Here is a 112,544-nt window from a genome sequence, read left to right on the forward strand (position 1 = left end):
AGCAGATTTCACCGGACTGCCGCCGAAGTGGCAGCCAATCAACGATTACGGAGCCAAGGTACAGGCGCATGTCATTGACAAATATTGAACAAGTGATGCCGGTTAAGCTGGCACAGGCGCTGGCGAATCCGTTATTTCCGGCGCTGGACAGCCAGCTGCGTGCCGGTCGTCACATTGGATTAGACGAGCTGGATAATCACGCCTTTTTGATGGACTTCCAGGAGTACCTGGAAGAGTTTTACGCACGTTATAACGTGGAGCTTATCCGCGCGCCGGAAGGCTTTTTCTACCTGCGCCCGCGCTCCACGACGCTGATCCCGCGTTCCGTGCTCTCCGAGCTGGATATGATGGTCGGTAAAATTCTCTGCTACCTCTACCTCAGCCCGGAACGTCTGGCGAATGAAGGGATCTTCACCCAGCAGGAACTTTACGACGAGCTGTTGACGCTGGCAGATGAGAGCAAGCTGCTGAAGCTGGTGAACAACCGCTCCACGGGGTCGGATCTTGACCGTCAGAAATTACAGGAAAAGGTTCGCTCTTCCCTGAACCGTCTGCGCCGTCTGGGGATGGTCTGGTTTATGGGCCACGACAGCAGCAAATTCCGCATTACGGAATCTGTCTTCCGCTTCGGCGCCGACGTGCGCGCGGGCGATGACGCGCGTGAAGCGCAGCTTCGCATGATCCGCGACGGTGAAGCGATGCCGGTGGAAAACCATTTGCAGCTCAATGACGAGCATGAAGAGAATCTGCCGGATAGCGGGGAGGAAGAGTAATGATTGAACGCGGTAAATTTCGCTCACTGACGCTGATTAACTGGAACGGCTTCTTTGCCCGAACGTTCGATCTGGATGAGCTGGTCACGACGCTCTCCGGCGGTAACGGTGCGGGTAAATCCACCACCATGGCGGCCTTTGTCACGGCGCTGATCCCTGACCTGACGCTGCTTCACTTCCGTAATACCACTGAAGCGGGGGCAACAAGCGGCTCCCGCGATAAGGGTCTGCACGGTAAGCTGAAGGCCGGCGTCTGTTATTCGGTTCTGGACGTCATTAACTCCCGTCATCAGCGCGTGGTAGTGGGCGTGCGCCTGCAGCAGGTCGCCGGTCGCGACCGTAAAGTGGATATCAAACCGTTTGCGATTCAGGGCTTGCCAACCTCCGTGCAGCCGACGGCGCTGCTAACGGAAACCCTGAACGAACGTCAGGCGCGCGTGCTGACGCTGCAGGAACTGAAGGACAAGCTCGAAGCTATCGAAGGCGTGCAGTTCAAGCAGTTCAACTCGATTACCGACTACCACTCGCTGATGTTCGATCTGGGCGTGGTGGCGCGTCGTCTGCGCACCGCATCAGACCGTAGCAAATACTACCGCCTGATCGAAGCGTCTCTGTACGGCGGTATCTCCAGCGCGATTACCCGCTCCCTGCGCGACTACCTGCTGCCGGAAAACAGCGGCGTGCGTAAGGCCTTCCAGGATATGGAAGCGGCGCTGCGTGAAAACCGCATGACGCTGGAAGCGATTCGCGTGACCCAGTCTGACCGCGACCTGTTTAAACACCTGATCAGCGAAGCCACCAACTACGTGGCGGCGGACTACATGCGCCACGCCAACGAGCGCCGGGTGCATCTCGATCAGGCATTAGAATACCGTCGCGAGCTGTTTACCTCCCGTAAACAGCTGGTGGCCGAGCAGTACAAGCACGTCGAAATGGCGCGCGAGCTGGGTGAGCACAACGGTGCTGAAGGCGATCTGGAAGCCGATTACCAGGCCGCCAGCGATCACCTGAACCTGGTGCAGACCGCGCTGCGTCAGCAGGAAAAAATCGAGCGCTATGAAGCGGACCTCGATGAGCTGCAGATCCGTCTCGAAGAGCAGAATGAAGTGGTGGCTGAAGCCGCCGACATGCAGGAAGAGAACGAAGCCCGCGCCGAAGCGGCCGAGCTGGAAGTGGATGAGCTGAAAAGCCAGCTTGCCGATTACCAGCAGGCACTTGACGTGCAGCAGACGCGAGCGATTCAGTATAACCAGGCACTGCAGGCATTACAGCGTGCAAAAGAGCTGTGCCATCTGCCTGACCTGACGCCGGATAGCGCCGACGAGTGGCTGGATACCTTCCAGGCCAAAGAGCAGGAAGCCACCGAGAAATTGCTCTCCCTCGAACAGAAAATGAGCGTCGCGCAAACGGCGCACAGCCAGTTTGAGCAGGCTTATCAGCTGGTGGTCGCGATTAACGGCCCGCTGGCGCGTAGCGAAGCCTGGGACGTTGCTCGTGAACTGCTGCGCGACGGTGTAAACCAGCGCCATCTGGCCGAGCAGGTTCAGCCGCTGCGTATGCGTCTGAACGAGCTGGAGCAGCGCCTGCGCGAGCAGCAGGAAGCCGAGCGTCTGCTGGCCGATTTCTGTAAACGTCAGGGTAAAAATTACGATTTCGACGAGCTTGAGGCCCTGCATCAGGAGCTGGAAGCGCGTATTGCAGCTCTGTCCGATACCGTATCAAACGCCAGCGAACAGCGTATGAACCTGCGTCAGGAGCTGGAGCAGATTCAGTCCCGTTCGAAGACCCTCCTGGAGCGTGCACCGGTCTGGCTGGCGGCGCAAAGCAGCCTGAATCAGCTCAGCGAGCAGTGCGGCGAGCAGTTCGAATCCAGCCAGGAAGTGACCGAATACCTGCAGCAGCTGCTGGAGCGCGAGCGCGAAGCCATCGTTGAGCGTGATGAAGTGGGTGCCCGCAAGCGCGACGTCGATGAAGAAATTGAGCGCTTAAGTCAGCCGGGCGGGTCAGAAGATCCGCGCCTGAATGCACTCGCCGAGCGTTTTGGCGGCGTTCTGCTGTCCGAGATTTACGACGACGTTGGCCTTGACGATGCGCCATACTTCTCCGCGCTGTACGGTCCATCCCGCAACGCGATTGTAGTCCCGGAGCTGTCGCTGATTTCTGAGCAGCTTGCCGGCCTGGAAGATTGCCCGGAAGATCTCTACCTGATCGAAGGGGATCCGCAGTCGTTTGATGACAGCGTATTCAGCGTCGATGAGCTGGAAAAAGCGGTAGTGGTGAAAATCGCTGACCGTCAGTGGCGCTATTCCCGCTTCCCGGAGCTGCCGCTGTTTGGCCGCGCCGCGCGCGAAAGCCGCATCGAGAGCCTGCACGCCGAGCGTGAAACGCTGTCTGAACGTTTTGCGACCCTGTCGTTTGACGTGCAGAAAACCCAGCGTCTGCATCAGTCGTTCAGCCGCTTTATCGGCAGCCATCTCGCCGTAGCGTTTGACGCGGATCCGGAAGCCGAAATCCGCAAGCTCAATACCCGCCGTGGCGAGCTGGAACGCGCGATTGCCGCTCATGAAAATGATAACCAGCAGAGTCGCGTCCAGTTTGAACAGGCAAAAGAGGGCGTTGCGGCCCTTAACCGCATCCTGCCGCGCCTGAATCTGTTGGCGGATGACACGCTGGCTGACCGCGTGGATGAGATCCAGGAGCGTCTGGATGAAGCGCAGGAAGCCGCGCGTTTCGTTCAGCAGCATGGCAATCAGCTGGCGAAGCTGGAGCCCGTCGTGTCTGTCCTGCAGAGCGACCCGGAACAGTTCGAGCAATTAAAAGAAAATTATGCCTGGTCGCAGCAGGTGCAGCGCGAAGCGCGTCAGCAGGCGTTTGCCCTGACGGAAGTGGTGCAGCGTCGCGCCCACTTCGGCTACTCCGATTCGGCTGAAATGCTGAGCGGTAACAGCGACCTGAACGAAAAACTGCGTCAGCGCCTTGAGCAGGCGGAAGCGGAACGTACTCGCGCCCGCGAAGCAATGCGCAGCCACTCCGCTAAGCTGAACCAGTACAACCAGGTGCTGGCCTCGCTGAAAAGCTCCTTCGACACCAAGAAAGAGCTGTTAAACGATCTGCAGAAAGAGCTTCAGGACATCGGCGTTCGTGCCGACAGCGGGGCGGAAGAGCGCGCGCGTATTCGTCGTGACGAGCTGCATTCACAGCTCAGCAATAACCGCGCGCGTCGTAATCAGCTGGAAAAAGCGCTGACCTTCTGTGAAGCGGAAATGGATAACCTGACCCGTCGCCTGCGCAAGCTGGAACGCGACTATTTTGAGATGCGCGAGCAGGTCGTGACCGCCAAAGCGGGCTGGTGCGCGGTGATGCGCATGGTGAAAGACAATAACGTTGAGCGTCGTCTGCACCGCCGCGAGCTGGCGTACCTCTCTGCCGATGAGCTGCGCTCCATGTCGGATAAGGCGTTGGGTGCCCTGCGTCTGGCGGTGGCGGATAACGAACACCTGCGCGACGTGCTGCGCATGTCGGAAGATCCGAAACGCCCGGAACGTAAAATCCAGTTCTTCGTGGCGGTTTACCAGCACCTGCGCGAGCGTATTCGTCAGGACATCATCCGTACCGACGATCCGGTTGAAGCCATTGAGCAGATGGAAATCGAGCTGGGTCGCCTGACGGAGGAGCTGACCTCCCGCGAGCAGAAGCTGGCGATCAGCTCCCGCAGCGTGGCGAACATCATTCGTAAAACCATTCAGCGCGAGCAGAACCGTATCCGCCAGCTGAACCAGGGCCTGCAGAGCGTGTCGTTTGGTCAGGTGAACAGCGTGCGCCTTAACGTCAACGTGCGTGAAGCCCACGCGACGCTGCTGGAAGTGCTCTCAGAGCAGCACGAGCAGCACCAGGATCTGTTCAACAGCAACCGTCTGACCTTCTCCGAAGCGCTGGCGAAGCTGTATCAGCGCCTGAACCCGCAGATTGATATGGGGCAGCGTACGCCGCAAACCATCGGTGAAGAGCTGCTGGACTACCGTAACTACCTGGAAATGGAAGTTGAGGTAAACCGTGGCTCAGACGGCTGGCTGCGTGCGGAATCCGGGGCGCTCTCTACCGGTGAAGCGATCGGTACCGGGATGTCGATTCTGGTGATGGTGGTACAGAGCTGGGAAGATGAAGCGCGCCGCCTGCGCGGCAAAGACATCTCGCCATGCCGACTGCTGTTCCTGGATGAGGCGGCGCGTCTTGATGCCCGCTCAATTGCCACGCTGTTCGAGCTTTGCGAACGTCTTGATATGCAGCTCATTATCGCAGCACCTGAGAACATCAGCCCCGAGAAGGGCACCACCTACAAACTGGTGCGTAAAGTGTTCCAGAACAGCGAACACGTTCACGTTGTGGGGCTGCGTGGCTTTACGCCGCAGCCGCCGGAGTCATTGCCGGAAACCACGGCGGACGCTTCCTGAGGCGTCTTCTGACCCGAAGCGGCGCACTGGCGCCGCTTTTTTTTTAAACTTAACTTGTGCTTAGGGCTGCGTTATCTTTAAACTTCTTTACATAAGGTAAGGCAACAGCTTAGCCGTCTACCTATAATGAAAGAAAGCCCCAGCGTGATGGGCATGTCGTGAAAACAGGGGGCAAGGGATGTTGCTAAAGAAAGAATGTGGTCGTCAGCTGTCTGCGCTGAGTTTATGCCTGGCAGTGATGTTTGCTCCGCTGTTAACCGCCCAGGCCGACGAGCCTGAAATTGTGCCGACTGACAGCTCGGCAACGACAGGCGCGCAGCCAACGTCGTTGTCCCAGCCGCTGGACCAGTCTCCGGCAACGGCTATCATGGCCGGTATAAAGCCGCTGCCGGAAGGCATCGACGCCGAATCGCTCAGTCAGCAGCTGCAGTCGGGGCTGCCGTCAGGCTACACGCCTGTCTATCTCAATCAGCTCACGCTTCTCTATGCCGCCCGCGATATGAAACCGATGTGGGAAAATCGCGATGCCGTGCGCGCCTTCCAGCAGCAGCTGGCGGAGGTCGCGATTGCCGGTTTTCAGCCGCAGTTTACAAAGTGGGTTGAACTGTTAACCGATCCTGCCGTCACCGGGCAGGCGCGGGACGTGGTGCTTTCCGATGCCATGATGGGTTACCTGCAGTTCGTGGCGGGTATTCCGGTCAACGGCAACCGCTGGCTGTACAGCGATAAGCCGTACAAGCTGGCGACGCCGGCGCTGTCGGTCATTAACCAGTGGCAGCTAGCGCTTGATAATGGCGAACTGCCGCGCTTTATCGCCAGCCTCGCACCGGCGCATCCACACTATACCACTCTGCATCAGTCGCTCCTCGCGCTGGTGGGTGACTCGCGCCCATGGCCGCAGATGCGCGGCACCGCGACGCTCCGTCCGGGGCAGTGGAGCAGCGATGTGCCTGCTCTGCGCGAGATCCTGACGCGTTCCGGTCTTCTTGATGGCGGGCCAAAGATTGCTCTCCCGGGTGATGATCCACAAAGCGTCGCCGTCAGCCCGTCAGCGCCAGTAAAAGAGAAGAAAGGCATTGCCCTGAGCAACAAACCTGCGGCTTACGATCGCGAGCTGGTTGCGGCCGTTAAACAGTTCCAGACCGCTCAGGGGCTGGGGGCCGATGGCGTCATTGGCCAGACGACGCGTGACTGGCTGAACGTATCGCCTGCGCAGCGGGCAGGCGTACTGGCGCTCAATATCCAGCGTTTGCGTCTGCTGCCGGGAACGCTCTCTACCGGAATTATGGTTAACATTCCGGCGTATTCCCTGGTCTATTATCAGGACGGTAGCGAAAAACTGGCGTCGCGCGTGATTGTCGGGCGTCCGGATCGTAAAACACCGATGATGAGCAGTGCGCTGAATAACGTGGTGGTTAACCCGCCGTGGAACGTTCCGCCGACCCTGGCGCGAAAAGACATTTTGCCGAAGGTCTGGAACGATCCGGGTTATCTGGAACGTCATGGCTATACCGTGATGCGTGGATGGAACAGTAAAGAGGCCATCGATCCTTATATGGTCGACTGGTCGACAATCACGGCGTCAAATTTACCGTTTCGTTTCCAGCAGGCTCCCGGGGCGCATAACTCTTTAGGGCGTTATAAGTTCAATATGCCGAGTTCAGACGCTATCTATCTGCACGATACGCCGAACCACAACCTGTTCCAGAAAGATACGCGCGCGCTCAGTTCTGGCTGCGTGCGCGTGAACAAAGCCTCGGAACTGGCCAATATGCTGTTGCAGGATGCGGGCTGGAACGATACGCGTATCTCGGATGCTCTGAAGCAGGGGGATACGCGTTACGTGAATATTCGCCACAATATTCCTGTCAATCTTTACTACCTGACGGCATTTGTGGGTGAGGACGGGCGTACCCAGTATCGTACAGATATTTACAATTATGATCTCACCGCGCGATCCGGCGCACAAATTTTGCCAAAAGCGGAACAATTAATCAGGTAAATGAAGCAGTTCGGGAAAAATGATTGTCGTAAGTTAGGGTGAATAAGGGGCAATATCGCTGTAAGCCGCGTATTCACTGGGGTTGGGCGCCTTGACGTACCTGGTTTTGCCAGTTAAGGTGCCCTTCGTGCGCTAAGCATATTACGATTTCTTTTACCTGTAGACCTGATTATCATGGACAAATTTGACGCTAATCGCCGCAAACTGCTGGCGTTAGGTGGTGTTGCGCTTGGCGCAGCGGCCATCCTGCCGACGCCAGCATTTGCCACCCTCTCGACACCTCGTCCGCGAGTTTTAACGCTCAACAACCTGCATACCGGTGAGTCGCTAAAAGCGGAGTTTTTCGATGGCAGAGGCTATATTCAGGATGAATTAGCAAGACTTAACCATTTTTTCCGTGATTTCCGCGCGAATAAAATAAAAGCCATCGATCCAGGACTGTTTGATCAGCTTTTCCGCCTTCAGGGCCTGCTGGGCACCAGCAAGCCGGTGCAGCTCATATCTGGCTATCGCTCGATTGATACCAATAATGAACTGCGTGCCCACAGCCGCGGGGTAGCGAAAAAAAGCTATCACACGAAGGGACAGGCAATGGATTTCCATATTGAAGGCGTTTCGTTAGCCAATATTCGCAAAGCCGCGTTATCTATGCGCGCAGGTGGTGTAGGATATTACCCCAGCAGCAACTTTGTGCATATTGATACCGGTCCGGTTCGGCACTGGTAATAACGAAACACAGGAGCAGTATGAACTATCGTATTATTCCGGTTACCGCGTTCTCCCAGAATTGTTCATTGATCTGGTGCGAACAGACTAAACTGGCCGCGCTTGTCGATCCCGGCGGTGACGCTGAGAAAATCAAGCAGGAAGTCGCAGCAAGCGGCGTCACGCTGATGCAGATTTTGCTCACTCATGGTCATCTTGACCATGTAGGTGCTGCGGCTGAACTGGCTGAACACTACGGTGTGCCGATTATCGGTCCGGAAAAAGAAGATGAGTTCTGGCTGCAGGGGTTACCCGCCCAAAGCCGCATGTTTGGCCTTGATGAGTGTCAGCCCCTGACGCCCGATCGCTGGCTGAACGAAGGAGAGCGCGTTAACGTAGGGAATGTGACTTTACAGGTGTTGCATTGTCCTGGGCATACGCCAGGCCATATCGTCTTCTTTGATGACCAGTCCCGTCTGCTGATTTCCGGCGATGTGATCTTCAAAGGTGGCGTAGGACGCAGCGATTTTCCGCGCGGCGATCACGGGCAGCTGATTCAGTCGATTAAACAAAAGTTATTGCCGCTGGGTGATGACGTTACGTTTATCCCTGGACACGGTCCGATGTCGACGCTGGGCTACGAACGGCTCCATAATCCGTTCCTACAGGATGAAATGCCTGTCTGGTAACCAGAATAAAAAAAGCCTGCATAACGCAGGCTTTTTTATGGGCGCAAATTACAGTACGGCGACAATCGCTTCGCACAGTGGCGCCATGTTGTCAGGCGTCATGCCAGCAACGTTCACGCGGCCAGAGGCCACGGCGTAAACGCCGAACTCTTCACGCAGACGCAGAACCTGCTCTTTGGTCAGGCCGCTGAACGAGAACATGCCGTTCTGTTTGATGATAAAGCTGAAGTCGCGGTCCGCACCTTTCTCAGCCAGGGTGTTCACAAACAGCAGGCGCATGCGCTGAATACGCTGACGCATATCGTTCAGCTCCTGTTCCCAGATAGCACGCAGCGCATCGTTGCTCAGGATGGTGGCAACAACAGACGCACCGTGCGCCGGCGGGTTAGAGTAGTTAGCGCGGATAACCGATTTCATCTGGCTGAACGCGCGATCGACGGTCTCTTCGTTAGCCGAAACCAGCGTACAGGCGCCTACGCGCTCGTTGTACAGACCGAAGTTCTTGGAATAAGAGCTTGCGACAATCAGCTCCTGATGCACGGCTGCGAACGCGCGCAGGCCTTCGGCATCTTCTTCCAGACCACGGGCGAAGCCCTGGTAGGCAAAGTCAAACAGCGGCAGCCAGCCCTTTTCAACGGACAGCTTCGCCAGGTGTTGCCACTGCTCAAGCGTCGGATCGATACCGGTTGGGTTGTGGCAGCAGCCGTGGAACAGCACCACGTCACCTGCCTGTGCTTCGCTCAGGCTTGCCAGCAGGCCGTCAAAGTCGAGAGAGTGGTTTGCCGCGTCGTAGTATGCATATTCACGCACCTCCAGACCCGCAGAGTTAAACACGCTCTTGTGGTTCGGCCAGCTTGGGTTGCTCACCCATACGCGCTTAACAGAGGTGTTTTTCGCAAGGAAATCCGCCGCCACGCGCAGCGCGCCGGTACCGCCAGGGGTCTGCGCCGTGCGCGCACGTTTGTCACTTACAATTGCGCTGCCTTTACCGAACAGCAGCTCCTGGGTGCAGCGACCAAACTCAGGGATACCATCAATACCGAGGTAGTTTTTGGTGGTTTCGTTTTCCAGCAGATACTGCTCAGCTTTCTTAACGCTGGTCAGTACCGGAGTTTTGCCGGTTTCATCTTTATATACACCAATACCCAGGTTGATTTTGCCAGGGCGGTCGTCGGCACGAAACAGATCGGCCAGGCCCAGAATAGGGTCGGCAGGAGCGGCGGTAATGTTCTCAAACATGACGAAGTTCCATTGTGATTACAGAAGTGAAATCCGCTATCAGGTTAACGGTAGATTTACAAAATGCCAACCGTTTGCGACGAAAAGCGTGCGGCTTTTCAAAAGTCGCCATTATTTTCTGTCACGCATAAAAAAACAGGGCCGAAGCCCTGTTCATTAAGCATATAACAACGTGGTGTACTGATTAGAACTGGTAGGTTACGCCAACGGTAGCCTGGTTGTCAGAGCCAACCCAGCTGGTGGACGCATCTTTGTCGTCCAGCAGGTTGAAGCGGTAGTCACCGTACACGTTGAAGTTCTTGTTGAAGTAGTAAGTCGCACCAGTGGTGATATATTTCGCCAGGTCACGGTCGCCGATGCCGTTCAGGTCTTTACCTTTGGACTGAACGTAAGAAACGGAAGGACGCAGGCCGAAGTCGAACTGGTACTGAGCGATAACTTCAAAGTTCTGGGTCTTGTTAGCAATGTTATAAACATTACCATCATCATTCGGAACATAGTTTTCACCGCTGTTACCCAGGCGGCTCATGTTGCGAGTCTCTGCATAAACGGTCGCCAGGTAGATGTTGTTCGCGTCGTATTTCGCGCCAACAGCCCAGGATTCAGCTTTATCGCCTTTACCATCTTTTTTCTGCTCAAGCGTACGGTTAGCGGTGCTGTAGGCACCGATCAGACCGAAGCCTTCACCGAACTCGTAACCCAGTGACAGGCCAACGCCGTCGCCGTTTGCTTCATTCAGGTTTTTACGATCGTTTTTACCCTGGTATTGAACGCCAAAGTTCAGACCATCAACCAGACCGAAGAAGTTGTTGTTACGGTAGGTCAGCAGGCCAGTAGAACGGCTGGTCATGTAGTTATCAACATAGCCGCCACCCCAGGTTTCGCCAGAGAAGGACGGAGCCATATCGGTGTAGGATTCTACGTCATACACGATACCGTAGTTACGACCGTAGTCCAGAGAACCCGCGTCAGCGATTTTCAGGCCAGCGAAAGCCAGACGAGTTACGTTAGTCTGATCACCTTCAGCTGCACCGGCGCGTGCACGGTATTCCCACTGACCGTAACCGGTCAGCTGGTCGTTGATCTGAGTTTCGCCTTTGAAGCCGATCTGGCCGTAAGAGGAGTCAGCGTTTTTGTGTACGCCAGAAGTGGTGAAGCCGTGTTCGCCCACAACTTTACCGTAGAAGTCCAGTTTGTTGCCGTTCTTGTTATAGATTTCTGCAGCGTTAGCTGCACCGGCTACCAGCAGGGCAGGGATTACCACTGCCAGAATATTGCGCTTCATCATTATTTATTACCCTCATTGGTTTTTTTATGACACTCGCCACTGCCGTCAATAAATTCTGTCAATAAATATTTCCGGAACTATTGATGAGAGTTTGGTGTCTTTATGTATCTGACAGGCATCTTTCCATTCGGCGAAGCGTTTCGCTAGCCTGAAAGTGCTACAATTCTCAAGATTAAGTAACCGAAAGAAAATATGTGTAACCAAATGTGTATTTTTCGGAACTTTGTGAACCATCTCAAACTTCAGACCAACCTGGCGAATTAAACAGCAAACCCTATCCTATATATATGAATTCCTTATGATTAATTGAGATAAAGGCGATTCGTATAAACAGACCTTAAACGGCTCGTTTTTTCTTATGACAGTGAAAGGCCTTCCGGATGGCTGTAAAATAGGTTGAAATTTGTGCTATCGGCTGAGGGTGTAATAATCGCAATAAGAATGGGGTTTATTTTTTGTGGCTGGATGTTTCGCGGAAACAAAACGTAACAGGTAGTGGTTGTGACGGGGGTAAGGTTTAAATACGCTGACTTTGCGCTGACGAAAACTGACAATACAGAATAAAATAATGGCCAGCATTTGCTGGCCATTTCAGTCTTTTACCGATTAGAAGCTGGCGTTACGTGGAGTACGTGGGAACGGGATCACGTCGCGTACGTTCTGAACACCGGTAACGTAGGCAATTAGACGCTCGAAGCCCAGACCAAAACCGGCGTGCGGTACGGTACCGTAACGACGCAGATCGCGGTACCAGCTGTAGTCAGCGGGGTTGAGGCCCATCTCTTCCATACGCGCGTCCAGCACGTCAAGACGTTCTTCACGCTGAGAGCCACCGATGATTTCACCAATGCCCGGCGCCAGAACGTCCATCGCTGCCACGGTTTTACCGTCTTCGTTAAGGCGCATATAGAAGGCCTTAATGTCTTTCGGGTAGTTTTTAACGACAACCGGCGCTTTGAAATGTTTCTCGGCCAGATAGCGTTCGTGTTCAGACGCCAGGTCAACGCCCCAGTAAACCGGGTTCTCGAACGTCTCACCACATTTCTCGAGGATCGCCACCGCGTCGGTATAGTCTACCTGCGCAAAGTCGGCAGACACGAAACGCTCCAGACGCGCCACAGCATCGCTGTCTACGCGTTCTGCGAAGAATTTCATGTCGTCAGGACGCTCTTCCAGCACCGCTTTGAAGACATACTTCAGCATCGCTTCCGCCAGGCCCGCTACATCGTCCAGGTCAGCGAACGCCACTTCAGGCTCCAGCATCCAGAATTCCGCCAGGTGACGGCTGGTGTTGGAGTTTTCGGCGCGGAAGGTTGGGCCAAAGGTGTAGATCTTAGACAGCGCGCAGGCGTACGTTTCGCCGTTGAGCTGACCAGATACCGTCAGGAAGGCTTCTTTACCAAAGAAGTCTTTGTCATAGTCCACTTTACCTTCAGGCGTGCGCGGCAGGTTTTCCATATCCAGCGTCGAGACGCGGAACATCTCACCGGCACCTTCCGTATCGGACGCGGTGATCAGCGGGGTAGACACCCAGAAGTAACCCTGCTCATCGAAGAAACGATGCAGCGCCTGCGCCAGCGTATGACGCACGCGCGCCACCGCACCAATCAGGTTGGTACGCGGACGCAGGTGGGCAACTTCACGCAGATATTCGATGCTGTGACGTTTTGCCGCCATCGGATAGGTGTCCGGATCTTCAACCCAGCCGGTGACTTCAATGGCAGTAGCCTGAATTTCGAAGCTCTGGCCCTGACCCGGTGAAGCCACCACCACGCCGGTAACAATCACGGAGCAACCGGTTGTCAGGCGCAGAACGTCATCATTGTAATTGGGCAGAGAATTATTAATGACGGCCTGTACAGGATCAAAGCAGGAACCGTCATAGACGGCGAGGAAGGAGATGCCAGCTTTAGAATCTCGGCGGGTACGCACCCATCCGCGCACGGTGACTTCCTGGTCAACGGCGACACGGCCCTGGAGTACGTCGGCTACAGGCACAACGCTCATAATATTCTCTCTGTTAATAGTCGGAAAAAATAAACACTTGTCCACCCTAATGGGGGGATATCTATGTTACCTGCCATCCGCTATCAGACAAGTAAATTTCGCAGTCAAAAGAGAAGAATTGAGAAATAAATAAGAAGAGGGGAGCCATGAAGGCTCCCTTAAGCGCTTAACTGGCTTTTTTTATCTGGGGAAGATCGAAGGCTTTGCGCAACGCGCGGACAAACGCCTTGTCATGGCAGATGGTTTTACCCGGGCTGTCAGAGAGTTTCGCCACCGGCTTTCCATTACATTCCACCAGTTTGATAACAATATTCAGTGGTTTCACCTGAGGGATATCGCAGGTCAAACGGGTACCAATCCCGAAGCTCAGGTTCACCCGGGTGTTGAAATGGCGATAGAGGTCGACCGCTTTCGCCAGGTCGAGATTATCCGAGAAGACCAGCACCTTGCTCATCGGGTCAATGCCGAGTTTTTCGTAATGGGCAATGGCTTTCTCGCCCCATTCAACCGGATCCCCGGAGTCGTGGCGTAATCCCTGGTAACGTTCAGCGAACTCGGGACCAAAGTCGCGCAGGAAAGCATCCATCGTAATACAGTCGGTGAGGGCAATCCCGAGCTGATTCGGGTACTCCTCAAGCCATGCGGCCAGTGCCGCGCGCTGGCTGTTAGCCAGATCGGGGCTGATCTGCTGATGCGCCTGGAACCACTCGTGTGCTTGGGTGCCCATTGGCGTCAGGCTGAGGCGACGCGCCAGATCGTAGTTGCTGGTGCCCACGAACCACGGCTCCTGCTGCAGACGTTTAACGATGGCCTCCTGAACGTCACGCGAGAAACGGCGACGCGTGCCAAAGTCCATCAGGCGGAAGCGGGACATGTCCAGCCCTTCGGTCAGCGTAGAGAAGGCTGCGAGTTTATTTTCCAGCGCGGCGACCGCCTGCACGACGCCTTTTTCCGGCGAACGGTAGCGGTGAGCCAGTTCACTGATCACCGCCAGAAGCGGCACTTCCCACATAATCACTTCCCGCCACGGACCTTCAAGACGAATATCCAGCTTGCCGTTCTCGTTGGTCACGGTGACCTGTTCAGGCTTATAGCGGAAATCGCGCAGCCAGTTCAGATAGTCCGCTTTGAAGAAAGGCAGGCCAGAAAGCCACTGGTATTCGTCGTCCTGCAGCGTCAGATGCTGCATCGCATCGACCTGTTCACGAATGGCGTCTGCGTAGATACCGAGCAAGTCGTCGCCACGGCAGCGGAATTCCGCCGCGACGTGAACGTCATAGTAATGGTGGAAAACGGCTTGCTGCATATGCAGTTTATACGCGTCGGTATCCAGCAACGTATGCAGAACCGGAGAAGCGAATTGAGTCATAGGTGCGCTGTAGCATCCTCTCACGGGAGCGTTTAGTACAATAAACAACTCCGGAGTATACCTTGTTTAGTGATTTATTGAACCCCGATCACAACATAAGCGCGTTTTATGGTCGAGGGCATTTTGTGCCCCGTGTTATACAAATGTAGCAAAAAAAAGGTTTTGCCCCTGAAAAGATGAACATTCTGCATAGCGCGATTTGCGCAACAGGAATATATTGAAACGTTACTCGACAAACGATGCATAAGGTTTTCTATGACACAACAGCCACAAGCCAAATACCGCCACGACTACCGTGCGCCGGATTACCTGATTAGCGAAATCGATCTGACTTTTGACCTGGATGCCACTAAAACCGTTGTCACGGCGGTAAGCCAGGTGACGCGCCACAGCGCAACTGCGGTGCCGCTGCGTCTGGATGGTGAAGACCTGACGCTGGTTTCCCTGCATATTAATGATGAAGCCTGGTCGGACTATAAAGAAGAAAACAACCAGCTGGTCATCGACAACCTGCCGGACCAGTTTACGCTGCGCATCGTGAATGAAATCAGCCCGGCCGCCAACACCGCGCTGGAAGGGCTTTACCAGTCGGGCGTGGCGCTGTGTACCCAGTGTGAAGCGGAAGGGTTCCGCCACATAACCTGGTATCTCGACCGCCCGGACGTCCTGGCGCGCTTCACCACCAAAATCATCGCCGATAAAACCCTGTATCCCTTCCTGCTATCCAACGGCAACCGCGTAGGCGAAGGCGAGCTGGAGAATGGCCGTCACTGGGTGCAGTGGCAGGATCCCTTCCCGAAACCGTGCTACCTGTTTGCGCTGGTGGCGGGGGACTTCGACGTGCTGCGCGACACCTTCAAAACGCGCTCAGGCCGCGAGGTGGCGCTGGAGCTGTTTGTTGACCGCGGCAACCTTGACCGCGCGCCGTGGGCGATGACCTCCCTCATCAACTCCATGAAGTGGGACGAGGAGCGCTTCGGCCTCGAATATGACCTCGACATCTATATGATCGTCGCCGTCGATTTCTTCAACATGGGCGCAATGGAGAACAAAGGCCTTAACGTCTTTAACTCCAAATACGTGCTGGCGCGTACCGATACCGCAACGGACAAAGACTACCTTGATATCGAACGCGTTATCGGCCACGAATATTTCCACAACTGGACCGGTAACCGCGTCACCTGCCGCGACTGGTTCCAGCTGAGCCTGAAAGAGGGCCTGACCGTCTTCCGCGATCAGGAGTTCAGCTCCGACCTGGGTTCACGCGCGGTGAACCGCATCAACAACGTGCGTACCATGCGTGGCCTGCAGTTTGCGGAAGATGCCAGCCCAATGGCGCATCCGATCCGCCCGGATAAAGTCATCGAGATGAACAACTTCTACACCCTGACGGTGTATGAGAAAGGCGCTGAAATTATCCGCATGATCCACACCCTGCTGGGCGAGGAGAATTTCCAGAAAGGCATGCAGCTGTACTTCGAGCGTCATGACGGCAGCGCGGCCACCTGCGACGATTTTGTGCAGGCAATGGAAGATGCCTCTAATGTCGATCTTTCCCACTTCCGCCGCTGGTACAGCCAGGCCGGGACCCCGATTGTCACCGTCAAAGACGATTACAACCCGGAAACCGAGCAGTATACCCTGACCATCAGCCAGCGCACGCCGCCGACGGCGGAGCAGGAAGAGAAATATCCGCTGCATATTCCGTTCAGCATTGAGCTGTACGATAACGAAGGCAAAGTCATCCCGCTCCAGAAGGGCGGCCACCCGGTACACCACGTGCTGAACGTGACCCAGGCCGAGCAGACCTTTATCTTCGATAACGTCTACTTCCAGCCGGTGCCTGCGCTGCTGTGTGAATTCTCCGCGCCGGTGAAGCTGGAATACAAGTGGAGCGATCAGCAGCTGACGTTCCTGATGCGTCACGCGCGTAACGACTTCTCCCGCTGGGATGCGGCGCAAAGCCTGCTGGCGACCTATATCAAGCTCAACGTAAACCGCCATCAGCAGGGCCAGCCGCTGTCGCTGCCTGTCCATGTGGCTGACGCGTTCCGAGCGATCCTGCTGGATGAGAAGATTGACCCGGCGCTCGCCGCTGAAATTCTGACCCTGCCTTCAGCGACTGAAATCGCGGAGTTGTTCGAGATTATCGATCCGATCGCGATCGTTGCGGTGCGTGAAGCGCTGACCCGTACGCTGGCTGCTGAACTGGCGGACGAGTTCCTGGCTATTTATAACGCCAACAAGCTTGACGCTTATCGCGTTGAACATGCGGACATTGGTAAACGTTCTCTGCGCAACACCTGCCTGCGCTATCTGGCATTTGGTGAAACCGAGCTGGCGAACACCCTGGTGAGCAAGCAGTATCACGAAGCGGATAACATGACCGACGCGCTGGCCGCGCTGGGCGCAAGCGTTGCCGCTGAACTGCCGTGCCGCGATGCGCTAATGCAGGAGTACGACGACAGGTGGCATCAGGATGGCCTGGTGATGGACAAGTGGTTCATCCTGCAGGCGACCAGCCCGGCGGCCGATGCGCTCAGCAACGTGCGCAGTCTGCTGAAGCATCGCTCCTTTACCCTGAGCAACCCAAACCGCGTGCGTTCTCTGATTGGCGCGTTTGCCAGCAGCAACCCGGCCGCGTTCCACGCCGAAGACGGCAGCGGGTATCAGTTCATGGTGGAAATGCTGACCGAGCTGAACAGCCGTAACCCGCAGGTGGCGTCGCGCCTGATTGAGCCGCTGATCCGCCTGAAACGCTACGATGCGAAGCGTCAGGCGAAGATGCGTGCCGCGCTTGAGCAGCTGAAAGGGCTGGAGAACCTGTCTGGCGATCTGTACGAGAAGATTGCTAAGGCCTTAGCGTAATAAAAGTTAACCCTCCCTCTCCCTGTGGGAGAGGGCCGGGGTGAGGGCATCAGGCATTAGCCTTGGCTCGCTGTAACTCCGTCTCCCCGCGCTTCATCACCCGATCCAATACCTCAGCTTCCAGCTCCGCCAGTCTTGCCGAGCCCACGCGACGGGGCCGCGGAAGATCCACCGTCAGATCCAGACCTATTTTCCCGTCCTCTATTAACAGCACCCGGTCAGCCATCGCGACGGCCTCGCTCACGTCATGCGTCACCAGCAGTACCGTAAAGCCGTGCGCCTGCCACAGGGATCCTATCAAATCCTGCATTTCGATCCGCGTCAGGGCGTCGAGCGCGCCCAGCGGTTCATCAAGCAACAGCAGGCCCGGACGGTGAATCAACGCCCGCGCCAGCGCCACGCGCTGCTTCTGCCCACCCGAGAGGGCTGCAGGCCATTCGTCCGCACGATTTTCCAGCCCAACGGCGGCCAGCGCCTGTCGGGCTTCATCCCGCCAGCTGCCCTTAAGACCGAGCCCGACGTTGTCGATAACCGTTTTCCACGGCAGCAGGCGTGCATCCTGAAACATCATGCGGGTATCGTCCTGAATATTCGAAAGCGGCGTCGTTCCTGCCAGAATGTCACCGCCGTTGGGGGCTTCCAGTCCGGCCAGAAGGCGTAGCAGGGTACTCTTGCCGCCGCCGCTGCGACCAACAACGGCCACAAATTGTCCGGCGGGAATATGCAGATCCAGCCCGTTAAGAATGGTGTTTTCGCCGTAGCGTTTGGTCACGCCGTTCAGCAGTAACGGTGTTCCCTGGTTCAGTCGTGCCGTATTCATGCTTTCGCCTCCTGAAGGGTGTAGGCCGGGTTCCAGCGCAGCCAGCTGCGCTCCAGCCACTGGGCGCTAACGTCGGCGAGTTTGCCGAGCAGGGCATACAGAATGATGGCAACCACCACCACGTCCGTTTGCAGGAATTCACGGGCGTTCATCGCCAGGTAGCCAATGCCTGAGTTGGCCGAGATGGTCTCCGCCACAATCAGCGTCAGCCACATCAGGCCGAGCGCAAAACGCACCCCGACCATAATGGAGGGCAGGGCGCCCGGCAGGATCACGTGTATAAAGAGAGAAAAACCCGTTAAGCCGTAGCTGCGCGCCATCTCCACCAGACCGCGATCGATGTTGCGGATGCCGTGCCAGGTGTTGATGTAGATCGGGAACAATGTGCCCAGCGCCACGAGGAAGATCTTGGCGCTCTCATCAATACCAAACCACAGGATAACCAGCGGGATCAGCGCCAGATGCGGCACGTTGCGCAGCATCTGAATGGAGGTATCCAGCAGCCGCTCGCCCCAGCGGGAAAGGCCGCTAATCAAGCCCAGAACCAGACCGATGCTGCCGCCGATGGAAAACCCAATCACGGCGCGCCAGGAGCTGATCGCCAGATGCTGCCACAGCTCACCGCTGACGCTCAGCGACCAGAACGCTTCTACGACGCCCTCCGGAGAGGGCAGAATGCGGCTCGACAGCCAGCCGGTGGACGACGCGAGCTGCCAGAGAGCCACAATGCCGACGGGTAAAAACCACGGCGCGGCGCGCAGCAGCCATTTTTGTGAGGTGGCAGACATGGTCACTCCTTAGCTCTGCGCGGCTTTTCGTGGAATAAATTCGTTCGCCACGGCTTCGCCCTGAAGCTGGAGTTGCTGCGGCTGCGGAATTTCCGGGATGGCGACATCCAGGTGTGGGAATAACAGTTCGCCTACCTTGTAGGCCTCTTCCAGGTGCGGATAACCGGAGAGAATGAAGCTGTCGATGCCCAGCTCAGCGTATTCGTTGATACGTGCAGCTACGGTCGGTCCGTCACCGACCAGCGCCGTGCCCGCACCGCCGCGCACCAGGCCGACGCCCGCCCACAGGTTCGGGCTGATCTCAAGGTTCTCGCGTTTGCCGTTGTGCAGGGACGCCATTCGGTGCTGTCCGACGGAGTCGGTGTTAGCAAACGCGGCCTGCGCCCTGGCAATGGTCTCATCGTCCAGGTGGGAAATCAGGCGGTCCGCCGCCTGCCAGGCTTCTTCATTGGTCTCGCGCACAATCACGTGCAGGCGAATGCCGAAGCGCACCTTGCGGCCATGGGCGGCCGCTTTCGCACGAACCTGAGCAATTTTTTCTTTCACCAGCTCAGGCGGTTCGCCCCAGGTCAGATAGAGATCGACCTGCTCTGCTGCCAGATCCTGGGCCACATCCGACGAGCCGCCAAAATAGAGCGGCGGGCGCGGCTGCTGCACCGGCGGGAAATAGAGTTTCGCGTCACGAACGTGAATATGCTTGCCTTCAAAGGTAACGGTTTCCCCTTCCAGCAGACGTCGCCAGACGCGGGTGAACTCGGCGGAGGCTTCATAGCGCTCGGTATGGTCTAGGAACACCCCATCGCCCGCCAGCTCCTGCGGATCGCTACCCGTCACCAGGTTAAACAGGGCGCGACCGTTGGACAGCCTGTCCAGCGTTGCCGCCTGACGCGCCGCCACGGTGGGGGAGACTACGCTCGGGCGTAACGCAACCAGGAACTTCAGACGCTGGGTGACCGGGATCATCGACGCGGCCACCAGCCAGGCATCTTCACATGAACGTCCGGTCGGGATCAGCACCCCGGTGAAACCGATTCGGTCCGCCGCCTGCGCAATCTGCTGCAGGTAGCCGTGGTCAACCGGGCGTGAGCCCTCTTCTGTACCAAGATAGTGTCCATCACCGTGGGTAGGTAAAAACCAGAAAAGATTCAGACTCATGATTTAGCTCCTTCTTTGCCTGCGGGCTGCCAGATGCGTTCGCGAATAGTGACCTGTTTTGGCACCAGGTGGTTTTGATAGAAAAGATCAGCCGTTTGTTGCTGAAGCGCGGCGACGTGCGCGTCCACGGGCGTAATGGTGGTCGGCGGACGGTGGTTGAGATAGCTCGCGATCACCGGCTCAGGTAAGCCCATGGTTTTCGCCAGCAGGGCAATGCTCTCCTGACGCTGGGTCTGGGTCAGCGCATCGGCCTGGGTAAAGGTATTCAGTACGGCCTGAATAAATGCGCCGTTCTTTTCCGCATAAGGACGCGCGGCCAGATAGAACGAACCGGTCTGCTTCAGCGTGGTACCGTCTTTCAGCACGCGAACGCCGCCCTGCAGCAATGCGGCGGAGTAGTACGGATCCCAGATGGCCCAGGCATCAACGTTCTTCTGCTGGAACGCGGCGCGGGCGTCGGCAGGCGTCAGGTAAACGGGCTGAATGTCAGTGAACTTGAGCCCGGCCTCTTGCAGGGCGCGCAGCAGCAGGTTGTGTGAGCTGGAACCTTTCTGGAAAGCCACTTTATGCCCTTTGAGGTCGGCGACGCTTTTAATGTCGCTGTTTTCAGGCACCAGAATCACTTCGGCCTTCGGTTTGGGCGGCTCAACGCCAACATAGACGAGGTCCGCTCCCGCCGCCTGGGCGAATATCGGCGGAATATCGCCCGTGCTGCCGAGATCGATACTGCCGACGTTCAGGGCCTCCAGCATCTGCGGGCCAGCCGGAAACTCCACCCACGAGAATTTGGTCTCCGGGAAGCGTTTTTCCAGCAGCTGGTGGCTTTTCGCCAGCACCATGCTGACGCTGCCTTTCTGATAGCCGATACGTAAGCTTTCCGGAGCCGTTTCTGCGGCATGGGCCAGCGAGGTAAGCGCCATCAGACCGGCTAGTCCGATGCGGGTTAACGTTTTATACATGTGCGACTCCTTGAGGCTGACCAAACGCCGGGGCCTGGATATCCCGGCGGTGCAGGGCATGCCAGAAGGTTTCCAGGGCGTTATCGAGGCGGGTTTGCAGGTTCGGCGTAAAATGAGGTTTATGTTGATAATCGATAACCTGGGAGTCATCTGCGAAAACGCCGTGGAGGATCTCCTGCGCTTTCAGCGCGTTCAGCACCGGCTTCAGGGCATAATCCACGGCCAGTAAATGGGCAACCGTACCGCCCGTTGCCAGCGGCAGCACAACTTTGCCGTCCAGGGCGCGTTCCGGAAGCAGATCGAGCAGGGTTTTCAGCGCCCCGGAAAAAGAGGCTTTATAAATAGGCGTTGCCACAATTAATCCGTCAGCGCCGTTAAGCTGCTCAATGAGCGTTTTCAGCGCAGGGCTGTCGAAACGGGCATAGAGCAGATCTTCAGGTTCGAAGTTATGCAGGTTCCAGTGGCACACTTCCACATCCAGGGCATTGAGTTTTTCGCGGGCATATTCCAGCAGGGCGCTGGAGCGCGAGGGGAATCGTGGACTTCCGGCCAGGGTAATGACGCGCATACTTCCTCCTTATAACCAATTGTTTGCTTTTATCTAACATTCATAACAATTTTCAGGAGTGTGACACCGCGCGGTTATTCCACTAAATGATTTATCTGCAATTAAAATGCGAAAAAGTGCATAAGAAATAAACTGGGAGGTAAACGATTGCGTTTTGCGCTGATTTTTTGCCGCAGGTCAATTCCCTTTCGCGCGTGGATCGCCCATAATCCCCTCCCGGTTTGCACACCGGGAATCCAGGAGAGTTCATGTACTACCCCTTCGTTCGTAAAGCCCTTTTCCAGCTCGACCCTGAGCGCGCTCATGAATTTACATTCCAGCAATTACGTCGTATTACCGGAACGCCGCTGGCCGCGCTGGTGCGTCAGAATGTGCCGGTAAAACCTGTGCAGTGCATGGGTCTGACCTTTAAAAATCCGCTGGGTCTGGCGGCCGGTCTGGACAAAAATGGCGAGTGCATTGATGCCCTGGGCGCGATGGGCTTTGGCTCCATTGAAATCGGTACCGTCACGCCGCGCCCGCAGCCGGGAAATGACAAGCCGCGCCTGTTCCGCCTGGTTGAAGCCGAAGGGCTGATCAACCGCATGGGCTTTAATAACCTCGGTGTTGATCACCTGGTTGAGAACGTAAAAAAAGCCCATTTTGACGGGATATTAGGCATCAATATCGGCAAAAATAAAGACACGCCGGTAGAGCAGGGTAAAGATGACTATCTGATTTGTATGGAAAAAGTCTACGCCTATGCCGGTTATATTGCGGTGAATATTTCTTCACCCAATACCCCGGGTCTGCGCTCTTTACAATATGGCGAAGCGCTGGACGATCTTCTGAGTGCCATTAAAAATAAACAAAATGAACTCCAGACGATCCACCATAAATATGTTCCGGTCGCGGTTAAGATCGCCCCGGATCTTTCTCCCGAAGAATTGATCCAGGTTGCCGACAGTTTGGTTCGCCATAATATTGATGGTGTTATTGCGACCAATACCACTCTCGATCGTTCCCTCGTGCAGGGAATGAAAAACTGTGACGAAGCGGGTGGGTTAAGTGGACGTCCGGTGCAATTAAAAAGCACCGAAATTATTCGCGCCCTGTCTGCGGAATTAAAAGGACGTCTGCCGATTATTGGCGTCGGCGGCATTGACTCAGTGATTGCTGCGCGCGAGAAGATGGCGGCGGGTGCGTCACTGGTGCAAATCTATTCCGGCTTTATTTTTAAAGGACCGCCGCTGATTAAAGAAATCGTTACTCATATCTAATCTTTTCTCTTAATCAGACAACCAGGGCTTTATTTCCAGCCCTGGTTGTTTTATATTCCGTCACTGTTGCTTATTTAGTCATTATAGTCTTTTATTAATGGTGTTATAAACGAGGCGGCAAACAGGACATTTTTAGTACAGGACGTTTGGGGACGGGAGAGACACATGCGAATTAAACCTGACGATAACTGGCGCTGGTATTTTTGCGACGAGCATGACCGAATGATGCTCGATTTAGCCAATGGCATGTTGTTTCGTTCTCGTTTTGCCCGCCGAATGTTAACCCCGGACGCGTTTTCCCCGTCGGGCTTTTGCGTTGACGATGCGGCGCTTTATTTCTCCTTTGAAGAAAAATGTCGCGATCTGGTGCTCTCTAAAGAGCAGCGTGCCGAGCTGGTATTAAATGCGCTGGTGGCTATCCGCTTCCTTAAACCGCAAATGCCAAAAAGCTGGCATTTCCTGCCGCACGGCATGAACTGGACCCCGGCAACGGGTGACGCGGCCAGCGTCAATCTGAGCGATACCGCAGAAGAGGTGAGCCTGCTGGTGGTTGAGCCAGGCGAAAATGCTGCGCTCTGCCTGCTGGCGCAGCCCGGCGTAACCATTGCCGGGCGGACGATGCAGCTTGGCGATGCCATTAAAGTGATGAATGACCGGCTGAAGCCACAGCTGCGCGTGGATGCCTTCAGCCTCGAACAGGCGGTTTAAGCTTCCAGTTGTACGGACGTTTTCGGTATGCAGCTACAGCACAGAATTGTGCCGTCATTTCCAATTGCCGATTTTTTCAGCGCACTGACCTCTCCATCCACCAGCTTGATGCGACAGCATCCGCAAATGCCTGCGCGACAGGAATAGGGTACGCGAATTCCTGCCTGCTCCAGTTGCTCAAGTAATACCTGCTGGTTGTTGCCACGGATGACGTTGCCCTGCCAGTGAATATCTACCGCAGAGGCGACATTCGTCACAACGTCGACCATTTCTTCTTCCTGACCCGAGCCGTACACCCTTGCAGGCCCACGGGCAAGAATTTCGACCTCATCGCCGACGCGGATCGCGCCGCTGGAGCGCGGGATCAGGTTCTGGCCGAAATCCACATCGCCGTTGTCCTGCGCGGTGCGGAACGACTGCAGCGTCTTCAGCGGTTCACCAGAAGGGTGCTTCAGCCCTTTTTCAGGGCTCACCGTGGTGAAAATGCAGCGGCTGCAGGGTTTTACGACATCAAAGATGACGCTGCCGATGCGGATCACTTTCCAGGTGTCTTCTTCCCAGGCGTCGGCGCCCGTGACCACCAGGTTCGGACGGAACTGTTCCATCTGAACGCTGGCTTTGCAGCGGCCTTGTAAATCACGCAGCGAGGCTTCGTTAGTCAGCAGGAACGGAAAACCATCGGCGAAGGAGAGAGGAACGGCGTCATGGCGCTTCACGCGACGCGTCGGTTCAGGCCCTACCCAGCGCAGCTGCACGTCGCGGGAGAAGAAACCGCTCAGCCAGCGGTTAATCTCATTCGGGGCGATGCGCGCGGTAAAATGGCTACCCCACACTTCCGTTGGCGCATCGACAGGCGCAAAATCAGCAAAGCGAATGACCGCGCTGGAACCGTCCGGCGCGGTAAGGTGCAAACCGTCATGAAGCGGGGAAGGGGTAAAGCGAACCATCTGCGGGAACTGACGTGCGGTAATGAACGTGCCGTCAGGCTCGGTGACCATAAAAATACGATCGAAGGCGAATCCGCTCATGTCGGCCAGCGCGTGAGAGACGCCGATGCCGCGCATGGATTTCACCGGATGAATAAAAAGCCTGGATAACGTCGCCACTGCACACTCCCACAAATGAAAATAAGCCTTCAACTTTATGACATACACGCCATATTAGCTATAATGCGCGACAATTTTCTAAGAGTAAAAGTGACGATATGAATTCTCTGTTTGCCAGTACGGCCCGTGGGCTGGAAGAGCTGTTAAAAACTGAACTGGAAAGCCTGGGCGCGCAAGAGTGCCAGGTGGTTCAGGGTGGTGTCCATTTTGAGGGCGACACGCGGCTTATTTACCAGAGCCTGATGTGGAGCCGTCTGGCGTCGCGCATCATGCTGCCGATGAAGGAGTGCAAGGTCTATAGCGACCTGGACCTCTATACCGGCGTACAGATGATCGACTGGACAGAGATCTTCACGCCCAACGCTACCTTTGCGGTGCATTTCAACGGCGTGAACGACGAGATCCGCAACAGCCAGTACGGTGCCCTGCGCGTAAAAGACGCCATTGTTGACTGCTTTACGCGTAAAAATAAGGAACGTCCGAACGTCGATCGCGAAAATCCGGATCTGCGTATTAACGTCTGGCTCAACGGTGACACGGCGAGTATTTCTCTCGATCTGAGCGGCGCGGGCCTGCACCTGCGCGGCTACCGCGATCGTACCGGTATGGCGCCAATTAAAGAAACCCTGGCCGCCGCCATTGTAATGCGCTCCGGTTGGCAGCCGGGCACGCCGCTGCTCGATCCGATGTGTGGTTCCGGTACGTTGCTGATTGAAGCGGCCATGCTGGCAACCGACCGCGCGCCGGGGCTGCATCGCGGCCACTGGGGTTTTAAAGGCTGGGCGCAGCACGACGAAGCGCTCTGGAAAGAGGTCAAAGACGACGCGCAAACCCGCGCGCGTAAGGGGCTGGCGGAATATACCTCCCACTTCTACGGTTCGGACAGCGACCCGCGCGTAATCGAACGCGCGCGCAGCAACGCCCGTCGCGCCGGTATCGGCGAGCTTGTCACCTTCGAGGTGAAAGACGTAGCGAACCTCACCAACCCGCTGCCGAAAGGCCCGTACGGTACGGTTATCAGCAACCCGCCATACGGCGAGCGTCTGGACAGCGAGCCGGCGCTGATTGCCCTGCACAGCCTGCTGGGGCGCAATATGAAGGACTACTTCGGCGGCTGGAACCTGTCGCTGTTTAGCGCCTCGCCGGAGCTGCTGAGCTGCCTGCAGCTGCGTGCCGATCGCCAGTTTAAGGCGAAAAACGGCCCGCTGGACTGCGTGCAGAAAAACTACCATCTGGCGGAGAAGGCGGCGGACAGTAAGCCATCTGGCGTGGCGGAAGATTACGCCAATCGCCTGCGCAAGAACCTGAAGAAATACGAGAAGTGGGCGAAGCAGGAAGGGATTGAATGCTACCGCCTGTACGACGCCGATCTGCCGGAGTACAACGTGGCGGTCGACCGCTACGCGGACTGGGTGGTGATTCAGGAATATGCGCCACCGAAAACCATTGATGCGCAAAAAGCGCGTCAGCGTATGCTGGACGTTATCGCGGCCACCATCGCCGTGCTCGGCATTGCGCCAAACAAGCTGGTGCTGAAAACCCGCGAGCGTCAGAAAGGGAAAAATCAGTACCAGAAGATGGGCGAGAAGGGCGACTTCATCGAAGTGGGCGAATACAACGCCCGCCTGTGGGTGAACCTGACCGACTATCTGGATACCGGCCTGTTCCTCGACCACCGTATCGCCCGTCGCATGCTGGGTCAGATGAGCAAGGGGAAAGATTTCCTCAACCTGTTCTCCTATACCGGGAGCGCCAGCGTGCACGCCGGTCTCGGCGGCGCGCGCAGCACCACTACGGTGGATATGTCCCGCACCTATCTGGAGTGGGCCGAGCGCAACCTGCGTCTCAACGGTCTGACAGGACGTCAGCATCGCCTGATGCAGGCAGACGTGCTGGGCTGGCTGCGCGATACCGACGAGCAGTTCGACCTGATCTTTATCGATCCGCCGACCTTCTCTAACTCCAAGCGTATGGAGGATAGCTTTGACGTTCAACGCGATCACCTGCGCCTGATGACCGACCTGAAGCGCCTGCTGCGCAAAGGTGGCACCATTATGTTCTCGAACAACAAACGCGGCTTCCGTATGGATCATGACGGTTTAGCAGCCCTGGGACTGAAAGCACAAGAAATCAGCCAAAAAACGCTGTCTCAGGACTTTGCCCGTAACCGTCAAATTCATAACTGCTGGTTGATTACCGCGGCCTGAAAGGAAATATAAATGTCTTTAATTAGTATGCACGGCGCGTGGCTCTCTTTCAGCGACTCGCCGCTTCTCGATAATGCAGAACTGCATATCGAAGATAACGAGCGCGTCTGTCTGGTGGGCCGTAACGGCGCGGGTAAATCCACGCTGATGAAAATCCTCAACCGCGAACAGGGTCTGGATGACGGTCGCATCGTTTACGAGCAGGATCTGATCGTCTCCCGCCTCCAGCAGGACCCGCCGCGTCACGTGACCGGCAGCGTTTACGATTTCGTGGCGGAAGGGATCTCTGAGCAGGCCGAATACCTGAAGCGCTATCACGAGATTTCGCATCTGGTGATGACCGACCCAAGCGACAAGAACCTCAACGAACTGGCGAAAGTGCAGGAGATGCTCGATCACCACGGTCTGTGGCAGCTTGAAAACCGCATTAACGAGGTTTTGGCCCAGCTTGGTCTGGAAGCGGACATGGAGCTGTCGGCGCTCTCCGGCGGCTGGCTGCGTAAAGCGGCCCTGGGCCGCGCGCTGGTCAGCGGGCCGAAGGTGCTGCTGCTGGACGAACCGACGAACCACCTTGATATCGAAGCGATTGACTGGCTGGAAGGCTTCCTGAAAACCTTCAGCGGCACCATCATCTTTATCTCGCACGACCGTTCGTTTATTCGCAACATGGCGACGCGTATTGTCGATCTCGACCGCGGCAAGCTGGTCACCTATCCTGGCGATTACGATACCTATCTGCTTGAGAAAGAAGAAAACCTGCGCGTGGAAGAGCTGCAGAATGCGGAGTTCGACCGCAAGCTGGCGCAGGAAGAAGTCTGGATCCGCCAGGGCATCAAGGCCCGCCGTACCCGTAACGAAGGCCGCGTGCGCGCTCTGAAGGCAATGCGTCGCGAGCGCAGCGAACGCCGTGAAGTGATGGGCAGCGCCAAAATGCAGGTGGAAGAAGCGTCCCGTTCCGGCAAGATTGTCTTCGAAATGGAAAACGTCAACTATCAGGTTGATGGCAAGGTGCTGGTGAAGGATTTCTCCGCCCAGGTTCAGCGCGGCGACAAAATTGCGCTTATCGGCCCGAACGGCTGCGGTAAAACCACGCTGCTGAAGCTGATGCTGGGCCAGCTGCAGGCCGACAGCGGCCGCATTCACTGTGGAACTAAGCTGGAAGTGGCCTACTTCGACCAGCACCGCGCGGAGCTGGATCCGGACCGCACGGTGATGGATAACCTCGCCGAAGGCAAGCAAGAGGTGATGGTAAACGGCAAACCGCGCCACGTGCTGGGCTATCTGCAGGACTTCCTGTTCCATCCGAAACGTGCGATGACCCCAGTGCGTGCGTTATCTGGCGGAGAGCGTAATCGTCTGCTGCTGGCGCGTCTGTTCCTGAAACCAAGTAACCTGTTGATTCTCGATGAACCAACGAACGACCTGGATGTCGAAACGCTGGAATTACTCGAAGAACTGATTGACGGTTATCAGGGGACCGTGATGCTGGTTAGCCACGATCGTCAGTTTGTGGATAACACCGTAACCGAATGCTGGATCTTCGAAGGTGAAGGGCGAATTGGACAATACGTAGGCGGTTATCACGATGCAAAAGGACAGCAATCGCAGTCTCTGGCGCAGAAACAGTCAAAGTCCAAAATAAGTCCAGAACCTGCTGTAACAAAAGCAGAAACTGTTAAAAAATCTCCTGCTAAAATGAGTTATAACCTGCAGCGCGAACTCGAGGGGCTGCCTCAGCGCCTTGAAGAGCTGGAGGCCGCTCTCGAAACGTTGCAGATGCAGGTCGCTGATGCGTCATTCTTTACGCAGCCGCACGACTATACTCAGAAAGTACTGTCAGAACTGTCCGCGGCTGAAAAAGCCCTGGAAGAAGCATTTGAGCGCTGGGAGTACCTTGAGTCTCTGAAGAACGGCGCATAAACAGGGATAACATATGTGTGACCAGCACCATGCCGACAGGCATATTTTATGCTCGCAATGCGATATGCTCGTGGCGTTGCCAGAGCTTGGTCACGGACATAAAGCCCTGTGTCCACGTTGCGGCGCAACGTTGACAACCGAGTGGGACGCGCCGCGGCAGCGTCCCACTGCTTACGCTCTTGCAGCATTGTTCATGCTGCTGCTCTCCAATCTCTTCCCCTTCATCTATATGAAGGTGGGGGGGATAACCAGCCAGGTGGATTTGCTTGAAATCCCGGGCGTGATGTTCTCGGAAGATTACGCCAGCCTCGGCACCTTTTTTCTCCTGTTTGTCCAGATAGTCCCGGCTTTCTGCCTTGTCGTTATCCTTTTACTGGTCAACCGCGTCAGGATGCCGGCATTACTGAAAATCCGGCTCGCGCGAATCCTGTTTCAGCTCAAAAGCTGGGGTATGGCCGAAATTTTTCTGGCGGGCATTCTGGTCAGTTTTGTGAAGCTCATGGCTTACGGCGATGTGGGGATCGGCAGCAGTTTTGTTCCGTGGTGCCTGTACTGTGTCCTGCAGTTGCGCGCGTTCCAGTGCGTGGACAGGCGCTGGGCGTGGGATGACATCGCCCCGGCACCGACGCTTGCGCAGACGGTAAAAGTCGGCGTGCCCGGCATTCGCCAGGGGCTGCGTTCCTGCCCATGCTGTACCGCCGTGCTGCCCGCCGATCTCGACGTTTGTCCGCGCTGCAAAACGAAAGGTCACGTACGCCGTAAAAATAGCCTTCAGTGGACGATGGCGCTGCTGGTCACGTCCATCATGCTGTATCTGCCTGCCAATATTCTACCGATCATGATCACCGATTTGCTCGGCGATAAAATGCCCTCGACGATCCTCGCCGGGGTGATCCTGCTGTGGGGCGAAGGTTCCTATCCCGTCGCCGGCGTGATCTTTATCGCCAGTATTATGGTACCAACCTTAAAAATGATCGCCATCGCCTGGCTCTGTTGGGACGCTAAGGGCCATGGAAAACGCGACAGCGAACGCATGCACCTGATTTATGAAGTGGTCGAGTTTGTCGGACGCTGGTCAATGATTGACGTGTTTGTCATCGCCGTTCTCTCTGCACTGGTGCGGATGGGCGGTTTGATGAGTATTTATCCCGCGATGGGGGCTTTAATGTTTGCACTGGTCGTGATTATGACCATGTTTGCGGCCATGACCTTCGACCCTCGTTTATCGTGGGATCGTGAGCCTGAATCAAGCCATGAGGAAGAGTAAGAGCATGGAAAATAAGAGTGGAGAGGCGAAAGTGCAGAAGGTCAAAAACTGGTCGCCGGTGTGGATTTTCCCCATCGTGACCGCGCTGATCGGTGCATGGATCCTGTTTTATCATTACAGCCATCAGGGACCCGAAGTCACGCTGATAACCACCAATGCCGAGGGGATTGAGGGCGGTAAAACGACCATCAAAAGCCGTAGCGTGGACGTGGGCGTGGTCGAAAGCGCAACCCTGACCGACGATTTAACCCATGTGGAGATTAAGGCGCGCCTTAATGCCGGCATGGAAAAACTGCTGCATGGCGATTCCGTTTTCTGGGTCGTTAAGCCGCAGGTGGGACGTGAAGGGATCAGCGGTTTGGGGACGCTGCTCTCCGGGGCCTATATCGAACTGCAGCCAGGTGCTAAGGGTAACCAGCCAGCCCAATACCAGCTTCTGGATTCACCGCCGCTTGCACCGCCTGATGCCAAAGGCATCCGCGTGATCCTCGACAGCAAAAAAGCAGGGCAGCTCACGGCGGGCGACCCGGTCCTGTTCCGCGGTTACCGCGTCGGGTCGGTTGAGAAAAGCACGTTTGATCCGCAGAAACGCGCGATCAGCTATCAGCTCTTCATTAATGCGCCAAACGATCGCCTGGTCACCAGCAACGTCCGTTTCTGGAAAGACAGCGGGATCGCCGTGGATCTGACCTCGGCAGGTATGCGCGTTGAAATGGGGTCGCTGACCACGCTGTTTGGCGGTGGCGTGAGTTTTGACGTGCCGGAGGGTCTGGATTTGGGCCAGCCGGTTGCAGAGAACACCGCTTTCCGTCTCTTTGACGATCAAAAAAGCATTCAGGATGCGCTCTATACCGATCACGTTGACTTCCTGATGTTCTTTAAAGACTCCGTTCGCGGCCTGCAGCCGGGGGCGCCTGTTGAGTTCCGCGGCATTCGTCTCGGTACGGTTGGGCAAGTGCCGTTCTTCGTTCCGGGCCTTCAGCAGGTGCTGGACGATGATTACCGCATTCCGGTACTGATTCGCATTGAACCAGAGCGTCTGCTTAACCAGATTGGTGAAAATCAGGATATCGCTACCCATATCACCCAACTGATGGAACGCGGTTTACGCGGGTCGCTGAAAACCGGCAACCTGGTAACCGGTGCGCTGTATGTGGATATGGACTTCTACCCGAAAGCACCGCCGATTACCGGTATCCGTGAATTCGGTGGCTACAAGATCATCCCAACGGTGAGTAGCGGTCTGGCTCAGATCCAGCAGCGTCTGATGGAAACGCTGGATAAGATCAACAATCTGCCACTGAATCCGATGATTGAAGCGGCGACGAACTCTCTTAGTGAAAGCCAGGCAACGATGCGTCGCCTGCAAACCACGCTGGATAACATCAACAAGATCACGGCGAGCCAGAGCATGCAGCAGCTGCCGCAGGATATGCAGAAAACGCTGCGTGAGCTGAACCGCAGTATGCAGGGCTTCCAGCCGGGTTCAGCGGCATACAACAAGATGGTGGCAGATATGCAGCGTCTTGATCAGGTCTTGCGTGAACTGCAGCCGGTGCTGAAAACGCTCAACGAGAAGAGCAATGCGCTGGTGTTCGAAGCGAAAGATAAAAAGGATCCTGAGCCGAAGAGGGCAAAACAATGAAAAAGTGGCTATTGATGGTTGGCGCTCTGCTGTTAACGGCGTGCAGTTCAGGGGTAGATAATAAAAGCTACTATCAGCTGCCTGTGGCTACCCACAGCGGTGGACAAAGCACGGCCAGCCAGGGAAACCGCCAGCTGTGGGTTGAGCAGGTTGCCGTGCCGGATTATCTGGCAGGGAACGGCGTGGTCTATCAGACCAGCGACGTTAAATACGTGATCGCGACGAACAACCTGTGGGCCAGCCCGTTGGATCAGCAGCTGCGCAACACGCTGGTGGCCAATCTGGGCAGTCAGCTTCCGGGCTGGGTTGTCGCGTCGCAGCCGCTGGGTAACGACCAGGATACGCTTAACGTCACGGTCACGGGCTTCCACGGCCGTTATGACGGTGCGGTGGTGATCAGCGGCGAGTGGTTGCTGAACCATCAGGGGCAGCTGATTAAGCGTCCTTTCCATCTGGAGCTGAAGCAGCAGAAAGATGGCTATGACGAAATGGTGAAAGTTCTGGCTCAGGGTTGGGCACAGGAGTCGGCCAGCATCGCGAGAGAAATTTCCCGGCTGCCATAAGTAAAATTCATCATCAAAAACCGCAGTTGGCCTGTTGCTGATTGCGGTTTTTTTTCGTTTTCAGTTCAGATTGTTACTTGTGCCACGTCACAATTTTTGTACAAATGAACTTCTGGCTAGCTCACAAATATGACACCCGTATGAATTTTGAACATTGACGATGCGACTAATTCGGGGTATTCGTTATCTGTGCCTGTGCAGATAGTGCAGACACTGTTTTCTTTCCACCAGACAAAAGAATGAGGGAAACGAGGCATGAAGAGACAGAAACGAGATCGCCTGGAACGGGCTCATCAACGTGGTTATCAGGCCGGCATCGCTGGACGTTCTAAAGAAATGTGTCCTTATCAGACGATAAATCAAAGGTCACAATGGCTTGGAGGCTGGCGAGAAGCCATCGGCGACAGGGCACTCATAGCCTGATAACGTCTCTTTTAAAAAAGAAACCTCCGCAATGCGGAGGTTTCGCCTTTCTGGGGGTGCCAAAAGCACGATCAGAAAGCTGAAGTGTCCTGGAACAGGCCAACTTTCAGGTCGCTTGCGCTATAGATCAGACGACCGTCGACCAGCACTTCGCCATCAGCCAGGCCCATAATCAGGCGGCGGTTAACGATGCGCTTGAAGTGAATACGATAGGTCACTTTCTTCGCCGTAGGCAGAACCTGGCCAGTGAATTTTACTTCGCCCACGCCCAGCGCGCGGCCTTTACCTTCGCCACCCAGCCAGCCCAGATAGAAGCCAACCAACTGCCACATTGCATCGAGGCCCAGGCAGCCAGGCATTACCGGATCGCCAATAAAGTGGCAACCGAAGAACCACAGGTCCGGGTTGATATCGAGTTCTGCTTCTACGTAACCCTTATCGAAGTTACCGCCGGTTTCGGTCATTTTCACGACACGGTCCATCATCAGCATGCTTGGGGCCGGTAACTGTGGGCCTTTTGCGCCAAACAGTTCACCGCGACCAGAGGCAAGAAGATCTTCTTTTGTATAGGATTCGCGTTTATCTACCATGTTCTCAGTAAGCCTTATTTTAGTGAAGGACGCAGGATAGCTAACACGTGTACGCTGAACAAGTCCGATCAGTTCGAACTAAACCAGCCCAACCAGCGTAACGGCCATGGATAACGATGACGAGCATCCTGCTGTGTCGCCTGAGCAATGCGCTCCTGGATAGTCTGCATCAGGGTAGTTTGCCCTTCGCCATCCCAAACCAGATTTGTCAGTAAGGGTAGCGCATCCTCAATCCCTTCGATGGCCCAGATAGCGAATTGCTCTTGCTCAACCGCATCCAGAATATCCTGACTGAGGCTCAAATGGCGTGCGTTGGGAGCAGGAATAATCACACCCTGTTTGCCGTTTAAACCGCGCTGCTGACAGATGGAGAAGAAGCCTTCAATTTTTTCGTTGAGGCCTCCCACTGGCTGGGCACGACCGAACTGGTCCACCGAACCGGTGATCGCGATGTTCTGATTGATGGGCACTTCCGCCAGGGCGCTGATTAAGGCGCACAGCTCGGCCATAGAGGCGCTATCGCCATCCACTTCGCTGTAGGACTGCTCAAACGTCAGCGAGGCGGAGAAGGGGATCTGTTGCTCAAGCTGCAGCTCTGACATCAAAAACGCCTGCATGATCATCATGCCTTTCGCGTGAATGTTGCCGCCCAGCTCGGCTTTCCGTTCGATATCGGTGAACTCGCCATCGCCAATGTGCACAACGCAGCTGATACGGGACGGTTCCCCGAACGCGCGCGGATGGCCGGGAAATTCAATCACCGACAGGGCGTTGATCTGCCCGACGCGTTCGCCTTCGGTCTCTACCAGAATTTGTTCCAGCAGAATTTCATCCTGCATACGGTCGGCAAGATAGCCTTCTCGCCACTCACGCTGAGCCAGCATCTGAGCGAGCTGTTCGCCGGTGAACGCTCCGTCACCGCTGATCACGCCCACTTCACGCAGCTGTTTGCCGATCCAGAGCGGGCAAAGCGGCAGCGTTTCCTGGTCACCGGTGTAGCGCACGGCTTCGCGGATTAAGCCCGGCCACGCGTCAGCCGCAGGGGTTGGTAGCGCAAAACGTTCAGCAACGGCCATCACCCACTGGCACCACTGCGCCATATCGTCGGCGTCAGCAATCTGGATGTTGTCTTCGTATTCGCTATACACCGCCTGCTCAGCGAGTTCCGGCTCCATTTCCTGGAAGTCCGCCAGCGATTCGCGGTCGCCCGTCAGCACGACGGTTAGCGACAGCGGCATAGACGGAACGGAGACAGGAAGAGGACGAGACTCATCGTAGCCTACCCAGTCGAAACGCTGCTGGTGGACGATGGTTTTCAGACGCATCCACAGCAGCGGCTGCGAGAGCAGGGTACGCAGTGAGATGATGAGAACACCGCCATTTGCGCGATGTACCAGCCCCGGCTGCAGCGAAAGCTCGCCGTTAAACTGGCGCAGACATCCAAAGAGTTGTTCCGCCTCGACCCAGTTAGCGGTAATCACTTCGCCCTTAGCGGCAAAACGACCATCGGCCTGCGCCGCTGGTTCGAAAGTGACATCATGTCCCGCAATACGATACTGACCGCCGAAAACTGCGTTCGCTTCCGGCTTCAGCTGGCGTACTGCATCTCCGAGCAGCGTCAGGTACTCCGCTTCTTCCGGGGCCTTGAGCAGCATGAAAGGCGCGGTTGCCCATGGGCTTAACACCTGCTCCAGCGCATAATGCAAACGAGGCTGCGTATCGCTAAGGATGAATTCGTGTTCTTTTGCGAGTTCGGGCTGTGCAAACAGTTCCTGGTAACTTTCGGTATCCGGAACAAGGTCACGCCATGCAAGTTTCGTAATGGTCAAAGTTGATGTTTTTTAGTCAGATGTAAAAGCGTGGAGTATACCGTAAGCGGGGTGCTGTACCCAAGCAGGATTGGGTATTTCGGCAGGGCGATTGGCTGCATTCACTCACAGGATATGATTTCTTTTCAGCAGATTGCTAAAAAACTGATATTCTGAACAGAGTTACGTGGTAACACTGAGATAGCAATGAAATATCAACAACTGGAAAATCTCGAAAGCGGCTGGAAATGGAAGTACCTGGTCAAAAAGCACCGTGAAGGGGAGCTGATCACCTGCTACATCGAAGCCAGCGCTGCGCAAGAAGCCGTGGATATTTTGCTGACCCTCGAAAATGAACCGGTACAGGTTAACGGCTGGATTGAGAAACACATCAATCCTGCACTGCTAAACCGGATGAAGCAAACTATCCGTGCGCGACGCAAACGGCATTTTAATGCTGAGCATCAGCACACTCGCAAAAAATCAATCGACCTGGAATTTGTTGTCTGGCAGCGACTGGCCGGGCTGGCACAACGACGGGGCAAAACGCTGTCGGAAACCATCGTGCAGCTGATTGAGGATGCAGAACATAAAGAGAAATACGCCAGCCAGATGTCGACACTGAAGAACGACCTTCAGGCGCTGTTGGGTAAAAAGTAGATTTGTTTACTTTTCTTCAGACAATAAAAAACCCCGCATTGCGGGGTTTTTTTATAAGACGATAACTTATGCCGCTGGCTGAGTTACAACGTCTTTGATGCCTTTAACTTCGATCTCTACGCGACGATCTGGAGCCAGGCAGTCGATCAGTGCAGCGCGAGCTTTCACGTTGTCACAGGTGTTGCCAGTAACTGGGTTAGATTCGCCCATACCACGTGGGGAGATCTTGTTAGCTGGGATACCTTTAGAGATCAGGTAATCAACAACAGACTGAGCACGTTTCTCAGACAGTTTCTGGTTGTAAGCGTCAGAGCCGATACGGTCGGTGAAGCCCAGAACCACTACGGAACCGTCTTTAGGATCCAGGTTGCTCAGCTGGGTGTACAGCTGATCCAGTGCCTGCTGGCCTTCTGGTTTCAGAGTCGCTTTGTTGAAGTTGAACAGAACGTCAGACTTCAGAGTGAAGTGCTTGGTCTGTACTTCTGGAGCTGGAGCCGGCGCTGGAGCAACAACTGGTGCTGCTTCTTCCTGCTGGCCGAAACGGTAGGAAACACCTACGCTCAGCATGCCGTTGTCTGGACGAACACCAACGGTGTTGCCGTCGCCGATGTTGTTAACCCACTGGTATTCCAGACGGGTAGCGATGTCACGGGTCATAGCCCACTCAACGCCACCAGCGAATACTGGGGAAACACCGGTGTCATGGTTGTCACCAGAGATGTTGTTGCTGGAGTCTGCACGCCATACCATGCCGCCCAGACGGGTGTACACGTCCAGATCGTCAGTGATTGGGTAGCCCAGTTTAGCGGTCAGTTGAACGCCCTGTGCTTTGAAAGCGCCGTTGATGGTGTCGCCTTTGTATGGCATACGACCTAACCAGTCGTAACCCATTTCAAAACCAACATACGGGTTAACCTGATAGCCACCGAACGCACCTGCACCAAGCTGGCTCTCGTGAGTAGGGCCATCATTGTTCAGGCTGCTGTTGTACCAGCCGGTGTCGTGGAACTGAGACCAGCCCAGTTTACCACCTGCATACCAGGTATTATCTTTCGGAGCGGCCTGCGCTACGGTAGCGAAGCCAGCCAGTGCCACTGCAATCGCGATAGCTGTCTTTTTCATTTTTTGCGCCTCGTTATCATCCAAAATTCGCCATGAAAGTCTCAGGAGAGAATCACGGTTAAATCCTTCACCGGGGGGCGTGGTCAAATATAAATCTACCGATATCTTCGGCTTAGGCCGAGCACCCCTGGCGATGTAAAGTCTACAACGTAGCTGAAAACTTACAAGTGTGAAGTCCGTCAGGCATATGAAAAAAAAAGTTCCGTATACCGATTATTTAACATTTTTCGAACGAATTTTGTGCAATAAAATTAAGGAGAACCGCACCAGACAAGCCTTGCCGCAATTTTCAGACCGGGAACTTTAATGCCATCTTGTGGTCAAAAAAAATTCCAGGAAAAATCTTAATTTCACTCAATGATACAAATTTGAGTGAATTTTTAGCCCAGAAAGTTGTCCTCTGCGGTAAGAATCCGATCGAACTGGACGCATAATGAACCCGATTGCATTCCCTTCTTCAGCTGCTTCAGTCAGACGGAAATGTTCCTCTTCCGTCAATTCTTCCGGTAACCATCCAATCACCACGCTGTAATTTCCGGTGCGTAACGCGCGGATCATCGACTCAACGGTATCGCACGGCGGAAGCTGGTTAATTTGCATCACCTTAGTTAGCGGAAGGCCTGCGGACTGAACCCACTCACGGCTCAGTTTTTGCTGAGGCGTGAGCCAGAGCTGCCAGCGCGATTGCTGACCAAGCTGTTGCAATAACGGCAACAACAGAAGTTGCGTCAACAGGGGCTGGTCTTCACGATAAACCACTTCACTGATAAGCCCCGTGGAAACACGCTCGACGGAATTCTGCGCGACATTGCCTGCGGTAGAAGAGAGAGAGGTTGAGCGATTTGCATAGCCTGAAGTGTGCATATTCATTCCAGCCCTGTAGTTACTGTATGGATATACAGTAACCCCTGTATGCATAAAGATCAACCTCATTTTCGGAAAGCGACTCGCAAAATTCATTGAATGTTGATGTCCCTCGAAAAATCATCTTGCTCATCGGCGATAAGTTGCCTATTTTCCTGCTAACGGATCCGCTAGTAAGAAATTTCGTTGTTACTTTATGATTTTGAAGGGAAATATCATGAAAAAGATATCTTATGAACGGATTTATAAATCCCAGGAATACCTCTCCCCGTTGGGCGAAATTCATCACCGGGCTCTGTTTGGAGGCTATACCCTGGCGGTAGATGATGCGGTGTTTGCCATGGTGTCAGACGGCGAACTTTATCTTCGCGCCTGTGAGGAGAGTGCGAAATACTGTGTAAAAAATGCCTCCTCTTTTTTGACGTTGATGAAGCGAGGCCGCCCGGTGCTGCTCAACTATTATCGTGTGGATGACGGATTATGGCAGGACAGAGAGCGGTTGCTTCAGCTCTCCTCGTTTGCGCTTAGTGCGGCAAGAAAAGAGCGCTATCAGCGCCATCAACGAAACCGCTTAAAGGATCTGCCAAACCTGACCTTTCAGCTTGAAGTCTTGCTCTTTGAAGCTGGCATCACTAATGAGGAAACGCTGCGGGCGCTGGGTGCCAGAGCGAGCTGGCTGAAGATGCGGGCAAAAAACAAAGCGCTCGGTATTAAGGTTCTCTTCGCGCTGGAAGGGGCTATCGAGGGGCTGCATGAGGCGGCACTCCCGGCAGGTATTCGCCGGGAGCTGACGGAGTGGTTTAATGCGCTGCCTGAGCCACAGGAGAATCACTCCTCCAGGTAGCGATTTGCTGTTGCAGCCGGCAAATTTCAGGCAGCAGAGCGATAAGCAGGCCTATCTGCTGAAGTACCAGCGGCGCTTTGCTGTCGTTTCCAGGGTCAAGATGCGCAATGCGTTGAGCCAGTTCATCCAGCGCCTGTTGCACGCGCGGCTCATCGGCCGGTCGGTGATGAAGCGCGTCATCGACATAACAGACGGCGTCATCGAGCAGATTGAGAATACCCGGGTTGGTGAGTTTCTCGCGGTGGGCACCGAGCGTCGAAATATAGCTGGTGAACGTATGGTTCAGGCAGAGCAGGCGGAACGCCGTCTCACGAATCTCCGCCGTAGCGCGAGGCTCCGTTGACATATTAGAGACAACGGAGGCCAGTTCTGCGTCACTGTTATGCGCGTCGCGACGGGCTATCCGGTAAGCCAGGCGGTTATCGCGCCCCTGGTGGTACTGCTCCAGGATTGCGTCAAGGTATCGACAGTTGGCGTTCATCGCCCTGTCTACCACGCGCGGCAAATTGCGGAAACGCCAGTCCGGCCAGATAAAGCTGACCGCGGCCCAGGCAATCGCACAGCCAATCAGGGTATCGATCACGCGGGGCAGGGCAACTTCAAACCCTTCACCCAGCAGGTTAAAGCAGAGCAGCACCAGCAGCGTGATGAACATGGTGGCATGGGCGTACTGCACGTTGCGAAACGCGAAGAACAGCACGCCGGTGATCACAATCAGGATCAGTTGACCTTCAACGGAGGGCACAAAATAGAGAACCGGAAGGCCGATCGCGACGCCGACCAGCGTGCCGATAATGCGCAGCGCAAGACGGTGTCGGGTGGCGTTATAGTTCGGCTGGCAGACGAACAGGCTGGTCAGCAGGATCCAGTAGCCGTGGTGCAGCCCGGTTATCTGGATAAAGGCATACCCCACGCACAGCACCAGCGACATTCTCACCGCGTGGCGAAAGAGTGCCGACTCCGGCGTAAAGTTGCGGCTCAGACGCAGCCACATATCGCTAACGCTGTGCACGCTGTCATCAGCAAGCTGATTTTCCACCTCACTGCCCGGCAGCGCCATCGCCTGTTCGGACTCGATTGTCGCCAGCTGAGCATCAATTGCCCGCAGGTTATTCAGCAGAAAGCCCAGCGCTTTGATGTGCTCCGGTGACGTTCCGCTGGCCTGAACGCGGTCGAGCGCCGCATCAAGGTGGCTGAATACGCGTTCAAAGCGGGGGTCATGCTGATAGGGCGTGCGCAGCAGAATGGAACGAGAGAGCTGCTGGCACGCCTGAGACTGCATGGACAGCAGGCGCTGGAAGCGGAACATCACGTCGCTATAGCGGAACTTCTCGCGCAGGGCAGCATACTGAACGTGCGAGGAGCTGGCACGTTCGTGAATATCCTGGGCGGCAAAATAGTAGTGTAAGGTCCTTCGCGTTCCGCGCTGACCGCGATCGCCGCGCAGACGGGTAAGCAGAGAGGCTTTTGTCTGGTTAAGGGTGGCGACCAGCTGGCCGTTTGCCAGTGCCAGATCGTAGAGCGGAGCCTGGCTTTCTTCCTCAATATCCGGGTCGAACAGCCGGGATTTCAGTTCCAGATAGTGGGCTAACTGCTCAAAGCTGCGGGCAAGATTATCCTGCAGCGGGCGAACGGGGAAGATCAGATGACCGGTTAGCGTCAGCAGGTTATACCAGATGGCGCCCAGCAGCAGGAGAACCGGCTGCTGGTACCACTGGTCGTACAGGGAAACGCCCAGCATGGTGTAGATGGCAATCAGCAATGCACCAAACGCGATGGTGGCATAGCGCTGCCCGAGGCCGCCCAGCAAAATAAAACCGCTGGTTGAGAGCGTAAGGCCCAGAGCAAACAGCCAGGGCCACGGAAAAAGCAGCTCAACGGACGCTGACGCAATGAAAAAGCAGACGAGCGTAATGACCAGGTTACGTAAGCGCCCGGCCAGACGATCGTCCAGGTCCGCCAGCGCCCCGGCTACAACCCCCAGCGTAAGCGGAATGGTGAGCTTGACATCATTCAGCCACCAGGGCAGGGCAACCGTGCCGCAAAGCGCGATAAATATCCTGACGTTGTATAGCCAGGTGCTGTTCCAGGTATAACGGCGAAGCAGTGGGCTTAGCATAAACGCGGCCGGTCCTTATTTACTGAAAACGACGACGCGCGTTTGCTTCACGCGCCGCCTGGGCCACTTCTACCGGAACAACCCTGCGACCGACGGGCCAAAGGGCGATAGCGGCGATCTTAAAATTCGCGATCCCCACAGGAATACCAATAATCGTGATGCACTGTGCAATACCGGCAAAAATATGCATGATGCAGAGCCACCAGCCGAAGAAAATCAGCCACAGTATGTTCAGCAGGGTTCCGCCCGTATTCATCAGGGCGCTTTTGCTCTCCGGATTCAGCTCGTCAACGTGGATGGCTTCATTCCCGTAGGGGATTAGGGAGAGTTTTGTGATTTCCCAGCAGGAACGGGTCAGGGGAAGCGTGAAAATCAGGACGATGCTCACCAGCGTGGCAAAAAGCCAGGAAAGGGTGGTGGCAAAACCGCCCAGCACAAAATTCAACACATTCAGAACGGTACGCATAAACCCTCACTTCCTTTCGATAAAATTAACGCCCAATGATTGTAACGTTTTTTTAGGCTGGAGCACCTTAAAACTGGCAGTTAAACTGTCAGGTAAATTATCTCTTCGTGGATTTGGCGGAACATGGAACTGAAAGCAACCTCGTTAGGCAAACGCCTGGCGCAACACCCTTACGACAGGGTGGTTCTCCTTAATGCCGGGGTGAAAGTCTCCGGGGAACGCCACGAATACCTTATTCCGTTTAATCAGCTTCTGGCTATCCACTGTAAACGCGGGCTGGTGTGGGGCGAGCTGGAGTTCGTTCTGCCTGACGATAAAGTCGTGCGTCTTCATGGCACCGAGTGGGCGGAAACCCAGCGTTTCCATCATCACCTGAACGCACTCTGGCAGCAGTGGAGCCAGGATATGAGCGTGATTGCCGCCCAGGTGCTCCAGCAGGTGCTGGACGATATCGCGCAAAGCAACGCGCAACACGCGTGGCTGACCCGTCAGCAGACTGCCGGGCTGCAGCAAAAGATTCGACAGGCACTCTCGGCGCTGCCGCTCTCCGTGACGCGTCTCGACGAATTTGACAACTGTCGTGACGCCTGGCGCCAGTGTCAGGCCTGGCTGAATGATAAGGATAAAAGCCGTCTCGCCCATAACCAGGCGTGGACGGACGCCATGCTCACCCAATACGCCGACTTTTTCAGTACGGTGGAATCTTCACCGCTCAATCCGGCCCAGGCGCGCGCGGTGGTCAACGGCGAGCAGTCGCTGCTGGTGCTGGCGGGGGCCGGTAGCGGTAAAACGTCGGTGCTGGTGGCGCGTGCCGGCTGGCTGCTGACGACCGGGGAAGCGGTAGCCGATCAAATTCTGCTTCTGGCCTTTGGCCGTAAGGCTGCTCAGGAGATGGATGAACGCATCCAGGAGCGCCTGCACACCCGGGACATCACGGCCAGAACCTTCCATGCCCTTGCGCTGCATATTATTCAGCAGGGCAGTAAAAAAGTGCCTTCCATCAGTAAGCTGGAAAACGACGCGCAGGCGCGTCAGGCGCTGTTCATCAAAACGTGGCGCCAGCAGTGCGGTGAGAAAAAGGCGCAGGCTAAAGGTTGGCGGCAGTGGCTGGAAGAGGAGCTCAGCTGGGAGGTGCCAGAGGGCAGCTTCTGGCAGGATGACAAACTGGCGCGTCGGCTGGGTTCGCGACTTGACCGCTGGGTCAGCCTGATGCGAATGCACGGTGGATCGCAGGCAGAGATGATTGAAAGCGCGCCGGAGGCGATCCGCGATCTGTTTTCGAAACGGGTCAAGCTGATGGCTCCGCTGCTGAAAGCCTGGAAAACCGCGCTGAAAGAGGAAAATGCCGTCGATTTCTCCGGTTTAATCCATCAGGCCATCATCATTCTGGAAAAGGGACGTTTTGTCAGTCCGTGGAAACATATTCTGGTGGATGAGTTCCAGGATATCTCACCGCAGCGTGCTGCATTGCTCTCGGCGCTACGGGCGCAAAATAAACATACGTCGCTGTTTGCAGTAGGGGACGACTGGCAGGCCATCTATCGCTTCAGCGGGGCGCAGCTCTCCCTGACGACCGCGTTCCACCACTATTTTGGCGAAGGGGATCGCAGCGATCTGGACACCACCTACCGCTTCAATTCACGCATTGGTGAGATCGCCAACCGCTTTATCCAGCAGAACCCGCATCAGCTGGCCAAGCCGCTCAATAGCCTGCGCCCAGGAGATAAAAAAGCGGTCACCCTGCTGGCGGATGACCAGCTGGAACCGCTGCTGGACAAGCTCAGCGGCTACGCGAAGCCCGATGAACGTATTCTGGTGCTGGCGCGCTACCATCACCTTAAGCCCGCGGCGCTGGAAAAAGCCGCCACCCGCTGGCCGAAACTGCAGCTTGAATTTATGACCATTCACGCCAGCAAAGGGCAGCAGGCTGACTATGTGATTGTGGTGGGGCTGAAAGAGGGGAGCGACGGTTTCCCGGCCCCGGCCCGCGAGTCGGTGATGGAAGAGGCCCTGCTGCCGGTGCCGGAAGACTTCCCGGATGCCGAAGAGCGGCGTTTGCTGTATGTGGCTATCACCCGCGCGCGGCATCGCGTGTGGCTGCTGTTCAATAAAGAGGAGCCATCCGTGTTTGTCGATATCCTGAAGAATATTAATGTACCGGTGGCGCGGAAGCCATAACGCCGCCGGGCAAGGATGGGTAGGCCGGGTAAGGCGTCGCCGCCACCCGGCAAAAAAGCTACTTCAGTCTGTCGGAAAGATAACGCTGATAGTCCGGAATAAGGATATCAACCGGCGAGTTAAACTGCGGCGATTCGATGATGAAATCCGCCGTTGACAGGTTTGTCGCCACCGGAATATTCCACACCGTCGCCAGACGCAGCAAGGCTTTGACATCCGGATCGTGCGGAACCGCGTTCAGCGGGTCCCAGAAGAAGATCAGCACATCAATCTTCCCTTCGGAGATCTGCGCGCCGACCTGCTGATCGCCGCCCATCGGGCCGCTCAGCATGGCATTCACCTGCAGACCCGTTTCGCGCTGGATCAGGTTACCGGTTGTGCCGGTTGCCGACAGGGCGTGCTTTTCCAGCGAAGGCTGATGGCGGCGAACCCAGTTAAGCAGCATTTGTTTACAGTGATCGTGCGCCACAAGAGCAATGTGTTTGCGCTCAGGCAGCGTGCGTGTTGTCAGTTCCATAATCATATCCATCAGGTTAACTGCCTACACGATGACGGGAACCGTCTGACGCTGCAAGAGAAAGGCGTAAAAAATGTGGCTTATGATGAAGGTTGTTGTTTTGCCCATTGTAAAAAACGGGCCCGCGTGTCGGGATCGGCCTGCTGGAACCAGAATTTAAGGCGCTGTTCCGTCAGGGTCTGGGACTGGGGAGGAATGACGTCCAGTTCAGAGACGCCGGATAAAAGCGTACTGTCGTCCGCCATCATGGTGGCAAACTGCGGAAGCGATGCGCGTTTTCCCGCTTTGTTATAGGTCTGGGTCGCGGCCTCGTAATCCGGGCCTTTCGGCGAGGTCGTTAACGCCAGAATATCCAGCTTTACCGGAATCGGCATCGCATTCCCGTCCAGCAGTTCAACGCGGGGTGAAGCGTCGAAGGCCGCAGATTCCTTCTCCGTTTCAAGGCGAGGCAGGGTGATGTTCACCTGACTGATTTGCCGGGTATTAAAGCTGACAATCAGCGGCGGGGAGATGTACATGCGTTGCTCGTGATTCGCCAGACCGATCGACTTTTCTACCCGAAAGACCAGCTGATGAGGCCCGTTATCCAGCTCGATGCTGTCTGCACCGCGCAATAACGAGCTGGAGACTTTTTTTCCGTCCAGTACAAGAAGATCAATGTCGGTAGAGAGCCGGAGCGTGGTAGCAAAAACGCAGACCGGCATCACTAACGCAATCAGGGCAGTGGCAATACCGGTTTTCATAGAAGGCTCCCGTCAGAAATCCTGTCGCCGCATTAATGTATCTAAATTTTTCGATAATCACGTTTACTAACATATAGACATATTTCGCCGTTTTGCCCTCATGCATCTGTATGGGATGGATGGTTGAGATGTGCGGTTTGGCGTACACTTTTAAAAAAGCCAGGAGAAAAACCATGAAAGAGAACGATATTGCCGAGATTCTGACATCCACGCGTACTATTGCGCTGGTGGGCGCGAGCGATAAACCCGATCGTCCAAGCTATCGGGTGATGAAATACCTTCTCGATCAGGGCTATCACGTTATCCCGGTCTCGCCAAAAGTGGCGGGGAAAACCTTACTGGGTCAGCAGGGTTATGCCACGCTTGCTGACGTGCCGGAAAAAATTGATATGGTTGATGTCTTCCGAAATTCCGAGGCGGCGTGGGAAGTGGCGCAGGACGCTATTGCCGTAGGGGCGAAAACGCTGTGGATGCAGCTGGGCGTGATTAACGAGCAGGCCGCCGTGCTGGCGCGGGATGCGGGATTGAACGTCGTCATGGACCGCTGTCCGGCGATCGATATCCCACGTCTGGGGCTGGCGAAGTAATAAAAAAAAGCCCGTTCATCGGGCTTTTTTTACACGCTTAGTTCCGCAGGCGCGGAGCCTGTAACTGTTTGCGGATAGTCTGAGCAAGCTCATCCATTGTGGGTTGCTCCGGATGCTCTTCCTGCAGCTCGCTACTCAGCTGCGCTTCGGCCAGATAGGTGTGAACGGGTTGTCCATCATCACCTTCCATTACCACATGGTACCAGGGCGCGGCGCGAAGCTCTGCGTTCACCGCCAGCTCGTCTGCTGACGGTTCATCAAGGGAATACTCCGGGTCGATATCCACGACCACACCCAAATACCCTAGCAAAGTGTGGCGGACCTGCTGGCCGATACCGAATTTGCTGGCAATCATAGTCACCTCCCGGGAAATACGACTTACACGTTATGTGCGGGCAATATTTCTCTTTTCAAGTTACATGACGCGACAGGCAAACCCTTTCAGATACAGTCCTTCCGGGTAGGTAGCAATCACGGGGTGATCGGCTGCCTGACGGAACTGCTCTATAAATTGTACATCACGGCCAGCATCTATTGCGGCATCGGCGATGATTTTCTGAAATAAATCTGTGGTCATCAGGCCGGAGCAGGAGAAGGTGAGCAGAACTCCGCCCGGGTTCAGCAGCTGGATAGCCAGCATGTTGATATCTTTATACCCGCGGCACGCGCCCATCAGCTGGCTTTTGTTTTCCACAAACTTCGGCGGATCCATCACGATGACGTCGAACTTCTCGCCCTGGTCGCGATATTTACGCAGCAGCTTGAACACGTCATCGCGGACAAACTCCGCTTTGCTCAAGTCCAGCTTGTTGAGCTCGACGTTCTGTTTCGCCACGTCCAGCGCTTCCTGCGAAGTGTCCACGCTCACCACCTGGGCACAGCCACCCATCAGCGCCGAAACGGCAAAACCGCCGGTATAGGAGAAGCAGTTCAGCACGCGTTTGTCGGCAACGTACTGACGCGTAGCCAGACGGCTGTCGCGCTGGTCGAGGTAGTAACCCGTTTTGTGCCCGCCCTGAATATCCACCAGCAGCTTCATGCCGTGCTCTTCAATCGGCAGCAGGGCCGGTGGCAGTTCGCCCGTTACGGGCCCCTGAGTCAGCTCCATGCCTTCTTTTTTGCGCACCGCCACATCGCTGCGGTCGTAAATGGCACATTCCGGGAACAGCGTTTGCAGCGCGCCGATCAGCGCGGCACGCTGGTATTCCGCTCCGGCGCTCAGGAGTTGCAGCACCAGGAAGTTACCGAAGCGATCGATGGTCACGCCCGGCAGGCCGTCGGACTCACCGGCGATCAGGCGGTAGCTGTCCAGCCCGTCGCGTTTTGCCAGCCAGTCGCGCCACTGCTGCGCCTGCTGCAGACGGCGAACGAAGAAGTCGATGTCGATGGTTTCATCTTTATCAAACGTCCAGACGCGCGCGCGGATCTGGGAGGCTGGCGAGTAGGCGCCTCGCGCTAACCATTTCCCCTGATGGTCAACGATATCAATGGTTTCACCGAGGCTGGCTTTGCCTTCCATACGGGCAACCGCACCGGAAAAGACCCAGGGATGACGGCGCAGTAATGATTTCTCGCGCCCTTTGGCTAACACTAAACGTACACTCATAATTTGCTGTTCTGTCGATTTCAGGAAATGGCGCGTAGATTACCACATTCAGCAAGGCGCAATCATCTGCGGATGCCGTTGAGCGTTTCGGCACAAAATCAAATCGCTTAGGCACATTACGGTATTGCAGCAGGCTTTACAGTAGGGCTTCCGGTACAGCAGAGGGAGCACCCATGAAAAAGCGCAGTGTGATAGCCATAGCCGCTCTGGCGGCGATGAGTTTTCAGGTTTTAGCAACAACGCCTTTCGACGTCACCAGCCAGGATATTTCCGGCGAAAAGCGGCTGGCGCAACAGCAGGTATTTGAGGGATTTGGCTGCCACGGTGGGAATATTTCTCCACAGCTGGCATGGAAAAATCCGCCCGCCGGTACGAAAAGTTTTGCCGTCACGGTATATGACCCGGATGCCCCCACCGGCAGCGGCTGGTGGCACTGGACCGTCGCCAATATTCCTGCGAAGACAATGACGCTGCCCGCTGATGCCGGTAACCCGAACGGCGAGAAATTACCTGCCGGCGTTGTGCAGGGGCGTAATGATTTCGGCTATTCTGGATTCGGCGGCGCATGTCCACCCGAAGGGGACAAGCCTCATCGCTATCAGATTACCGTCTGGGCACTGAACGTGGATAAACTGCCCGTCGATAGCAATGCCAGCGGCGCGCTGGTCGGTTTTATGCTCAATAGTCACGTTCTGGCAAAGGCTCAGTTAACAGCAACCTACAGCAGATAAGGATGGCAGGGTGCAGGAGTTTCATTTTCGACATAACCATCTTACCGCGGGTGAAGTGACTGCCAGCAAAATGCATCGCCTGCACCAGGTTAAACTCTTTTTTCCGGCTATTTGTCATATCACTCACGGCAGTAAGGTGATTGTTCAGGATGATAACCGCCTGGAGGCGACACGGGATGAGCTCATCATTATCCCGGCCAATACGACGATGGAGATTATCAATCAGCCTGTAAACGGTCTGTTTCACTCGGATTTGCTGATGTTATCCCCGGAGATCGTCGCCGAGTTTAAGGCGCATTACCTGAAATCCTGGCCGCGCACGACGCTGCATTCGCTCTGCGCCCCGCTGAGCGAGGGGTTGGCGTTTATGTGGGACAATCTGCTGCACGCCGTGCGTCAGGATTTACCGGAGGCGCTACAAAAGCATCAGGCTTTCGGCCTTTTGCTGGCCCTGCTGCATGATGGCGTGGCGGGTCCGCTGCTTGTTGAGCGCAACAGTAACCTGACCGAGCAGGTGCGGCAGTTCATTATGCTGTCGCCCGCCAGAGCCTGGACCGCCCAGGACGTCGCCAGCCGCCTCGCATTAAGCGTACCGACGTTGCGCAGACGCTTACGCGAAGAGTCGCAGAGTTTTCGCCAGATCGTGGAGGAGGTGAGGATGGCCGTTGCTTTGTCACAGCTACAGTCAACCCGATTACCAATTGGCGAAATCGCATTACAATGTGGGTATCTTTCCAGCTCTCGTTTCACCGCCCGTTTCCGGCAGCACTATGGCTGTTTGCCGAAAACGCTACGTTAAGGAGAAGAAAAATGTCAAAAGTCTGCACTATTGCCTGGGTTCACGGCGTTGTTCAGGGCGTGGGGTTCCGCTACAGCACCCAGCGCGAAGCGGTTGAGCTTGGGCTAACGGGATACGCGCGAAATAGGGATGACGGCAGCGTTGAGGTGGTCGCCTGCGGCGAAGCGGAGCAGGTCGACAAGCTGGTGGCGTGGCTGAAAGCGGGCGGGCCGCGCAGCGCGCGGGTTGATAAGGTTTTAACGGAACCGCATCAACCCGGGCGCGAATACGTAAACTTCGGGATTCGGTATTAAATACACTTCACCGGCTTAGGCAGGCCGGCAATTTTGGTGGCCTGTTTTGCCGGGCCTTTCGGGAACAGACGATACAGATAGCGGCTGTTGCCTTTCTCTTCGCCGAACTTATTGGCCATGGCTTTAACCAGCATGCGGATCGCCGGAGAGGTGTTGAATTCAAGATAGAACTCGCGAACAAAACGCACCACTTCCCAGTGTTCGGGGGAGAGGGTAATTCCTTCGTTTTCCGCAATTTTCTCCGCCAGCGGCTCGCTCCATAGCGTCGTATCTTTCAGATAGCCTTCGCTATCGGTCTCAATTTCCTGGCCTGCAAAAATGAACATAATCTTCTGTCGTCTGTGAAAAAAACGGCGACAGTGTAGCAAAAAAGCGGCCGCAGGATAAGCCGTGCCCTACAGGAGTAGCTGCAGCAGATTGTTGGCATTAAGCTTTTTCAGTGCGTTGCATTTATGGGTCGAAACCTGCTTCTCAGACATACGCGTCACGATGGCAATGTGGCGTACCGGCAAGCCGGTAAGCATCAGATCGAGCACGTTGAATTCAAGGCCGGTAAGACAGCAGTCCAGGCTTCGAACGCGGCGAGGCTCTTTTGCCAGCAAATATGCCGCATCGGCAACGGCGATCCGGTCATCGATGATATAAAGGGTTAACGTACTGAAACGCTTGCGTAAATGCGTCGCCAGCGCCCACCCCTTTTCATTGCAGACCAGATACAGGCTACCTTGCCAGCGGGCGGCTTCCAGTCTGAGCAAAATGTTAATCAGTGCCTGATGCGTAGCGGCCACGGAAAAACGACAGCGTACGACAACCACACGGCGGGTAAGCAGCGCTGGCTGCCATTGCACGGTGTCGCTTTGGACCTCTAACTGCACGCCCCGACGCAGCAGCGCGTAGCGCAACCCTTCGGCGTAAAATCGATTATTGTCGAGAATAGCGTAACTCACGGTGACCTCGTTATAACGTGCTGGGCGTATAGATAACGCGCAGCGTGCCGGTATAGTCGCCCGCGTTTTTGCTGCTGGCGGCAAACGCGGGGGTTTTCAGGATAATAGGGGCAGGGATGCACAGTACGCTCTCGCGTCCGCCGGGCAGCACGACCTGACGCAGATGCTGCGGATCGTTTGTGCCTTGCCAGACCAGGGTTTTACCGTTCGCGACGGCTTCGGTTGCGCCTGTTATTGGGTTGGTGACGGAGACCCGGTAATCGAGACGATCCCGCGCATCGGTCTGGCTACCGCCGCGTCGCCTGATAGAAAACGCGCCTTCGGCACGATCCGCTGAGGGGAGTCCGTCATCCTCAAAGCGAAGATAGGCGCGGGTGCTGGTGCTGTTTTTGCCGTCGTACAGGCACATATCCAGCGAGTTTTCACCCTGGATCTCACTACCTCCCGGCCGCCCCGGGAAGTTCGTCAGGTTGAGGTTAACGATGGGCGTTGAGTGCGGAAATGCCGGCAGATAAATCTGCTGATTACCCGGATCGACCACCTCAATGCGAATGTTTGCCTGCCACCTGGCGATGGTGAGGTAGCCAGGGCATCCGACGTTTACGTCATTGAAGTTCCCGCCACAGTCGGCGCTCCCCCATTGACGCAGATTCTGCTTCAGCGTTGCGGTCCAGATCCCCGGCAGGGCGAGCTTATCCAGTTCGCTTTTCACAATATAGAAATCAAAATACGGCTCTCTGTTCCAGTCAGCGATTGTGGCCGTTCCCCCTGTCACAAAGCTGGCGAAGGTAAAGACTTTATTGTTGATAAACATGTAGTGATCGCCATACAGCTTGATATCCACCGTCTTGCTGGTGAGGGCATGCGTGAAACGTAAATTGATGGCATAGGGCGCGGCCGGGTTAGCTGAGAACCAGACCGGTGAGTTCATGCAGGCCCCGTACGTGGCGTCAGTCCGGGACTGACAGGTCAGGGTATTACGTCCCCACTTTTGCGGGTCGGCGGCGTCAAAGCCGCCCGATTCATGAAACCAGATATCGAAACGCGCAGGCGGTGCCGTGCGATCGAAGCTGATCCCAACGCTGGTGTTTCGTCCCGCAGGGGCGCCCGCCAGCGTCTGGCCTGTCCACAGGCTTAAGAACAGTAAAATAAAGAAGCACTTAATCACATCATTTCCCTTTAGTGAGGTTGTCAGCGTTCATGGCAGTCGGACCGGTAGGTACCGATCGTCCGGCGAGCATCAGCTGCGCCTGCTGCTGGACGGCATCCGGCAGGGCGGAGAAGGTTAATTCCCGGCAAGGAATGGAACCTACATAGCGCACCACGTCGCGCATACTTTTCACGTTGAGTTCGCACTGATAGAACTGCTGCTGGCGCACCAGGTAGAGGTTATGCAGCAGGGCATCGCTCTGGGCGCTGAATCCGCCGTTGCCGAGATCGCTCCAGCCGTTAACGTTCAGCGGCACGCCGCCGATAAACGGCGAATGACGCTCGTCGGTTAACTGGCCGAGCCAGGTGTAGCTTGCGGTGGTTTGCACGTCCCGACGCAGCAGTTTGCCAGGCACCATAAACAGCGTTCTGCTGCCTGAACCTTGCGTGATCTCACTGCTGGCCCCCCGGGATACGTCCAGCGATTCGTTAATCGTCAACGTCGTCTGCTGGTAGCCCGGCACTGCGAAGAGGGCGCGGCTATTGCCCGGAATGTCTGCGCTCCCGCTGTTATCCAGCGACACGGCAACGCTCGGAGCCTGGGTATCTTCCGGTGTGGCAACGTTAACCGCGACGGCGGAAGCAGGACGACCGTCGCTCCAGCGGCCGAGCCACAGGCCAGAACGCGACAGCGCAAGGGTCGAGCCGTAGTTGCCGCTGCTGCTCAGCGTATGGCGCCTGTCCTGACGATCCCAGGCGTCACTGACGGTCAGACTGCCGTTGCCGTATCGCCCGCCCTGGCGCGTATAGGCTGAAGTATTGAGCGAATCGCTGTTAATGCCCGACGCGCTCAGACCGTACTCGTTTTCGCCGCGTGCATCGGCGTACCAGTTATGCGCCACGTTGTAGCTCAGCTGATTTTTTTCACGCTGCTGGTGCTGCCATGTCGCGCCCAAAGAGGTATAGCTCGACGCATCACCCTGACGGCTATGCGCCATGGACAGGCTTACGCTCAGGTAGCCGCCTTTGTCCCTGCCGTCGTGGGCGTCATCGTTACGCATGAACAGGTTAATGCTGCTGTTAATGTTCAGGCCTCGGGTGCTAAAGGCATTGCTCAGCCCTCCCTGCCAGGCGCGCGAGCGCGAGCGGGTCATATAGACCGATTCCCACGGCAAACCCGCATCGTGGCGATCGTCGCTGTCCGGGAGCTCCCGACGTGAAACGTAACGTCCTTCGTTGCGGTTATCCGAATATCCGAGGCTCGCATACCAGCCTCCGACAGGGACGGAAAACATCACCGAGAGGGTGCGATAGCAGCCGTTCACGGCGTCAAACCCCGCGCTTCGGGTGTTGCAGTTTTCGGCTGATAACGCGTTGCGATAGAGGCTCAGTGAAAAACCGTCGTTGTAGCTGATTTGCTGAATATTGCCGCGCTGGCCTTCGCTGCCGTAAAGGTAGCTAAACCGGGTACTCAGCACGCCGTCGATCGGGCCCGCGTTGAAGCCCCGGCTCCAGTCGAGCGCATTTTCCAGGAAACGCTGGTTTTTCTTGACTGTTGCGCCGCTGGTCAGCGCCAGGGTCGGGGTGACGGGCAGGCGTACGCCCGCCTGCGCAACCGCGCGACGTTCTTCATTTTGATCGCTATTGTCGGTTTCACCCGCCTGCAGGAACCACTCGACGCGGTCAAATGGCGTAATGCCGGTTCGGGTAAACGGCACCTGCTCGGTACGCGTCAGCCGGTTATTTTCATAGACCGACAGCGTGACGGTGTAGCTCCCGTCCGGAAACGATCGCGTGTCGAGGGTTTGCGCCCCGGCATTCAGGTAAAAGCTGGCCAGCAGCTGATTGCCACGGCGGGCGTCGATACGCGCGTCATGGGAAAGCAGCACGGTGACAGGTGTTCCCTTTGACTGCTGAACCGGATTAATCCACGCCCGTGTTGAACCCGTGCGCAGACCACGAATTTTGCCCAGCGGCAGCTGGCTGAGGTTGATATTCCCGCCGGCATTACTGAACAGATCGCGGGTATCCATCTCGCCCAGCTGGACATAGTACTGACGCAAGATATCCTGGCGGAACCAGGCGTTGTTGACGGTTATCTCCTGCTGCTGCTGACGCCGTGAACGCTGTCCCAGCCAGGTCCAGTCGAGATTAACATAGCCGTCCTGGGTGAGCGCCAGCGCGCCATTGCCCTGTACGGTGGCTGACTGATAGTCCCTGTCGGCAACGAAGTTAATATTCTGCTGATGGATCAGCGCATTTTCGGTGTCCTGCGTGGGCTGATACCACTGATTTTCCGCGGTGGCTTTAGGCAGATATTTCTTGTCCAAAAACAGGCTAATACGGGCGTTATTCTCGTCATAGATAATGGCCGCGCGGTCAGTATCAATGTAATTGCAGCCCGCTGCGGAGCCGTTGCTGCTGCAGGCCAGGTTGCCGTTACGGGCAAGCGGAACGGCCAGCGCGGCAGAGACGGTGCCAACGAGAGCAGGGTCGTCGTTAAACCGGCGTTTGATGGCCGCAACCACGGTTTCAGGTGCGACAAAACTGACCGTTTCAAGCGTGATATCCGTTTCAAAAAGTCCAAGCGACTCGCCGTAGAGGTTGACCTCTGTCCACAGGCGCTGCGTTTTCGCCAGATCTTCAAAACCTGCCGGGACGGCCATCCCGGCGCAGGCGAGTTGGATGGATGCGGGTAACAAAGCAACAAAGAGGAGAGTATTTCTGTGAAACGCCATGAACGAGCCTCGACATCATCCTGACGTCAGAGGGTGGGCACCCTCTGACGTTATTCCTTAGGTGCTGTGGTGTTACGCACCGCCTTCCGTGGTCGTCGCCTGCGTCAGCATCAGGCTGACAACGCCGCTGTACTGACCGGTTTTCAGAATGCCTTTGGTGGTCTGAGAAATGGTGAGCGGCAGTACCGCTGAACCGTTTTCGATGCTCCCCGGGAACAGTTCAGTACCGGTATATTCAACATCGGCGGTAGAGAGGGTTTTATCGCCCAGCTTCACCGTCATTGGGATGGTCTCAGCACCGTCGGCATTTGCCAGCTTCGCGGCGCTTACCAGACGGACTTTCACGTTGCTGGTGGCGGAGTTAGACCACACCTTGGTATTCAGGCGATAGCTTTCCAGACCGCGGCCAGGCAGATACTGCATATCGATGCTTGCCGGCAGCGGCGTGTTATCGGCCTGGGTCATATCGAGCTGTGAATCAACGCTGGCGTTGACGGTAATATCTTTTTGGATCGCCAGCGCGCTAACGGACGTGGTCATCGCGGCAACAATCATCAGAGGTTTAAAGTACTTACGCATTGATATCTCCATATTTACAAATGAGCACCCTGGCTCTTTAAACAAACCCTTTTGGGTCTTTACGGTAACGTCGTGTTATTGCACGACGGGTAAATCAGCTTCTTCAGCGGTTTTATTCACCCAGTTGAAGTAGCGGAATTTATATTTCTGGCCTTGTGTCTTTGTGAGCGTTTTTAATTTCCGTTCGGTGTCCGGATAAATCGTCGCGTCTTCTTTAACCCATTTACACGACGAATCTGCGTCACAAATACCGATCTCTCTCAGCGGCACGCGCAACGTACCGTTGTTTTTTAACGTGCCCTTGCGAGGGTCTATCGAGAGTGAAACCACACTTTTTTCCGGGGCGAGGTGGATCAGGGCGCCCCAGATCACATTGACGCCCAATGTCGCCGTCGCAGCCGGGCTTTCTGCCTTGCCCGGAATAATGCTGTCAGGCTGCTTTACTCCTTCAAAATAGACGCGCCAGGTGGTCTCTTTTTCCGGTGGCGTAAGCGATACCAGACGAACCACGCGCATTGCGCCTGCCGCGAGGGCAAATTTTTCGGGCGTGACAACAACGCCGCCTTCTTTCCACGAGGCCACGTCAACCTCTTTTTCCTGGGCCGTGCCGGGATTAAGAATTTTCTTTTGCCTCACCCGAATGAACTGAATATCATCCGTTTTCGACGCTACCTTAATTTGCGCCGCACCGGACCTGTCCACATTCAGTTCCATCGGGTACACGCTCATATTGGCCATTGCCATTTCTGAGAAAAATGGCAATGACAGCGCGGCGACATAAAAGGCGGTTGTCATGTTCACTCTATTTTTCTGTTTCACATTCAGTCTGCCTGCTCTGAGTTCATCGGCGGCGCGTTAACACCAGGACACCGTCTGCTTTCGTATTGCTTCAGGGCAGGGAAACTTTAACCAGAACAGCGGTTTGTGAAAATTTGTATTAATTAACTCGTTAAATACAGGTTTTTATCCTGCTTTTCTGGCTTTAAGGTTGTATAGTTAAGCGAAAATACCGCGACCAGGGATAGGAAGAAAATTCCTTCTGACGAAAAAATAAGCAGGTCAGGAGGCGGTTTTCATGTCGATGTACCAGGGATTAAAAAAGCATGCGGTAACAGCCGAGAATAAAAGATGTTTTTTATATGCAATAATTCGTTGTTATTCGATCCTGAAGCACATTCAATAAGTCTTGTTGGACAACCAGAATCTGTATTAACGCTTTCGGCCCCAGCCGTGCGGCTTTTGCAGGAATTTATAAAACACAAAGGATGCGACCTGAGTCGGGAGGAATTAATCACTCGCGTGTGGGAGGAATTTGGCTTTACGCCCTCAGGAAATAATCTCAATAAAGCGGTTAGCGAATTACGTAAAAGCTTCCAGTCTCTGGGAGAGGGGCACGAATTTATCGTGACCGTGCCCCGTTACGGATTTCGTTTTGATGCTGAGGTGATTTTTCAGCCCGGAGAGAAAACTCCATCCGTCGATCCGCAGCCTTCGTTCGCACCGCAAGAAGTAAAGCCTCAACGCGGCTCCATGAAAAAATGGGCGATTGTGGCCGTATTGATCGTCGCTGCGCTGGGGACGAGTCTCTACTTTAGCCGACAGCAGGGGATTTTCATTCCGGCGAAACTCAAGCCGGTTAAGGAAAAAATCGCGCTTTGCAGCATCTGGATTGTCAACGATCACGGACGACCGCTGGTGCTATCGAAATTAGCGGACCGGCTGGAGGCTAATAACGTAGCGTGCGAACGTGAGGCGTACGACATTTATTATTTCAGCGCCCGTTTTACTATTTCCGCTGCAGATGAGGTGTTTATTGGTGCCTGTCCGGTCAGCCAAACCAGCCTGTGTAAAACCATACGTTATAAAAGCGGGGCACAAAAATGAAAATAAAACTTCTTTTTGGCGTGGGCGGTATCCTGGTTGGTTGTTCGCTGGCATTTTTTTACTTTTCCGGCAGCGTGGGTAAAAAGGATGTGCTGGCCTGCAGCACTGAATTTAATTTCACGCGCAATGAGGGAAAACCCAGTGAAGTAAAGGTCAATACCGTTGCCCAGTTCTTTTTCCATCGGGACGGGACCGGGTTGACCACCTATAAAGGGGCGGCAAGAGCTGGCGGGCAATGTTTGATCGTTGACAGGGATGTGGACTTTACCTGGCAGCAGCGGGACGATGATAACGTGATTGTGTTGAGCTACACCAAAACCTGGCGTCGGCACAATGACAATACGCCTGATGCTCAGTGGGGTAGCTTCGCCAATCCGACCGCACGCTACTATCTGACGATCTCTGAGCTCGCGCCTTCCGTGTGGCTGATTCAGGACCGGCGTTATCCCACCTATATTTGCCGGGGTGAGTAGGGCATAAAAAAAGGAGAATGCCAGAGGCATTCTCCTTTTTCGTATCCGTTGTGCTTAATCGCGGCTGGCGAAGCCCAGGATGCTCAACAGGCTGACGAAGATGTTGTACAGCGACACGTACAGGCTCACGGTGGCGCGGATATAGTTCGTCTCACCGCCGCGAATGATGTTGCTGGTTTCAAACAGGATCGCGCCGGAAGAAATCAGAATAAACACGGCGCTGATTGCCAGATGCAGGGCAGGCAGCTGCAGGAAGATGTTTGCCACCATACCCACCAGCACCACCACAACGCCCGCCATCAGCATACCGCCGAGGAAGGACATGTCCTTACGCGTGGTCAGCACGTAGGCCGAGCAGCAGAAGAACACCAGCGCGGTACCGCCCAGCGCCAAGCCGATAAGGTCACCCATACCGGCAGACAGATACGCGTTCAGCATCGGCCCCAGGATGTAGCCCAGGAAGCCGGTGAAGGCAAACGCGGACAGAATACCAACGGGCTTGTCAGCGGTTTTGTAGGTCAGGAACATCAGACCATACATACCTACCAGCGTCAGGATCAGCCCCGGAGACGGCAGCATCAGCACGGTGCTGGCGGTGGCGGTGATCGCTGAAAATGCCAGCGTCAGGCTGAGCATGAAATAGGTATTGCGCAGCACCTTGTGGGTGCTGAGTAGCGATGTGCGGTCGCGTGAAGAAGTAATTATACGATCCATGAGTCACTCTCTTATGACAGATGTAATTAGTGGAAAGAATAGGAAACGGCACGCCAGTCTCAAAGTGGTTTTACCCATCTTTACTCAGCACGTTAGCGCTGGAGATGGTTATTTCTTCTGCGGAAAGCCGTTTCGCCAGTATGAACAGCGGTTTGCGACAATTTACCAGATCAAGCTCTTATAGGTTACTGAAAAATATTGCGTTATTACCGTTCGGGCGCTAAGAGTTATTTCCGGATCGTCATAAAACAGACAATAAGGCGAAGGAAATGAAACCACAAACACGCACGAACTTTACGCTCACTTTACTCACCGCCGGGATCCTGTGCGCCAGCACGGCAGCCTGGGCGGCGAACGTGCCGGCAGGAACCGCGCTGGCCGACAAACAGGAACTGGTCAGAAACAACGGCAGTGAACCGGCTTCGCTCGACCCGCATAAAGTCGAAAGCGATGTCGAATTCAATATTATCAGCGATTTATTCGAAGGGCTGGTAAGCGTCTCCCCGACAGGAGAAGTCCAACCCCGACTGGCGGAAAAATGGGAGAACAAAGACAACACCGTCTGGACGTTCCATTTGCGTCCGGGCATCACCTGGAGCGACGGCACGGCGATTACCGCTGAGGATGTGGTCTGGAGCTGGCAGCGCCTGATCGATCCGAAAACGGCTTCGCCTTATGCCAGCTATCCGGGCAACATGCATATCGTCAACGCGGCCGATATTGCTCAGGGGAAAAAAGCGCCCGATACGCTGGGCGTAAAAGCGATTAACGACACCACGCTGGAAGTGACGCTCACGCAGCCAAACGCGGCCTTCCTCGCGATGCTGGCGCACCCGTCGCTGGTGCCGGTGGATAAAGTGCTGATTGGCCGCTTCGGCGATAAGTGGACCAAACCGGAGCATTTCGTCAGCAGCGGGGCGTATAAGCTGTCGCAGTGGGTGGTCAACGAACGCATCGTGGCGGAGCGCAATCCGCGCTACTGGGATAACGCACATACCGTGATTAACAAAGTCACCTACCTGCCCATCACGTCCGAGGCCTCGGACGTGAACCGCTATAAGGCGGGCGAAATTGATATCGTGTACACGGTGCCGATTAACCAGTTTGCCCAGCTCAAGAAAACTCTGGGCAGCGAGCTGGACGTTTCACCTCAGCTTGCGACCTATTACTACGAATTCAATACCACCCGGCCGCCGTTCAACGACGCGCGCGTGCGCAAGGCGCTGAACATGGCGCTGGATAAAGACATCATTGCCGGGAAAGTATTGGGGCAGGGGCAGCGCCCGGCGTGGCTCATCAGCCAGCCGGATATCGGCGGCGTTAAGCTACAGAACCCGGATTACGCCAGCTGGCCGCTGGACAAGCGCATCGCGGAGGCGAAAAAGCTGCTGAACGAGGCCGGATATAACGCCAGCCACCCTCTGAGCTTTAACCTGCTCTACAACACCTCTGAATCGCACCAGCGCATCGCGATTGCGGCCAGCTCCATGTGGAAGAAAAACCTCGGCGTGGATGCGAAGCTGCAAAACCAGGAGTGGAAAACCATGCTGGACACCATGCACACCCACAACTTTGATGCGGTGCGCTATGCGTGGATTGCCGATTACGACGATGCGGCGACCTTCCTGAACAACTTCCGCACGGGCGACAGCGAAAACACCAGCCAGTACAGCAATCCGGACTACGATCGCGCGCTGCTCAACGCCGCAAAAGCCAAATCAGCGGAAGAGCGGGGTAAGTTCTACCAGCAGGCGGAAGATCTGCTGGGGCGTGATGTACCGGCCATTCCGGTTTATCACTACGTCCGTACGCACCTGGTGAAACCGTGGGTAGGCGGATTTACGCCGGATAAGCTGGGGTACTATTTCACGAAAGACATGTACATCAAAAAACACTAGGCCTGTGCTGATAAAATCGTCGATGTGTCGTCAGTTCAACCGATTAAACACGTTTTGACTATTTTTACAGCGAACGAGTGCAGCCACTCTTTACAGCACGCGGTGAGGTGTTTATAGTTCGCCTCACTCAGGAAGTGTGGCCGAGCGGTTGAAGGCACCGGTCTTGAAAACCGGCGACCCGAAAGGGTTCCAGAGTTCGAATCTCTGCGCTTCCGCCAGATATAAACCCCAGGTTACTTGTTAACCTGGGGTTTTTCTTTTTACGTGAATCTCAAACCTGACGTTTATGAGCGGATAAAGGCCAGGATGTCCGCGTTGATGGTATCCGCGTGCGTGGTATGCATCCCGTGCGGGAAGCCCGGATAAATTTTCAGTACGCTGTTCGCCAGCAGCTTGTCCTGCAGCAGGGCAGCATTCTTATACGGCACGACCTGATCGTCGTCGCCCTGCATCACCAGAACGGGAACCGTGATGGTTTTTAAATCCTCCGTCTGATCGGTTTCAGAAAACGCCTTAATCCCCTCATAGTGGGCCTTGGCGCTGCCGATCATGCCCTGACGCCACCAGTTCTGAATCGTACCCTGTGAAACCTCTGCTCCCTCACGGTTAAAACCGTAGAAAGGACCGCTGGCGACGTCGAGGTAAAACTGGGCGCGGTTAGCCGCCAGCGCTTTGCGGAAGCCGTCGAAAACATCGATGGGCGTTCCGCCGGGGTTACTGTCCGTTTTAACCATCAGCGGCGGCACGGCGCTGACGAGCACCGCTTTGGCGACGCGCCCCTGCGGTTGCCCATACTGCGCAACATAGCGGGCGACCTGGCCGCCGCCGGTGGAGTGACCGACGTGCACGGCATTGCGCAGATCCAGGCTTTCCACCACGGCTGACGCGTCGGCCGCATAATGATCCATATCGTGGCCTTCACTCACCTGGTCCGAACGCCCGTGACCACGACGATCGATAGCGATAACGCGATAGCCTTCTGCGAGGAAGAAGAGCATCTGGTTATCCCAGTCATCGGCACTTAGCGGCCAGCCGTGGTGGAAAACAATGGGTTGAGCCTCTTTTGGGCCCCAGTCTTTGTAGTAAATATTGACGCCGTCTTTCGTTGTTACGAATGCCATACCGCAGACTCCTCTGTTAAAGGCAAAACGTTCCCCGGCTGAGCGCTCAGCGAATCATTAATGCCTTAATTAAGTTGGCTTTTTTCTGTTTCCCGTACCGACAGTACTCCTAAAGTGTAGGAGAAATAGTAAAAGCAGTCGGTTTCATTCCTGTGAAAGGGAGCGGAACAGCGTTCAGGCGGCAGAAGGAGAACGAATGAAGGCTCTGGCGAGATCCTCCAGAGCCTTCAGGGCAGCATTAACAGTAGGGGCGTTTAGCGGTTTTCTTCAATATAGCGAGCCAGGTCCGCCGGGGTTTTCAGCACCGTCGCCACGTCAGTTGGCGGGATCATGCAGCCGTAAACGTCCTGCACTTCCAGCACCATATCGACCGCCAGGATGGAGTCGAGAATGTCGGATTCAATCAGTTCATCGTGAAAGCCCACCTTACGGGATAACACTTTTTCGAACAGGGCGAGAATTTCTTGTTCCATAATTTTTCCTGGAGTCATTAATTTGTGCGGGCGTAAGCGTCCAGCAGCTTGCGGTCAATTTTGCCGTTAGGATTCAGCGGCAAAGCGTCTTTTACGATAATTTGTGAAGGCACCATATAGTGCGGAACGACCTTCGACAGCGATGTTTTGATGGTGTCCGGCGCCATATCCGTCACGCAGAACGCGGCAATGCGCAGCACGCTGCCGCAGGATTTCATCAGCGGCAGGACCACCGCTTCGTTAATGCCTGACATCGCCAGCAGGCGGTTTTCAATCTCATTGATTTCGATACGGTAACCGTTCAGTTTGACCTGGCTGTCGTTGCGGCCCTGGCAGTAAATCAGCCCCGCTTCATAACCCAGATCGCCGGTCCGGTAGCCGCGAAACGCTTCATCTTCCCGACGGAGTAATTTCGCCGCGTTCTCCTGCGGCAGGCCGAGATAGCCGCGCATGACGTTTTTACCCCAGATAATCAGCTCGCCGTCGGCGGAAATTTCCATTTTGCTCTCAGGCATCATGACGCCCACCGGCAGCACGGCGCTGTCGCTGTTCAGGATCGCATCCGTGATTTCAACCACGGTCGTCGCAATCGTCGCTTCCGTAGGGCCATAGGAGTTAATGATTTTGGCCTGCGGGAAGCGGCGGCGGAGTTGTTTAACCAGCGCTTTATTGAGCACTTCACCAATGAAGATAAAGACGCTCAGCGCTGGCAAATACTCGCTGTTGAACTGCGGGGAAAGCAGCTGTTGGTATGCAAAAGAGGGGGTGGAAACCCAGGCGGAGACCGCGCTGCTTTTCAGTCGTTCCAGCCAGTTCTCTTTCTGAATGTCCTCTTTGGCGTTCAGCACGATGTGCCCGCCCATCGCCAGATTCGCCAGCAGAGGGATCAGGGAGAGGTCAAAGCTGAATACCGCGTGGTTCATCAGGACCGGTTTTTCCGGCAGTGAAAAGTCCTGGCTGACCCATTTCCTGAAGTGCCAGACGCTTTCACGCCCAATCTGCACGCCTTTAGGTTTACCGGTACTGCCTGAAGTAAACATGATGTAGGCCAGATCCTGCTCCTCCAGCACCTTGCCCGCTTCGCCGGTGGCGATAAACTGCCGGGTCGCGACGTCGTAATAGTAAGGGGCGCTGGCCAGATGGCAGATCTCCCGCAGGCGCTCCTGCGGATAGATGCAGTCCACCGGGATGTACGGAATGTTGTGCAGCAGACAGCTATAAATCGCCACCGCGAATTCGGCCTGCTGGTGTCCGTACAATACGACCGGCGTACCGGCAACAGGCTGGCAGCGCTGATAGCGCTGCGCCCAGTCCGTCACGGCAGCGGAAAGCTGCAGCCAGCTTAAGGCTTCGTCGCTGCCGCTGATGGCCAGCTGCTGCGGGGAGGCGGGATCGCATAATGCCGCACGTAAGAAATCCTGCAGTTCCTGAAGATCGGAGTGATTTTTCATAGAGGTGACATTCCACTAAAGATGTAAAGGGATCCCGCGGCGCTTCCCAGCGTCAGAATTCGCCCTAAAAACGCAACGGCCGGATACTGCAGGCCGCGGTGCAATGCCGGGCTGCGTTTGGCTGACCACAGCAGCATGTTGTGAGCGACGGAAATCGCGCCAAACAGCGCGCCGCTGATAACGTAATGGCGCTCCAGGCCATTCCATGCCCCCATGCAGAATAAGGTGCAAAAAATACCGATATTTTGCGCCAGCGTTTTGTTCTGACGGAAAAAGTTGAACTTCATCAGGTTCATATAAACGGGCATAAAGACCACATCGCGCAGCCATTCAGACAGGCTGATGTGGAAGCGGCGCCAGAAATCCTGCGGATTCTTTGCCAGAAGCGGCATATTGAAGTTTGCCGGAATGTTGAGCCCAAACAGGCGGCCTGCGCCGATGGCCATATTGCTGTAGCCCGCAAAATCAAAGTACAGGTAGGCGCTGTAGGCAATCGACATCACCACGCCCACGGTCAGCGTAAACGGCTTATGGCTCCAGGGCTGCACGACAAGCGAATCAATCAGCATGGCAAACAGGAACTTCTGGACAATCCCGGTAATGATTTGCTCTAACGCGACTAAAAACTGTTCGCGGTTAAGGGCAAATACGGGCTTGCTGACGTCACTCATCCATGTCCGCCAGCGGTACATTGGGCCGGCCAGGATAATAAAGGGCATAAACAGATAACAGAAATAGTGCAGGAAATTCTGACCTTCTTTTTTATTGCGATAGAGCAGCACGTCCAGCGCGCGGAACGTCATAAAAGAGAGGCCGATCATGCCCCAGTGGTTATTTAAATGTAATTTCACCAGCAGCAGCGGCAATAATGTCAGAACGACCGCCTGCCACGTTTTTAACCATCCCTTCTCTTTTAGCGTGGCAAAAACATAAAAGCTGAAAAAAACGGCGACGGGAACAATATAATCGCCCTGAAATATATATCCCCATCCCAGCGCCGTCAGCACCGACAGCGCAGATAACCAGGTCAGACGATGGCGTAATACGCGATTAACCAGCGCAAACGCCAGCGCGGATGAAAACAAATAAACAAAAAACATCCCTGAGCTGTACATCATTCGGCCTCAGAACTTTTGATATTCAAAATGCAGCTGCATACTCATGCTGTCATCGACAGAGGTCCACGCGACGATGGTGATCGCCAGCAGGAGATAAAGGAAAAAAAGACGGATCGCGATTTTCATCATTTAAAACTCTGTGCAATAAAGCGAATCATAGGAACCCAGGCCAGTTCGGAAGGGTGCAAACGATCCCAGTTCCAGCCATTCTGATAAGGCATGGCGTACATATCTAAATAAGGGATCTGGTTCTTTTCCAGAATGGTTTTTATTTGCTTATCCACCGGGCGGAAGGTATCGGTATTGTAAAGCGCCCAGGGATTAACCGGGTCGACGATAGCAATCACCTGCACGTGACGTTCTTTCAGCAGCTGGACGGTTCTACTGAGCGCGGCGATTTGCGCAGGCACGACCGGCGTATCATCCCACTGTTGCCGCGAACCGTCCTCTTCGTAAATCGTTTTGTCCATCCACAGCGTAGCCGGGCTCTGCTGGCGTTTTTTATTTAACTCGCGCGCATTCGCCAGCTCTTTATCCCAGTCGGGGGCAACGTGGGTGGTTGGCTGCTGCGGCCAGGGATGTACCGTCTGGGGCGTGACGTTGAGCAGCGCCAGCCAGTCGTTTTTTATCAGGGTGCAGACGTTGGCAAACTGGAAGCTCAGCTCGTCCCACATCAGATCGGGGTGCCAGCCAAAGACCCGCATTTGGCCAAAGGTTAAATGGCTTATTTCTTTACTATCAATATGCTTTAAATAATTAACCAGCAGCGGGTGCGCCTGCGGATCCTTCATCAAAGGATTAAAAATAGAGCCCGGGAAATTATCGGCATAGATAGCCGGTGGCAGTCCTTTTGAGTAAAAACTGTCAGGAGCCAAAAGTAAAACAACTTTACTGTTTGCGTTAAGGCTATTTTTAAAACGTGAGAACAGTAAAAATTGCGTTTCATCATCGACGAACGCATCGCCATACGCCACGACGGGTTTGTGCAATTGCTTATTAAAGTAATTATATACGGCGTAATGTTCATCTTCTGAGGTGGCAACTTCAGACGCGCCAATGAAAAAAATAGCATTTCCTTCTAAGGCATGGGAAATAGTCGCAATTTTTTCCGCCTGTTCTTTAGGCGTGCCCGCCATTGATTTAATCAGCGGCTGGAAGGTGAGGGGCGGATTGAAGCTCGTCACCAGCGGGTGAACACAAAGGAACAAAATGGCCAGGGTCGCCATCAGGATATGTAAGCAAAGCGTATTTTTGATTTTCATCATCAACCAGTAACACTGCATGGCAGTAATTTCTAAATCTGTGAGCACTCAGATTTATAACAATTACACAACAAATGACCGTTTATTTTTGTGGCATTCTATACCAGAGCGATTTAAAAGGATGAGCGTTGCTGTGTAACGGTATGTACAAGTGGGCTGTGACCGGTGTGCGGCAAGCATATGGGTGATTTTTGCGCAGTCAAACGCCGGCAGGTCAAAATAGAAAAATTCCTGCTTTACAAGGGGCTAATAGATGTTTATAGTGCGCCTCACTTTGGAAGCGTGGCCGAGCGGTTGAAGGCACCGGTCTTGAAAACCGGCGACCCGAAAGGGTTCTAGAGTTCGAATCTCTACGCTTCCGCCAAATTCGAAACCCAGGTCGTTATGCGACCTGGGTTTTTTTATGCACAGAATCCCCTCCTTTTGATTGGTTAAAAATTCCTTAACGGGGAATCCTGGTGCAGCGGATACTGCGCCGATACTGCAGTGGCGTCTGAAGCATCATCTTTTTAAAGCAGGTAATGAAATAGGTCACCTCGCTAAACCCGACTGCCAGAGCAATGGCGTCAACAGGCTCATCGCCGTACCGTAACAGCTCGCAGCTGCTTTTTATTCGCCGGGTCAGCAAATATTCGTGGAGGGTACCGCCGGTCTGCTGGCGGAAAATTCGTGAGGTATAGCTGCGCGAAAGCCCCAGGTCGTGGGCTAGCTGGTCGAGCGAAAACTTGCTGGCATAGTGGGCTTCGACCCAGCTCATAATCCGCGAGGCGACGGTCTGCTGGCGCGGCGGGTAGGGCTGCGGCTGCTCGGGCAGAAACGTCATGAGCTGCATCACCAGAAATGCCACCTCGCAGGCCTCGGTCTGCTCGTAGCCCTCCAGGCGCTGAAACTGTTCAAGGATCCTCTCGATAAACGCCGCGTGCTCGCTGAGATCGTAAACCTGCGCCGCCATATTGCTGGCAGCCAGCGCGGCGAACCGGGCCTGATGGCGCGGAAAGGCGCCGAGCGCGCTGTCGACGACCGATTGTTCAATGTGCATGGTGGTGCGGTGATAGGGGTTCTTATCGCTATGATCGACCTGCACTTTGTGCAAACGGAAGGGCGGGAAGATAAACAATCGCCCCGGACGGGCGGTGTAGTGCTGATTATCCACCACCACGATGCCATAGCCGCTGGAAATATAGAGCAATTCAACGCATTGATGCCAGTGGTAGTACATCGCGCTGGTGGCGTTCAAGCGGTTAAAAGAAATGGCCTGCCGATCGAGCGTAATGCGTTCCAGCAGTTGCGTTTCACCCATATTACCTCCAGAACAACAGATTTAAATTTTTAGGCCATCATTTGTAATTTATCCCCCTCGCGGCCGACAAAATCCAGAAAAAATGAAATGGCGGTTTAATTTTGTGAGTCTGCTCACTCAGCGCCAGGAATAAAAGCAGTTACTCTTCATACAGACGTCGCACTCGTGGCTTTAAAAAGCCTAATAACAATAACTTATCTCTACCCTCGTGTAATGCGGGAGGACCCTGTGCAACCTGAAAATATTCATCTGGATAATCCACTGACAAGCCGGGAAGAGGTGCTACGGCTGGTCAACGACATGCTGAGCGCGGTGACGCCTTATTTTAAAAAAGACGCCAGCCGCATTGATTTAGCGAACTTTACCGCTCACTACGGTCAGCAGGTGGCGAGCATGGAAACGTTTTCCCGCCTGCTGTGGGGCGTGACGCCGCTGTTGGCTGGCGGCAGCGAGCCGCAGCACTTCTCATTCTATTTACAGGCGATAAAAAACGGCACCGATCCGCAGCATGCCGATTACTGGGGCGACGTCGGGCCTTACGATCAGCGAATCGTCGAGATGGCGGCCTACGGGCTGCTGCTGGCGCTGGCGGGTGAAACCGTACTGGCACACTTCACTGAGACAGAGAAAGAGCATTTATGGCGCTGGCTAAAGCAGTGCGAGACCCAGGAAATCCCCGATAACAACTGGCACTTCTTCCCGATTCTGGTGCAGGTCGGCTTCCATTATTGCGGCATGCCGACCAACCCGCAGGCGCTGGAAGATCATTTTGCTGCCATGGAGCACTACTATCTCGGCGATGGCTGGTATGCCGATGGTCCGGGACGGCCGCGCGACTATTACATCTCGATGGGGTTCCATTTCTATGGCCTGATTTACGCGAAGCTCATGGCCGGGGTCGATCCACAGCGCTGTGCAACGCTGCGTGACCGGGCCGCGCGTTTCTCCTCTGACTTCATCCATTTCTTTGCCGAAGACGGCGCGGCGATCCCGTTTGGCCGTAGCCTGACCTACCGCTTTGCCGAGGCGGCGTTCTGGAGTGCGGCGGCCTTCGCCGGGCTGGAAGTCTTTTCGCCCGGCGTGATGAAGGGCATCGTCCTGCGCCATCTGCGCTGGTGGCTGAAGCAGCCGATATTCGACCGCGACGGCATACTGAGCGTCGGTTACAGCTATCCGAACCTGGCGATGGCGGAAGACTACAACGCGCCGGGGTCGCCGTACTGGGGCCTGAAGACCCTGCTGGTACTGGCATTAGATGAGGGCGATGCCTTCTGGCAGGCGGCTGAGCTGCCGCTGCCGCCGTTGCCCGCGCAGCACACGATAGCCCACGCGGATCAGGTGGTGGTACATCAGGTCGACCACCTGTGGATGCTGACGTCCGGCCAGCTGGAGCTGAACAACTTCGTGAACACCGAAGCGAAATACTGCAAATTTGCCTATTCCACCCGCTTTGGCTTCACCATCGAACGCGGCCGCTACGGCCTGAACCATGCCGCGCCCGATTCGATGCTGCTGCTGGCCGAAAAGGATAACTACTGGCGTGGCCGCCGCGAGTGCCAGCACGTGGTCACCGCTGACGGCACTATTTACAGCCGCTGGCTGCCGTGGCGCGACGTGGTGATTGATAGCTGGCTGCTGGCGCTGGGCGACTGGCAGCTGCGCGTTCATCGTATCAATACCCGGCGCGCGCTGGACTGCGCGGAAGGCGGCTTTAGCCTGGCAAACCGCCCGCAGCCGCAGGTCCACGAGAGCGACAGCGCCTGCTGGTTACGCAATGCCCGGGATGTCTCAGCCATTTTCTGTTTACATCCGCACGCTCGCCGCGGCGAGACGGTGGTGACGCCGCCAAACAGTAATCTGCTGTTCGCCGAGCGCGCAGCGGTGCCAGTGCTGCGCGGCGAGCTCGACCCCGGTAAGCATGTGTTAATCAGCGCGGTGTGGGCGGGAAATGCCGCCGACTTCGATCCGCAACGCTGCCCGCAGGCCTTCATTAGCGATGACGCGGTACGCTTCGTGACGGCACGACAGGAAACGACGCTCGTTCTGGCTCCGGAGGCATCGCTATGAGCACATCATCGTCCGTACGCGTCGCGCAGTACAAAATGAGTACCTTTATTTTCCTTTACTTCTTCACGTGGTCATCCAGCTTTGGCCTGTACGCCCTGTGGCTGAGCCAGAAAGTGGGCCTCGATAGCGTCACCATCGGCAGCGTGTTCGCTATTAATGGCGTCTTCGCGGTGGTCCTGAAGCCGGTGTACGGCTACATCATGGACAAAATCGGCATGAGCAAGTGGCTGCTCTATTTTGTCTGCGCCATTTCTGCGCTGATGGCGCCGTTTTTTGCGCTGGTTTACCAGCCGCTGCTGCAAAGCCATGCGATGGCGGGGATTATCATCGGCGCGCTGTATCTGAGCCTGGGCTGGTACGCCGGCGTGGCGGCGTCTGAATCTTACGCCGACCGCTTTAGCCGCCTGTACGGCCTGGAGTTTGGCCGCATCAGAATGTGGGGTTCACTGGGCTGGGCGATGGCGGCGTCGGTCTCCGGGCTGTTGTTTAACGTCACCCCACTGGCAAACTTTCTCCTCAGCAGCGGTACCTCGATACTGATGCTGCTGGTGCTGATTAGCCTCAAAATCGGGGATGAACAGCTGAGCAATAACAGCGTCATTTCCGCTAATAAGATCGTCTTCGCCGATGTGCTGATGCTCCTGAAAAACCGCAAATTCTGGATGTTCAGCCTCTATGTCGCCGGGGTGGCGTGGATGATGTTTATCGCCGAACAGCAGTTCCCGCGCTACTTCGTCTCGTTCTTCGCCACCAAAGAGCAGGGGAATGCCTGGTACGGCTACCTGAGTACCGTCCAGTCGGGGATGGAGTTCGTGATGATGATGTTTATCCCGTGGCTGGTGAACCACTACGGCGCTAAGCGCGGCCTGCTGTTCTGCGGCTGCGTGGTCGGGGCACGGTTGATAGCCTCCGGGCTGACCAGTGACCCGATTGTCATCTCCATCATCAAACCGTTTTATGGCGTCGAGATCGCGCTGCTGCTCATCTCGGTCTTCAAATACATCGCCGAGCATTTCCATCGTCGGGTTAACGCCACGATGTACCTGCTGGGCTACCAGGCGATGATTTACGTGGGTTCGATTGTGGTCGCCCCACCTGCCGGCTATCTGTACGACAGGATAGGCTTTGAGCATACCTATCTGCTGATGGGCAGCTGCGCCCTGGTATTTACGCTGATTTCCGCCTTTACGCTGTCGCGCTGCCAGTCGAAGCGCGATGACTCACGATCCTTTGCTCCGGCTTTAGATACCGCCCCGGTTGAACCGGCCAAACATTAATTCAGGAGTTGTTATGACCAAATCTGTTATCACCGAAGCGCTGCGGCCGATCGAACTGCATCAGGTCGATCGCCTGGCGCTGAGCCAGAAGCTGGAAGCGGCGTTAACCCGCGTCACGCGCAAGCTCGACAAAAATATTGTCGCCTTCGGCGATAAGTTCCCCGGTGAGGCCTGTGAGAAGGGCGTCTGGCCGCGCACCGATAACGTGGAATGGACCACCAGCTTTTGGCCTGGCCAGCTGTGGCTGGCGTGGGAGATGACCGGCAAAGCGCATTATCGTGAAGCCGCCGAACGCTATTTACCGTCGTTCGCCCGGCGTATTGAGCAGCGCATCGACACCGCAACGCACGATCTCGGGTTCCTCTATTCGCTCTCCTGCATCAGCGCCTGGCGCCTCACCGGCAACGAAGCCGCTCGCCAGTCGGCGCTGCTGGCAGCCGAGCGCCTGATGGAGCGTTTTAACCCGACGGCCAACATTATTCAGGCGTGGGGTGATTTAAACGACCCGGAGCAGCAGGGGCGAATGATCATCGACTGCAATATGAACCTGCCGCTGCTGTACTGGGCCAGCGAACAGACCGGGGATCCGCGCTATGCGCAGGCGGCGACGGCTCATGCAGGACAGGCCGCGCACTATATCGTGCGTGAAGATGCCTCGACTTATCACACTTACTATATGGATGTGCAGACGGGTGAGCCGCGCTTTGGCAACACCCATCAGGGCTACAGCGATACCTCGTGCTGGTCGCGCGGACAGGCATGGGGCATTTACGGCTTCCTGCTCAGCTATCAGCACACCGGCGATAAGCAGATGGTGGAGCTGTCACGCAGCCTGGCGCATTACTTCCTCAACCGTCTGCCGGAAGATGATGTTTGCCACTGGGATCTGGCCCTGCTCGGTACCGACGCTGTGCGCGACAGTTCAGCGGCGGCGATTGCCGCCTGTGGCCTGCTGGAGCTGGTCAAGGCGCTGCCGACGCTCGACGCAAACCGTGCGTATTATGAAGAGATGGCGCTGCGTATTGCGCTGTCGCTGACCGATAACTACCTTGCTCACGACGACGATCCGACCGAAGGGCTGCTGCAGCACTCGGTTTATCATATGGGCAGCGGTAAGGGCGTCGATCAGTGCTGTAGCTGGGGAGACTATTTCTATCTTGAACTGCTGGCGCGGCTGCGACAGATTTGGCACCCGTACTGGTAACCCTTAAGCAATGGAGAGCAAAATGAAAAGCGTAGCCGTGCTATTAGCCCCTGGTTTTGAAGAAGGGGAAGCGATTGTCACTATCGATATCCTGCGCCGCCTGAATATTACGGTGCAGACGATTGCCTGCGGCGAGAGTCGCGAAGTGGTGAGCTATCACGCCATCCCTGTGGTGGCGGACAGTACTCTGCAGGCCAGTCTCGATCGGACTTTTGACGCCGTGGTGTTACCGGGTGGCCCGCAAGGCAGCGTTAACCTTGCTAATAGCGCGGAGGTCATTGCCTTCGTCCGCCGCCACGATGAAGCGGGCAAGTATATCTGCCCGATTTGCTCCGCAGCCGCCCGCGTGCTGGGCGGCAATGGACTGCTGAAGGGACGTCGCTATGTCTGCTCCGGCGATCTGTGGAAAACAGTCAGCGATGGCATCTACGTCGATGCCGACGTGGTGGAAGACGGCAATCTGCTGAGCGGCCGTGGGCTGGGTAAAGTATTTGATTTCGCCTTTACCCTGGCGGCGCGATTGCAGGGCGATGACGCGTTGGCGCGCGAGCAGGCCAGCCATATTGATTATGCGTGGCAGCCGGGAGGCGTCTGATAACAAAGCCTTACTGGCATATCTGAAAAACCTCCGGCTGTGCCGGAGGATATTTATGGCGTTTTACAGCCCGATCACCAGCTCCCCGGAATGGCTCCGCGAACAGCAGAGCGCCACCTGCTGGTCTGCCGCGCTTTTTTCTGCGTCCGACTGCACGCTATCCCGATGATCCGCCACGCCGTCAATCACCGGCGTCAGGCACGCCCCGCAGATCCCCATCTCGCAGGAAAGCGGCACGTCCACGCCATTTTCCTGCAGCACCTGAGCGATGGTCTTATCCGCGGGCACCGGCCAGCGCTCCCCGGTGGAGGCCAGTTTGACCGTAAAGATCTCGCCCGCGTCACCGCCTTCGGCAGGCGCTGCGGGCTGGAACGCCTCGCTGTGAAGATGGGCGTCATCCCATCCCTTCGCCGTGGCGACCTCACGCACTTTTTCCATAAACCCTGCCGGGCCGCAGCTCCAGGCTTGAAGGCCTGCCTCAGCCGCCGGGAGATGCTCTGCCAGCGCCGTGCGCGGGCTGATGGTATGAATGTGGCACTCACCGAACCGGGAGAGTTCGCGCGCAAACGCCGCGCTTTCGCGGTTTCTGACGTAATAGTGCAGCGTAAACGGCGTTCCGGACGCCTTCAGCTGCAGGGCCATCGCATACAGCGGCGTAATGCCAATGCCCGCCGCCAGCAGCAACACCCGCTCAGCCTGATGCAGCGGAAACAGATTGCGCGGGGTGGAGATCGCTAATTTCTGCCCGGGTCGCAGCGTCTCGTGAACGTAGCGCGATCCTCCGCGCGAAGCGGTTTTCCGCCCCACGCAGATAAGATAGCTCTCGTCTCCACACGCACCGGTCAGGGAATACTGGCGCACCGCGCCGCAGGGCAGGTGGACATCAACGTGCGCGCCGGGCTGCCACGCCGGCAGCGCGGTACCGTCTTCAGCCACCAGCCTGACGGCGAGGCTTTTATCACCCTCACGCCACAGTCCGTCAACAATTACGCTCAGCATATCGGCCTCCGTCACACGAGGAAAAATTCGCCAAAGCCCATCTTCTTCAGTCCCCGACGGTAGGCAATTGAGCTTTTATCGGCGGGAATATGGGCTTCCAGCGTCAGATCCAGCGGCAGACTTTCCGGGCGCTGGGTTTCGACCATCAGGCGATCCTCTTCAAAAATCCGCAGATTGAAGGCATGTACATCCTCCACCGGAATATGCAGGTCAAAGTTACGCGCGATCGGCGCGAACATGCGGGTTACCCGTGACGAGACGGGCGACGCGGCGTTCATGATCACCAGTCGCGATTCTCCCGGAAAATGAATCGTCAGGGTGGCGGTAAACGGCAGGTGCATTTCAAAATGGCGCAGCCACTGGAATCCTTCCGGCGCCTGTATATCCGAACTGGCGGGATAGTTGCTCACGGAGCTCCAGTAATCTGCGACGAAGCCAAACGGCGTCTCCTGCGGCTGATAGGCGGGCACAAGCTGATTATTGGGATCGGCAAAGGTATCGGTGTGGATCCAGGCAAAGTGCGCCACGTCCAGAAACCCCTCTACCTGACGACCGGCAAAGCCGTTCACCTCAAACGCCGGGCAGTTGATCTGCTGAAACCCGTCGTCATCCCAGTGCGGCATGGTGGGCAGCGGCACAGGATTGTCCGGGTCAAACGCCAGGCAGGTCCAGATCAGGCCGAAGCGCTCTTCTACGGCGTAGTTAATCAGGTTCAGCTTCGCCGGAACGGGCTGGTCGGGGCTGGACGGAATACGGTTGCAGCGCCCGTCTTCTCCAAAGCGTAAGCCGTGGTAAGGACAGATAATCCCGTGCTCGTCGTGAAAGCCGAGCGTCAGCGGCACGCCGCGGTGCGGGCAGACGTCACGGGCGACCACGACCTGGTCGTGGATCCGGTAAATGACCAGCTGTTCGTCCAGCAGGGTCGCCTTGACCGGCGCCGGGCCGACGTCACAGGCGCGCGCGACGGGATGCCAGCATTTCGCCAGACGCAGCCAGTCCTCTGGCTCAAACGTGCAGTGGGCGGGTGGAGTCGGTTCTCTTTTCATGGTTATCCCTCTTACGTTCAGCCCAACGGGCCGCCCTGAATGGTCTCGCACAGACCGTTGATGATGCGCTCGCCGGTCTCCTCTTTAAGTTCCTGATACCAGGCCTGCGTCAACGCCATGTCTTTCCCGTGGGTGACGTCGCAGCGCTTACGCGCCTTCAGCACCAGGTCGCGTACCCGGTCGCAGCGCAGCGCCTCGTACTGCCGCAGCGCCAGCGTGATGTTGTGGTTTTCACGCAGGCACTCACCCAGCACCACGGCGTCTTCCATCGCCGCACAGCCGCCCTGGCCGATATCCGGCGTGGTGCTGTGCGCGGCATCGCCGAGCAGCGCGACGTTGCCGCGCACCAGGCTGTCGAACGGTTCGATATCGTGGATTTCAATGCGGTTGGTCGTTTCCGGATCCAGCGCCGCGATAAGCTTCTGCACCGGCGGCGCCCAGCCGCGGAAGTAGCCCGTGAGATCGGCGCGCAGGGTGGTGCGATCTTCCGCCAGGCCTGCGGGCAGCGGCACGTCAAAAAAGAAGTAAAATCGTCCGCCGGAGACGGGCATCAGCGACACGCGTTTGCCTTCGCCAACGAAGGTGGTCCACTGGTGCGCCGGGGCGATCTCTTCGTCAATCTTCACCAGCCCGTTCCAGTTCACGTACCCGGCGTAGCGGCGCTCCGGGGTATAACCCAGCACGTAAGGGCGAACCGCCGAGTGGCTGCCGTCGGCGGCAATCAGAAAATCACCGGCTGCCGTGGTGCCGTCGGTGAATGTCACGCTCACGCCCGCGTCGTCTTCGCTTACGCGTTCGACGCGCTTGCCGAACTGCACCTTGTCGCGCCCCCAGAAGTCCAGCATTTCGCGCTGAAGCTCAGCGCGCGAGACGGGGCAGGGACGCCCGCCGGTACGCTCAACCAGCGGGGCAAGGCTAAAGCGGGTCAGGGTATCGCCGCGCCGGTAATCCTTGTAGGCCATAAAACGCATCGGACCGCCGTAGGTCTCGATGATGTCGCCCATGCCGAGGTGCTGCATGCATTTCACGCCGTTCGGCCAGATGGAGATGGCCGCCCCGACGGGCCTGATCTCTTTGACGGCTTCAAACACGGTACAGTCGATGCCCGCTTTCTTCAGCGCTACGGCGGCGCTCAGGCCGCCAATACCCGCACCAATGACGATTGCTCTCATGCTTCTCTCCTTTTGCAGGGTGTAATGACATTCAGCAATTTGCGTACCAGGCTGCAGAGTGGCGAAATCGGCGTTGTGAGGGAGACGTTTGCACTGCTAAGGTGCGTAAACACGGTGAGCATGCCTTTTTTTGAATCAAAAATTTCCTGTTGAGCTACAGGGAATCGACTGTTTCACGCCCGCACTCAGAGTGGCGTGGTTTGTGCAACAGCCCGGAGGAAGACAATAAAGGAGACACTATGATCGCACTGCACGACTTCAATCATCTTCCCTACGAAAAGGCGTTAGCGCTGATTCACCCCTGCGTGGCGCTCCCCGGCTGGGCCGATGCGCTGGCGCTGGGGCGGCCATACGACAGCCGGGACAAATTGTTCAGTACGGCAAACGCGCTGACGCAAAACTGGGACGAAGCGGCGCTGGCGCAGGCCCTGAGCGCCCATCCGCGTATCGGGGAAAAACCTGCAGGTTCACAGGCGGAGGCGGCGCTGTCGCGCCAGGAGCAGGGTGCGGTGAACGATCGCGATGCTGCCCTTGCCCGGGCGCTGCGCGAAGGCAATGCCCGCTACGAGGCCCGCTTCGGACGCGTGTTTCTGATCCGCGCGAAGGGCCGCAGCGGCGAGGAGATTTTACAGGCGCTGCACGCGCGGCTGGAGAACAGCGACGCGCAGGAAATCCATGCCGCGCTGGAACAGCTACGGGAAATTACGCTGCTACGGCTGGAAGGAGTTATTAGCGAATGAGCACACTTAGCACCCATATTCTCGATATTTCGACGGGCAAACCCGCAGAGGGCGTGACGGTTCATCTGCAACAGGACGGGAACACGCTGGCCACAGGCGTGACCAACGCCCAGGGGCGCATCGCCGCGTTCATTCCCTCTCTGCCCGCAGGAAGTTACCGGCTGGTGGCGGAGATCGGCGAATGGTTTAGCGAAACCGGTCGCGACACGCTATACCCCTGCGCGCAAATTGATTTTGTGACGGGAGAAACGGCAGACGAGCATTTCCACCTGCCGTTTGTGATTGCGCCCGGCGGGTGGTCAACCTACCGGGGAAGTTGACCACACCCGCTCGCCGTTGACCCAGGTCTCGCTGATGTTGCGCTCGTCGCCGAGGGTCATCAGCACAAAAAGCTGCTCGTAGATATCCTGGCAGCGGCGATTGCGCAGGCGCTGCAGCGGCGTCACGTCAGGGTCGATCACCACGAAATCCGCCTCTTTGCCGGGCGCGAAGTTGCCAATCTTATCGTCCAGCCGAAGGGCGTGCGCGCCGCCCAGCGTGGCGTGGTAAAAGGCCTCGCTGGCGCGCAGGCGGTAGCTCTGAAGCTGGCCGACCTTGTAGGCTTCCCCCAGGGTGCGCAGCATGCTGAAGGTGGTACCCGCGCCGACGTCGGTGCCGATGCCCATTCGCACCCTGTGCTGCCAGCAGGCGGGCAGGCGAAACAGCCCGCTGCCGAGAAACAGGTTAGAGGTAGGGCAAAACGCCACCGCCGAACCGGTGTCATGCAGGCACTGCCACTCGCTGTGGTGAAGATGAATCGCGTGGGCAAATACGCTGCGCTCTCCGGTCAGGCCGTAGTGGTGATACACGTCCAGATAGCGCTCGTGCTCCGGCCAGAGGTCGCTCACCCAGGCCACTTCGTTGGGGTTTTCGCTCAGGTGGGTCTGCATCCAGGTATCCGGAAACTCCTCTCTGAGCAGGCTGACCGCCGCAAGCAGCTCGGGGGATGACGTCGGGGCAAAGCGCGGGGTAATGGCATAGCCCAGCCGTCCCCGATGGTGCCAGCGCTGGATCAGCTCCCGCGTCTGCCGGTAGCTCTGCTTCGCGTCTTCGCTCAGGTAGTCCGGCGTGTGTCTGTCCATCATCACCTTTCCGGCGATAAGGCGCATGTTCAGGCGCAGGGCTTCGGTAAACAGCGCCTCGACCGATTCCGGATGCAGCGTACAAAACACCAGCGCGGTGGTGGTGCCGTTGCTCACCAGCTGGCTAATGAAAAATTCGGCGATCTCTTTCGCGTAGGCTTCATCGGAAAACTGGCTCTCCACCGGGAAGGTGTAGGTGGTCAGCCACTCCAGCAGCTGCTCGCCAAAGGCCCCGATCATCTCCGTTTGCGGATAATGGACGTGGGTATCGACAAAACCGGGCAGCAGCAGCCTGCCGCGCAGGTCGGTGTAGCCCTTGTGGGGGTCGAGATACTGCTCGCCCTCCTGCCACGGCATCTGCGCCAGAATTTTTCCGTTCTGTATAAACAGCACCCCGTCGTCAAGATAGCGCGCGTGTTGGGCAATCGCGTCTGCGCTGTCGCAGACCTGGGCAATATCAAAAAATGCGCCGCGGATTGCTGTCTGATAATCCATCATGGTTCCTGCCTTAGTGTATGCGTAGCGGGGTGATAAGGCGCAGCAAGAACGGTGCCAGAATGAACGGGCCGCAGATAGGCTGCGGCCCGAGGAGGAGGGGTTACTCTTTTTGCGTTGCCACGCGGGAGCTGAACGACGTCGCGCCTGCCGTCTCGCGATCTTCCCGCGCCAGCCAGCGGTAGGTCACGCCGCCGAGGAAGACGCCGATGAACCAGCTGAAGTTCGCCACCTCATGCAGGGCCGGGATGAAGCTAATCACCAGGCCCACGGCAACGGACGGGATCAGCGCGCCAATGGCTTTCGGGTTGAAGCCGTTGCGGTACCAGTATTTGCCCTTTGGCGTGTCGTCGAACAGATCGTCAACCGACACCTTGCCGCGCTTAATCAGGTAGAAGTCGGCAATCAGAATGCCGAACAGCGGGCCGATAAACGCCCCGAGCACGTCGAGAGTGTAGTGGATAAGCTCCGGCGAGTTGAACAGGTTCCACGGGGTTAAGAGAATAGAGCCGACGGCGGCAATCATTCCCCCGGTGCGGAAGCTGATTTTCTGCGGCGAGCAGTTAGAGAAATCAAACGCCGGGGAGACGAAGTTCGCGACGATGTTGATTCCGATGGTGGCGGTGATCATCGTCAGCAGGCCAATCGCCACGGCCAGATCGTTGCCCACGCGGCTGACGGTTTCGATCGGGTCGGTGATCATGCGGCCAAACAGCGACTGGGTGCCGGAGACAATCACCACGGTGACGATGGAGAACAGCAGGAAGTTAAACGGCAGCCCCCAGCGGTTGCCGCGGCGGATCTCGCCCATGCTTTTGCCGTAGCGGGAGAAATCGCCAAAGTTGAGCAGCGGGCCGGAGAAGTAAGACACCACCAGCGCGGTCGCGGTAATCATCTGCCAGGTCTGCTCGCCCGCGCTCAGGGATTTGCTGGCGAGGGTGAAGGAGATCCCGTCAAAGCCGGTCTTGTATACAATCCAGCCTGCGAGGGCCAGCATCACCACGTAGACCGCCGGACCGGCGATATCAATAAAGCGCTTGATGGCGCTCATGCCGTGCCAGAAGACCATCGCCTGTAGTACCCACATAATGGCAAAGCAGATCCAGCCGAGATGCGACAGGCCCAGGAGCGAGCCGACGGTGAGCGAAGAGAGCGACGGCCAGAACTTCAGCGCCACCAGCATCAGGGCATTGGCGGCCAGATAGGTCTGAATGCCGTACCACGCGAAGGCAATCAGCCCGCGGATCACCGCCGGAATATTGGCTCCGAACACGCCAAACGCCTGACGGCTGATCACCGCGTAGGGCACGCCCGCCATCTGGCTCGGTTTGGCCACCAGGTTGGCGCACAGCTGCACGATGCAAATCCCCACCAGCAGGCAGAGCAGCACCTGCCAGCTTGCCAGCCCGAGCGTAAAGAAGCTCGCGGCGACAACATAACCCCCCATGCTGTGTACGTCCGACATCCAGAAAGAAAAGATGTTGTACCAGCTCCAGTTCTGGTCACGCGTCGGTGCCAGATCCTCATTGCAAAGACGTGGGCTGTAAACCGCACCGGAATCAGCGGCCGTACCCTGCTGCGCGTTTTGACTGTTTGGCATGAAACCTGCTCCTGTGAATGAAAACCCGTTGAGTGGGAGTGCAAACGGTGTTGCAGGATCCAGGCCAAATAATAAATCTTGTATGCAATATTTTATTTTTATGTATACGATTCGATAACGAAGAGTAAAAGACGGAGTGGTGAATGAACAACATAAACGCCCTGCAGACCGCGCCAGACCTGCATGACAAAGACGAATCGATCTTTCAGGCGCTGATGACCGCGATTGTCGAACATCAGCTGCTGCCGGGGAGCAAACTGCCGGAGGAGGCGCTGGCCGAAGTGTTTGGGGTAAGCCGCACGGGCATCCGCAAGGTGCTTCAACGACTCGCCGCTGTGCAAATGGTCACCTTAACGCCCAAGCGTGGTGCACACGTTGCCAGCCCGACGGTGGAAGAGGCGCAGCACATCTTTCGCACCCGCGCCCTGCTGGAGGTCGCCAACCTGCCGGACGTGCTGGCCCGCTGCCAGCCGCCGCACCTTGCCGCGCTGGACGCCATCATTCGCCAGGAGCAGCAGGCGCACGAGGCCTACGACGGCCCGGCGGCAATTCGCCACTCCGCCAATTTCCACATTCAGCTGCAGGCCATCTCCGGCAACCAGGTGCTGACGGAGATGGTGACCGGCCTGAGCCAGCGCTCCTCGCTGGTGATTGCCACCTGGGGCGCGCCGTGGCGTCAGGGGTGCCGCTGCAACGATCACGAACAGCTGGTGGATCTGCTGCGCCAGAAGGCGCTCCAGCCGCTAAGTGATGCCTTAATGCACCATTTTGAACATATCGTCGCCAGCCTCTGCTTCGAGCGGGCGGGCGAGTGCCTGCCTGATTTTGCCCGGCTGTTTGCCGGCCACAAGGAGTCGTAATGTCTGTCTGTATACAAGTGATCAACCCCAACACCAGCCTCGCCATGACGGAAACCATCGGCGCGGCGGCCCGCGCGGTGGCGGCGCCGGGGACGGAGATCCTCGCGGTCTGCCCGAGCGCGGGCGTGCCGTCTATAGAGGGCCACTTTGATGAAGCCATCGCCGCCGTCGGCGTCCTCGAACAAATCAAAAAAGGCAGAGAGCAGGGCGTGGACGGTCACGTGATTGCCTGCTTTGGCGATCCGGGTCTGCTGGCGGCGCGCGAGCTGGCGCAGGGGCCGGTGGTCGGCATCGCCGAAGCCGCCATGCATATGGCGACGCTGGTGGCGACGCGCTTTTCGGTGGTGACCACGCTGCCGCGCACGCTGATTATTGCCCGCCATCTGCTGCACCAGTATGGCTTTCACGATCGCTGCGCGGCGCTGCACGCTATCGATCTCCCGGTGCTGGCGCTGGAGGACGGCAGCGGTCTGGCGCAGGAGAAGGTGCGCGCGCGCTGTATACAGGCGCTGAAAGAGGACGGCTGCGGCGCCATCGTGCTGGGCTGCGGCGGCATGGCGACCCTGGCGCAGGAGCTGACCCGCGAGCTGCACGTGCCGGTCATCGACGGCGTCAGCGCGGCGGTGAAGATGGTGGAATCGCTGGTGGCGCTGGGGCTGTCGACCAGCAAGCACGGGGATCTGGCTTTCCCCGAGAAAAAAGCGTTAAGCGGACATTTTCAGGTACTGAATCCATTTTAATTTTTGGGGGTGGCAATGGGGCTTTTTGAACAGGATTACCCGCGGGATCTGCGCGGCTACGCGGGCAACCCGCCGCACGCGCGGTGGCCGAATCAGGCGCGCGTCGCCGTACAGTTTGTGCTCAATTATGAGGAAGGGGCGGAAAACCACGTTCTGCACGGCGATGCCGGATCCGAGCAGTTCCTGTCGGACATTATCGGCGCGGCCAGCTACCCGGATAAGCACATGTCGATGGACTCCCTCTACGAATACGGCAGCCGCGCCGGGTTCTGGCGGATCCACAATGAATTTCAAAAGCGCGGCCTGCCGCTGACGGTTTTCGGCGTGGCGATGGCGCTGGCGCGTCACCCGGAGATCGTCGAGGCAATCAAGGGAGCGGACTACGACGTAGTCAGCCACGGCTGGCGCTGGATCCACTACCAGAGCATGAATATCAGCCAGGAGCGCGAACACCTGCACAAGGCGGTGCACGTGTTGACCGACCTGTTCGGCAAGCCGCCAACGGGCTGGTACACCGGGCGCGACAGCCCCAACACGCGCCAGCTGGTGGTAGAGCACGGCGGCTTCGACTACGACAGCGACTACTACGGCGACGATCTGCCCTTCTGGACGGAAGTGGCCTGCAGCGACGGCTCCCGCAAGCCGCACCTGATCGTGCCGTATACGCTGGATGCGAACGACATGCGCTTCGCCACCGCGCAGGGGTTTAACACCGCCGAGCAGTTTTACACCTATCTGAAGGACAGTTTTGACGTGCTGTACGAAGAGGGGGACAGCGCGCCGAAGATGATGTCCATCGGCATGCACTGCCGCCTGCTGGGGCGACCGGGGCGTTTTCGCGCGCTGCAGCGTTTCCTGGATTACGTGCAGCAGCACGAGCGGGTGTGGGTCTGTACCCGCCAGCAGATTGCCGATCACTGGCGGGAGGTGCATCCGTTTCAGAAATAATTGTGCGATGTTTTGCCGGGTGGCGGCTACGCCTTACCCGGCCTACGACATCAAACTCACCTGCGCCGCCACGATCCGCCACCCGTAGGCAAACCGCACCCACGTCTGCTGCTGGCGGCCAATGCGTTCCGTCCCCTCACGAGTAAACTCGGTGCTGCACACGGCATAATCCTCCCCGAAAGTGGTAATCACGGTATGACGCAGCGTCCTCTGTAGCCCGGCGGCGGGGCGCGCCGCCCGGAAGGCGCGGATTTCATCAATCCCATACAGGTTTTCACCCGCCCCCAGACGCACCGTGTTTTTGTCGTGCCAGAACAGCTCGTCCAGCACCGCAACGTTGTTGCTCACCAGCGCGTCTTCATAGCGGTAAAACGCGGCGGTCACCTCTGCAACCACCCACGGGAGGTTAATGTCATCGTGATTCATCATGCGGCCACCTCCGCCGTACGCGCGTCGGCGATCCCACTCTCTTCCAGCACGCGCGCGACGCGCAGGCAGGCCTGCTCGTTAAACGGCGCGGCAATCAGCTGCAGGCCAATCGGCGCACCCTGCGCGGTGCGCAGCGGAACGGTGGTCACGGGCAGGCCCAGAAATGATATCGGCTGGGTCAGCATCCCCATGCTGGCGCGGATGGGGAGCGGCTGACCGTTAATCTCCATGGTCTGCTCACCCGCGAGCGTCGCGCTACGCGGCGTTGCCGGGGCGATCAGCACGTCGGCCTGCGCGAACAGGGTTTTAAACGCCTGCCGGGCGTGCGCGCGAAACCGCTGGGCCTGAATGTACCAGGCGGAGGGGATCATCGCGCCCGCCAGGAGGCGTTCCCGGGAGTGCGGCTCAAAACGCTCGGGCTCGCGGCGAAGCGCGGGCAGGTACTGATTTCCCCCTTCGGAGGCGCTGATGATAAACGCCGCGGAACGCGCCAGCTCTGCGTCCGGGAACTGCAGCTCATCCTGCACGTCGAGCGCCTTCGCCACCCGCGCCACGGCGTCTCTGGCATCCGCGTCGCACCAGGTGGTGAAATAGCCGCCGAGCACCGCGCAGCGCAGGCCTTCAAGCCCGCGGTCTAGCAGGGGACGCGTCTGCTCGCGCGAGCTCTCTGCCTGGAAAGCGTCGCTGCTGTCCCGGCCCTGCAGCGCGTCGTACACGGACGCCAGATCGCACACGCGGCGGGCGAAAGGACCGATATGATCCAGGCTCGCGACAAACGGATGGCTGCCGGATCGCGACAGGCGGCCAAAGGTGGGCTTCAGGCCGTAGATGCCGCACAGGGAGGCCGGAACGCGAATCGAGCCGTTGGTGTCGGTGCCGAGCGAAAAGTGCACCAGCCCGGCGGCCACGGCGGCCGCTGAACCGCCGGACGACCCGCCCGCAATGCGCGCCAGATCGTGCGGGTTACGCGTCGTGCCGTAGTGGCTGTTTTCGGTGGTAAAACCGTAGGCGTAGGCGTCCATATTCACCATCCCGGTCAGCAGCCCGCCCGCGCTGCGCAGCTGGCGCACCGCGAAGCTGTCAGCGGCCGCGGCAGGGCGCTGGCTGAACAGCTCTGCCCCGGCGAGGGTGGTGTGGCCGGCAACGTCGAACAGATTTTTTACCGCGTAGGGCACGCCCGCCAGCGGAGGCAGGGGGCGCTTTTCGCGGCGCAGGGTATCGATGCTCTCGGCTTCGGCGAGCATGCGTGCTTCCGTCACGGCGGTCCAGGCATTGATCTGCGGGTTAACGCGCGCAATTGCCTCCAGCGTCTGGCGGGCTATCTCCTGGGCACTCAGCTCGCCCGCGCCCAGCGCATGCTGGATTGCGCTGATACTCATCTCGTGTAGCCTCATGCTTTATACACTCCTGCGATCTCCAGACGGTCGTCGAGCGGCAGCGCCATCAGCGGGGCGGCCATGCTTGCTATGCGGCTGAACTGCAGCTGCAGCTCGGCGCGGCGGGCATCGTCCAGCGTCACGCCGAGCACGGACTCCATTTGCGCCAGATACGCCTGCCAGTCGGGTTGTTGTGTCGTCATTGTTTTCTCCTCAGAATCCGGCCGCCGCGCCGTTGCTGCGCGGGTCAAATGCCCCTTCGAACAGCCCGTTGGGGTGGCGGACAATCGCGCCCGCGTGGCCCATCGCTTCACTGAAGTCAGGGAACATTTCCACCTCGTGTCCGAGTGCCTGAAGCCGTGAGACCGTCTCAGCGGTAAAGCGTCCTTCCAGCTTTAAGGTGTCCGAGGTTTGTCCCCAGGTGCGCCCCAGCAGCCAGCGCGGGCGGGATATGCTTTCCTGTAAAGGCACGCCCTGAATCGCGTAGCGGGTAAAGAGCGCGGCCTGGGTTTGCGGCTGCCCGTCACCGCCCATGGAGCCGTAGACCATCACGCGTCCGTCGTTCAGACGCGCAGCGGCCGGGTTCAGGGTATGGAATGGCTGTTTGCCCGGCGCGAGGGCCAGAAGATGGGCGGGATCGAGGCTGAACGATGCGCCGCGGTTCTGCCAGACGATGCCGGTGTCGGGCAGCACTACGCCGCTGCCGAACTCGTGATAGATACTCTGGATAAACGACACGGCAAGCCCGCTGCTGTCCATCACCCCCATCCACACCGTATCGCCGGGGCCTTTTCCGGTGCCCCACGGCGCGGCGCGGCCGTCGTCAACCCTGTCGGCAAGCGCCTGCAGGGCGGCGGGATCCAGCAGACCCTGAATATCGGTTTTCAGCTCGCGCGGGTCGGTGATGTGGGCATCGCGCAGGCCAAAGGCCAGCTTGGTGGCTTCAACGATGCGGTGAATGGTGTCGGCGTCGTCGGCCTCGGCCATGTTCAGGCGGTCGGTGATGCCGAGTATCGCCAGCGAGACCAGCCCCTGCGTCGGTGGGGCGTGGTTAAAGATCTCCCCCTGCTGATGCTGCAGCTTCAGCGGCGCGGTGCGCCGGGCAGCGTGCGCGTTAAGATCGGCCAGCGTCACGGGCAGGCCCAGCGTCTCCATGCCGTGCGCCAGCACGTCCGCCAGCGGGCCGCGGTAAAAGCTGTCCAGACCGTCTTCCACCAGGCGCGTCAACGTCGTGGCCATGGCGGGCTGGTAAAAACGGCTCCCGACCTGCGGCGGCTTACCGTCCACCAGCCAGGTTTCCGCGAAGCCGGGGACGTCCTTCAGCTCGTCGAATTTGCTGGCCGTGGCATTGGCCTGCGAGGCCGTGACCGGCGTGCCGTTCTTCGCATAGTGAATGGCGTCGGCCAGCAGGCGGGCCAGCGGCAGCGCCTTGCCGGTCAACTCGCGCGAGACCTTCAGCGCCTCGTCCCAGCCGCTCACCGTGCCGGCGACGGTCAGCGCCGCGCGGGGGCCGCGATGGGGGATATGCGCCAGCCCGTCGTAGGCGGCGAGCGTCGCACGCGATCCCGCCGCGCCGCTGGCATCAATGGCGACAGGTTCGCCTTCCGGCGGCACGATAAGCCAGAAGCCATCGCCGCCCAGCCCGTTCATGTGCGGATAAACCACGGCAATGGTGGCCGCGGCTGCGACCATCGCTTCTATCGCGCTGCCGCCTTCGCGCAGCACCGCCAGCGCGCTCTGGCTGGCAAGATGGTGGGGCGCAACGGCCATGCCGTGCGTGGAGACATTACTTTGCATGAAGAGTCCTCGTAACCCTGAAAGTCACAAGGTGCTGCAAAAGCTGTTCCAGTTCTGAAAGAAAAGTTTCAGTAAACTGGCACGTATAATGAATACCTAGAATAAAAGGTACAATGTGATGAAACAAAAGTTACAGAGGCGCTATGGAACAACTGGATGAACGTCTGAAAGCACAGTATCCGTCGCTGTCGCCGCAGGAGCAGCGGGTGGCGGACTTTATTTTCGATCATTTTGACGATCTCATTAGCTACAACAGCGCCGAGCTGGCGCAGCTGAGCGGAGTGTCGAAAGCCACGGTCAGCCGCCTGTTTAAGCGGCTGGGCTATGAGAAATATAAGGACATGCGCGACGAGCTGCGCACCTTGCGCCAGAGCGGGATGCCGCTCACCGATAACCGCGACGCGGTGCAGGGCAACACGCTGCTGGCGCGCCACTACAAGCAGGAGATGGCGAACCTGACCCAGTGGGTCAATGCCCTCGACGCGCAGCAATTTGCCGACGCCATGGCCTGCATGGTGAAGGCGCGGCGGATCGTGATTATCGGCATGCGTAACGCCTATCCGGCGGCGCTGCACCTGCGCCAGCAGCTGCTGCAGGCGCGCGGTCAGGTGCTGGTCCTGCCGCAGCCGGGGCAGAGCCTGAGCGAAGAGCTGGTGGATTTAAAGCCGGACGATCTGGTGGTCATGATGGCCTTTCGCCGCCGTCCGCGCATCATCCGCCCGCTGATGGAGCAGCTTCAGAGCAGCGGTATTCCGGTACTGCTGATGTGCGAGCCGCAGGCGCACAGCCTGTTCCCGCTGGCAAGCTGGCAGCTCTGCGCCCCGCTGGACAGCGTCTCGGCCTATGACAGCTACTCCTCGGTCAACAGTCTGATCAACCTGCTGGCGAACGCTTTCCTGCATGAGATTCTCGATAAAGGCCGTCCGCGCATTCACGAGATTGCCTCCCTCTACCAGCAGCTGGACGAACTCGAACAACGATAATGGGGCATCAGGCTGGTGCTTTGCATTAAAATGGTGCGTAATGGCGGGGCGAAAATGGAGAGCATTTCCGCCCCGTCCCCGTTTTATCAGGCTTCACAAGAATATTTCCCGCTTCGCCTTATCTGGCACATTAGTTGCAAAATCACATTCAAAGAATCTTTTGTTTCATGTTAACGTTACGGGGAAGCACCATGAAAAAATTGTTGATTGCACTGGCCGGGGCCGCATGTCTCTTCACACAGCTGCCGGCAAAGGCTGACCAGCTTCAGGATATCGAGAAGCGCGGCACCATTCGCATTGCCGTTCCGCAGGATTTCCCGCCGTTTGGCTCGGTGGGAACCGACCTGCAGCCGCAGGGCTATGACATCGACATGGCGCGCTATCTGGCCAAACAGATGAAGCTCAAGCTGCAGCTGGTGCCGGTGACCAGCGCCAACCGCGTGCCGTACCTGCAAACCGATAAGGTGGATCTGGTCATTTCCAGCCTCGGTAAAAACCCTGAGCGCGAGAAGGTGATCGACTTCAGCCGCGCCTACGCGCCGTTCTTCCTCGGCGTGTTTGGCCCGAAAGGGGCCGAGCTGAAAGACGCCGCCGCGCTGAGCGGAAAAACCATCGGCGTGACGCGCGGGGCGGTGGAGGACATGGTGCTGACCAGCCTGGCGCCGAAAGACGCGGACGTGAAGCGCTACGAAGATAACAACACCACGCTCTCCGCCTACCTCTCCGGACAGGTGCAGTACGTGGCAACCGGCAACCTCGTGGTGGCGGCCATTTCGCGCCAGAACGCGGATAAAGCCCCGGTGCCGAGCTTTATGCTGAAAGATTCGCCGTGCTTTATTGGCCTGAAGAAAAACGAACCGGCCCTGAAGGCAAAAGTGGATGCGCTGATTGAGCAGGGCATCAAGGACGGCACGCTGAACGGCCTGTCTGAACAGTGGCTGAAGGCCCCGCTGCCGGCCAACCTTGGCGCCTGAGCCGATGACTGAGCAACTTGATTTCTCCGCGCTCTGGCCGTACTGGCCGGAGCTGCTGGCGGGGCTGTGGATCACCGTTCAGCTGACGGTGATGGCCACCGTCGGCGGGCTGGCGATAGGGATCTTCGGGGCGGCGATCCGCAGCGGACGCACCACCTGGTTCAGTCGGATCTGGGGCGGCTACGTGGAAATTATCCGCAACACGCCGTTTGTGGTGCAGCTGTTTTTCATCGTCTTCGGCCTGCCGAATCTTGGGCTGAAGATGACGGCGGGGGAAGCGGCGCTGCTGGCCATGGTGGTAAACCTGGGCGCATACAGCACCGAGATTATCCGCGCAGGCATTCAGGTCACGCCGAAAGGGCAGTGGGAGGCCGGACGCGTGCTGGGGCTGACCCGCCTGCAGACCTTTATCCGCGTGGTGCTGCCGCCCGCGCTGCAGCGCATTTACCCGGCGCTGGTGAGCCAGTGCATCATCGTGATGCTCGGTTCGTCGGTGGTGTCGCAGGTCTCCTATGAAGAGCTGACCTTCGCCGCCAACCTGATCCAGTCCAGAACGTTTTTGAGCTTTGAGGTGTATCTGGTGACAACCGGCATTTACTTAGCGCTGTCGATAACCCTGCGCCAGCTGATGATGGCGGCGGGACGCAAATGGCTGGGGGTGCAGGCATGATGACCACCTTTACCGACTGGGACATTATTCGCAACCTGCTGCTGGCCGGACGCTGGACGGTGCTGCTGTCGCTGGTGGCGTTTGTCGGCGGAGCGGTGGTGACGCTGCCGCTCCTGCTGCTGCGCCTGACGGGCGGGCGCACGGTGAAGCGCATCATCCGCGGCTACATTGAGCTGTTTCAGGGCACGCCGCTGCTGATGCAGCTGTTCCTGGCCTTTTTCGGCGTGGCGCTGTTCGGCATCGACGTTTCGCCGTGGACCGCCGCCTCGCTGGCCCTGACGTTTTACACCAGCGCGTTTCTGCTCGATATCTGGTTTGGCAGCATTCGCGCCCTGCCGAAGGGGCAGTGGGAAGCGTCGCGCTGTCTGGGGCTGACTTTTGGCCAGACCCTGTTTCGCGTGGTCGCCCCGCAGGCGCTGCGCATCGGCATTGCGCCGACGGTCGGCTTTGCCGTGCAGGTGATTAAAGGCACCGCGCTGGCGTCGATTATCGGCTTTATCGAGCTGACCAAGGCCGGGACCATGTTGACCAACGTGACGTATCAGCCGTTTAAGGTCTTTGCGCTGGTGGCGCTCGGCTACTTTATTCTGTGTTATCCGCTGTCGCGCTACAGCCGCTATCTGGAGACGAAATTCAATGCCTCTCATCACCATTAATCAGGTGCAGAAGTACTACGGCGATAACCACGTGCTCAAGGGCGTCGATCTGGATATCGACATGGGCCAGGTAATCTCCATTATCGGGCGCAGCGGATCGGGCAAAAGCACGCTGCTGCGCTGCATTAACGGCCTGGAAGGCTATCAGGACGGCAGCATCAAGCTGGGCGGCATGACCATTACCGACCGGGATTCCCAGGCGCGTGAAATCAGCCGCTCGGTGGGGATGGTGTTCCAGAGCTTCAACCTGTTCCCGCACATGACGGCGCTGGAGAACGTGATGCTCGCCCCGCGTCGGGTGCTGAAGAAAAGCGCCGCCGAATGCCGCGAGCTGGCGCAGCGTATGCTGGAGAAAGTGGGTCTCGGCGATCGTCTGGATTACTACCCGTCGAGCCTCTCCGGCGGCCAGCAGCAGCGCGTGGCGATCGCCCGCGCGCTGGCGATGTCGCCTAAGGTTTTACTCTGTGACGAGATCACTTCCGCGCTGGACCCGGAGCTGGTGGGCGAAGTGCTCAAGGTGCTGGAGCAGCTGGCGGCCGAGGGGATGACCCTGATTCTCGTGACACATGAAATGAATTTTGCCCGCGAAGTGGGCGACCGCGTGGTGTTTATGCACCAGGGGAAAGTCTGGGAGCAGGGCGACAGCAAAACGCTGTTCGCCAACCCGCAGACCACGGAACTGAAGCAGTTCATCTCCTCCGTGCGCGGCCTCAACTGATAAGGACTTAACAATGGATATCGCAGACTTTCCGCAAATCAACCCGCCCCAGCGCCTGCTGATGGGGCCGGGCCCGATCAACGCCGACCCGCGCGTGCTGCGCGCCATGTCGAGCCAGCTGATCGGCCAGTACGATCCGGCCATGACCCACTACATGAACGAGGTGATGGCGCTCTATCGCGGGGTGTTCCGCACCGAAAACCGCTGGACGATGCTGGTGGACGGCACCTCCCGCGCGGGGATTGAAGCGATACTGCTCTCCGCCATCCGCCCGGGAGATAAGGTGCTGGTGCCGGTCTTTGGCCGCTTTGGTCATCTGCTGTGCGAAATTGCCCGCCGCTGCCGCGCGGAGGTGCATACCATCGAGGTGCCGTGGGGCGAGGTGTTTACCCCGGACCAGGTTGAAGATGCGATTAAACGTATTCGTCCGCGCCTGTTGCTGACCGTACAGGGCGATACCTCCACCACCATGCTGCAGCCGCTCGCGGAGCTGGGTGCGATCTGCCGCCGCTACGACGTGCTGTTTTACACCGACGCCACCGCGTCGCTCGGCGGCAACGCGCTGGAGACCGACGCCTGGGGGCTGGATGCCGTCTCGGCCGGGATGCAGAAATGCCTCGGCGGCCCGTCGGGCACCTCGCCGATCACCCTGAGCGCGCGGATGGAAGAAGCGATCCGCCGCCGCAAATGCGTTGAGGAGGGCATTCGCACCGACGCCCACCGCGACGGCGACGAGGAGATGATCTACTCCAACTACTTCGATCTCGGCATGGTGATGGACTACTGGGGGCCGGAACGCCTGAACCACCACACCGAAGCGACCACCGCGCTGTTTGGCGCCCGCGAGTGCGCGCGGCTGATCCTGCAGGAAGGGCTGGATAACGGCATCGCGCGTCATAAGCTGCACGGCGAGGCGCTGCTAAAGGGCATTCAGGCGATGGGGCTGGAGACCTTTGGCGACCTGAAGCACAAGATGAACAACGTGCTGGGCGTGGCGATCCCGCAGGGCGTCAACGGCGACCAGGTGCGTAAGCTGATGCTGGAGGATTTCGGGATTGAAATCGGCACCTCGTTTGGCCCGCTGCACGGCAAAGTGTGGCGTATCGGCACGATGGGCTACAACGCGCGCAAGGACTGCGTGATGACCACCCTGAGCGCGCTGGAGTCGGTGCTGAACTACCTCAAATTCACCACCACGCAGGGGGCCGCCATGCAGGCCGCGTGGGACCACTATCGCCGCGAGACGCCGCAATGAGCCCGGCGGCAGAACGGGTGATGGCCCGCGCCGACGCGCTGGCCGCCATCAGCGAAAGCCCGGATGCGCTGACGAGGGTTTATCTCTCAACCCAGCATCTGCAGGCCAACCAGCTGGTGGGGCAGTGGATGAGCCAGGCGGGAATGACCGTCTGGCAGGACAGCGTGGGCAACATCTGTGGACGCTATGAGGGCGCGCAGGAAGGGGCGCAGGCGGTGCTGCTCGGCTCGCATCTGGATACCGTGCGCAATGCCGGGCGCTACGACGGCATGCTTGGGGTGCTCACCGCCATTGAGGTGGTGGACAGCCTGCACCAGCAGGGTGTGCATCTGGCGCAGGCCATCGAGATTGTCGGCTTTTGTGACGAAGAGGGGACTCGCTTCGGCATTACGCTGTTAGGCAGCCGGGGCATCACCGGCACCTGGCCGCAGGGCTGGCTGGAGAAAGCTGACGCCAGCGGAACCAGCGTGGCGCAGGCGATGACCCTGGTGGGGCTCGATCCTGCCCGCGTGCTCCATGCCGCGCGCCGTCAGGAGGATTTCAGCGCCTATCTGGAACTGCATATTGAGCAGGGGCCATGCCTTGAGCAGGAGGCGCTCGCCCTTGGCGTGGTGGAGGCCATTAACGGCGCGCGTCGTCTGAACTGCCGCTTCACCGGCGAGGCCGGGCACGCGGGAACCGTGCCGATGCACCACCGCAGGGACGCGCTGGCCGCCGCCGCCGAGTGGATGGTCATCGTTGAAAACGCGACCCGACAGCAGGGCGGTAACCTGGTGGCGACGGTTGGCGAGCTGCGCTGCCTGCCGGGGGCGGTGAACGTGATCCCCGGCGAGGTTCAGCTCTCGCTGGATATTCGCGGGCCGCAGGATGCGCCGCTGGATCGGTTGCTTAACGACCTGCTGGAACATGCGCAGGCGATCGCCTCGCGCCGCGCTCTGGACTTCAGCGCCGAGGAGTTTTACCGCATTGCGGCCACGCCGTGCAATTTCCACCTGCAAAACGTGCTGGGGGAGGCGGTCACATCGGTACAGGGGCGTTCGCTTTCGCTGCCCAGCGGTGCGGGCCACGACGCGATTGCCATCGCGGAACGCTGGCCGGTCGGCATGCTGTTTGTGCGCTGCAAAGGAGGCGTCAGCCACCATCCGGCGGAATCGGTGATGGCTGAGGATGTCGCCCTGGCAATTGAGGCGTTTTCGCGTGCGGTGATTCAGCTGGCGGAGAGCGTTACTCCAGCCCCAGCGTATATTGCGCGATCTTGAAGTAGATAATCAGCCCGGTGCCGTCGATAAGCGTCGCGATAAACGGCGCGGAGACGACCGCCGGGTCAATCCCGCAGCGCTTGAGCACCATCGGAATGACGGACGACACGATCGCACTCCAGAGCGTAATGCACACCAGCGTCAGGCTGACGATAAGCGTGATTTCCAGCCCAATCCCCATCATCCAGGCGCGAATGCACCCAGCAAGACCCAGCGTGGCGGCAATCATCAGCGAGGTGGTCATCTCTTTGCGCAGCACGCGGCCAACGTCGCGCAGACGGACTTCCCCCAGCGCCATGGCGCGCACCAGCGTGGAGGTGATCTGCGTCCCGCTGTTGCCGCCCGTGCCGATCAGCAGCGGAATAAAGAACGCCAGCGCGATGGCGGACTCCAGCGCCTCTTCGAAATGCTGGATCACCGAGCTGGTGTAGGCCTCCGCAACAAACAGCAGCAGCAGCCAGACGGAGCGTTTCTTCCACAGGCTATACGGGCTGATGTCCAGATAGGGCTTCTCCAGCGGCAGCGTCGCCCCCTGAAGCTGGGCGTCTTCGGTGACGTCATCTTCCAGCAGATGGGCGATTTCGCGCTCGGTCAGGCAGCCGACGAGCTTGCCGTGGTTGACCACGGGCACCACATCCGCGCCGCCGTGCGCCAGCAGTCCGGCAACATCGGCACGTTCATCCTCCGGTTTGACCTGCAAAAACTGCCAAATCATCAGCGATTTCACCGGCTGGACCGTGTCGGCGGTTTGGAGCAATTTACGTACGGCAATCATGCCCGCCAGGCGGCCATTGTCTTCAATAAAAATATGCGACGGAATATCGTCGTCTTTTAATTTTTCGAAGAACTGCTCGCGCGCCAGCGCCACGCATAATGAAATATCGAGAACAATAAAATCGGTATTCATATATTGCGCGATGGCGCTGTCATTGAATGCCGGGTTTTGGTTGTGAATAGCGTAAGACATAGTGAATTCCCTTTGAATAATAACATCTCTCAGGGGCGAGCAAGACAGGGCATGTCGAAGAGGAGATCCCCACGTCCTGGGTTCAGCACTGTACACCGTATCCCGCGAGGGAAGTTATACTGACAAAGCCTTGATTCGACAGTGCCTGTTTTACCCTGTGTCGGTTCTCTCGAACCCACCAGAGCGATAACGTGTATTTGTACAGGAGCCTCGCCATAACGAGATCGTTGTAAAACGAGAGGAATAATACGCTTATTTAAATTTACCGCTCAGAAAATTAAATAATGTTTAAGAACGGTTTAGACGATTTTTATTAATAAAGTGTTGAGGGTTTATTTAGGTTAATTCATTTCTAATGGAGGATTTAATAATCAACGAAGGAGAAGATAATGGCGTGGCTTGATAATCTGCTGAATCATTTTGCGCTGTATCCGGCACATCTTTTCGCGCTGTTATTTGTGATGGCGCTGAGTAAATCGACGGTGCTTATCTCCTCCGTGCTGCCGCCCGCCTCGGTGATGCTGCTGGCGGGCATTACCGTCAGCCAGACGAGCATGCATCCTGCGCTGGCCTGGCTGGCCGTGGTGTTGGGCGCTGCTGCGGGTTCGGTGCTGAACTACCATATCGGCCAGCTGATGGGGCACACGCGATGGATGACCCGCTTCACGGCTAAACACGCCGGTAAAATGTTGCGGGTGCAGCATCAGCTGCAGAAAAACGGGGTGCTGGTGCTGTTTACCGCGCGTTTCCTGGCGGTGCTACGCTACATCGTGCCGCTGGCGGCGGGGATGCTCAGGCTGAATGCAGTCAAGGTCTACGCCGTCAGCCTGCTTTCCGCCTGCGTCTGGGCGGCGCTGTATGTCGGTGTAGTCACCGGCATCAGCGCATTTAATCTTATCATTTAGCGTAGCGCGGTGCAGGAATGCCGGTGCGCGCGCTGTTGAACAGCTCAAGACGCGCCGCTTCGTAGCGATCCCACAGGCCAGCGTCATGCATCGGCGGGATGGTGATCGGTTCACCCTGATCCAGACCCGCCAGCGATGCATCCACCATATCGTCGGTGGTCATCACCGATCCTTCCGGCAGATCGTTCACCGTGACGCCCGAATGGCTCCAGATTTCAGTCGCCGTGGCGGCGGGCAGCACGGCCTGAATGCGCACGTTGCTGTCGGCAAATTCTTCCTGTAACCCACGGGTAAAGCTCAACACCCACGCCTTGGTGGCGCTGTAGAGCGCGCTGCCCGCCCGGACGTGCAGGGCCAGCACGGACGCGATATTGATCAGCGTGCCGCGATTGTTCTGCGCCAGGCGCGGCAGGATGGCGTAGGTCAGACGCATCAGCGCCGTGGTGTTCAGGGTGTTAATGGCCTGATGCTGCGCCACATCGCCCGCGAGGAACGGCGCCATCTGCGCGGTGCCCGCGTTGTTAACGAGCGTATCAATGGCGGTATTGCTGCGCAGCTCCTCTTCCACGGCGCGGATCCCGGCTTCATCGGTAAGATCGGCCACCAGAATATCGACGGCCACGCCGTAGCGCGCGCGAAGGTCGGCGGCAAGGGTTTTCAGGCGATCTTCGCGACGGGCGACCAGCACCAGGTTAGCGCCGCGCGCGGCAAGACGGTCGGCATAGACGGCACCAATTCCGGAAGAGGCGCCCGTAATCAGGGCGGTGGTGATTTGCGTAGTCATCGTGTGTTACCTCAAGGCAAAGTGGGTTGTTCGGTTTCAATATGAAACTAAATTAACTCTCTGCTATTTGGTTTTATAATGCAACCATTTTGCTGAGCATTTTGTGCTTTTGCCCTCGGAAACGATCAGGAGGGGAGTTTAGCCACGATCTCTTCAGGCGTCAGTTCGCGCCCATCGTCGGCGATAAGCGCCAGTTTGCGCAGGGGTTTGCGCTGTTCGGCATCGACCAGCACGGTGCCGCATTCGTTTTCAGCAAACAAAAATTCATTGCCCCACTGGGAGAGGGCAACCAGCACCGTTTGCAGGGCGCGCCCTTTCTCGGTCAGGACATACTCCTGCCAGGCGCTGCCGTCGGACGCGGGCTGAAGCCGGAGGATGCCTTCGTCGACCAGCAGTTTTAGCCGCGTGGTCAGCATGTTTTTCGCGATGCCGAGGCTTTTCTGGAACTCGCCGAAGCGTTTTATCCCGCGCAGCGCGTCGCGCACGATCAGCAGCGACCACCAGTCGCCGATGATATCCAGCGAACGGGCGACGGGGCAGGTGCTCTCTTCGAGGCGGGTACGTTTCACGGTCAATTCTCCGGTAGGGTGTAGTTTTATTATAAAACTTATTTGCCCACACCGTAAGCACGTTAATCATCAGTTTGAGAAATGCTTCCCGGAAAATTGTCACGAATATGTCACACTGAATGCGACATTTTAAAACGAGTGAGGAATTAGGGATGAGAAAAGCACTACTCGCGCTGGCAGTCGCCGGTTCCATTTCAGCAACGTTTGGCGTGCAGGCGCAAGAGACGCCGGAAGGCTATCAGCTGGAGCAAGTTTTAATCATGAGTCGCCATAACCTGCGCGCGCCGCTCGCCAATAACGGCAGCGTGCTGGAGCAGTCCACGCCGAAGCAGTGGCCGGAGTGGGAGGTGCCGGGCGGTCAGCTCACCACCAAGGGCGGCGTGCTGGAGGTCTATATGGGCCACTACATGCGCGAGTGGCTGGCGCAGCAGGGTATGGTGAAGACGGGAGAATGCCCGGCGGCGGATAGCGTTTATGCTTACGCCAACAGCCTGCAGCGTACCGTCGCCACCGCGCAGTTCTTTATCACCGGCGCGTTCCCGGGCTGCGACGTTCCCGTGCACCATCAGGACAAAATGGGCACTATGGATCCGACCTTCAATCCGGTGATAACCGATAACTCGCCGGAATTCCGCGAAAAAGCGCTGAAGGCGATGGAGACCGAGCGGCAGAAAATGCAGCTTACCGAAAGCTATAAGCTGCTGGAGCAGATGACAAACTACGCGGATTCCCCGTCCTGCAAGGAGAAAAAGGTCTGCTCGCTGGCGGACGCGAAAGATACCTTCAGCGCCGACTATGAAAAAGAGCCTGGCGTATCCGGGCCGCTGAAGGTGGGTAACTCGCTGGTGGACGCGTTCACGCTGCAGTATTACGAAGGCTTCCCGGCCGACCAGGTGGCCTGGGGCGAAATCAAAACCGACCAGCAGTGGCGCGTGCTGTCGAAGCTCAAGAACGGCTATCAGGACTCGCTGTTTACCTCCACCGAAGTGGCGCAAAACGTGGCGAAGCCGCTGGTGAAGTACATTGATAAAACCCTGGTCACCGAACAGGCAAAAGCGCCGAAAATCACCCTGCTGGTGGGGCACGACTCGAACATTGCTTCTCTGCTGACGGCCCTGGATTTCAAACCGTATCAGCTGCACGACCAGCAGGAACGCACCCCGATTGGCGGCAAGATTGTCTTCCAGCGCTGGCATGACAAAAATGCCAACCAGGAGCTGATGAAAATTGAGTATGTCTACCAGAGCTCAGAGCAGCTGCGTAACGCCAGCGTGCTGTCGCTGCAGTCTCCCGCGCAGCGCGTGACGCTGGAGCTGAAGGGCTGCCCGGTGGATGCGAACGGCTTCTGTCCTGTCGATAAATTCAATGCGGTGATGAATAACGCGGCGAAGTAAAGGAGAACCCCCCGCTGCGGCGGGGGGAAACGCTTAGACGTTTTTACGTTCGATGGTTTGCTCGCCCCAGAAGAGCGAGTCTTTATCCGTTTTTTCGAAGGCGCGCACCAGCACCTCATCGTTACCTTCCTCCCAAATCTGCTCGGCCAGCTTTTCATCGTACTTCGCGACTTCAAAGATAGCTTCGGCAATCTCCGGAGAGGTGTTGCGTAAACTTGCCCATTCGCCCACGTGGTGAGCTTTGGATTCTTGAGTTGGCATGCTTGTCCTCCTGTGGGTGTTAGCCGTTCAGTTTTTTGGCCAGACCCGCGACGTATTCACCCTGATAGCGGGCGATAGACAGTTCTTCATTGCTTGGCTGGCGTGAGCCATCCCCACCGGCAATGGTGGTTGCGCCGTACGGCGTACCGCCGCGCACCTGGGAAATGTCAAACAGCTCCTGGGCGCCGTAGCCAATCGGCACAATCACCATCCCGTGATGAGCAAGGGTAGTCCAGGTTGAGGTAATCGTCTGCTCCTGACCGCCGCCGGTGCCGGTAGAGCTGAATACGCTGGCGAGTTTGCCGTAGAGCGCCCCGGATGCCCAAAGTCCGCCGGTTTGATCGAGGAAGGTGCGCATCTGGCCTGACATATTGCCGAAGCGGGTCGGGGTGCCGAAGATAATGGCGTCATAATCCGCCAGCTCCTGCGGGGTGGCGACCGGGGCGTTTTGCGTTTTCCCCCCGGCTTTCAGGAAGGCTTCCGCCTGCATGGTTTCCGGTACGCGTTTCACCACAACCTCAACGCCATCAACTCTGTTCGCACCTTCTGCGACCGCGTGAGCCATGGTTTCAATGTGTCCATACATGGAATAATAGAGCACCAGAACTTTTGCCATTTTGCATCACTCCTCGTTTGTATTATCTGACAGCGGATCGCTGCGCTCATTTAAAGATATGCCATCACGGCCAGACTGCAAAAATGAACGGCATTTCTTTGATTTATAACAATATGGTTACAAAAAGGCTTTGTAGCAAAATGAAACAACTTTTTGGCAGCAGTTTTTTGAAATGATAAGAAAGGCTTATGAATCGCCGTCGCGTCATCTCACCCGAAAGGCTGAGTTCATGTTGCAGAATATTACCTGCGGCTTGCCGGATAGCGGCATTCCACTAAGCTTAGTTTCACGCGGCACAGATAAAGGCACTGTCCTTGTGTTGCGAGGTGAAAGATTCCTCTTTTACTGAATGCAATATGATGTCTAATGTTTCACATTCTGGAGGTTAGAGATGGCAAACCATCGTGGTGGTTCAGGTAATTTCGCAGAAGACCGTGAAAGAGCATCAGAAGCAGGCCGTAAAGGTGGCCAGCATAGCGGGGGCAACTTCAAGAATGACCCGCAACGCGCATCTGAAGCTGGCAAGAAAGGGGGTAAAAACAGCCACGGCAGCAGTAAGTAACACGCCGGGTTGAACCCCTGCCGCCGGGATCTCCCGGCGGTTTTTTTTATTTCTGCAACATTGAACTGTAACCAAAGGCAACGCACACTACAGAATTGTTTTCTCTTTCTGGTGCCGCATGTCTGTCTCACGCTTCAAATTTTCCGTTAAACCGCAGGAAGCCATCCTCATTCTCATCACCATGTTCTGGGGTGGGACGTTTCTGGCCGTTCAGTACGCGGTGACCCTCAGCGATCCGTTCTTTTTTGTTGGCCTGCGCTTTGCGACGGCGGCGCTTGCCGTGGGGCTGATTTCGCTTAAAACGCTGAGGGGGCTGACGCTGAAAGAGCTTAAGGCCGGCGTGGCGATTGGGGTGGCGATAGCGATGGGCTACAGCCTGCAGACGTGGGGATTGCAGACCATCTCCAGCAGCAAATCCGCGTTTATCACCGCCATGTATGTGCCCCTGGTGCCGCTACTGCAGTGGTTGTGCCTGGGGCGGCTGCCGGGGCTGATGTCCTGTATTGGCATCGTGCTGGCGTTTATCGGCCTGATATTACTGGCCGGGCCGGAAAACAACCTGCTGGCGCTGGGGCAGGGCGAAATCATCACCCTGATAGGGGCGATTGCCATTGCGGCGGAAATTATTCTGATTAGCGCCTGGGCAGGCAAGGTCGACGTCAAACGGGTGACGGTGGTGCAGCTTGCCACGGCGTCGCTGGTGGCGTTTGCGACTATGGTGCCGGCAGGGGAATCCGTACCGCCGATGTCCACCGGCCTGGTGGTGGTCGCACTGGGGCTGGGGATTTTCAGCGCCATTATTCAGGTCACCATGAACTGGGCGCAGCGCAGCGTATCGCCAACCCGCGCGACGGTGATTTATACCGGCGAACCGGTCTGGGCGGGGATTTTCGGACGCATTGCAGGTGAGCGTTTGCCGCTTCTGGCGCTGGTGGGCGCGGCATTTATTGTCGCCGGGGTGCTGGTGAGCGAGTTAAAGCTTAAACGGAAGAAAAACGCGCTGCCAGAAAATGACAGCGCGACGTTAAATCACGAATCCTGATGCACCACGGCGCCCTGCGGCGCGGCGGCCATCCGGCGGCTCAGCAGGGCGTTAAGCAGGATCGCGCCGAAGGTCGCCGTGCCAATCCCGCCAATCGTAAACCCGCCCAGCGTCAGGGCAAAATCGCCTGCGCCCAGCACCAGCGTAACGGCAACCATAATCAGGTTGCCATTCTGGCTGAGATCGACGCGATGCTGTACCCAGATGCGCGCGCCGGCTACGGCGATCAGCCCAAACACCACAATCGATGCTCCGCCGATGACCGGGGACGGGATGGTGTGGATCAGCGCGCCGAACTTCGGCGAGAAGCCGAGCAGCATCGCCATTACTGCCGCCGCCACGAAGACCAGCGTCGAGTAGACCTTGGTCACCGCCATCACGCCGATGTTTTCAGCATAGGTGGTGACGCCGCTGCCGCCTACGGAACCGGAGAGCATGGTCGCCAGACCGTCGCCGACGAACGCCCGGCCCATGTACGGGTCCATACTGCGCCCGGTCATTCCCGCCACGGCCTTCAGGTGGCCCAGGTTCTCTGCCACCAGAATCACCGCCACCGGTGCGATAAGCATCATCGCCTGGGTGTTAAAGGTGGGTGAGGTCACCTTCGGCAGGCCGAACCAGGCGGCCTGATGGAGCAGCGTAAAGTCAACCGGCTTGCCCAGACCGAAAACGTTGGCCAGCAGGGCGTAGACCAGACAGGCGACAATCAGCCCAACCAGGATCAGCAGACGCTGGATCATGCCGCGCGTGAACACCGCCACCAGGCCGATGCACAGCACCGTGATCACCGCCATCCAGCTTTCAAACGGCGAGGCGGAGACGCTCCTGACCGCAATTGGCGCGAGGTTGAGGCCAATCGCCATCACCACGGCGCCCGTCACGACGGGAGGCATCATTCGCTCGATCCAGCGCGTGCCGATTTTCATCACAACCAGACCAATCAGGGTGTACACCAGACCGCAGGCGATGATGCCGCCAAGGGCCACGCTCAGGTTGGGGTTGATCCCCTGGCCGTTAAACCCGGTGGTGGCGATGACCACCCCGACAAAGGCGGCGCTGGAGCCGAGATAGCTGGGCACGCGCCCGCCGGTGACGAAAAAGAACAGCAGCGTGCCGATTCCCGACATCAGAATAGACAGGTTGGGATCGAGTCCCATCAGCATCGGCATCAGCACCGTGGCGCCAAACATCGCGACCGCGTGCTGGACGCCCATCACCATCGTCTGCCCGAGCGGGAGACGTTCATCCGGCGCGACCACGCCTGTTTCTGTGGAGGTCGATTTCAACTGCCAGTGGGGAAATCCGAACATGGTCTGTCTCCTTAGGGCGGGTTAACAGGCGGGTCGCATAAGCGCGTGGTAGGCGCGGTCAAACCACACCAGCCCTTGCGGCGCGGGGTGGCGAATAATCGAAACAATGTCGCAAAACAGAATGTCGTGGGTGCCGACGCTCACCACCTGGCTGATGCGGCAGTCAAACGAGGCCAGCGCATCTTCCAGGCGCGGGCAGCCCGTGTCGCCCGTCTGCCAGCGTGCGGCGGCAAAGCGTTCCTCCATCGGCGTTTTCCCGCCAAACAGGTTAGATAAAGGCTCCTGTCCGGCGCTCAGGGTATTCACGCACAGCGTGCGGTTTTCGCTGAACGTCGGCCAGACGGACGCGCCGCGGTTCAGACACACCAGCAGGGTAGGCGGTGAATCCGTGACGCTGCACACCGCGCTGGCTGTGAAGCCTGCCAGCCCCGCCGGGCCGTCGGTGGTGATGATATTGACCGCCGCGCCAACGCAGGCCATGGCGTCGCGAAAGGTTTGTTTATCCGGTGTCGTCATGATGGCTCCTTACGCCAGCCCGCAGGCATCGTCGAAGGTCAGGCGCGGCAGACGCCCGTACAGTTTGCGAGGGTCGCCGTAGCCAATGTTGATCAGCAGATTGCTTTTAAGCGTCGTGCCGGTGAAAAAGGCCTCGTCGACCTTTTGGCGGTCAAAGCCCGACATCGGACCGGTGTCCAGCCCCAGCGCGCGACAGGCGAAGATCAGGTATGCAGCCTGCAGCGAGCTGTTGCGAAAGGCCGTCTCTTCCGCCAGCGCGGGGCTGGAGGTAAACCAGCTCTTCGCATCGCCGTGCGGGAACAGTTCAGGCAGGCGCTCATAAAACTCGCTGTCCCAGGCCACAATCGCCGTGACCGGAGCCGTGAGCGTTTTCTCAAGGTTGCCGCTGGAGAGCGCCGGGCGCAGCTTCTCTTTTCCCTCCGCGCTTCGCACAAACACAATCCGCGCCGGGGAGCAGTTGGCGGACGTGGGCCCCCATTTCATCAGGTCGTAGATTTCGCGCAGCGTTTCGTCGCTGACGGACATATCCTGCCAGCCGTTATGTGTGCGGGCGCCGGTGAACAGCGTTTCCAGCGCGGCGGGGGTAATGGCTTCGCTCATTAAAGCTCCTTATAAAGCGGGTTCCGGGCTGTGCAGCAGGCTGGCAAGCCCGTTCAGCAGCAGGGTGTTAAAGGTATCCGGCTCGGTGACGTTGCAGGCGTGCCCGCCCTGGCGCATCACCACGCTGTGGCTGTGCGGAATTGCCGCCTGCAGTTCAGACGAACAAACAGCGGGCACCAGCATGTCATCGGCGGAACAGATGATCTGGACCGGGCAGCGAATGCGCGCCGCATGGCGGCTGAAGTCGGCCTTTTTCAGGGCGCTGAGCCTCTGCAGCAGGTTGGCTTTTCCCTGGAAATGGGCCAGCGCCAGCGCTTCTTCGGCCTCCAGACGGGGCGCGCGGGCGGCCATCCAGTCCGCCGGGTAGAGAAACAGCGGCTGCGCCTCGACCCACGCCTGTGCGCCGCCGTAATGCAGCAGGCGCTCGCGGATCTGAAAGCAGCGGCGGGTGTGGGCGTTGAGGGTCAACCAGCCGTTGACGCACACCAGCGCTGTGAGGGCGTCGGGCCTGTCGAGGGCCAGCTGCAGGCCAACCAGCGCCCCCAGCGCGTGACCCACGACGCTGTAGCGGACAATCCCGGCTTCAGCCAGTGCCTGAGCCAGTTCGTCCGCCATCTCTGCAAGGCTATACCCTTCCGGCAGGGTAGCGGGGTTATTGCCCGTTCCCCGCTGGTCATAGCACACCACCTGATACTCCGGCTCCAGCGCGGCCAGCTGGGGCAGCCAGTAGCTGCCGCTGCCGCCGAGACCGGAAATAAAGACCACCACGGGCGCGCCTTCATACGGGGGCGGCGAGACGGAAAGTTTCATACCTGCCTCACTTCGCGATGTGCGCAACGGTAGCGATTTCAACCAGCGCCTCTGGCTTCACCAGCCCGCACTGAATGCAGAACCGCGCCGGCTTATCGCCGGGGAAGAACTCGGCGTAGATCTCGTTAATCGCGGCGTAGTTTTTCCAGTCGGTGATAAAGATGCTGTTGAAGGTCACATCCTCCATCGTGCCACCCGCCGTTTCGATCACGGTTTTGATCGTCTCCAGCACGTGGCGGGTTTGCGCCTTTGGGTCGTTGATAAACACCACGTTGTTGTCTTTATCAAACGGCAGCGTGCCGGAGACATACACCACGCCGTCGGCGAGGGTGCCGGGAACGAACGGGGCAATCGGCGTGCTGGTACCGGGCGGGATGATTACGGATTTCGGCATCAGGTGTCTCCTCAGGCGATACGGGCAAGCGGGGGATTCAGGGCGTCGCAGAAATCTGCAACGTTACTGACCCAGCCAAAAAAGGTTTCAATATTGAACAGGGCCGCCTTCTGGGCGAATTCCGGCCCGGCCTGGTGGGTCGCGTCTTCCAGCACCACGCCAAAATACTCGAGGAAAAAGCCGTCGCGCAGGGTCGACTCCACGCAGACGTTGGTGGCGATGCCGGTGAACACCAGATGGCGAATGCCCCGGCTGCGCAGCAGGCTGTCGAGCGGCGTGTTGAAAAAGCCGCTGTAGCGCGGTTTGGGCAGGACAATATCGCCCGCCTGCGGGACCAGCTCATCCACCAGCTGATAGTCCCAGCCGCCTTTCGCCAGCAGCTTACCCTGCAGTTCGGGCCGTTTACGCATGGTTTTCAGGGCGTTCGACTTGTGGAAGTTGGGCGAGCCGGGGCCGCCTGCCTCGACATACTGGTCATCCCAGCCGTTCTGGAACCAGATGATGAGCATGCCCGCGGCGCGCGCGGCGGCGACGGCGGTTTTAATGTTCTCGATCACCGGCCGGGTGGCGGAGACGTCGAACCCCGCCAGATCCAGATAACCGCCCTGGCTGGCGTAGGCGTTTTGCATGTCCACCACGATCAGCGCGCTCTGCTCCGGCGCGAAGGTGATGGCTTCCGGGCGTGCGTTAAGGGTCGTCATTACGCCACCTCCTTCGTGACGGCAGGGATGTGGGCGCGGCACTGCATCAGCGGCTGGATGCGCTCGCCGAAGGTCTCCACGCCGGTGAGGAAATCGTCGAAGGTCAGCAGGACGCCTTCCGCACCGGGAACGGCCGCCACTTCGTCAAGCATTCTGGCGACGCTGGCGTACGAGCCCACCAGCGTGCCCATGTTGATATTGACGGCGGAGGTCGGGTCGGCCATCTGGCGAACGTTGGTATCCGCCCCGGAGCGGGTATCTTTCTGGCTCTGCTCGGTCAGCCAGCTCAGGGCCTCCTCGTCGGCGCCGTCCTTATAGCGCTCCCATTTGGCGCGCGCGGCTTCGTCGGTTTCGTCGGCGATCACCATAAACAGCACGTAGGAGCCCACGTCGCGCCCGGTTTTGTCGGCGGCCTCTTTCATGCGCGCAGCGGTCGGGGCGAAGGCGGCAGGCGTGTTAACGCCTTTACCGAAGCAGAAGTTGAAGTCGGCGTATTTGGCGGAGAATTCCATTCCCGCGTCGCTCTGCCCGGCGCAAATCACCTTCATCGGCACCGACGGCTGCGGGCTGACGCGGCAGTCGTTCATGGTGAAGAAATCACCTTTGAAATCGCTTTTGCCGGTCCCCCACAGGTCGCGCAGAACCTGTACGTATTCGGTCAGGTAGTCGTAGCGACGCGAGAAGTAATCGTCACCCGGCCAGAGCCCCATCTGCTCGTACTCGGGTTTTTGCCAGCCGGTGACCAGATTGACGCCAAAGCGCCCGCCGGAGATCGAGTCGATGGTGGAGGCCATGCGCGCCACGATCGCCGGGGGCAGGGTGAGGGTGGCAGCGGTGGCGTAGATCTGGATCCGCGAGGTGACCGCGGCCAGCCCGGCCATCAGGGTAAAGGACTCCAGGTTGTGGTCCCAGAATTCGGTTTTGCCGCCAAAGCCGCGCAGCTTGATCATCGAAAGCGCAAAGTCGAAATGGTAGTGCTCCGCTTTCTGCACGATGGCTTTATTGAGCTCAAAGGTCGGCATGTATTGCGGTGCAGTGGTCGAGATAAGCCAGCCGTTGTTGCCGATGGGTACAAATACGCCAATTTTCATCACGAACCTCTCTTCATAACGTCGCAGGTGTAACGGTGTTTTTGCAAAGGCAGTGCCAGTTTTGAAAATGGCTGTGTTATTAATGTGTTAATCAGAAGTTGGTGGATTGATGCGGCTAAATGTGGACTAACTGGTCAAAAACATTGCACAGAAAACAGGCATTCATGCGCGATGGGAGTGCAGAATGTCGTGGCGAGTCGGGGGTTTTGCTATGCTGAGGGCAACGCAGAATAAGGAGAGCGGGAATGACACAAGGCGCAGTGAAAACACCAGGTAAACGTTCGCAGGCGGTGAGCGCCAAGAAGCAGGCGATCCTCAGCGCGGCGCTGGAGACTTTTTCGCAGTTTGGTATTCACGGCACGCGCCTGGAGCAGGTGGCGGAGCAGTCCGGCGTATCCAAAACCAATCTGCTTTACTACTACCCGTCGAAAGAGGCGCTCTATGTGGCGGTGATGCAGCAGATCCTCGATATCTGGCTGGCGCCCCTCAAAGCATTCCGCGCAGAGCTGGCCCCGCTGGTGGCGATCAAAGAGTACATTCGCCTGAAGCTGGAGGTGTCGCGCGATTACCCGCAGGCATCAAGGCTGTTTTGTCTTGAGATGCTGCAGGGCGCGCCGCTGCTTCAGGCGGAATTAACCGGAGATTTAAAGCAGCTGGTGGACGATAAGTCGGCCATTATTGCCGGATGGGTCGCCAGCGGAAAGCTGGCACCGGTCGACCCGCATCATCTGATCTTTATGATTTGGGCCTCCACCCAGCATTACGCTGACTTTGCAGCCCAGGTTGAGGCGGTGACCGGTAAAACGCTCCAGGACGAGGCATTTTTCCACAGCACCCTCGAAAACGTGCAGCGGATGATTATCGAAGGGATCCGCCTGCGCTAGTTCCCCGGCGGAAGAGGGCAGCTTAAGTCGCCCTCTTCACACTGCATCAGCGAGGCCAGAAACGCTTCGCGCTCCACGGTTTTTTCCGCCAGGCACTGGTTAACAATCATTGGCTGGACGCTCCCGCCTTCCGTCCCCGAACCGATAAACGCGCAGTCCGCATCGCGCAGTGTAATCCACGCCTGCTGCGCTTTTTTCAGCAGGTCACGCTGGGGTGCCGCTGCGCGCTTAACGGCGGCCTGATACGTCTGATTAAGCTTTTTATCGGCAGCCTGGTACTGCTGCGCGCTACAGGTATTCAGTTCAAGCTGGGTGGTCGCGTTGTCGCACTCGTCGGCCAGCGCGCTGGCGCTCAGCAGCAGTGCCGCACTGGCGATAAGATATCGTTTCATATACTCCCCAATAAAATAAGGCTCCGTCTCCGGAGCCTTATTAGCACAGCGTTAGCCTATTGTCATCAGGCTGGCGTTACCGCCTGCCGCCGCGGTGTTGACGCTGAGCGAGCGCTCCACGTACAGACGCTCAAGCAGCAGGTTGGTTTCTCCGCGCGCAAAGCCCTGCACCGAAACAATCGCCCCGCTGCGGACCGCAACCTGCTCGCACAGTTCGCGCAGCTGATCGGAATCACCGTGGTAGATCACTGCATCAAACGGCTGGGTCAGCAGGCTATCGGCTTTCGCAAAGCGAATGCGGGCCGAGACCGCTTTCGGCAGCTGTTTGGCGAGATCGCGATGCAGGGCATCTTCCGGCCAGAGCACTTCACAGCCGGTTGCCATCGCGGCAGCCAGCTGCACCAGCGCGTCCTGCTCATTCTCGGCCACGCACAGCACGCGCTCGCGCGGCATCAGCGTCCAGGTGTTGCGCTCGCCGGTTGGACCCGGCAGCAGACGCTGGGTACCGGCCTGCGCCAGCTCGCCGTACTGCTTCGCGACGGCACGCAGTTCAGGACGTTTTTCTGCCCATGTAATGAGCGCCTCCAGCGGCTGGGTCAGTACGGTTTTCAGCTGCGCATCCACCGGATAGTCCGCATCCTGGCGTGCCAGGGTGACGCCCAGGGCGTTATCCGGACGGTTCGCCAGCAGACGGTACAGGTAGAGCGGACCGCCCGCTTTCGGACCGGTGCCGGAAAGGCCTTCACCGCCGAACGGCTGTACGCCCACGACCGCGCCAACCATGTTGCGGTTAACGTACAGGTTGCCCACTTTGGCGCTGCCGGTCACCTGCGCGATGGTCTCGTCGATGCGGGTATGTACGCCGAGCGTCAGGCCATAGCCGGAGGCGTTGATCTGCTCAACCAGCTCGTTGAGGTTGTTACGGTTGTAGCGCACCACGTGCAGCACCGGGCCGAAGACCTCTTTTTTCAGCTCGTCGAAGCTTGCCAGCTCAATCAGCGTTGGCGGCACAAAGGTGCCGGTCCGCCATTCGCGGGTATCTTCGCTGTTCTCGCGCACCGCCTGGAACACCGGACGGCCTTTCGCGCGCATGGTCTGAATGTGGTTTTCGATGTTGGCTTTGGCTTCCGCGTCAATCACCGGCCCGATGTCGGTGGTGAGACGGCCCGGGTTGCCCATGCGGCATTCGGCCATCGCGCCGCGCAGCATCTTCAGCGTGTGGTCCGCCACGTCGTCCTGCAGGCACAGCACGCGCAGGGCGGAGCAGCGCTGACCGGCGCTGTCGAACGCAGAGGCCAGCACGTCGACTACCACCTGCTCGGTGAGCGCGGAGGAGTCGACGATCATGGCGTTCATCCCGCCGGTTTCCGCGATGAGCGGCGTAGGACGGCCCTGCGTATCCAGACGGGTGGCAATATTGCGCTGCAGCAGAGACGCCACTTCGGTCGAACCGGTGAACATCACGCCGCGCACGCGGTTATCGGAGGTCAGTTTGGCACCGACCGTTTCACCGCGGCCCGGCAGCAGCTGAACCACGCCCGCTGGCACGCCGGCTTCGAGAAGAATGTTGATGCCCTGCGCGGCAATCAGCGGGGTCTGCTCTGCCGGTTTTGCCAGCACGCTGTTGCCAGCGGCCAGGGCGGCGGCAATCTGGCCGGTGAAGATCGCCAGCGGGAAGTTCCACGGGCTGATACAGACGACCGGACCCAGCGGACGGTGGGTTTCGTTGTCGAAATCATCGCGCACCTGACCGGCGTAGTAGTGCAGGAAGTCGACGGCCTCGCGCACTTCGGCAATCGCGTTGCTGAAGGTTTTACCCGCCTCGCGCACCAGAATGCCGATGAGCGACTGCATCTGATCTTCCATCAGCACCGCCGCGCGCTCCAGAATCGCGGCGCGCTCCTGCGGCGGCGTGGCGAACCAGATAGGGGCGTTGTTCACCGCGCTGTCCAGCGCCTGGTCCACTTCCGCTTCGGTCGCTTCACGCGCGTAGCCGACGATATCCTTCGGCTCGGCCGGGTTGATCACCGGCTGCATTTCGCCGTCAGCAGCGGGCTGCTCCAGCATCGGTTTCGCCTGCCACTTCTGCAGCGCGCTGTTGAGCAGGGCAGAGGAGAGGGACGCCAGACGGTGTTCGTTGGCGAGATCCAGACCCGCCGAGTTGACGCGGCCTTTGCCGTACAGCTCGCGCGGCAGGGCAATCTTCGGATGCGGCAGGCCAATCTGGCCTTCCTGCGCCGCCATCTTCTCAACGGCCTGCACCGGATCGGCCACCAGCTCGTCGAGCGGCAGCGTGGTGTCGGCGATGCGGTTAACGAAGGAGGTGTTCGCGCCGTTTTCCAGCAGACGACGCACCAGGTACGCCAGCAGGGTTTCGTGCGTTCCCACCGGAGCATAGATTCGGCACGGGCGGTTCAGCTTGCCGTCCGCTACTTTACCGGTCACCTGCTCATACAGCGGTTCGCCCATGCCGTGCAGGCACTGGAACTCGTACTGGCCCGGATAGTAGTTTTGCCCGGCCAGGCTGTAGATCGCCGCCAGGGTGTGGGCGTTGTGGGTAGCGAACTGCGGATAGATCAGATTCGGCACGCCGAGCAGCTTTTTCGCACAGGCGAGGTAAGAGACGTCGGTGTAAACCTTGCGGGTATAGACCGGATAGCCTTCCAGCCCTTCCATCTGGGCGCGTTTGATTTCGCTGTCCCAGTAGGCGCCTTTCACCAGACGGATCATCAGGCGACGGCGGCTGCGGCTTGCCAGGTCAATCAGGTAATCAATGACGAACGGGCAGCGCTTCTGGTAGGCCTGGATCACGAAGCCAATGCCGTTCCAGCCAGCCAGCTCCGGCTCGAAGCACAGTTTTTCCAGCAGATCGAGGGAGATCTCCAGACGGTCGGCCTCTTCGGCGTCGATGTTGATGCCGATGTCATACTGGCGCGCCAGCAGGGTTAGCGACTTCAGGCGCGGATAAAGTTCTTCCATCACGCGGTCGTACTGCGCGCGGCTGTAGCGCGGGTGCAGGGCGGAGAGCTTGATAGAGATGCCCGGGCCTTCATAAATACCGCGACCGTTGGACGCTTTACCGATGGCGTGGATCGCCTGCTGGTAAGAGACCATGTAGGCCTGCGCGTCGGCGGCGGTCAGGGCCGCTTCGCCCAGCATGTCGTACGAATAGCGGAAACCTTTATCCTCCAGCTTGCGGGCGTTCGCCAGCGCTTCGGCAATGGTTTCTCCGGTCACAAACTGTTCGCCCATCAGGCGCATCGCCATGTCCACGCCTTTGCGGATCAGCGGCTCGCCGCTCTTGCCGATGATGCGGTTCAGGGAGCGGGAGAGGTTGGCTTCGTTATGGGTCGAGACCAGCTTGCCTGTAAACAGCAGGCCCCAGGTTGCCGCGTTGACGAACAGCGACGGGCTGCGGCCAATGTGGGAATGCCAGTTGCCGTTGCTGATCTTGTCGCGGATCAGCGCGTCGCGGGTGGCTTTATCCGGGATACGCAGCAGCGCTTCCGCCAGGCACATCAGCGCCACGCCTTCCTGAGAGGAGAGGGAAAACTCCTGCAGCAAGCCCTGGACCATCCCGGCGCGGCCGGTGGCGGTTTTCTGGTTGCGCAGCTTGTCGGCTAACTGATACGCCAGGCTGTGCGCCTGCGCGGCAATGGCTTCCGGCAGGCGGGCCTGCTCCAGCAGCATCGGCACGGCGTCGGTTTCGGCACGGCGCCAGGCGCCGGTAATGGCGGCACGGCTGACGGACTGCGGCAGGATCTGCTCGGCGAATTCAAGGAACGGCTGATGGTTCTCGTCGCCAGCGGCCGGGGCTTCTTCACTTTCGTTCGCCGCGCCGGCCAGCAGGGCAGGCAGCTCCGGCAGGCCCTCATCGCTCTCGAGTCTTTCGAGATAGTTAAAAATCGCCTGCTTGATTAACCAGTGCGGCGTGCGGTCAATGCGGGTTGCTGCGGTCTTAATCCGTTCGCGGGTTGCGTCATCCAGCTTAACCCCCATGGTGGTCATACCCATGCCAAAGCTCCTGTTGTTCTGTAATAGCGTTCTGTTGATAGCGTGAAATATCCCCCATGTTGCAACTTTGTGCAACCGTGTTAAATGTGACCTGGTTTGCAACCCGGAAAATGAATGGATTGTTAACGAATGGTTAGCTGGAAAAACGCGCTGGCTTTTGCGCGGGAAGCCTGGTTTTATGCGGTAGTTAACACTTTTCAAAGGTGCAACCCGTAAAAGCGTGAGCGAGTGCAACCTATAGGAAACTCGTATCAAACCGGGGATGAAATTGATGTAAATGCAGTGTTAAATCGTTTGTCAGCGGAAGGCGCATACGGCAGGATAGCGCGCCCAACCGAAACACAAGATACATTCACCTCGTTCCGGTGATCATATAACAAGGCAGCCCGGATGGTTGTCGCTCGACATTTTGGAGAATTTGAATGGCTATTAGCACACCGATGCTGGTGACATTTCTCGTTTATATTTTTGGCATGATCCTGATAGGGTTTTTGGCGTGGCGTTCTACAAAGAACTTTGACGACTACATTCTGGGCGGACGCAGTTTAGGCCCGATGGTGACCGCACTCTCTGCGGGCGCATCCGACATGAGCGGCTGGCTGCTGATGGGGCTGCCCGGCGCGATTTTCATCTCCGGTATTTCTGAAAGCTGGATCGCCATCGGCCTGACCGTGGGTGCGTGGATCAACTGGAAGCTGGTGGCAGGCCGTCTGCGCGTGCATACCGAGGCCAACAACAACGCCCTGACGCTGCCGGATTACTTCACCGGACGCTTTGAAGATAACAGCCGCGTTCTGCGCATTATCTCCGCGGTGGTTATTCTGCTGTTCTTCACCATCTACTGCGCCTCCGGCATCGTGGCCGGCGCGCGTCTTTTCGAAAGCACCTTCGGCATGAGCTACGAAACTGCCCTGTGGGCCGGTGCTGCGGCGACTATCCTCTATACCTTCGTGGGCGGGTTCCTGGCGGTAAGCTGGACCGACACCGTGCAGGCGAGCCTGATGATCTTTGCCCTGATCCTGACTCCGGTGATTGTGATTTTCACCGTTGGCGGCTTTGGCGAATCGCTGGAAGTGATCAAGCAGAAGAGCATCGAAAACGTCGACATGCTGAAAGGGCTGAACTTCGTGGCCATCGTCTCCCTGATGGGCTGGGGTCTGGGCTACTTCGGTCAGCCGCATATCCTGGCGCGCTTTATGGCGGCGGATTCCCACCACACCATCGTTCATGCCCGTCGCATCAGCATGACGTGGATGATCCTGTGTCTGGCGGGGGCGTGTGCGGTCGGCTTCTTCGGCATCGCGTACTTCAACAACAACCCGGCGCAGGCGGGCGCGGTGAACCAGAACGCCGAGCGCGTGTTCATCGAGCTGGCGCAAATTCTGTTTAACCCGTGGATTGCCGGTATTCTGCTCTCCGCGATCCTGGCGGCGGTGATGTCTACCCTGAGCTGCCAGCTGCTGGTCTGCTCCAGCGCAATCACCGAAGACCTCTACAAAGCCTTCCTGCGTAAAAACGCGAGCCAGAAAGAGCTGGTGTGGGTAGGGCGCTTTATGGTGCTGGTGGTGGCGCTGGTAGCCATTGCGCTGGCGGCCAACCCGGAGAACCGCGTGCTGGGCCTGGTGAGCTACGCGTGGGCGGGCTTTGGTGCGGCGTTTGGTCCGGTAGTGCTGTTCTCCGTCATGTGGTCACGTATGACCCGTAACGGAGCGCTGGCGGGGATGATTATCGGTGCGGTGACCGTTATCGTCTGGAAACAGTTCGCATGGCTGGGCCTGTACGAAATCATTCCGGGCTTCATCTTCGGCAGCATCGGCATCGTGGTGTTCAGCCTGCTGGGTAAAGCCCCGTCTGCCTCCATGCAGAAACGCTTTGCTGAGGCCGACGCGCATTACCACACTGCGCCGCCGTCTAAGCTCCAGGCAGAATAATTTTTCTTGCTGCACAATGCAGGCCGGGTGAGCGCAAGCGCACCCGGCTTTTTTCTTGCCAAAATCCGTAATTTCCTGTGATATCCATGTGCTTATAACAATGAGGATAGCGAAGCATGACAATCAAAACAGGGGTAATGGCAGCGGCATTCTTGATGCTCGCTGGCTGCACGGCGCCATCACAGCACGCGGCGGTGGAGACCTGCAAAGCGGATAACCAGATGCAGCAAACCACGCTCTATTTCGGCTTAAATCGTCCTGCCGGGGCGCAGATCACCAGCAACGAGTGGCAGCAGTTTGTCGATCAGGACGTGACGCCGCGTTTCCGCGATGGCTTAACGGTGTTTGACGCGCGCGGGCAGTGGCTGGGGAACGACGGGAAAGTGGCGCGAGAACCCAGCAAAGCATTGATGCTGATCCACGGTAAAGATGCGCAGAGCGAGAAGAACATCGAAGCGTTACGCGGGATTTACAAGTCACGCTTCGCGCAGGAGTCGGTGATGCGGGTCGATCAGCCGGTGTGCGTGCAGTTCTGATAAAAACGGCGGGATAACCCGCCGTTCTCACTTACAGCACCAAACCCGCAAAGCTCGCCGACAGCAGGCTCACCAGCGTCGCGCCGTACACCAGACGCAAACCGAAACGCGATACCACGTTCCCCTGCTGTTCGTTCAGGCCCTTAATCGCCCCGGCCACGATGCCGATGGACGCGAAGTTCGCGAAGGATACCAGGAAGACGGATAAAATCCCCAGCCCGCGCGGGGACATCTGATGCGCGATTTTTTGCAGCTCAATCATCGCCACAAATTCATTCGCCACCAGCTTGGTTGCCATAATACTGCCCGCGTTTAAGGCATCGCTCAGCGGAATCCCCACCAGCCACGCCAGGGGATAAAATACGTAACCCAGGATCTGCTGGAAGCTCATGCCAAATACGCTGGAGAAGAGGGCGTTAACGGCGCTAATAAGCGCGATAAAGCCAATCAGCATCGCCAGAATAATCATCGCCACCTTAAAACCGGCCAGAATATACTCGCCGAGCATCTCAAAGAAGCTCTGCGATTCGTGCAGTTTTTCCAGCTTGATATCCGGCTCCGCTTCCGGGCGCGCCGGGTTGATGACGGAGAGAATAATAAAGGTGCTGAACATGTTCAGAATCAGCGCGGCGACGACAAATTTGGCGTCAAGCATGGTCATATAGGCGCCGACAATCGACAGGGAGACCGTCGACATGGCCGTGGCCGCCATGGTGAAGAGACGACGAGAGGAGAGATCGCCCAGCACGCCTTTGTAGGCAATGAAGTTTTCCGACTGGCCGAGGATCAGCGAACTCACCGCGTTAAAGGATTCCAGCTTGCCCATACCGTTCAGTTTCGACAGCAGCGTACCGATGACCCGAATAAAAATCGGCAGGATCCGCCAGTGCTGAAGAATACCAATCAGTGCGGAAATAAAAATAATCGGGCAAAGCACGCCGAGGAAAATGAACGCCAGACCTTTTTCCCCCATTCCGCCAAAGACGAAATTGGTACCTTCGCCGGCAAATTTGAGCAGTGACTCAAAGAATCCGGAGACGTATTTAATCAGGAATAACCCACTTTCGGCGTGCAGGAAAAAGAACGCCAGCGCAATTTCAATAATAATCAGCTGTAAAACATAACGAATGCGAATTTTTCGGCGGTCGAAACTTACCAGCCAGGCAAGCGCGAGAATAATGACCAGCGCCAGCAGGAAATGGACAATTTTAAACATAATTAATTTTCACCAGGTTTTTGAGGCGGATATTTAGCCACAGCCCCGTACCAGCGTAAATGGGCATTTTCGTTATAACTTATAAACCTGAACGTAACGTATGTAACTATTACCAGACTCTGCGTTTACAACTCGTCATCAAAACACCGCACATTTCGCTTGTGTTTATTTTCGCCGTAATGATAATCACTATCACAAGAATTTACCTTTCTTTGCATCAGTTGACCGCGATAAACATTTAAGGTGTCGGCATGT

General features: G+C 57.4%; 106 protein-coding genes, 2 tRNA genes, 1 pseudogene and 1 riboswitch (2 of these 110 only partly in view). Of the genes and pseudogenes, 51 read left to right on the forward strand and 58 right to left on the reverse strand.

Features of this window, described 5'->3' with window-relative positions:
• From mukF to NUX24_RS01665, 6 genes are all read left to right on the forward strand, one after another.
• Positions 1 to 88: the 3' portion of a chromosome partition protein MukF gene (gene mukF / locus NUX24_RS01640; protein ID WP_023311005.1), read on the forward strand. 1,235 nt of this gene lie to the left of the window's left edge; 88 of the gene's 1,323 nt are visible here — the last part of the coding sequence; its start codon lies beyond the left edge, outside the window; the stop codon is at positions 86 to 88.
• Entirely contained in the window at positions 69 to 773 is a 705-nt protein-coding gene (mukE, locus tag NUX24_RS01645) for a chromosome partition protein MukE (protein WP_008499954.1), read from the forward strand. The genes mukF and mukE overlap by 20 nt, the downstream gene beginning before the upstream one ends.
• Entirely contained in the window at positions 773 to 5,224 is a 4,452-nt protein-coding gene (gene mukB / locus NUX24_RS01650; protein ID WP_257829542.1) for a chromosome partition protein MukB, read from the forward strand. The genes mukE and mukB overlap by 1 nt, the downstream gene beginning before the upstream one ends.
• A 178-nt stretch (positions 5,225 to 5,402) precedes the next feature.
• A complete protein-coding gene (ldtD, locus tag NUX24_RS01655; protein WP_257829543.1) occupies positions 5,403 to 7,226 on the forward strand; it encodes a L,D-transpeptidase in 1,824 nt (607 codons plus the stop codon).
• 174 nt (positions 7,227 to 7,400) lie between these two features.
• Positions 7,401 to 7,952, forward strand: a complete 552-nt coding sequence (locus NUX24_RS01660) for a YcbK family protein (protein WP_032639289.1) — start codon at positions 7,401 to 7,403, stop codon at positions 7,950 to 7,952.
• A gap of 20 nt (positions 7,953 to 7,972) precedes the next feature.
• Entirely contained in the window at positions 7,973 to 8,620 is a 648-nt protein-coding gene (locus NUX24_RS01665) for an MBL fold metallo-hydrolase (RefSeq protein WP_047651296.1), read from the forward strand.
• A gap of 48 nt (positions 8,621 to 8,668) precedes the next feature.
• Here the strand turns inward: NUX24_RS01665 and aspC are convergent, their stop codons facing one another.
• From aspC to pncB, 4 genes are all read right to left on the reverse strand, one after another.
• Positions 8,669 to 9,859, reverse strand: coding sequence for an aspartate transaminase (aspC, locus tag NUX24_RS01670; protein ID WP_257829547.1), 1,191 nt, complete (start codon positions 9,857 to 9,859; stop codon positions 8,669 to 8,671).
• A 184-nt stretch (positions 9,860 to 10,043) separates the two neighbouring features.
• Positions 10,044 to 11,147 carry a porin gene (locus NUX24_RS01675; protein ID WP_047651295.1) on the reverse strand — a complete coding sequence of 368 codons (1,104 nt, stop codon included), beginning with the start codon at positions 11,145 to 11,147 and terminating at the stop codon, positions 10,044 to 10,046.
• A 606-nt stretch (positions 11,148 to 11,753) separates the two neighbouring features.
• Positions 11,754 to 13,154, reverse strand: a complete 1,401-nt coding sequence (gene asnS / locus NUX24_RS01680) for an asparagine--tRNA ligase (RefSeq protein WP_032658183.1) — start codon at positions 13,152 to 13,154, stop codon at positions 11,754 to 11,756.
• A gap of 166 nt (positions 13,155 to 13,320) precedes the next feature.
• The gene (gene pncB / locus NUX24_RS01685; protein WP_257829552.1) at positions 13,321 to 14,523 is read right to left on the reverse strand and encodes a nicotinate phosphoribosyltransferase; all 1,203 of its coding nucleotides are present in this window, start codon (positions 14,521 to 14,523) and stop codon (positions 13,321 to 13,323) included.
• 255 nt (positions 14,524 to 14,778) lie between these two features.
• Here pncB and pepN point away from each other — a divergent pair, with 255 nt between their 5' ends.
• Positions 14,779 to 17,391: an aminopeptidase N gene (gene pepN / locus NUX24_RS01690; protein ID WP_193804697.1), complete on the forward strand. Its 2,613-nt coding sequence runs from the start codon at positions 14,779 to 14,781 to the stop codon at positions 17,389 to 17,391.
• A 49-nt stretch (positions 17,392 to 17,440) separates the two neighbouring features.
• Here the strand turns inward: pepN and ssuB are convergent, their stop codons facing one another.
• Genes ssuB through ssuE form a run of 5 tightly spaced genes read right to left on the reverse strand, consistent with a single transcriptional unit; the run spans position 17,441 to position 21,681 of the window.
• On the reverse strand, positions 17,441 to 18,211 hold the full coding sequence (gene ssuB / locus NUX24_RS01695; protein ID WP_257829558.1) for an aliphatic sulfonates ABC transporter ATP-binding protein: 771 nt from the start codon (positions 18,209 to 18,211) through the stop codon (positions 17,441 to 17,443).
• Positions 18,208 to 18,999, reverse strand: a complete 792-nt coding sequence (gene ssuC, locus NUX24_RS01700) for an aliphatic sulfonate ABC transporter permease SsuC (RefSeq protein WP_032658177.1) — start codon at positions 18,997 to 18,999, stop codon at positions 18,208 to 18,210. Before ssuC ends, ssuB begins: the two co-directional genes overlap by 4 nt.
• A 9-nt stretch (positions 19,000 to 19,008) precedes the next feature.
• Complete coding sequence (gene ssuD / locus NUX24_RS01705) at positions 19,009 to 20,154, reverse strand: FMNH2-dependent alkanesulfonate monooxygenase (protein WP_047652847.1); 1,146 nt, start codon at positions 20,152 to 20,154, stop codon at positions 19,009 to 19,011.
• The gene (locus tag NUX24_RS01710) at positions 20,151 to 21,113 is read right to left on the reverse strand and encodes a sulfonate ABC transporter substrate-binding protein (RefSeq protein WP_257829564.1); all 963 of its coding nucleotides are present in this window, start codon (positions 21,111 to 21,113) and stop codon (positions 20,151 to 20,153) included. Before NUX24_RS01710 ends, ssuD begins: the two co-directional genes overlap by 4 nt.
• Positions 21,106 to 21,681 carry an NADPH-dependent FMN reductase gene (gene ssuE / locus NUX24_RS01715; protein WP_008499940.1) on the reverse strand — a complete coding sequence of 192 codons (576 nt, stop codon included), beginning with the start codon at positions 21,679 to 21,681 and terminating at the stop codon, positions 21,106 to 21,108. The genes NUX24_RS01710 and ssuE overlap by 8 nt, the downstream gene beginning before the upstream one ends.
• A gap of 248 nt (positions 21,682 to 21,929) precedes the next feature.
• Between ssuE and pyrD the strand changes: the two genes are divergently transcribed.
• Positions 21,930 to 22,940 carry a quinone-dependent dihydroorotate dehydrogenase gene (gene pyrD, locus NUX24_RS01720; protein ID WP_257829568.1) on the forward strand — a complete coding sequence of 337 codons (1,011 nt, stop codon included), beginning with the start codon at positions 21,930 to 21,932 and terminating at the stop codon, positions 22,938 to 22,940.
• Positions 22,941 to 23,105: 165 nt separating this feature from the next.
• Positions 23,106 to 23,648, forward strand: a complete 543-nt coding sequence (zapC, locus tag NUX24_RS01725) for a cell division protein ZapC (RefSeq protein ID WP_032651189.1) — start codon at positions 23,106 to 23,108, stop codon at positions 23,646 to 23,648.
• On the opposite strand, the gene NUX24_RS01730 is transcribed toward zapC, so the two are convergent.
• The gene (locus NUX24_RS01730) at positions 23,645 to 24,754 is read right to left on the reverse strand and encodes a YcbX family protein (RefSeq protein WP_257829574.1); all 1,110 of its coding nucleotides are present in this window, start codon (positions 24,752 to 24,754) and stop codon (positions 23,645 to 23,647) included. The genes zapC and NUX24_RS01730 overlap by 4 nt on opposite strands.
• 98 nt (positions 24,755 to 24,852) lie before the next feature.
• On the opposite strand from NUX24_RS01730, the gene rlmKL reads away from it, so the two are divergent.
• The 6 genes from rlmKL to rmf all read left to right on the forward strand — a co-directional run bounded on the left by rlmKL (position 24,853) and on the right by rmf (position 32,779).
• Complete coding sequence (gene rlmKL / locus NUX24_RS01735; protein ID WP_039261606.1) at positions 24,853 to 26,961, forward strand: bifunctional 23S rRNA (guanine(2069)-N(7))-methyltransferase RlmK/23S rRNA (guanine(2445)-N(2))-methyltransferase RlmL; 2,109 nt, start codon at positions 24,853 to 24,855, stop codon at positions 26,959 to 26,961.
• A gap of 12 nt (positions 26,962 to 26,973) precedes the next feature.
• On the forward strand, positions 26,974 to 28,881 hold the full coding sequence (locus tag NUX24_RS01740; protein WP_047652841.1) for an ABC transporter ATP-binding protein: 1,908 nt from the start codon (positions 26,974 to 26,976) through the stop codon (positions 28,879 to 28,881).
• A 13-nt stretch (positions 28,882 to 28,894) separates the two neighbouring features.
• Positions 28,895 to 30,148 (forward strand): membrane integrity-associated transporter subunit PqiA, encoded by a 1,254-nt coding sequence (pqiA, locus tag NUX24_RS01745; RefSeq protein ID WP_047652840.1) that lies wholly within the window; start codon positions 28,895 to 28,897, stop codon positions 30,146 to 30,148.
• 4 nt (positions 30,149 to 30,152) lie between these two features.
• The gene (gene pqiB / locus NUX24_RS01750) at positions 30,153 to 31,793 is read left to right on the forward strand and encodes an intermembrane transport protein PqiB (protein ID WP_047652839.1); all 1,641 of its coding nucleotides are present in this window, start codon (positions 30,153 to 30,155) and stop codon (positions 31,791 to 31,793) included.
• Complete coding sequence (gene pqiC / locus NUX24_RS01755; protein WP_024907767.1) at positions 31,790 to 32,356, forward strand: membrane integrity-associated transporter subunit PqiC; 567 nt, start codon at positions 31,790 to 31,792, stop codon at positions 32,354 to 32,356. The genes pqiB and pqiC overlap by 4 nt, the downstream gene beginning before the upstream one ends.
• Before the next feature lie 255 nt (positions 32,357 to 32,611).
• Positions 32,612 to 32,779: a ribosome modulation factor gene (rmf, locus tag NUX24_RS01760; RefSeq protein WP_013097261.1), complete on the forward strand. Its 168-nt coding sequence runs from the start codon at positions 32,612 to 32,614 to the stop codon at positions 32,777 to 32,779.
• Between the two features lie 71 nt (positions 32,780 to 32,850).
• On the opposite strand, the gene fabA is transcribed toward rmf, so the two are convergent.
• Together fabA and NUX24_RS01770 are read right to left on the reverse strand one after the other, a co-directional pair.
• Complete coding sequence (gene fabA, locus NUX24_RS01765; protein WP_126328163.1) at positions 32,851 to 33,369, reverse strand: 3-hydroxyacyl-[acyl-carrier-protein] dehydratase FabA; 519 nt, start codon at positions 33,367 to 33,369, stop codon at positions 32,851 to 32,853.
• 68 nt (positions 33,370 to 33,437) lie between these two features.
• Positions 33,438 to 35,198, reverse strand: coding sequence for a Lon protease family protein (locus tag NUX24_RS01770; protein ID WP_257829582.1), 1,761 nt, complete (start codon positions 35,196 to 35,198; stop codon positions 33,438 to 33,440).
• Positions 35,199 to 35,384: 186 nt separating this feature from the next.
• Between NUX24_RS01770 and matP the strand changes: the two genes are divergently transcribed.
• The gene (matP, locus tag NUX24_RS01775; RefSeq protein ID WP_032639326.1) at positions 35,385 to 35,837 is read left to right on the forward strand and encodes a macrodomain Ter protein MatP; all 453 of its coding nucleotides are present in this window, start codon (positions 35,385 to 35,387) and stop codon (positions 35,835 to 35,837) included.
• Between the two features lie 66 nt (positions 35,838 to 35,903).
• Here matP and ompA read toward each other — a convergent pair whose 3' ends face one another.
• Positions 35,904 to 36,959, reverse strand: a complete 1,056-nt coding sequence (ompA, locus tag NUX24_RS01780) for a porin OmpA (RefSeq protein ID WP_023311028.1) — start codon at positions 36,957 to 36,959, stop codon at positions 35,904 to 35,906.
• Between the two features lie 354 nt (positions 36,960 to 37,313).
• A complete protein-coding gene (gene sulA / locus NUX24_RS01785) occupies positions 37,314 to 37,823 on the reverse strand; it encodes an SOS-induced cell division inhibitor SulA (protein WP_033145120.1) in 510 nt (169 codons plus the stop codon).
• Positions 37,824 to 38,040: 217 nt separating this feature from the next.
• Here sulA and NUX24_RS01790 point away from each other — a divergent pair, with 217 nt between their 5' ends.
• Complete coding sequence (locus NUX24_RS01790) at positions 38,041 to 38,667, forward strand: TfoX/Sxy family DNA transformation protein (protein WP_033145121.1); 627 nt, start codon at positions 38,041 to 38,043, stop codon at positions 38,665 to 38,667.
• Here the strand turns inward: NUX24_RS01790 and yccS are convergent.
• Both yccS and NUX24_RS01800 read right to left on the reverse strand, forming a co-directional pair.
• Entirely contained in the window at positions 38,624 to 40,786 is a 2,163-nt protein-coding gene (gene yccS / locus NUX24_RS01795) for a YccS family putative transporter (RefSeq protein ID WP_033145122.1), read from the reverse strand. The genes NUX24_RS01790 and yccS overlap by 44 nt on opposite strands.
• A gap of 19 nt (positions 40,787 to 40,805) precedes the next feature.
• A complete protein-coding gene (locus NUX24_RS01800; RefSeq protein ID WP_032658155.1) occupies positions 40,806 to 41,252 on the reverse strand; it encodes a YccF domain-containing protein in 447 nt (148 codons plus the stop codon).
• A gap of 123 nt (positions 41,253 to 41,375) precedes the next feature.
• Between NUX24_RS01800 and helD the strand changes: the two genes are divergently transcribed.
• Complete coding sequence (gene helD, locus NUX24_RS01805) at positions 41,376 to 43,430, forward strand: DNA helicase IV (RefSeq protein ID WP_257829589.1); 2,055 nt, start codon at positions 41,376 to 41,378, stop codon at positions 43,428 to 43,430.
• Positions 43,431 to 43,488: 58 nt separating this feature from the next.
• Here the strand turns inward: helD and mgsA are convergent, their stop codons facing one another.
• Both mgsA and NUX24_RS01815 read right to left on the reverse strand, forming a co-directional pair.
• Positions 43,489 to 43,947 (reverse strand): methylglyoxal synthase, encoded by a 459-nt coding sequence (gene mgsA / locus NUX24_RS01810; RefSeq protein ID WP_033145124.1) that lies wholly within the window; start codon positions 43,945 to 43,947, stop codon positions 43,489 to 43,491.
• An 80-nt stretch (positions 43,948 to 44,027) separates the two neighbouring features.
• Positions 44,028 to 44,690 (reverse strand): DUF2057 family protein, encoded by a 663-nt coding sequence (locus NUX24_RS01815; RefSeq protein WP_033145125.1) that lies wholly within the window; start codon positions 44,688 to 44,690, stop codon positions 44,028 to 44,030.
• 173 nt (positions 44,691 to 44,863) lie between these two features.
• On the opposite strand from NUX24_RS01815, the gene NUX24_RS01820 reads away from it, so the two are divergent.
• Complete coding sequence (locus NUX24_RS01820) at positions 44,864 to 45,277, forward strand: CoA-binding protein (RefSeq protein ID WP_008499920.1); 414 nt, start codon at positions 44,864 to 44,866, stop codon at positions 45,275 to 45,277.
• 37 nt (positions 45,278 to 45,314) lie between these two features.
• Here the strand turns inward: NUX24_RS01820 and hspQ are convergent, their stop codons facing one another.
• Both hspQ and rlmI read right to left on the reverse strand, forming a co-directional pair.
• Positions 45,315 to 45,632: a heat shock protein HspQ gene (gene hspQ / locus NUX24_RS01825; RefSeq protein WP_008499919.1), complete on the reverse strand. Its 318-nt coding sequence runs from the start codon at positions 45,630 to 45,632 to the stop codon at positions 45,315 to 45,317.
• A gap of 60 nt (positions 45,633 to 45,692) precedes the next feature.
• Positions 45,693 to 46,883, reverse strand: coding sequence for a 23S rRNA (cytosine(1962)-C(5))-methyltransferase RlmI (gene rlmI, locus NUX24_RS01830; protein ID WP_047652832.1), 1,191 nt, complete (start codon positions 46,881 to 46,883; stop codon positions 45,693 to 45,695).
• A gap of 173 nt (positions 46,884 to 47,056) precedes the next feature.
• Between rlmI and NUX24_RS01835 the strand changes: the two genes are divergently transcribed.
• The 3 genes from NUX24_RS01835 to yccX are packed head-to-tail and all read left to right on the forward strand — an operon-like array spanning position 47,057 to position 48,706.
• Entirely contained in the window at positions 47,057 to 47,614 is a 558-nt protein-coding gene (locus NUX24_RS01835; RefSeq protein ID WP_257829598.1) for a kinase inhibitor, read from the forward strand.
• Positions 47,615 to 47,624: 10 nt separating this feature from the next.
• Positions 47,625 to 48,413: an AraC family transcriptional regulator gene (locus NUX24_RS01840; protein ID WP_126328168.1), complete on the forward strand. Its 789-nt coding sequence runs from the start codon at positions 47,625 to 47,627 to the stop codon at positions 48,411 to 48,413.
• 11 nt (positions 48,414 to 48,424) lie between these two features.
• Entirely contained in the window at positions 48,425 to 48,706 is a 282-nt protein-coding gene (gene yccX, locus NUX24_RS01845) for an acylphosphatase (RefSeq protein WP_033145129.1), read from the forward strand.
• On the opposite strand, the gene tusE is transcribed toward yccX, so the two are convergent.
• The 6 genes from tusE to NUX24_RS01875 all read right to left on the reverse strand — a co-directional run bounded on the left by tusE (position 48,703) and on the right by NUX24_RS01875 (position 54,938).
• Entirely contained in the window at positions 48,703 to 49,032 is a 330-nt protein-coding gene (gene tusE / locus NUX24_RS01850) for a sulfurtransferase TusE (protein WP_008499913.1), read from the reverse strand. The genes yccX and tusE overlap by 4 nt on opposite strands.
• Positions 49,033 to 49,101: 69 nt before the next feature.
• Positions 49,102 to 49,653, reverse strand: a complete 552-nt coding sequence (locus tag NUX24_RS01855; RefSeq protein WP_047652829.1) for a LuxR C-terminal-related transcriptional regulator — start codon at positions 49,651 to 49,653, stop codon at positions 49,102 to 49,104.
• A 10-nt stretch (positions 49,654 to 49,663) separates the two neighbouring features.
• Positions 49,664 to 50,821, reverse strand: coding sequence for a CfaE/CblD family pilus tip adhesin (locus NUX24_RS01860; RefSeq protein ID WP_257829606.1), 1,158 nt, complete (start codon positions 50,819 to 50,821; stop codon positions 49,664 to 49,666).
• A 1-nt stretch (position 50,822) separates the two neighbouring features.
• A complete protein-coding gene (locus NUX24_RS01865) occupies positions 50,823 to 53,540 on the reverse strand; it encodes a TcfC E-set like domain-containing protein (protein ID WP_257829608.1) in 2,718 nt (905 codons plus the stop codon).
• Between the two features lie 72 nt (positions 53,541 to 53,612).
• A complete protein-coding gene (locus NUX24_RS01870) occupies positions 53,613 to 54,119 on the reverse strand; it encodes a CS1 type fimbrial major subunit (protein WP_021240847.1) in 507 nt (168 codons plus the stop codon).
• 75 nt (positions 54,120 to 54,194) lie between these two features.
• Positions 54,195 to 54,938 carry a fimbrial protein gene (locus NUX24_RS01875; RefSeq protein WP_257829613.1) on the reverse strand — a complete coding sequence of 248 codons (744 nt, stop codon included), beginning with the start codon at positions 54,936 to 54,938 and terminating at the stop codon, positions 54,195 to 54,197.
• Between the two features lie 309 nt (positions 54,939 to 55,247).
• On the opposite strand from NUX24_RS01875, the gene NUX24_RS01880 reads away from it, so the two are divergent.
• Both NUX24_RS01880 and NUX24_RS01885 read left to right on the forward strand, forming a co-directional pair.
• The gene (locus tag NUX24_RS01880; protein WP_214576354.1) at positions 55,248 to 56,003 is read left to right on the forward strand and encodes a winged helix-turn-helix domain-containing protein; all 756 of its coding nucleotides are present in this window, start codon (positions 55,248 to 55,250) and stop codon (positions 56,001 to 56,003) included.
• Positions 56,000 to 56,476, forward strand: a complete 477-nt coding sequence (locus NUX24_RS01885) for a hypothetical protein (RefSeq protein WP_214576355.1) — start codon at positions 56,000 to 56,002, stop codon at positions 56,474 to 56,476. The genes NUX24_RS01880 and NUX24_RS01885 overlap by 4 nt, the downstream gene beginning before the upstream one ends.
• Before the next feature lie 54 nt (positions 56,477 to 56,530).
• Here the strand turns inward: NUX24_RS01885 and yccA are convergent, their stop codons facing one another.
• Positions 56,531 to 57,190: an FtsH protease modulator YccA gene (yccA, locus tag NUX24_RS01890; protein ID WP_023311042.1), complete on the reverse strand. Its 660-nt coding sequence runs from the start codon at positions 57,188 to 57,190 to the stop codon at positions 56,531 to 56,533.
• A gap of 269 nt (positions 57,191 to 57,459) precedes the next feature.
• Here yccA and NUX24_RS01895 point away from each other — a divergent pair, with 269 nt between their 5' ends.
• Entirely contained in the window at positions 57,460 to 59,088 is a 1,629-nt protein-coding gene (locus NUX24_RS01895) for an ABC transporter substrate-binding protein (RefSeq protein ID WP_257829620.1), read from the forward strand.
• A gap of 130 nt (positions 59,089 to 59,218) precedes the next feature.
• Positions 59,219 to 59,306 (forward strand) — tRNA-Ser (locus NUX24_RS01900).
• Between the two features lie 66 nt (positions 59,307 to 59,372).
• Here the strand turns inward: NUX24_RS01900 and NUX24_RS01905 are convergent.
• The 6 genes from NUX24_RS01905 to NUX24_RS01930 all read right to left on the reverse strand — a co-directional run bounded on the left by NUX24_RS01905 (position 59,373) and on the right by NUX24_RS01930 (position 64,513).
• A complete protein-coding gene (locus NUX24_RS01905; protein ID WP_126328176.1) occupies positions 59,373 to 60,209 on the reverse strand; it encodes an alpha/beta fold hydrolase in 837 nt (278 codons plus the stop codon).
• Positions 60,210 to 60,463: 254 nt separating this feature from the next.
• Positions 60,464 to 60,682: an acyl carrier protein gene (locus NUX24_RS01910; protein ID WP_008499867.1), complete on the reverse strand. Its 219-nt coding sequence runs from the start codon at positions 60,680 to 60,682 to the stop codon at positions 60,464 to 60,466.
• 17 nt (positions 60,683 to 60,699) lie between these two features.
• Positions 60,700 to 62,133 carry an AMP-binding protein gene (locus NUX24_RS01915; protein WP_257829623.1) on the reverse strand — a complete coding sequence of 478 codons (1,434 nt, stop codon included), beginning with the start codon at positions 62,131 to 62,133 and terminating at the stop codon, positions 60,700 to 60,702.
• Positions 62,130 to 63,248: an MBOAT family O-acyltransferase gene (locus NUX24_RS01920; protein ID WP_214576405.1), complete on the reverse strand. Its 1,119-nt coding sequence runs from the start codon at positions 63,246 to 63,248 to the stop codon at positions 62,130 to 62,132. The genes NUX24_RS01915 and NUX24_RS01920 overlap by 4 nt, the downstream gene beginning before the upstream one ends.
• Before the next feature lie 9 nt (positions 63,249 to 63,257).
• A complete protein-coding gene (locus NUX24_RS01925; RefSeq protein ID WP_023335174.1) occupies positions 63,258 to 63,380 on the reverse strand; it encodes a hypothetical protein in 123 nt (40 codons plus the stop codon).
• Entirely contained in the window at positions 63,377 to 64,513 is a 1,137-nt protein-coding gene (locus tag NUX24_RS01930; RefSeq protein WP_257829976.1) for a D-alanyl-lipoteichoic acid biosynthesis protein DltD, read from the reverse strand. Before NUX24_RS01930 ends, NUX24_RS01925 begins: the two co-directional genes overlap by 4 nt.
• 276 nt (positions 64,514 to 64,789) lie before the next feature.
• Here NUX24_RS01930 and NUX24_RS01935 point away from each other — a divergent pair.
• A tRNA-Ser gene (locus NUX24_RS01935) sits at positions 64,790 to 64,877 on the forward strand.
• A gap of 78 nt (positions 64,878 to 64,955) precedes the next feature.
• On the opposite strand, the gene NUX24_RS01940 is transcribed toward NUX24_RS01935, so the two are convergent.
• Positions 64,956 to 65,813, reverse strand: a complete 858-nt coding sequence (locus tag NUX24_RS01940) for an AraC family transcriptional regulator (RefSeq protein ID WP_257829625.1) — start codon at positions 65,811 to 65,813, stop codon at positions 64,956 to 64,958.
• A 228-nt stretch (positions 65,814 to 66,041) separates the two neighbouring features.
• On the opposite strand from NUX24_RS01940, the gene NUX24_RS01945 reads away from it, so the two are divergent.
• From NUX24_RS01945 to NUX24_RS01960, 4 genes are read left to right on the forward strand one after another with little or no spacing between them, the layout of a single operon-like run.
• Complete coding sequence (locus NUX24_RS01945; protein WP_257829627.1) at positions 66,042 to 67,880, forward strand: DUF2264 domain-containing protein; 1,839 nt, start codon at positions 66,042 to 66,044, stop codon at positions 67,878 to 67,880.
• The gene (locus tag NUX24_RS01950) at positions 67,877 to 69,157 is read left to right on the forward strand and encodes an oligosaccharide MFS transporter (protein ID WP_047652817.1); all 1,281 of its coding nucleotides are present in this window, start codon (positions 67,877 to 67,879) and stop codon (positions 69,155 to 69,157) included. Before NUX24_RS01945 ends, NUX24_RS01950 begins: the two co-directional genes overlap by 4 nt.
• 13 nt (positions 69,158 to 69,170) lie before the next feature.
• Entirely contained in the window at positions 69,171 to 70,361 is a 1,191-nt protein-coding gene (locus NUX24_RS01955) for a glycoside hydrolase family 88 protein (protein ID WP_257829629.1), read from the forward strand.
• 22 nt (positions 70,362 to 70,383) lie between these two features.
• Entirely contained in the window at positions 70,384 to 70,956 is a 573-nt protein-coding gene (locus tag NUX24_RS01960; protein WP_257829633.1) for a DJ-1/PfpI family protein, read from the forward strand.
• Positions 70,957 to 71,019: 63 nt separating this feature from the next.
• On the opposite strand, the gene NUX24_RS01965 is transcribed toward NUX24_RS01960, so the two are convergent.
• The 3 genes from NUX24_RS01965 to hpxO are packed head-to-tail and all read right to left on the reverse strand — an operon-like array spanning position 71,020 to position 74,173.
• Positions 71,020 to 71,955, reverse strand: a complete 936-nt coding sequence (locus NUX24_RS01965) for a PDR/VanB family oxidoreductase (RefSeq protein ID WP_257829636.1) — start codon at positions 71,953 to 71,955, stop codon at positions 71,020 to 71,022.
• An 11-nt stretch (positions 71,956 to 71,966) separates the two neighbouring features.
• Positions 71,967 to 73,001, reverse strand: a complete 1,035-nt coding sequence (gene hpxD, locus NUX24_RS01970; RefSeq protein WP_126328182.1) for a molybdenum cofactor-independent xanthine hydroxylase subunit HpxD — start codon at positions 72,999 to 73,001, stop codon at positions 71,967 to 71,969.
• A gap of 17 nt (positions 73,002 to 73,018) precedes the next feature.
• Positions 73,019 to 74,173 carry an FAD-dependent urate hydroxylase HpxO gene (gene hpxO / locus NUX24_RS01975; protein ID WP_257829639.1) on the reverse strand — a complete coding sequence of 385 codons (1,155 nt, stop codon included), beginning with the start codon at positions 74,171 to 74,173 and terminating at the stop codon, positions 73,019 to 73,021.
• 239 nt (positions 74,174 to 74,412) lie between these two features.
• On the opposite strand from hpxO, the gene uraD reads away from it, so the two are divergent.
• Together uraD and uraH are read left to right on the forward strand one after the other, a co-directional pair.
• Entirely contained in the window at positions 74,413 to 74,913 is a 501-nt protein-coding gene (uraD, locus tag NUX24_RS01980) for a 2-oxo-4-hydroxy-4-carboxy-5-ureidoimidazoline decarboxylase (protein WP_257829641.1), read from the forward strand.
• A complete protein-coding gene (uraH, locus tag NUX24_RS01985; protein WP_126328185.1) occupies positions 74,910 to 75,233 on the forward strand; it encodes a hydroxyisourate hydrolase in 324 nt (107 codons plus the stop codon). The genes uraD and uraH overlap by 4 nt, the downstream gene beginning before the upstream one ends.
• Here uraH and guaD read toward each other — a convergent pair.
• Together guaD and NUX24_RS01995 are read right to left on the reverse strand one after the other, a co-directional pair.
• Complete coding sequence (gene guaD, locus NUX24_RS01990; RefSeq protein WP_257829643.1) at positions 75,213 to 76,532, reverse strand: guanine deaminase; 1,320 nt, start codon at positions 76,530 to 76,532, stop codon at positions 75,213 to 75,215. The genes uraH and guaD overlap by 21 nt on opposite strands.
• Positions 76,533 to 76,632: 100 nt before the next feature.
• Entirely contained in the window at positions 76,633 to 78,129 is a 1,497-nt protein-coding gene (locus tag NUX24_RS01995; RefSeq protein ID WP_214576368.1) for an NCS1 family nucleobase:cation symporter-1, read from the reverse strand.
• Positions 78,130 to 78,272: 143 nt separating this feature from the next.
• Between NUX24_RS01995 and NUX24_RS02000 the strand changes: the two genes are divergently transcribed.
• The 3 genes and pseudogenes from NUX24_RS02000 (at position 78,273) to puuE (ending at position 80,677) form a co-directional block, all read left to right on the forward strand.
• The gene (locus tag NUX24_RS02000; RefSeq protein ID WP_047652808.1) at positions 78,273 to 78,989 is read left to right on the forward strand and encodes a GntR family transcriptional regulator; all 717 of its coding nucleotides are present in this window, start codon (positions 78,273 to 78,275) and stop codon (positions 78,987 to 78,989) included.
• A pseudogene (gene hpxA / locus NUX24_RS02005) lies at positions 78,989 to 79,860 on the forward strand (allantoin racemase). Before NUX24_RS02000 ends, hpxA begins: the two are co-directional and overlap by 1 nt.
• On the forward strand, positions 79,778 to 80,677 hold the full coding sequence (gene puuE, locus NUX24_RS02010; protein ID WP_257829979.1) for an allantoinase PuuE: 900 nt from the start codon (positions 79,778 to 79,780) through the stop codon (positions 80,675 to 80,677). The pseudogene hpxA and the gene puuE overlap by 83 nt, the downstream one beginning before the upstream one ends.
• Before the next feature lie 42 nt (positions 80,678 to 80,719).
• Here puuE and hpxZ read toward each other — a convergent pair whose 3' ends face one another.
• Genes hpxZ through hpxW form a run of 4 tightly spaced genes read right to left on the reverse strand, consistent with a single transcriptional unit; the run spans position 80,720 to position 84,279 of the window.
• Positions 80,720 to 81,106, reverse strand: coding sequence for an oxalurate catabolism protein HpxZ (hpxZ, locus tag NUX24_RS02015; protein ID WP_045354537.1), 387 nt, complete (start codon positions 81,104 to 81,106; stop codon positions 80,720 to 80,722).
• A complete protein-coding gene (locus NUX24_RS02020; RefSeq protein WP_257829648.1) occupies positions 81,103 to 82,500 on the reverse strand; it encodes an AtzE family amidohydrolase in 1,398 nt (465 codons plus the stop codon). Before NUX24_RS02020 ends, hpxZ begins: the two co-directional genes overlap by 4 nt.
• Positions 82,497 to 82,685 (reverse strand): oxalurate catabolism protein HpxX, encoded by a 189-nt coding sequence (hpxX, locus tag NUX24_RS02025; RefSeq protein WP_028012637.1) that lies wholly within the window; start codon positions 82,683 to 82,685, stop codon positions 82,497 to 82,499. Before hpxX ends, NUX24_RS02020 begins: the two co-directional genes overlap by 4 nt.
• 10 nt (positions 82,686 to 82,695) lie before the next feature.
• Positions 82,696 to 84,279 carry an oxamate amidohydrolase gene (hpxW, locus tag NUX24_RS02030; RefSeq protein ID WP_257829653.1) on the reverse strand — a complete coding sequence of 528 codons (1,584 nt, stop codon included), beginning with the start codon at positions 84,277 to 84,279 and terminating at the stop codon, positions 82,696 to 82,698.
• Positions 84,280 to 84,422: 143 nt separating this feature from the next.
• Between hpxW and hpxU the strand changes: the two genes are divergently transcribed.
• The 7 genes from hpxU (at position 84,423) to hpxK (ending at position 90,794) form a co-directional block, all read left to right on the forward strand.
• Positions 84,423 to 85,262, forward strand: a complete 840-nt coding sequence (gene hpxU, locus NUX24_RS02035) for a MurR/RpiR family transcriptional regulator HpxU (RefSeq protein WP_257829655.1) — start codon at positions 84,423 to 84,425, stop codon at positions 85,260 to 85,262.
• A 191-nt stretch (positions 85,263 to 85,453) separates the two neighbouring features.
• Positions 85,454 to 86,236: a transporter substrate-binding domain-containing protein gene (locus tag NUX24_RS02040; protein ID WP_047650815.1), complete on the forward strand. Its 783-nt coding sequence runs from the start codon at positions 85,454 to 85,456 to the stop codon at positions 86,234 to 86,236.
• A 4-nt stretch (positions 86,237 to 86,240) separates the two neighbouring features.
• Entirely contained in the window at positions 86,241 to 86,906 is a 666-nt protein-coding gene (locus NUX24_RS02045; protein WP_047650816.1) for an amino acid ABC transporter permease, read from the forward strand.
• The gene (locus NUX24_RS02050; RefSeq protein WP_049008460.1) at positions 86,906 to 87,562 is read left to right on the forward strand and encodes an amino acid ABC transporter permease; all 657 of its coding nucleotides are present in this window, start codon (positions 86,906 to 86,908) and stop codon (positions 87,560 to 87,562) included. Before NUX24_RS02045 ends, NUX24_RS02050 begins: the two co-directional genes overlap by 1 nt.
• On the forward strand, positions 87,543 to 88,280 hold the full coding sequence (locus tag NUX24_RS02055) for an amino acid ABC transporter ATP-binding protein (RefSeq protein WP_008499843.1): 738 nt from the start codon (positions 87,543 to 87,545) through the stop codon (positions 88,278 to 88,280). The genes NUX24_RS02050 and NUX24_RS02055 overlap by 20 nt, the downstream gene beginning before the upstream one ends.
• A 13-nt stretch (positions 88,281 to 88,293) precedes the next feature.
• Positions 88,294 to 89,535 carry an alanine--glyoxylate aminotransferase family protein gene (locus tag NUX24_RS02060; protein WP_257829664.1) on the forward strand — a complete coding sequence of 414 codons (1,242 nt, stop codon included), beginning with the start codon at positions 88,294 to 88,296 and terminating at the stop codon, positions 89,533 to 89,535.
• On the forward strand, positions 89,532 to 90,794 hold the full coding sequence (gene hpxK, locus NUX24_RS02065; RefSeq protein WP_257829667.1) for an allantoate amidohydrolase: 1,263 nt from the start codon (positions 89,532 to 89,534) through the stop codon (positions 90,792 to 90,794). The genes NUX24_RS02060 and hpxK overlap by 4 nt, the downstream gene beginning before the upstream one ends.
• On the opposite strand, the gene NUX24_RS02070 is transcribed toward hpxK, so the two are convergent.
• On the reverse strand, positions 90,760 to 91,761 hold the full coding sequence (locus NUX24_RS02070) for a magnesium transporter (protein WP_257829670.1): 1,002 nt from the start codon (positions 91,759 to 91,761) through the stop codon (positions 90,760 to 90,762). The two genes, hpxK and NUX24_RS02070, sit on opposite strands and share 35 nt — an antisense overlap.
• Before the next feature lie 60 nt (positions 91,762 to 91,821).
• Positions 91,822 to 91,991, reverse strand: a riboswitch (M-box (ykoK) riboswitch).
• Between the two features lie 159 nt (positions 91,992 to 92,150).
• Here NUX24_RS02070 and NUX24_RS02075 point away from each other — a divergent pair.
• The gene (locus NUX24_RS02075; protein WP_257829673.1) at positions 92,151 to 92,666 is read left to right on the forward strand and encodes a DedA family protein; all 516 of its coding nucleotides are present in this window, start codon (positions 92,151 to 92,153) and stop codon (positions 92,664 to 92,666) included.
• Here the strand turns inward: NUX24_RS02075 and NUX24_RS02080 are convergent.
• Together NUX24_RS02080 and NUX24_RS02085 are read right to left on the reverse strand one after the other, a co-directional pair.
• Complete coding sequence (locus NUX24_RS02080) at positions 92,659 to 93,450, reverse strand: SDR family oxidoreductase (RefSeq protein WP_193804640.1); 792 nt, start codon at positions 93,448 to 93,450, stop codon at positions 92,659 to 92,661. The two genes, NUX24_RS02075 and NUX24_RS02080, sit on opposite strands and share 8 nt — an antisense overlap.
• A 125-nt stretch (positions 93,451 to 93,575) precedes the next feature.
• Positions 93,576 to 94,019, reverse strand: a complete 444-nt coding sequence (locus NUX24_RS02085) for a helix-turn-helix domain-containing protein (RefSeq protein ID WP_047650821.1) — start codon at positions 94,017 to 94,019, stop codon at positions 93,576 to 93,578.
• Positions 94,020 to 94,171: 152 nt separating this feature from the next.
• Here NUX24_RS02085 and agp point away from each other — a divergent pair, with 152 nt between their 5' ends.
• Positions 94,172 to 95,413 (forward strand): bifunctional glucose-1-phosphatase/inositol phosphatase, encoded by a 1,242-nt coding sequence (gene agp, locus NUX24_RS02090; protein WP_257829680.1) that lies wholly within the window; start codon positions 94,172 to 94,174, stop codon positions 95,411 to 95,413.
• A 33-nt stretch (positions 95,414 to 95,446) separates the two neighbouring features.
• On the opposite strand, the gene NUX24_RS02095 is transcribed toward agp, so the two are convergent.
• Entirely contained in the window at positions 95,447 to 95,674 is a 228-nt protein-coding gene (locus NUX24_RS02095) for a YccJ family protein (protein WP_008499832.1), read from the reverse strand.
• A 19-nt stretch (positions 95,675 to 95,693) separates the two neighbouring features.
• Positions 95,694 to 96,290 carry an NAD(P)H:quinone oxidoreductase gene (gene wrbA, locus NUX24_RS02100; RefSeq protein WP_023311076.1) on the reverse strand — a complete coding sequence of 199 codons (597 nt, stop codon included), beginning with the start codon at positions 96,288 to 96,290 and terminating at the stop codon, positions 95,694 to 95,696.
• A gap of 391 nt (positions 96,291 to 96,681) precedes the next feature.
• Here wrbA and NUX24_RS02105 point away from each other — a divergent pair, with 391 nt between their 5' ends.
• Together NUX24_RS02105 and NUX24_RS02110 are read left to right on the forward strand one after the other, a co-directional pair.
• Positions 96,682 to 96,852: a general stress protein gene (locus NUX24_RS02105; protein WP_023311077.1), complete on the forward strand. Its 171-nt coding sequence runs from the start codon at positions 96,682 to 96,684 to the stop codon at positions 96,850 to 96,852.
• Positions 96,853 to 96,970: 118 nt separating this feature from the next.
• Positions 96,971 to 97,894: a DMT family transporter gene (locus NUX24_RS02110; protein ID WP_257829685.1), complete on the forward strand. Its 924-nt coding sequence runs from the start codon at positions 96,971 to 96,973 to the stop codon at positions 97,892 to 97,894.
• Here NUX24_RS02110 and rutG read toward each other — a convergent pair.
• From rutG to rutA, 7 genes are read right to left on the reverse strand one after another with little or no spacing between them, the layout of a single operon-like run.
• Complete coding sequence (gene rutG, locus NUX24_RS02115; protein WP_047061541.1) at positions 97,882 to 99,204, reverse strand: pyrimidine utilization transport protein G; 1,323 nt, start codon at positions 99,202 to 99,204, stop codon at positions 97,882 to 97,884. The two genes, NUX24_RS02110 and rutG, sit on opposite strands and share 13 nt — an antisense overlap.
• A gap of 21 nt (positions 99,205 to 99,225) precedes the next feature.
• The gene (gene rutF, locus NUX24_RS02120; RefSeq protein ID WP_047650823.1) at positions 99,226 to 99,720 is read right to left on the reverse strand and encodes an NADH-dependent FMN reductase RutF; all 495 of its coding nucleotides are present in this window, start codon (positions 99,718 to 99,720) and stop codon (positions 99,226 to 99,228) included.
• 9 nt (positions 99,721 to 99,729) lie between these two features.
• A complete protein-coding gene (locus NUX24_RS02125; RefSeq protein WP_257829690.1) occupies positions 99,730 to 100,320 on the reverse strand; it encodes a malonic semialdehyde reductase in 591 nt (196 codons plus the stop codon).
• Between the two features lie 9 nt (positions 100,321 to 100,329).
• The gene (gene rutD / locus NUX24_RS02130) at positions 100,330 to 101,130 is read right to left on the reverse strand and encodes a pyrimidine utilization protein D (protein WP_257829692.1); all 801 of its coding nucleotides are present in this window, start codon (positions 101,128 to 101,130) and stop codon (positions 100,330 to 100,332) included.
• 7 nt (positions 101,131 to 101,137) lie between these two features.
• Positions 101,138 to 101,524, reverse strand: a complete 387-nt coding sequence (gene rutC, locus NUX24_RS02135) for a pyrimidine utilization protein C (protein WP_010429508.1) — start codon at positions 101,522 to 101,524, stop codon at positions 101,138 to 101,140.
• A gap of 11 nt (positions 101,525 to 101,535) precedes the next feature.
• Entirely contained in the window at positions 101,536 to 102,225 is a 690-nt protein-coding gene (gene rutB, locus NUX24_RS02140; RefSeq protein ID WP_257829695.1) for a pyrimidine utilization protein B, read from the reverse strand.
• Entirely contained in the window at positions 102,225 to 103,316 is a 1,092-nt protein-coding gene (gene rutA / locus NUX24_RS02145) for a pyrimidine utilization protein A (protein WP_214576387.1), read from the reverse strand. Before rutA ends, rutB begins: the two co-directional genes overlap by 1 nt.
• 245 nt (positions 103,317 to 103,561) lie before the next feature.
• Between rutA and rutR the strand changes: the two genes are divergently transcribed.
• Positions 103,562 to 104,200 (forward strand): HTH-type transcriptional regulator RutR, encoded by a 639-nt coding sequence (rutR, locus tag NUX24_RS02150; RefSeq protein WP_023311087.1) that lies wholly within the window; start codon positions 103,562 to 103,564, stop codon positions 104,198 to 104,200.
• On the opposite strand, the gene NUX24_RS02155 is transcribed toward rutR, so the two are convergent.
• Entirely contained in the window at positions 104,197 to 104,592 is a 396-nt protein-coding gene (locus tag NUX24_RS02155; RefSeq protein WP_045401798.1) for a lysozyme inhibitor LprI family protein, read from the reverse strand. The two genes, rutR and NUX24_RS02155, sit on opposite strands and share 4 nt — an antisense overlap.
• Positions 104,593 to 104,643: 51 nt before the next feature.
• A complete protein-coding gene (gene putA / locus NUX24_RS02160) occupies positions 104,644 to 108,606 on the reverse strand; it encodes a trifunctional transcriptional regulator/proline dehydrogenase/L-glutamate gamma-semialdehyde dehydrogenase (RefSeq protein WP_257829703.1) in 3,963 nt (1,320 codons plus the stop codon).
• A 422-nt stretch (positions 108,607 to 109,028) separates the two neighbouring features.
• Between putA and putP the strand changes: the two genes are divergently transcribed.
• Positions 109,029 to 110,537: a sodium/proline symporter PutP gene (gene putP / locus NUX24_RS02165; protein ID WP_149323878.1), complete on the forward strand. Its 1,509-nt coding sequence runs from the start codon at positions 109,029 to 109,031 to the stop codon at positions 110,535 to 110,537.
• Positions 110,538 to 110,653: 116 nt separating this feature from the next.
• Positions 110,654 to 111,073, forward strand: a complete 420-nt coding sequence (locus NUX24_RS02170; RefSeq protein WP_047650830.1) for a DUF3574 domain-containing protein — start codon at positions 110,654 to 110,656, stop codon at positions 111,071 to 111,073.
• A 31-nt stretch (positions 111,074 to 111,104) separates the two neighbouring features.
• On the opposite strand, the gene NUX24_RS02175 is transcribed toward NUX24_RS02170, so the two are convergent.
• Positions 111,105 to 112,289, reverse strand: coding sequence for a NupC/NupG family nucleoside CNT transporter (locus NUX24_RS02175; RefSeq protein ID WP_126328207.1), 1,185 nt, complete (start codon positions 112,287 to 112,289; stop codon positions 111,105 to 111,107).
• Positions 112,290 to 112,540: 251 nt separating this feature from the next.
• Here NUX24_RS02175 and efeU point away from each other — a divergent pair, with 251 nt between their 5' ends.
• Positions 112,541 to 112,544, forward strand: the 5' end (the start) of a protein-coding gene (gene efeU, locus NUX24_RS02180; RefSeq protein ID WP_126328209.1) for an iron uptake transporter permease EfeU. The gene runs 830 nt beyond the window's last position; 4 of the gene's 834 nt are visible here — the first part of the coding sequence; it begins with the start codon at positions 112,541 to 112,543; the stop codon falls past the right edge of the window.

The sequence above is a fragment of the Enterobacter sp. HG048 genome, assembly GCF_024702055.1.
GTDB classification, from domain to species: domain Bacteria; phylum Pseudomonadota; class Gammaproteobacteria; order Enterobacterales; family Enterobacteriaceae; genus Enterobacter; species Enterobacter dykesii.

What these genes read in the sequence shown, in the direction of transcription:
- mukE (WP_008499954.1), top strand. Translation starts at nt 69, where the DNA reads ATGTCATTGACAAATATTGAACAAGTGATGCCGGTTAAGCTGGCACAG.
- mukB (WP_257829542.1), top strand. Translation starts at nt 773, where the DNA reads ATGATTGAACGCGGTAAATTTCGCTCACTGACGCTGATTAACTGGAAC.
- ldtD (WP_257829543.1), top strand. Translation starts at nt 5,403, where the DNA reads ATGTTGCTAAAGAAAGAATGTGGTCGTCAGCTGTCTGCGCTGAGTTTA.
- NUX24_RS01660 (WP_032639289.1), top strand. Translation starts at nt 7,401, where the DNA reads ATGGACAAATTTGACGCTAATCGCCGCAAACTGCTGGCGTTAGGTGGT.
- NUX24_RS01665 (WP_047651296.1), top strand. Translation starts at nt 7,973, where the DNA reads ATGAACTATCGTATTATTCCGGTTACCGCGTTCTCCCAGAATTGTTCA.
- aspC (WP_257829547.1), bottom strand. Translation starts at nt 9,859, where the DNA reads ATGTTTGAGAACATTACCGCCGCTCCTGCCGACCCTATTCTGGGCCTG.
- NUX24_RS01675 (WP_047651295.1), bottom strand. Translation starts at nt 11,147, where the DNA reads ATGATGAAGCGCAATATTCTGGCAGTGGTAATCCCTGCCCTGCTGGTA.
- asnS (WP_032658183.1), bottom strand. Translation starts at nt 13,154, where the DNA reads ATGAGCGTTGTGCCTGTAGCCGACGTACTCCAGGGCCGTGTCGCCGTT.
- pncB (WP_257829552.1), bottom strand. Translation starts at nt 14,523, where the DNA reads ATGACTCAATTCGCTTCTCCGGTTCTGCATACGTTGCTGGATACCGAC.
- pepN (WP_193804697.1), top strand. Translation starts at nt 14,779, where the DNA reads ATGACACAACAGCCACAAGCCAAATACCGCCACGACTACCGTGCGCCG.
- ssuB (WP_257829558.1), bottom strand. Translation starts at nt 18,211, where the DNA reads ATGAATACGGCACGACTGAACCAGGGAACACCGTTACTGCTGAACGGC.
- ssuC (WP_032658177.1), bottom strand. Translation starts at nt 18,999, where the DNA reads ATGTCTGCCACCTCACAAAAATGGCTGCTGCGCGCCGCGCCGTGGTTT.
- ssuD (WP_047652847.1), bottom strand. Translation starts at nt 20,154, where the DNA reads ATGAGTCTGAATCTTTTCTGGTTTTTACCTACCCACGGTGATGGACAC.
- NUX24_RS01710 (WP_257829564.1), bottom strand. Translation starts at nt 21,113, where the DNA reads ATGTATAAAACGTTAACCCGCATCGGACTAGCCGGTCTGATGGCGCTT.
- ssuE (WP_008499940.1), bottom strand. Translation starts at nt 21,681, where the DNA reads ATGCGCGTCATTACCCTGGCCGGAAGTCCACGATTCCCCTCGCGCTCC.
- pyrD (WP_257829568.1), top strand. Translation starts at nt 21,930, where the DNA reads ATGTACTACCCCTTCGTTCGTAAAGCCCTTTTCCAGCTCGACCCTGAG.
- zapC (WP_032651189.1), top strand. Translation starts at nt 23,106, where the DNA reads ATGCGAATTAAACCTGACGATAACTGGCGCTGGTATTTTTGCGACGAG.
- rlmKL (WP_039261606.1), top strand. Translation starts at nt 24,853, where the DNA reads ATGAATTCTCTGTTTGCCAGTACGGCCCGTGGGCTGGAAGAGCTGTTA.
- NUX24_RS01740 (WP_047652841.1), top strand. Translation starts at nt 26,974, where the DNA reads ATGTCTTTAATTAGTATGCACGGCGCGTGGCTCTCTTTCAGCGACTCG.
- pqiA (WP_047652840.1), top strand. Translation starts at nt 28,895, where the DNA reads ATGTGTGACCAGCACCATGCCGACAGGCATATTTTATGCTCGCAATGC.
- pqiB (WP_047652839.1), top strand. Translation starts at nt 30,153, where the DNA reads ATGGAAAATAAGAGTGGAGAGGCGAAAGTGCAGAAGGTCAAAAACTGG.
- pqiC (WP_024907767.1), top strand. Translation starts at nt 31,790, where the DNA reads ATGAAAAAGTGGCTATTGATGGTTGGCGCTCTGCTGTTAACGGCGTGC.
- rmf (WP_013097261.1), top strand. Translation starts at nt 32,612, where the DNA reads ATGAAGAGACAGAAACGAGATCGCCTGGAACGGGCTCATCAACGTGGT.
- fabA (WP_126328163.1), bottom strand. Translation starts at nt 33,369, where the DNA reads ATGGTAGATAAACGCGAATCCTATACAAAAGAAGATCTTCTTGCCTCT.
- matP (WP_032639326.1), top strand. Translation starts at nt 35,385, where the DNA reads ATGAAATATCAACAACTGGAAAATCTCGAAAGCGGCTGGAAATGGAAG.
- ompA (WP_023311028.1), bottom strand. Translation starts at nt 36,959, where the DNA reads ATGAAAAAGACAGCTATCGCGATTGCAGTGGCACTGGCTGGCTTCGCT.
- sulA (WP_033145120.1), bottom strand. Translation starts at nt 37,823, where the DNA reads ATGCACACTTCAGGCTATGCAAATCGCTCAACCTCTCTCTCTTCTACC.
- NUX24_RS01790 (WP_033145121.1), top strand. Translation starts at nt 38,041, where the DNA reads ATGAAAAAGATATCTTATGAACGGATTTATAAATCCCAGGAATACCTC.
- yccS (WP_033145122.1), bottom strand. Translation starts at nt 40,786, where the DNA reads ATGCTAAGCCCACTGCTTCGCCGTTATACCTGGAACAGCACCTGGCTA.
- NUX24_RS01800 (WP_032658155.1), bottom strand. Translation starts at nt 41,252, where the DNA reads ATGCGTACCGTTCTGAATGTGTTGAATTTTGTGCTGGGCGGTTTTGCC.
- helD (WP_257829589.1), top strand. Translation starts at nt 41,376, where the DNA reads ATGGAACTGAAAGCAACCTCGTTAGGCAAACGCCTGGCGCAACACCCT.
- mgsA (WP_033145124.1), bottom strand. Translation starts at nt 43,947, where the DNA reads ATGGAACTGACAACACGCACGCTGCCTGAGCGCAAACACATTGCTCTT.
- NUX24_RS01815 (WP_033145125.1), bottom strand. Translation starts at nt 44,690, where the DNA reads ATGAAAACCGGTATTGCCACTGCCCTGATTGCGTTAGTGATGCCGGTC.
- NUX24_RS01820 (WP_008499920.1), top strand. Translation starts at nt 44,864, where the DNA reads ATGAAAGAGAACGATATTGCCGAGATTCTGACATCCACGCGTACTATT.
- hspQ (WP_008499919.1), bottom strand. Translation starts at nt 45,632, where the DNA reads ATGATTGCCAGCAAATTCGGTATCGGCCAGCAGGTCCGCCACACTTTG.
- rlmI (WP_047652832.1), bottom strand. Translation starts at nt 46,883, where the DNA reads ATGAGTGTACGTTTAGTGTTAGCCAAAGGGCGCGAGAAATCATTACTG.
- NUX24_RS01835 (WP_257829598.1), top strand. Translation starts at nt 47,057, where the DNA reads ATGAAAAAGCGCAGTGTGATAGCCATAGCCGCTCTGGCGGCGATGAGT.
- yccX (WP_033145129.1), top strand. Translation starts at nt 48,425, where the DNA reads ATGTCAAAAGTCTGCACTATTGCCTGGGTTCACGGCGTTGTTCAGGGC.
- tusE (WP_008499913.1), bottom strand. Translation starts at nt 49,032, where the DNA reads ATGTTCATTTTTGCAGGCCAGGAAATTGAGACCGATAGCGAAGGCTAT.
- NUX24_RS01865 (WP_257829608.1), bottom strand. Translation starts at nt 53,540, where the DNA reads ATGGCGTTTCACAGAAATACTCTCCTCTTTGTTGCTTTGTTACCCGCA.
- NUX24_RS01870 (WP_021240847.1), bottom strand. Translation starts at nt 54,119, where the DNA reads ATGCGTAAGTACTTTAAACCTCTGATGATTGTTGCCGCGATGACCACG.
- NUX24_RS01880 (WP_214576354.1), top strand. Translation starts at nt 55,248, where the DNA reads ATGTTTTTTATATGCAATAATTCGTTGTTATTCGATCCTGAAGCACAT.
- NUX24_RS01885 (WP_214576355.1), top strand. Translation starts at nt 56,000, where the DNA reads ATGAAAATAAAACTTCTTTTTGGCGTGGGCGGTATCCTGGTTGGTTGT.
- yccA (WP_023311042.1), bottom strand. Translation starts at nt 57,190, where the DNA reads ATGGATCGTATAATTACTTCTTCACGCGACCGCACATCGCTACTCAGC.
- NUX24_RS01895 (WP_257829620.1), top strand. Translation starts at nt 57,460, where the DNA reads ATGAAACCACAAACACGCACGAACTTTACGCTCACTTTACTCACCGCC.
- NUX24_RS01905 (WP_126328176.1), bottom strand. Translation starts at nt 60,209, where the DNA reads ATGGCATTCGTAACAACGAAAGACGGCGTCAATATTTACTACAAAGAC.
- NUX24_RS01910 (WP_008499867.1), bottom strand. Translation starts at nt 60,682, where the DNA reads ATGGAACAAGAAATTCTCGCCCTGTTCGAAAAAGTGTTATCCCGTAAG.
- NUX24_RS01915 (WP_257829623.1), bottom strand. Translation starts at nt 62,133, where the DNA reads ATGAAAAATCACTCCGATCTTCAGGAACTGCAGGATTTCTTACGTGCG.
- NUX24_RS01920 (WP_214576405.1), bottom strand. Translation starts at nt 63,248, where the DNA reads ATGTACAGCTCAGGGATGTTTTTTGTTTATTTGTTTTCATCCGCGCTG.
- NUX24_RS01925 (WP_023335174.1), bottom strand. Translation starts at nt 63,380, where the DNA reads ATGATGAAAATCGCGATCCGTCTTTTTTTCCTTTATCTCCTGCTGGCG.
- NUX24_RS01930 (WP_257829976.1), bottom strand. Translation starts at nt 64,513, where the DNA reads ATGAAAATCAAAAATACGCTTTGCTTACATATCCTGATGGCGACCCTG.
- NUX24_RS01940 (WP_257829625.1), bottom strand. Translation starts at nt 65,813, where the DNA reads ATGGGTGAAACGCAACTGCTGGAACGCATTACGCTCGATCGGCAGGCC.
- NUX24_RS01950 (WP_047652817.1), top strand. Translation starts at nt 67,877, where the DNA reads ATGAGCACATCATCGTCCGTACGCGTCGCGCAGTACAAAATGAGTACC.
- NUX24_RS01955 (WP_257829629.1), top strand. Translation starts at nt 69,171, where the DNA reads ATGACCAAATCTGTTATCACCGAAGCGCTGCGGCCGATCGAACTGCAT.
- NUX24_RS01960 (WP_257829633.1), top strand. Translation starts at nt 70,384, where the DNA reads ATGAAAAGCGTAGCCGTGCTATTAGCCCCTGGTTTTGAAGAAGGGGAA.
- NUX24_RS01965 (WP_257829636.1), bottom strand. Translation starts at nt 71,955, where the DNA reads ATGCTGAGCGTAATTGTTGACGGACTGTGGCGTGAGGGTGATAAAAGC.
- hpxD (WP_126328182.1), bottom strand. Translation starts at nt 73,001, where the DNA reads ATGAAAAGAGAACCGACTCCACCCGCCCACTGCACGTTTGAGCCAGAG.
- hpxO (WP_257829639.1), bottom strand. Translation starts at nt 74,173, where the DNA reads ATGAGAGCAATCGTCATTGGTGCGGGTATTGGCGGCCTGAGCGCCGCC.
- uraD (WP_257829641.1), top strand. Translation starts at nt 74,413, where the DNA reads ATGATCGCACTGCACGACTTCAATCATCTTCCCTACGAAAAGGCGTTA.
- uraH (WP_126328185.1), top strand. Translation starts at nt 74,910, where the DNA reads ATGAGCACACTTAGCACCCATATTCTCGATATTTCGACGGGCAAACCC.
- guaD (WP_257829643.1), bottom strand. Translation starts at nt 76,532, where the DNA reads ATGATGGATTATCAGACAGCAATCCGCGGCGCATTTTTTGATATTGCC.
- NUX24_RS01995 (WP_214576368.1), bottom strand. Translation starts at nt 78,129, where the DNA reads ATGCCAAACAGTCAAAACGCGCAGCAGGGTACGGCCGCTGATTCCGGT.
- NUX24_RS02000 (WP_047652808.1), top strand. Translation starts at nt 78,273, where the DNA reads ATGAACAACATAAACGCCCTGCAGACCGCGCCAGACCTGCATGACAAA.
- hpxZ (WP_045354537.1), bottom strand. Translation starts at nt 81,106, where the DNA reads ATGATGAATCACGATGACATTAACCTCCCGTGGGTGGTTGCAGAGGTG.
- NUX24_RS02020 (WP_257829648.1), bottom strand. Translation starts at nt 82,500, where the DNA reads ATGAGGCTACACGAGATGAGTATCAGCGCAATCCAGCATGCGCTGGGC.
- hpxX (WP_028012637.1), bottom strand. Translation starts at nt 82,685, where the DNA reads ATGACGACACAACAACCCGACTGGCAGGCGTATCTGGCGCAAATGGAG.
- hpxW (WP_257829653.1), bottom strand. Translation starts at nt 84,279, where the DNA reads ATGCAAAGTAATGTCTCCACGCACGGCATGGCCGTTGCGCCCCACCAT.
- hpxU (WP_257829655.1), top strand. Translation starts at nt 84,423, where the DNA reads ATGGAACAACTGGATGAACGTCTGAAAGCACAGTATCCGTCGCTGTCG.
- NUX24_RS02040 (WP_047650815.1), top strand. Translation starts at nt 85,454, where the DNA reads ATGAAAAAATTGTTGATTGCACTGGCCGGGGCCGCATGTCTCTTCACA.
- NUX24_RS02045 (WP_047650816.1), top strand. Translation starts at nt 86,241, where the DNA reads ATGACTGAGCAACTTGATTTCTCCGCGCTCTGGCCGTACTGGCCGGAG.
- NUX24_RS02050 (WP_049008460.1), top strand. Translation starts at nt 86,906, where the DNA reads ATGACCACCTTTACCGACTGGGACATTATTCGCAACCTGCTGCTGGCC.
- NUX24_RS02055 (WP_008499843.1), top strand. Translation starts at nt 87,543, where the DNA reads ATGCCTCTCATCACCATTAATCAGGTGCAGAAGTACTACGGCGATAAC.
- NUX24_RS02060 (WP_257829664.1), top strand. Translation starts at nt 88,294, where the DNA reads ATGGATATCGCAGACTTTCCGCAAATCAACCCGCCCCAGCGCCTGCTG.
- hpxK (WP_257829667.1), top strand. Translation starts at nt 89,532, where the DNA reads ATGAGCCCGGCGGCAGAACGGGTGATGGCCCGCGCCGACGCGCTGGCC.
- NUX24_RS02070 (WP_257829670.1), bottom strand. Translation starts at nt 91,761, where the DNA reads ATGTCTTACGCTATTCACAACCAAAACCCGGCATTCAATGACAGCGCC.
- NUX24_RS02075 (WP_257829673.1), top strand. Translation starts at nt 92,151, where the DNA reads ATGGCGTGGCTTGATAATCTGCTGAATCATTTTGCGCTGTATCCGGCA.
- NUX24_RS02080 (WP_193804640.1), bottom strand. Translation starts at nt 93,450, where the DNA reads ATGACTACGCAAATCACCACCGCCCTGATTACGGGCGCCTCTTCCGGA.
- agp (WP_257829680.1), top strand. Translation starts at nt 94,172, where the DNA reads ATGAGAAAAGCACTACTCGCGCTGGCAGTCGCCGGTTCCATTTCAGCA.
- NUX24_RS02095 (WP_008499832.1), bottom strand. Translation starts at nt 95,674, where the DNA reads ATGCCAACTCAAGAATCCAAAGCTCACCACGTGGGCGAATGGGCAAGT.
- wrbA (WP_023311076.1), bottom strand. Translation starts at nt 96,290, where the DNA reads ATGGCAAAAGTTCTGGTGCTCTATTATTCCATGTATGGACACATTGAA.
- NUX24_RS02105 (WP_023311077.1), top strand. Translation starts at nt 96,682, where the DNA reads ATGGCAAACCATCGTGGTGGTTCAGGTAATTTCGCAGAAGACCGTGAA.
- NUX24_RS02110 (WP_257829685.1), top strand. Translation starts at nt 96,971, where the DNA reads ATGTCTGTCTCACGCTTCAAATTTTCCGTTAAACCGCAGGAAGCCATC.
- rutG (WP_047061541.1), bottom strand. Translation starts at nt 99,204, where the DNA reads ATGTTCGGATTTCCCCACTGGCAGTTGAAATCGACCTCCACAGAAACA.
- rutF (WP_047650823.1), bottom strand. Translation starts at nt 99,720, where the DNA reads ATGACGACACCGGATAAACAAACCTTTCGCGACGCCATGGCCTGCGTT.
- NUX24_RS02125 (WP_257829690.1), bottom strand. Translation starts at nt 100,320, where the DNA reads ATGAGCGAAGCCATTACCCCCGCCGCGCTGGAAACGCTGTTCACCGGC.
- rutD (WP_257829692.1), bottom strand. Translation starts at nt 101,130, where the DNA reads ATGAAACTTTCCGTCTCGCCGCCCCCGTATGAAGGCGCGCCCGTGGTG.
- rutC (WP_010429508.1), bottom strand. Translation starts at nt 101,524, where the DNA reads ATGCCGAAATCCGTAATCATCCCGCCCGGTACCAGCACGCCGATTGCC.
- rutB (WP_257829695.1), bottom strand. Translation starts at nt 102,225, where the DNA reads ATGACGACCCTTAACGCACGCCCGGAAGCCATCACCTTCGCGCCGGAG.
- rutA (WP_214576387.1), bottom strand. Translation starts at nt 103,316, where the DNA reads ATGAAAATTGGCGTATTTGTACCCATCGGCAACAACGGCTGGCTTATC.
- rutR (WP_023311087.1), top strand. Translation starts at nt 103,562, where the DNA reads ATGACACAAGGCGCAGTGAAAACACCAGGTAAACGTTCGCAGGCGGTG.
- NUX24_RS02155 (WP_045401798.1), bottom strand. Translation starts at nt 104,592, where the DNA reads ATGAAACGATATCTTATCGCCAGTGCGGCACTGCTGCTGAGCGCCAGC.
- putA (WP_257829703.1), bottom strand. Translation starts at nt 108,606, where the DNA reads ATGGGTATGACCACCATGGGGGTTAAGCTGGATGACGCAACCCGCGAA.
- putP (WP_149323878.1), top strand. Translation starts at nt 109,029, where the DNA reads ATGGCTATTAGCACACCGATGCTGGTGACATTTCTCGTTTATATTTTT.
- NUX24_RS02170 (WP_047650830.1), top strand. Translation starts at nt 110,654, where the DNA reads ATGACAATCAAAACAGGGGTAATGGCAGCGGCATTCTTGATGCTCGCT.
- NUX24_RS02175 (WP_126328207.1), bottom strand. Translation starts at nt 112,289, where the DNA reads ATGTTTAAAATTGTCCATTTCCTGCTGGCGCTGGTCATTATTCTCGCG.